The sequence below is a fragment of the Pseudorhizobium xiangyangii genome (assembly GCF_020531965.1).
GTDB classification, from domain to species: Bacteria; Pseudomonadota; Alphaproteobacteria; order Rhizobiales; family Rhizobiaceae; genus Neorhizobium; species Neorhizobium xiangyangii.
The window spans coordinates 1-94,656 of sequence record NZ_JAJAWH010000020.1 but is presented as its reverse complement, the minus strand read 5'-3'; the positions used below and the strand labels follow the sequence as shown (position 1 = coordinate 94,656).

Sequence of the window (94,656 nt, the reverse complement as noted above, 5' to 3'; positions counted from 1 at the left end):
TTCCCTTTCCCTTTCCCTTTCCCTTCGTGTCCTTCCCAGGCGTCGCCATGGGTCAACCGCGCCGTGTCGGATGCCCTGACGAATGGCTCGACTTGCATTCTTGCGTCAAAAATGATAATGACTGTCCAGTCAGTCACAAAATTGCGAGAGATGGATGCCACCCGGAACAAGGCGCAAAGTGGAACCCGAGCAGCGGCGTGCGGATATTCTCAAAGCCGCGTTCGTCTGCTTTGCGGAGCGCGGCTTTGCATTGACCCGCATGGAGGATGTCGCGGCCCGCGCCGGCATCGCCAAGGGAACCGTCTATCTGCATTTCCCCGACAAGGAGGCGCTGTTCATTTCGCTCGTCTCCGGCATCGCCTCGCCAATCCTGGGGGAAGTGGGCGCCGTGGTGGAGGCCGACCTCGTCCCGCCCCGCCAGGCTATCGCAATGTTCTACGCCGTGTTTCAGCGCGAGGTTCTGGAAACGGAGCGCCTGCATCTCTTGCGACTGATCATCGCCGAGGGGCCGGCCTTCCCGGCCATCACCGAATTTTATCACCGCGAGGTCATTGCTCACGGCCTTCGCATCCTGCGGACCCTTCTCGAACGGGCGGCCGAGCGTGGTGACTTGAGAAATCCCGAACTGGCCCAGACGCCACAGATCGTCATGGCGCCGGCGCTGATGTCCATCATCTGGAGAACCCTGTTCGAGCAGTACGAACACCTCGATACGGACCGGCTGTTCGCAGACTTCCTCGACACGCTCTTCCTGCCGCCCGATGGAGGCACGAAATAATGAAGCGTTTCCTTGTCATCGCAATAGTGGCGGTGGCCGTCCTTGCCGCCATTCCTTTCCTTCTCGATGACGGCGCGCCCCGTCCATACCAGGGGTGGGTCGAGGCAGACACACTGCTGATCGGCGCCGAAAGCGTCGGCCGCCTCGCCGAAATCCACGTGGAGGAGGGAGCGATCCTGACCGCCGGCCAACCTCTCTTCCAACTGGATACCACGACCGAGCAAGCGGCGGTCGCCGCAGCACGCGCCGCTCTTGCCCGCACCAAAGCGGAGCTCGACCTTGCGCGGGCGGCACAAAAGCGGCCGGAGGAGGTTGACGTCCTGAAGGCCTCGGAACGCGAGGCGATCGCCCGCCTGGAGCTTTCCGTGCAGGAACTGGACCGCACGAGAGCGCTGGTCCGACAGGGCACGGGAACCCGCGCCAGCCTCGATGTGGCGATCGCCACCGAGGCCGCCAACCGTGCGGCACTGGACAGCGTTCGCAGCGAGATCGCGCTTGCTACGCTGCCGGCGCGCGAGGAAAACATAATGCAGGCGGAGGAAGCCACCCACTCGGCCAGGGCGGACCTGAGCGCTGCCGAAGCCGTGCTCCTCAAGCGCTCCGTTGCAGCGCCGGCCGCCGGCACGATCCAGACAATCTACTACCGGACAGGCGAAGTCGTGCCGGTCGGCCGGCCGGTCGTGGCCCTCCTGCCGCCGGAAAATGTCCGCATCCGCTTTTTCGTGCCCGAGACGGAGATTGCCGGCCTGTCACTCAACCAGTCGGTCCGTGTCACCTGCGACGGCTGCGAACCAACCGACGCGCGCATCAGCTTCATCGCCGACGAGGCGGAGTTCACACCGCCGGTCATCTTCAGCAGCGAGGAACGGGCCAAGCTGGTCTACAAGGTGGAGGCGATCCCTGCAAAGCCGGAAACGCTGCGGCCCGGCCTGCCGGTCGACGTGGTGCCGGGAGCACGACCGTAATGGAAACCGTCGCCGTGGAGAACGTCATCGACGTGCAGCACCTGACGAAGAGCTTCGGCGGCCGCAAGGTGGTCGACGACCTCTCCATGTCGGTGAAGAAGGGCCGCATCCACGGCTTCCTCGGACCGAACGGTTCCGGCAAGACCACGACCATCCGCATGCTGTGTGGCCTGCTGACGCCAGACAGCGGCACCGGCACCTGCCTTGGTCTCGACATCCTGACACAGAGCGACCGCATCCGCCGCCGTGTCGGTTACATGACCCAAAAATTCTCGCTCTATCAGGATCTTTCCATCCGCGAGAATCTGGAGTTCGTGGCCCGCGTCTACGGCCTGGCCGATCCGCGCGGGAAGGCCGGCGATGCGATCGAGCGCCTCGGATTGAAGGGCCGCGAGAGACAACTGGCCGGCGAGCTTTCCGGCGGCTGGAAGCAGCGGCTGGCTCTTGGTGCCTGCATCCTGCCGGAACCGGCGCTGCTTCTCCTCGACGAACCGACCGCCGGTGTCGACCCCAAGGCAAGGCGCGACTTCTGGAATGAGATCCATGCGCTGGCCGGCGAAGGTCTGTCGGTGCTCGTTTCGACCCATTACATGGACGAGGCCGAGCGCTGCCACGAGATCGCTTACATCGCCTACGGCAAGCTTCTGGCACAAGGAACCGTGGACGAGGTCATCGCCGGCACCGGCCTCCATACATGGACCGTATCGGGTGCCGGCGCCCATGCGCTGCAGGCCGAGCTGGCGCATGCCGAGGGGGTCGACATGATGGCGCCCTTCGGCACCAGCCTGCATGTGGCCGGCCGCGACGAACAGGCGCTCGACACCGCGATCGCGCCCTTTCGCCAGCGCGCCGACCTGACATGGGAGCGCGGCACGCCGACGCTGGAGGACGCCTTCATCGACCTGATGCGCCGCTCGGAGGATAACTTCCAATGACGATCGGGAATGGCAGCAGCTTCTCCGTGGCGCGCTTCTGGGCGATGACAGTCAAGGAATTCATCCAGATGACCCGCGACCGCGTCACGCTCGCGACGATGATCATGATCCCGGTGATGCAGCTCCTGCTCTTCGGCTTCGCGATCAACACGACGCCGCACAACCTGCCGACGGCCGTCCTGATGCGGGAAAGCAGCGATGTCGGTCGCTCCATTCTCGCGGCACTGGAGAACACAGATTTCTTCGAGATCCGCTCGGTCGTCACCCGCTCCGAGGACATGGATGCGCTGCTGCAATCCGGCGAGGTGCTCTTCGTCGTCGAGATCCCCGAAGGCTTCGAGCGGGCACTACGTCGCGGCGACACGCCTTCCCTGCTGATCGCGGCGGACGCGACCGATCCGGTCGCCTCCGGTTCCGCACTCGGCGCACTTTCCGGCGTCATCCAGTCCGCACTCGCCAACGACCGTCAGATCGAATTTACCGAGCCCAACCCGCCATTGTTCGAGATCGTCCAGCACCGCCGGTACAATCCGGCCGGCCTGTCGACACTCAACATCGTCCCCGGCCTGCTCGGCACCATCCTCACCATGACGCTGCTGATCTTCACCGCGCTTGCCGTCACTCGGGAAGTGGAGCGCGGGACGATGGAAAACCTGCTGTCCATGCCGATCACGCCGCTGGAGATCATGTTCGGCAAGATCGCACCCTACGTCATCATCGGGCTGATACAGGCGCTGATCATCATCGGTGCCGGCCTCTTCGTCTTCGGCGTCCCGGTGCTCGGCGACCCGTTGTCGCTCGTCGTCGTTACGCTGCTCTTCGTCGTCGCCAATCTTTCAATCGGCTACACCTTCTCGACGGTTGCCTCCAATCAGTTGCAGGCGGTGCAGATGGCGATGATGTTCTTCCTGCCGAACATCCTACTCTCGGGCTTCATGTTTCCGTTTGCCGGCATGCCGCACTGGGCGCAATGGATCGGCGAGGCGCTACCCCTCACCCACTATATTCGCGTCGTGCGCGCCATCATGCTGAAGGGGGCAAATATGGGTGACCTGACCCATGACACGCTTGCCCTGTGCTTCCTGACGCTCGTCGCGATGCTGATCGCCGTCCGCCGCTTCCGCCGCACGCTCGACTGAGGTTTGCCAACGGCTTCGACCGGAAGCCGAACTGTGACCCATGGTTACTGAAGCCCGAAGATTGCACCGATGATCAATGTCGTCCCGTTCAGGCGGACCTATTTTGAGACTCGTTCCGCTGATCGCTAAAATGCCAGCATTCGCCTTAAGCGTTCATCCACGACCCATAGCTATTTTAAGCTGAGGTTCAGCTGTATGGACGGGTAGGACGATGGTGGCGTGGCAGTTTTTTTCGCGGCTTCTCAAAGATCGCGCCGGTAATTTCGGCATGATGACGGCAATCCTGCTTCCGGTCATGCTCGGGGCCGGCGGCATCGCGATCGACGTTACCAACATGATGATGTCGAAGACGCAGTTGCAAGATGCCGCCGATGCAGCATCCCTTGCCGCATCCACCGCCATGGCAAATGGCCAGGCCGCCAACGACGAAGAGGCCGAGCTGCTAGCACGGCAGTTCTTCATCGGTCAGGTGGCAAACTATTTTGGTGACGACACCGCAGAGAAGATCGGAAATTCCACCGCCTTCAACGTCACCACCACCATCAACGGTACCAGCAAAAAGTACGATGTCGGTGTGAACTCCACGTACGGTATGGCGCTCACACCGCTGATGGGTGTTCTCGGCTACGAGACCATGAACATTGCCGTGAACAGCGCATCGACGAGCGGAACGGAACAAACACGCGCCGCACTTTCCATGTATCTTGCGTTGGACCGCTCAGGGTCGATGTCTTTCATGACAAACGAAACGAAGTCCGGGACGTGTGACAACTACACCAAGAACTCCTGGTCAAACCCAACCGGCTCCAACAAGCCCTGCTATATTCGCAAGATTGAAGCCCTTCAGGCCGCCTCTCATGCACTTGTCAAGTCCCTGTCGGATGCAGATCCCGAGAAGAACTTGGTTCGCCTGGGCGCAGTCTCTTACAACGATCAAACCCAGACACCGAAGGCAATGGCATGGGGCACCGACCACGTTAAGACATATGTCGATAGCCTGCCCTACAAACCAACCGGTGGGACTGACGCCTCCGGTGCCATGGAGTACGCATACAAGGCGCTCGTTGGCAGCAACAATACGGAGGCGAGTGCTCATACGCTTGAAAAGAACGGCGAATTCCAGCGCTACATCCTCCTTATGACCGACGGCGAAATGACAGGAAATGGTTCATCTTTCAATTCGCCCATAGACCAAAAGGTGCGAGGCTGGTGCGACGATGCAAAGAAGGATGCAATCATCATTTTTTCGGTCGCCTTCATGGCTCCTGACAACGGTAAAAAGCTGCTCAACTATTGTGCCAGCGGCAGTGAGAACTACTTTCAGCCAGATACGATGGCAAAACTCGTCGCGACGTTTGATGCCATCGGCAAAAAGGCGGCCAAGTCCGCCACACGCCTGACCCACTAAAAAAGCGAATTGTCCAGAAACCCACCTGCTTCACCTGCAGGCGGGTTTTTGTTCCTTCCCGGCGCCCAGCCTGCCGCCTGCGGGCAATCATCACCCGCGCCTTTTTTCTGCCGCCTCGATCGATTTATTGCCAGCACCGCCCATCGGTGCATAAAGTGCCCGGAGCAAATCGTGACTGATGGCCCTGCAGGCTCTCCCAACCTGCTCCACCAGAAAGTTGGCAAGCACATGAACGACAGCCTACCCGCCGTTGAACTTCCCCAGCCCACGCCGCGCAGCAATCGACCCGAAATCCTCGCCGAGGAAATCATCGAACGCCTCACCTATCGCATCGGCAAGGATGCAAAGGTTGCAAAGCCGCACGATTGGCTGACAGCCGCCATCCTCGTGGTGCGCGACCGCATCATCGACAAGTGGATGGAATCGACGCGCAGCGTCTATCGCACCGGCGACAAGCGCGTCTACTACCTCTCGCTGGAGTTCCTGATCGGCCGCCTGATGCGCGACGCCGTCTCCAATCTCGGAGTGATGAGCGAACTGCGCGACGCTCTCGCCTCCCTCGGCGTCGACATCGACGTGATTGCCGGCCTCGAGCCCGATGCAGCCCTCGGCAACGGCGGTCTCGGCCGCCTCGCCGCCTGCTTCATGGAGAGCATGGCAACCGTCGATATCCCCGCCTATGGCTATGGCATCCGCTATGTCCACGGCCTCTTCCGCCAGCAGATGGCCGATGGCTGGCAGGTGGAACTGCCGGAAACCTGGCTCGCCCACGGCAACCCCTGGGAATTCGAGCGCCGCGAAAGCTCCTACGAGATCGGCTTCGGCGGATCGGTGGAGACGATAGGCGGCTACGACGAACCCCCGCGCTACGTCTGGAAACCGGCAGAGCGCGTGATCGCCATGGCCTACGACACCCCGGTCGTCGGCTGGCGGGCCCAGCGCGTCAACACGCTGCGCCTCTGGTCGGCTCAACCGATCGACCCTATTCTGCTGGATGCATTCAACGCGGGCGACCACATCGGCGCACTGCGCGAAAGCAACAAGGCCGAATCCCTGACCCGTGTTCTCTATCCCGCGGATGCGACGGCCGCCGGCCAGGAACTGCGCCTGCGGCAGGAATATTTCTTCTCCTCGGCCTCTCTGCAGGACATCCTGCGCCGCCATCTGCAGCAATATCCGGACTTCTCCAACCTGCCGGACAAGGTTGCCATCCAGCTGAACGATACCCACCCGGCGATCTCCATCGGGGAGCTGATGCGCCTTCTGGTGGACATCCACGACATCGGGTTCGATGAAGCCTGGGAGATAACCCGCGGCACGTTTTCCTATACGAACCACACGCTCCTGCCGGAAGCGCTGGAAAGCTGGCCGGTGCCGCTCTTCGAGCGCCTCCTTCCCCGTCACATGCAGCTCGTCTATGCCATCAATGCCAAGATCCTGCTGGAGGCCCGCAAGGAAAAACGGTTCAGCGACACCCAGATCCGCTCGATCTCGCTCATCGACGAGGGCGGCGACCGGCGCGTGCGCATGGGCAACCTCGCCTTTGTCGGCTCCCATTCGATCAACGGCGTCTCGGCGCTGCACACGGACCTGATGAAGGTCACCGTCTTTTCCGACCTCCACACGCTCTATCCAACCCGCATCAACAACAAAACGAACGGCATCACGCCGCGCCGCTGGCTGATGCAGTGCAACCCCGGCCTGACCTCGCTGATAAAGGACGCGATCGGCGACAAGTTCCTGGACGACACCGAGGCGTTGCGTGACCTCGACAAGTTCGCCAACGACAAGAGCTTCCGGGAGAAGTTCGCGCAGGTGAAGCGGACCAACAAGGAGCAACTCGCCAACCTCGTGGGAAGCCGCATGGGCGTGCGCCTCGACCCGTCTGCGATGTTCGACATCCAGATCAAGCGCATTCACGAATACAAGCGGCAACTGCTCAACATCATCGAAGCCGTCGCTCTTTATGACCAGATCCGCTCGCACCCGGAACTCGACTGGGTCCCGCGCGTGAAACTCTTCGCCGGCAAGGCGGCGCCGAGCTACCACAACGCCAAGCTCATCATCAAACTGGCGAACGACGTCGCCCGCGTCATCAACAACGATCCGGCCGTGCGCGGCCTCCTGAAGGTCGTCTTCATTCCGAACTACAACGTCTCGCTCGCCGAGATCATGGTTCCCGCCGCCGACCTGTCGGAGCAGATCTCGACAGCCGGGATGGAAGCGTCGGGCACCGGCAACATGAAGTTCGCGCTGAACGGAGCACTCACCATCGGCACACTCGACGGCGCCAATGTCGAGATGCATGACCATGTCGGCGAGGACAATATCGTCATCTTCGGCCTCAAGGCCGACGAGGTCGCCAAGGTCCGGGCGGAAGGTCACGAGCCGCGTGCCTTCATCGAGAAATCCCGCGAGCTGGCGCAGGCATTGGACGCCATCGCCACCGGCGTCTTCTCGCCGGATGACCGGTCGCGCTTCACCGGGCTGATCGACGGGATCTACAACCACGACTGGTTCATGGTCGCTGCCGACTTCGACGCATACGCATCAGCCCAGCGCACAGTTGACCAAATATGGGCAGACCCTAAATCCTGGTACTCCAAGACGATTCTCAACACCGCCCGAATGGGATGGTTCTCCTCCGATAGAACTATTCGCCAATACGCCTCGGAAATCTGGAGAGCCTGATGACCCAACCGCCTAAGTCTGTCGATGACGGAAGAGCCCCTGGGGAAATTCCGTTGTCGGAGATTGAGGCGATTCTGGAGGCCAGGCATACCAACCCGTTCGCGGTCCTGGGAATCCACCAGCTGCCCACGGGTTTTCACGTCCGCTGCTTCATCCCCGGTGCGGAGGAGGTCGTAGCCTTCGCATTGGACGGCACCCGCCTCGGCGACCTCAAGAAGCGCCACGATGCTGGGTTTTTCGAGGGCACGGTCCAGGCAACCGGACTGCATCCGATGCGCTACCGGGCGCGCCGGGACGACAATGAGTGGGGCGTCACCGATCCCTACACCTTCGGCCCGGTGCTCGGCCCCATGGACGACTACCTGGTCCGCGAAGGCTCGCATTTGCGGCTCTTCGACAAGATGGGCGCGCACCAGATAAGGCATGAAGGCGTCGAAGGCTTCCATTTCGCCGTGTGGGCTCCGAACGCGCGGCGTGTGTCCGTCGTCGGCGACTTCAACAACTGGGATGGCCGGCGCCATGTGATGCGCCTGAGACAAGACACCGGCATCTGGGAAATCTTCGCACCGGACGTGCCCGTCGGCTCGACCTACAAGTTCGAGATCGTCGGCAAAGGTGGCGAACTGCTCCTCAAGGCGGATCCCTACGCCCGTCGCGCCGAAATGCGCCCCGATACCGCTTCTGTCGCAACCCCCGAATTGAAGCAGAAGTGGGAAGACAAGGCGCATCAGGAATTCTGGGAAAAGGCCGACCATCGCCGCCAGCCCATTTCCATTTACGAGGTGCATGCCGGTTCATGGCAGCGCCGGGACGACGGCTCTTTCCTGAGCTGGGACGAGCTGGCCACCAAGCTCATTCCCTATGCCGCCGACATGGGCTTCACCCATATCGAATTCCTGCCCATCACCGAACACCCCTACGATCCCTCCTGGGGATACCAGACCACAGGCCTCTATGCGCCGACCGCGCGCTTCGGCGACCCGGAGGGCTTTGCCCGCTTCGTCAACGGCTGCCACAAGGTCGGCATCGGCGTCATCCTCGACTGGGTTCCGGCGCATTTCCCCACCGACGCGCACGGCCTGCGCCATTTCGATGGCACCGCACTTTACGAACACGAGGACCCACGGCAGGGCTTCCACCCGGACTGGAACACGGCAATCTACAATTTCGGCCGTCTCGAAGTCCTCTCCTACCTCATCAACAACGCCCTCTACTGGTCGGAGAAATTCCATCTCGACGGCCTGCGCGTCGATGCCGTCGCCTCCATGCTCTACCTCGATTATTCCCGCAAGGAAGGCGAGTGGATCCCCAACGAGTATGGCGGACGGGAAAACCTCGAAGCCGTGCGTTTCCTGCAGCAGCTCAACAGTCTCTCCTACGGTAATCATCCCGGCGTGATGACCATTGCCGAGGAATCCACGTCCTGGCCAAAGGTCTCGCACCCCGTCCACGAAGGAGGCCTGGGTTTCGGCTTCAAGTGGAACATGGGCTTCATGAACGACACGCTGAGCTATCTGAAACGCGAGCCGGTGCACCGCCAGCACCACCATAACGAGATCACCTTCGGGCTCGTCTATGCTTTTTCCGAGAACTTCGTCCTGCCGCTCAGCCACGACGAGGTCGTGCACGGCAAGGGCTCGCTGATCGCCAAGATGGCCGGCGACGACTGGCAGAAATTCGCCAACCTGCGCGCCTTCTACGGCTTCATGTGGGGCTATCCCGGCAAGAAGCTGTTGTTCATGGGGCAGGAATTCGCCCAGTGGGCAGAATGGAGCGAGGCAAGGGCGCTCGACTGGAACCTCCTCCAATACAACCAGCACGAGGGCATGCGTCGTCTGGTCAGGGATCTGAACATAAGTTACCGGGCCAAACCTGCGCTCCACGCCCGCGACTGCGAGCCGGAGGGTTTCCAGTGGCTGGTGGCGGATGACAACGAGAATTCGGTCTTTGCCTGGCTGCGCCTCGCACCGGGGGAAAAGCCGGTGGCCGTCATCACCAATTTCACACCCGTCTTCCGGGAAAATCACCGAATCCCCTTGCCAACCGCTGGCCGGTGGCGAGAAATCCTCAACACCGATGCGGAGATCTACGGCGGCAGCGGCAAGGGCAATGGGGGGCGCGTACAGGCAGTCGACGCCGGGGGAACAATAAGCGCGATAATGACATTGCCGCCATTGGCGACAATCATGCTCGAACTGGAACAAGCATAAGAGGGAGGGACAGATGCCAGAGAAGAGATACCAGCCCCTGGCACGTGATGCCATGGCATACGTGCTTGCCGGTGGCCGTGGAAGCCGCCTGAAGGAACTGACAGACCGCCGCGCAAAGCCGGCCGTCTACTTTGGCGGCAAAGCGCGCATCATCGACTTTGCGCTGTCCAATGCGCTGAACTCCGGCATCCGCCGCATCGGCGTCGCCACCCAGTACAAGGCCCATTCGCTGATCCGCCACATGCAGCGCGGCTGGGGCTTCCTGCGCCCGGAACGGAACGAGAGCTTCGACATCCTGCCCGCCTCGCAGCGCGTCTCCGAGACGCAGTGGTATGAGGGCACGGCCGACGCCGTCTACCAGAACATCGACATCATCGAGGCCTACGCGCCCGAATACATGGTCATCCTCGCGGGCGACCACATCTACAAGATGGACTACGAATACATGCTCCAGCAGCATGTGGATTCCGGCGCCGATGTCACGGTGGGCTGCCTCGAAGTGCCGCGCATGGAAGCCACCGGCTTCGGCGTCATGCATGTCGACGAAAAGGACCGCATCATCGATTTCGTCGAGAAGCCGGACGACCCGCCGTGCATTCCCGGCAATCCCGATTTCGCGCTTGCCTCGATGGGCATCTATGTCTTCCATACGAAATTCCTGATCGAGGCATTGCGCCGTGATGCGGACACGCCCGGCTCAAGCCGCGACTTCGGCAAGGACATCATCCCCTGTATCGTTGAGCACGGTAAGGCGGTCGCCCATCGCTTCGCCGATTCCTGCATCCGCTCGGACTTCGAAAAGGAGGCCTACTGGCGCGACGTCGGCACGATCGAGGCCTATTGGCAGGCGAATATCGACCTGACGGCGGTCATGCCCGAACTCGATATCTACGACAAATCCTGGCCAATCTGGACCTATGCGGAAATCAGCCCGCCAGCCAAGTTCGTCCACGACGACGACGACCGCCGAGGCTCCGCCACCTCCTCCGTCGTGTCCGGCGACTGCATTATCTCGGGCTCGACGCTCAACCGCAGCCTGCTGTTCACCGGCGTCCGCGCAAATTCCTATTCGCGGCTGGAGGATGCCGTGGTGCTTCCGAACGTGCGCATCGGCCGGCGTGCCCAGCTTAGCAATGTCGTAATCGATTCCAACGTGACCATCCCGGAAGGGCTTGTGGTCGGAGAGGATCCCGTTCTCGACGCGAAGCGCTTCCGGCGCACCGAAAGCGGCATCTGCCTCATTACGCAGCCCATGATCGACAAGCTGGATATGTGAAGCAATTTATGCAGGTTCTCTCCGTCGCATCCGAAATCTACCCGCTGGTCAAGACCGGCGGGCTTGCAGACGTGGTCGGCGCCTTGCCGCTCGCGCTTGATCGTCATGGCATCCGGACGAAAACGCTCGTTCCGGGTTATCCGGCGATCATGCGCGGCGTGGAAAACGCCGTTCCGCGCCTGACCTTTGCCGATCTCATGGGACACGCCGCAACAGTGCTGGAGGTAGAGTACAAGGGCCTCGCTCTGCTGATCCTGGACTGCCCGGCCCTCTTCGATCGCCCCGGCGGCCCCTATGGCGATGCGACCGGAAAGGACCATATCGACAACTGGCGCCGGTTCGCGGCCCTCTCCAGGGCAGGCGCGGAGATCGCGCTTGGACGCATGGAGGGCTGGCGCCCGGACATCGTCCACGTCCATGACTGGCAGACGGGACTGCTGCCCGCCTATCTCCGCTATTCGGCGGAACCGGTCGTCCCGACCCTGATGACGATCCACAACATCGCCTTCCAGGGACAGTTCGGCGCGGACATCTTTCCCGAACTCGGCCTGCCGCCTCGCGCCTTTGCCATTGACGGCGTCGAATACTATGGCGGCGTGGGCTACCTGAAAGCCGGCCTGCAGTCGGCGACGGCGGTCAGCACCGTCAGCCCGACCTATGCCGACGAGATCCTCACGCCGGAGTTCGGCATGGGCCTCGAAGGCGTGCTTGCCGCCCGCGCTGCCGACCTGCATGGCATCGTCAACGGCATCGATGCGGATGTCTGGGACCCCGATAGCGACCCGCTGATCAAAACGAACTACAGCGCCGGCAACCTGAAGGGGCGGCAGACGAACAAGCGCGCCGTCGCGAAGCGTTTCGGACTGTCCGATGATGACGGGCCGCTGCTGTGCGTCGTTTCCCGCCTCACCTGGCAGAAGGGCATGGACCTTCTGGTGGACGTGACCGACGACATCGTTGCCCAGGGCGGCAGGCTCGCGGTTCTCGGCTCCGGCGATGCGGCTCTGGAAGCCGCCTTTCACGCTGCCGCCGTCCGCCATCCCGGCCGCGTCTCCATTATCACCGGTTACGACGAGCCGCTGTCCCATCTCATGCAGGCGGGTGCCGATGCCATCGTCATCCCCTCCCGCTTCGAGCCCTGCGGGCTGACGCAGCTTTACGGCCTGCGCTACGGCTGCGTGCCCGTGGTGGCACGAACCGGCGGATTGAACGACACGGTAATCGATGCGAGCCCGGCAGCGCTCGCGGCCAAGGCGGCCACCGGCATCTGCTTCAGCCCGACCACCGCCGATGGGCTGCGGCGCGCGCTGCGCCGAACCTTCCGCCTCTTTGCTGACACCAAAGCATGGATGAACATGCAAAAGCAGGGCATGAAGTCCGACGTCTCTTGGGAAAAGAGCGCCGGCCTCTACGCCCAGCTTTATTCAAGTCTTGAAATGAAAGGTCGCTAAGATGATCAGGACCGTTCCGACCGCTCCCTACAAGGACCAGAAGCCGGGCACTTCGGGCCTTCGCAAGAAGGTGCCGGTCTTCGCGCAGGAAAACTATGCGGAGAACTTCATCCAGTCGATCTTCGATTCGCTGGAAGGCTTTCAGGGCCAGACGCTGGTGATCGGCGGCGACGGCCGCTACTACAACCGCGAAGTCATCCAGAAGGCCGTCAAGATGGCGGCGGCAGCCGGCTTCGGCAAGGTGATGGTCGGACAGGGCGGCATTCTCTCGACGCCCGCCGCGTCGAACATCATCCGCAAGTACAAGGCATTCGGCGGCATCATCCTGTCCGCCAGCCACAATCCCGGCGGGCCGACCGAAGATTTCGGCATCAAGTACAATATCGGCAACGGCGGCCCGGCACCGGAAAAGATCACCGAGGCGATCTTCGAGCGGTCCACGGTTATCGACGAGTACAAGATCGTTGATGCCGCCGATATCGACCTCGACGCAATCGGCACGCTCGACGTCGGCGGAATGGCCGTCGAGGTCGTCGATCCCGTCGCCGACTACGCCCAGCTGATGGAAGAGCTGTTCGACTTTGTCGCCATCCGCAGCCTGATCGCCGGTGGCTTCCGCGTCGTCATGGATTCCATGGGCGCCGTCACCGGCCCCTATGCCAAGGACATCATCGAGAAGCGGCTCGGCGCGCCGAACGGTTCGGTCCGCAACTTCATCCCGCTACCGGATTTCGGCGGCCACCACCCGGATCCGAACCTTGTCCACGCCAAGGAACTCTACGACGATGTCATGAGCGCCGACGGCCCCGATTTCGGTGCGGCATCCGATGGCGACGGCGACCGCAACATGGTGGTCGGCAAGGGCATGTTCGTCACCCCTTCCGACAGCCTTGCGATCATCGCCGCCAACGCGACATGCGCTCCGGGCTACGCCAAGGGCATCGCCGGCATTGCCCGCTCCATGCCGACCAGTGCCGCCGCCGACCGCGTGGCGGAGAAGCTCGGCATCGGCATGTACGAAACGCCGACCGGCTGGAAGTTCTTCGGCAACCTGATGGATGCCGGCAAGGTCAGCGTCTGCGGCGAGGAAAGCTTCGGCACCGGTTCCGACCACGTCCGCGAAAAGGACGGCCTCTGGGCAATCCTCTTCTGGCTGAACATCGTCGCGGCCCGCAAGGAAAGCGTCGCGGACATCGTTCGCAAGCATTGGGCCGAATATGGCCGCAACTATTACTCCCGCCATGACTACGAGGAAGTCGATACCGACGCGGCGAACGGCCTGATGACGGCGCTGCGCGAGAAGCTTGGCTCTCTGCCCGGCCAGAGCTTTGGAAACCTCAAGGTCGAAGCCGCCGACGATTTTGCCTATACCGACCCGATCGATGGCTCGGTCAGCACCAGGCAAGGTATTCGCGTGCTTTTCGCCGGCGGCTCCCGCGCTGTCTTCCGCTTGTCCGGCACCGGAACCTCCGGCGCCACGCTCCGTGTTTACGTGGAGCGCTACGAGCCGGACGCGTCGCGCCACGACATCGAGACGCAAGCTGCGCTCGCCGACCTCATTGCCGTGGCCGACCGGATCGCGGAAATCGCCAAGCGCACCGGCCGTCATGCGCCGACGGTGATTACCTGACCTCCATCAACGGAAGGCTGCGGATGTCTTATCCTCTCACTGACCTCCTTGGCATCCGTTCGCCGAGAACCGTGCGATTGGATCAAGACCCCTCCCAACCCTCCCCACAAGGGGGAGAGTTTAACCCGGCGCTTCCGTCCAGGCCCATTGAGGCAGGCAGGCGCCACGGGTCTCTCCCCCCTTCTGGGGGAGGTGGCCGGCAGGCCAGAGGGGGTCTCTTCACAGGTGACCAACCTTGCGGCGACAAAGAGCGAACTGTTTCGAGGAGGCTACATTCTCGAATGAATTCGACCACCCCCAAACTCGGCGTGACACTGACCGCAGACGGCGCCGACTTTGCCGTCTGGTCGGAGAATGCCGAAAAACTGCAGCTCTCCCTCTTCGACCAGCATGGAGAGCGGGAGGTCGAACGGCTTCCGATGCAACGGGGCGACGATCACGTTCACCGCCTCTCGGTTCGGAAGGTGCGTGAAGGCACCCGCTATGGCTACCGCGCTTTTGGCACCCACGCTCCCGATCGCGGCCTGTGGTTCGACCCGTCGAAGCTGCTGCTCGATCCCTATGCCACCGAGATCGACCAGCCATTTACCTACAATTCCAGGCTCGCCCATTTCGGACACGACACCGCCTCGTTGATGCCGAAGGCGATCGTGGCCCGGCACCGCGAGGTAACCGTCGAAAAGCCGCGCTTCCCCACCGGCGGTCTGATCTATGAAATCGCCGTTCGTGCCTTCACCAAGCTGCATCCCGACGTTCCGGAAGACCAGCGCGGCACGGTCGCGGCCCTTGCCCATCCCTCGGTCATCGCTCACCTGAAACGCATCGGCGTGGACGCGGTGGAACTGATGCCGATCACCGCCTGGATCGACGAGCGGCATTTGGCCCCGCTCGGTCTCACCAACAGCTGGGGCTATAATCCGGTCGGCTTCATGGCGCTCGATCCGCGCTTGGTTCCGGGCGGGGTGGCGGAACTGCGCGATACGGTGGCGACGTTGCATCAGGCGGGTATCGGCGTCATCCTCGACCTCGTTTTCAACCATACGGGCGAAAGCGACCGCGCCGGTCCGACGCTTTCGCTCCGCGGGCTCAACAATCTCGCGTGCTTCCGCCACCTGGAGGGGCAACCGGGAACGCTGGTCAACGATACCGGCACCGGCAACACCGTCGCCTGCGACCATCCCTTCATCCGACGCCTCATCGTCGACAGCCTGCGCCATTTCGTGGCTCATGCCGGCATTGACGGCTTCCGCTTCGACCTCGCCCCCATCCTGGGACGTGACCAGCACGGCTTTTCCACGGAAAGCGAAACGCTGCGGGCAATCGTCGAAGACCCCGTACTCTCCGACCGCATCCTGATCGCCGAGCCGTGGGACATCGGTCCCGGCGGCTATCAGGTCGGCAATTTTCCCTCCCCCTTCCTGGAGTGGAACGACCGCGCCCGCGACGACATCCGCCGCTTCTGGCGCGGCGACCGCTGGACGATGGGCGACCTGGCCACGCGGCTTGCGGGCTCCTCCGACATCTTCGCAAGGCACGGCCATCACCACACGCGCAGCGTCAATTTTCTGGCTGCCCACGACGGCCTCACGCTGATGGACGTTGTCTCCTACGAGGAGCGTCACAACCACGCCAACGGCGAGGAAAACCGCGACGGCCACCACGACAACTTCTCCTGGAACAACGGCACGGAAGGCGAGACCGAGGATGCCGCGATCCTCGACGTCCGCCGCACCGATGTCATGGCTCTGCTGTCCACGCTCTTCGCCACCCGCGGCGCGATCATGCTGACCGCCGGCGACGAGGGCGGCCGCAGCCAGCAGGGCAACAACAATGCCTACTGCCAGGACAACGAGATCACCTGGGTCGACTGGGCAGGGCTCGATCAGAACCTCGTCGATCACGCCGCGATGCTGTCTGCGTTGCGCAAGCGGTTCTCCGTCTTTTCCGAATATGGCTTCTTCACCGACGCGGGCGACGACATCGATTGGGTGAACGCCTCAGGCGAGCCGATGGCGCAGGAAGACTGGCAACAGCCCGACGCATTGGGGCTGGCGGTGACCATGAAAACGACGGACCGGCAAAGCGGCGCGCAGGTTCGGCTGGCAATCATCTTCAACCGCAGCCGCAAGCCTATCCCATTCGCCGTACCCGGTAACGGCTGGCGTGCATTGAACGACGACAGCCCATGGAACGGAACTGCACCTCCCCGTTCCGTGACCTTCTGCCTTGAGGATTGACCCCGGTTTCAAACGCCGGCTATCCAAGGCGCATAAACTCTGTAAATTGCCTGAATGGGGGGACTCGAATGAGTGAGGGAAGATGCCGCGCGACATTTCGCTAGCAGACGTGCCCGGCCTGGTCGGAGAGGTCCTCGGTGTATCCGAATGGATCGTCGTCGATCAGTCGATGATCGACAAATTCGCTGACGCCACCCTCGATCATCAGTTCATCCACGTCGACCCCGAGCGAGCAGCCGCGGAAAGCCCGTTCGGCGGAACGATCGCCCATGGCTTCCTGACGCTTGCGCTGCTTTCCGCCATGAACTTCGACTGCCTGCCGAAGATCCGCGAACAGACCATGGGGCTGAATTACGGTTTCGACAAGGTCCGCTTCATGTCACCAGTCAAGTGCGGCACCCGCGTCCGCGGCCATTTCAAGCTGGCGGACTCCCGGTTCCGCGGCGCCGGAATGCTGATGACCACCTATGAAGTGTCGGTCGAAATCGAGAACGAGAAGAAGCCGGCGCTCACCGCCAACTGGATCACCATCGTGCAATTCGATCCCAAGGACCGGCCGGAACACGTCTAGGGCCAATCGGCCGCCATACGCATCAGCATACGCATCCCCCTGTCGTTCCCATTCGATTTGAGAGGTCTGATGTTTCCGCTTTCGCACATGATGAAGTCCTTCATCAGGAAGGGCCGCCTGACGGTGATCGACGCCGAAGGCAATAGCCACATCTTCTCCGGTTCACCCGGTCCGGAAGTGACGATGCGGCTGACGGACAAGCGCCTGTACCGCACGCTGGTGTTCAATCCGGAGCTTGCGGCCGGCGAGGCCTATACCGACGGCACGATGAGCTTCGAGGACGGCTCGACGCTTCGCGACTTCCTGACGCTGTTCTCGGTCAATCGCCTGTCGCTCGGGTCATATCCGCTGCAGAAGGCGCTGCGCGCCATCAAGATGCGCTTCCGCAAGCGCCAGCAGTCGAACCAGAAGGGCGAGGCGCAGCAGAACGTCGCCCACCACTACGATCTCGGCAACGACTTCTACAAGCTCTTCCTCGACGACAACATGCTCTACTCCTGCGCGTATTTCCGCGATCCGGCAGAGACGCTGGAAGAGGCGCAGCGAAACAAGCTGAGGCTGCTTGCGGCGAAACTGTGCCTGAAAGACCGAATGAAGGTGCTGGACATCGGCTCCGGCTGGGGCGATCTGGCGCTCTATCTCGCAGCAATCGAAAACGTCCAGGTAACCGGTGTGACCCTGTCGAAGGAGCAGCAGAAGCTGGCCTCGGAGCGCGCGCAGAAGGCGGGACTGTCCGACCGGGTGAAGTTCGAACTGCGCGACTACCGTGACCTGGACGACAGGTTCGACCGTATCGTTTCGGTCGGCATGTTCGAGCATGTCGGCGTACATCACTACGACGAATTCTTCTCGCACCTGAACCAGATGATGCCGGACGACGGCATCGCCGTGCTTCACTCGATCGGCCACATGAGCCCGCCTGGAATGGCAAGCCCCTGGCTCCGGAAGTACATCTTCCCGGGCGCCTACTCGCCCGCGCTGTCGGAAGTCTTCGAATCGGTCGAGCGCAACAGCCTGTGGGTCATGGACCTGGAATTCCTGCGCATCCACTACGCGACGACGCTGTCGCACTGGGCGGAGCGGTTCGAGAAGAACCGCGACAAGGTGATCGCCCTATATGACGAGCGCTTCGCCCGCATGTGGGAATTCTACCTGATCAGCGCCGAGATGATGTTCCGCACCGGTAGTCAGCTCGTCTTCCACATGCAGATGTCGCGCAAGCGCGATGCCGCCCCCATCCTGCGCGACTACATCGTCGAAAAGCAGCGCGAATATCTGGAGCGGGAGAAAGCGCTGAACGTGGTGGTTTGAGCAGGAGGAGCGTTACCGCCTCGCTCAGGCATTCAGCTCCATCATCACGAAGCCCAGCAACGGAATGAGTGCGGCGCCGATGGCAATCGGTGCCGTCTGCGGTGCCGTCAGGCCCAGCGCCGAGCCGGAGACGCCGGCCCCGACGAGACCGGCAATCGGCATGAAAAGGCTGCGGTCGATGCCGGGTATGAGTGAAGCGACGATCGCCGCCACGGCAGCAGAAGCGGCGATCAGCACACCCTTCCAGATCGGTGCCTTCGTAAACCGGGCGCCGGCGGCCCCTCCGGCAAGTGCCGCAAGAACGGCAATCACCGTCAGCTCGATTTCCCCCATGACACCCTCCCGTGCTTTGATCCCAGTTGTCTGGCTGAACCGCCGGAAGTCAAGCCGCAGAGACGTGGTATGTGCAAGACTATGGTCGAAGAGCCGGGCCTACTGCCCTGCGTCGAGCGCACCTTGCGACAGAAGACCGAACGCATAGTCCGAGAAGGACCGCCATACCTCGACCCGGAAGGCGTCTTCCGCCGTGCGCAACAGGACGATCTCGACCTTGCCGAAAATGGTGCGGGTGCAGGCGCCGACCGGAAAGGCCTTGAGCGACAGGTCCTGCGGGCATCCGACATTGATCGTCGCCACCGCGCCCGGTCCTTCGACCAGGATCGCCGTGTTCCGGTGCGAAACGTCGGTGGCCGAATGCAGCGCGCCGGAATTTGCGGCCGCCGTCGTCAGTCCGCTATTGCCCTCGTCGATCACCAGCCATTCATCAGGCCCAAGCCACAGCGCCGTGCGGCCATTGGCAAAAGCGGACGTCTTCGGCTTCACCGGCAGGTCGACGCCGAGAGCTGCCGAGAGCGCGGAAACATCTTCATTCCGGACACGCAGCGATATGCGGCCCGCAGGCGCTGCCACCTCAAGCCGCACGGCGGCGGAACCACCATGGACGCCGGATAGCGGCAAACTGCGGGTAGCAACGTCAGCCCCAGAATCAACCATGGATGCGGCCTCCTTCCTTGTCGAAGAACACCGTATCGGTCACTTCGACGGCAATGGTGCGGTCCTTCATCGGAATGAAGAGCGTCTGGCCGATCAGCGAACGCCCGCCGGCGACCAGCGCCATGGCGATCGAGCGGCCGCAATTTTCCGACCAGTAGGCCGAGGTGACGTGTCCGAGCATGGTCATCGGCTTGGGCTGGTTCGGATCGGCGACGATCTGCGCGCCCTCCTCCAGCACGTCGCTCGGCCGGTTCGTCACCAGACCGACCAACTGCTTGCGGCCATCCCGCACGAGATCGGGACGCTTCAGGCCGCGAATGCCGACAAAATCCGTCTTCTTCTTGGAGACCGCCCAACCGTAACCGGAATCGTCCGGCGTCACGGTGCCGTCCGTATCCTGGCCGACGATGAGATAGCCCTTTTCGGCGCGCAGAACGTGCATGCTCTCGGTGCCGTAGAGGCAGGCGCCCATCCGCTCGGCCCGCTCCCATATCGCCTGCCAGACCGCTGCGCCGTAGTCTGCCGGCACGTTCACCTCGAAGCCAAGCTCACCGGTGAACGACATGCGGAACAGCCGCGCCGGCACGCCCATCACGGTGCATTCCGCGACGCTCATATGCGGGAAGGCTTCATTGGAGATATCAAGGCCTTCCACGAGCGGCGCAATAATCTCGCGCGCCTTCGGCCCCTGCACGGCAATGACCGCCCACTGTTCGGTGGTCGATGTCAGCCAAACCTTTAGATGCGGAAACTCGGTCTGGAGATAATCCTCCATGTGATTGAGCACGCGCGGCGCACCGCCGGTCGTCGTCGTCACATGGAAGCGGTCCTCAGCCAATCGGCCGACGACGCCGTCGTCGTAGATGAAGCCATCCTCGCGGGTCATGATGCCGTAGCGGCACTTGCCGGGTTTCAGCGTGTCCCAGGCATTGGTGTAGAGGAGGTTGAGGAATTGCGCCGCATCCGGCCCGACGACCTCGATCTTGCCGAGTGTGGAGGCGTCGAACACGCCCGCGACATCGCGAACGGTCCGGCATTCGCGATTGACTGCGGCCACCATGTCCTCGCCGCGCCGGGGGAAATACCAGGCGCGCTTCCAGTTGCCGACATCCTCGAACTCGGCCCCCGCAGCCGCTTCTAGATCGTGCATCGGCGTCTTGCGGGTCGGGTCGAACAGGTCGCCACGCGAATGGCCGACCAGCGTGCCGTAGGTCACCGGCGTATAGGGCGCGCGGAACGTGGTGAGACCCACCTTCGGGATCGGCCGGTCGAGCATTTCAGCCGCGATCGCCAGGCCATGCATGTTGGAGAGCTTGCCCTGGTCCGACGCCATCCCGTTCGTCGTGAACCGCTTGATGTGCTCGATCGAATGCATGCCCTCGCGCACCGCAAGCCGGATGTCCTTGGCGGTCACGTCGTGCTGGAAGTCGACGAAGGCCTTGACGGTCGTATCCGGTCCGGCACCTTCGCCAGCGCCGATCATGCCGCCCGTCCAGTCGAACCTGTTCTCGCCGACAAGCGCCAGCCGCCCGCCGCCCGCCGTGATGGCCTCGTCGATCAGTTCGGCAAGATCGTCGGTGCCCTTGCAGCCGCCGACCGAAACGCAGTCCTGCGCATAGATGTCCGGCAGGAAGCGCTGTTGCGCCTCGTCGTAGCGCAGCTTGCCGCGCGACTGGGAGAACAGGTGCACCGACGGCGTCCAGCCCGCCGAGACGATCAGCGCATCGACCTTGATCTTGCGGATGTCGAAATTGCCGTTGCGTGCCACCGTCATCGAATTGATCCGCAACCGTCCGCCGGTATTGGTGACGGAATGGCCGGTCAGCACGTCTATGCCGAGCAACCGGGCCTCGGCCAGAACCGCCTCGCCTGGCTGTTCCCGGCAATCGACGATCGCCGCGATTGCGACACCGGCGCGCTTCAGGTCGAATGCCGCCTCATAGGCGCTGTCATGCGCGGTATAGACGCCGACCCTGCGGCCAACGGCAACGCCATGGTGGTTGAGGAAGGTTCGCGCGGCGGACGCCAGCATGATGCCCGGCCGATCGTTGTTGGCAAACACCATGTGCCGTTCGATCGAGCCGGTCGCGATGATGACGCGGCCCGCCCGCACCTGCCACAGGCGCTCGCGCGGCACGTCCCGCCCCGGCCGGTCGAGATGGTCCGAAACGCGTTCCGCCAGACCGAGGAAACCGTGGTTGTAGTAGCCGAACACCGTCGTGCGGGTCAGCACCCGCACGTTCGGCATCGCTTTCAGCTTCGCAGCCGCACCCTGCGCCCAGTCGAAGCCATTCTTTCCGTCAATCGTCGTCGTGGCGTCGGAGTGGAGCGCGCCGCCCACTTCGGGCTGCTCGTCGACCAGTATGACCTCTGCCCCGGTGGCGGCCGCGGAAAGCGCTGCCGTCAGTCCCGCAACGCCTGCGCCTGCAATCAGCACGTCGCAATGGGCATAGCGGTTTGCGTAGCGGTCGGGATCCTCTTCCGTCGGCGCCACGCCAAGACCGGCAGCACGGCGGATGATCGGCTCGTAGATCTTCGTCCAGGCCTCCTTCGGCCACATGAAGGTCTTGTAGTAGAAGCCGGCCGCGAAGAAGGGCGACATCAGATTGTTGACCGCGCCGACATCGAAGGCAAGCGACGGCCAGCGGTTCTGCGAGGAGATCTTTGCGCCGTCGAACACTTCCTGCACCGTCGCGCGCACGTTCGGCTGCCGGCGGGCGGCATCGCGGGAAACGTCGAGAAGCGCATTCGGCTCTTCCGGCCCGGCGGAAAGCACGCCGCGCGGGCGGTGATACTTGAACGACCGGCCGATCAGATGCACGCCATGCGCCAGCAGCGCCGAAGCGACCGTGTCGCCTTCCATGGCCGTGTAGCTCTTGCCGTCGAAGGTAAAACGCGACGTGCGTGCCGGCGTCAGCCGACCTGCGCCCTTGATGCGGAATGCGCCGAGGTTGTTTGCGGGGCCGCTCATCGTGCGTCTCCCTCTGTCGCTTCATAGGTCTCGACGGTCTTCTCGCTCGCACCTGTCTCCGGCACCTGCTGCTTGGGAAGCCCAGCCTTGTAGGTCATCAGGAACCTGTCGCTTACCGTATCGCGCGCCGCATTGAAGAAGCGTCCGCAGCCATGGATGTGGCGCCAGCGCTCATAGGTCAGCCCCTTCTCGTTGTTGCGCAGGAAGAAGAACTCGGCGAACTCCTCGTCGGAGATCGCGGCGATGTTTTCCGGGCGCGCAATATGCGCCTCTCCGGCCCAGCGGAATTCGAGCTCCGAGCGATCTTCTTCGCAATAGGGGCAGTGGATCAGAAGCATCTGTCGTCCCTCGAAATCAGTGCGCGACGGCGGCAGCGGCCGCTTCGTCGATCAGGCGGCCGGTGCGGAACCGGTCGAGGTTGAGGCCGGCGGCAAGCCGATGCGGTTCGCCCTTCGCGATCAGATGCGCGAAGAGGTTGGCGGAACCCGGCGTCGCCTTGAAGCCACCCGTCCCCCAGCCGCAATTGACGAACAGGCCGGGCACCGGCGTGACGCCCTGGATCGGGGAACGGTCCGGCGTGTTGTCAGTGATGCCGCCCCATTGGCGCATCATCTTCACTCGCCTGAACATCGGGAAGAGTTCGCAGATGGCGTCGAGCGTGTGGGTGATGATCTGCAGACCGCCAGTCTGCGAATAGGAATTATACTGGTCCGTGCCGGCACCGATCACCAGCTCGCCCTTGTCCGACTGGGAAATATAGGCGTGCACGGTGTTCGACATCACGACGCAGGGGAAGATCGGCTTAAGCGGCTCGGACACCAGCGCCTGCAGCGGGTTGGAATGCAGCGGCACGCGGACCCCGGCCATTTCCATGACGACGGAGGAATGGCCGGCAGCCGACACGCCGACCTTCTTGGCGCCGATGAAGCCGCGGCTGGTTTCGACGCCCTGCACCTCGCCGCCCGGCCCGCGGCGGATGCCGGTCACTTCGCAGTTCTGGATGATATGAACGCCGCGATCCGATGCCGCACGCGCATAGCCCCAGGCCACCGCATCATGGCGGGCCGTGCCGCCACGGCGCTGCAGGGCGGCGCCGTTGATCGGGTAGCGCGCAGTCTTCGCGATATCGAGAACCGGCACGAAGGCCTTCGCCTGTTCGGGCGTCAGCCATTCGTTGTCGATACCGTAGAGCCGGTTGGCGTTGATGTGCCGCTTGAACGACTGCTGGTCATGCACATTGTGCGACAGCATCATCACGCCGCGCGGCGAATACATGGTGTTGTAGTTGAGATCCTGGCTCAGGCCTTCCCACAGCTTCAGGGAATGCTCGTAGATGTCCATGCTCTCTTCGTAGAGATAGTTGGAGCGGATGATCGTGGTATTGCGGCCGGTATTGCCACCGCCGAGCCAGCCCTTCTCGATCACCGCGACATTGGTGATGCCGTGCTCCTTGGCAAGATAGTAGGCCGCTCCCAGGCCGTGTCCGCCGCCGCCAACGATGATCACGTCGTAGGAGCTGCGCGGCTCCGGCGATGTCCACTGGGCCTCCCAGCCCTTGTGACCTCGCAACGCTTCTCGAGCCACGGCAAAGACCGAATATTTCCGCATGTCGTCGTCAACTCCCGGAGGGCCTGTAGACGGGTTTGTTAGAGCCATACCCATCGCAAATCAACATGCACCGCAATGGCTATTTTGCGACGCTTCAAGGGAATGTTTCGACACGGGCCGAAACGCAGCCGCAAAGCGGCCGGCGAGCCTTCGCAGCCGTCAGGCCCGCAGAAGGACCTTGCCCTTGCGGCCCGGCTCGGCTGCGGCAGCCGCAGCGCGGGCCGCGTCCGAAAGCGCGAAGACCTCCGAAACCGTGAGCTTTACCTCTCCGGAGGCAACCCGCTGGATGATCTCGGCAATCAGGCTGCGCAGCCTCTCCGGCGCCAGCGTCGGTGCAATCCGGGCAAGCCAGAAGCCCTTCACGACGGCCTGCTTGAAGATCAGATCGCTGGCGGACAATTCCAGCGGCCGTCCCGACATCAGGCCGAAGGAGACAAGCAGCCCTCCCTCTCCGAGAAGCGACAGGAGGTCGCCGGCCGCACTGCCACCCACGCCATCGACCGCCGCCTGGATCGAGGCACCGTTCGTCAGCGCCTTCACCTCGTCCCGCCAACTTTGCCGGCTGGTGGACACGACGTTTCCGATACCGAACCCGTTGAGCTCGGCGACGGCTTCATCCCTGCGGACGAGGTTGACGACATTAATGCCGTGCGGCTTCGCAAACATCGCCAGCGTCCTGCCGACCGCACCGTTGGCGGCATTCTGGACGACCCATCCGCCCCGCTCGACGCCGATGAAGTCCAGAAGCACGAGCGCACTCAGCGGCATCGAGATAAGCTGTGCCGCCGCTTCGTCGGTGATCGAATCGGGAAGAGGAACAGCCGAGGCGGCAGACGCAATGTAGAATTCCGACCACGTTCCCTTGCCGGACGCGGCGACCCGCTGCCCGACCTTCAGATGCGTGACGCCTTCGCCCAGCGCATCGACAATGCCGGTCGCTTCCGTGCCGCCGACAGCCGGCAGCTCCGGCTTGTATCCGTATTGTCCGCTGACGGTCAGCAGGTCGTGATTGTGGATCGCGGACATCACCATCCTCACGCGGATCTCGCCCGCTCCAGGCTCCGGCACCGACATGTCCCGGACGGCCAGCACCGTGGATGGATCACCAAATTCGGAATGGACGACACTGCGCATGAGAACCTCCCTTCGGCGCGGTTCCAGGACCTGGCCCGCTAACATTGCTATCGATATAGGCACGATCGGAAGGCTTGGAAGGCATGAGCGCAATCCCAACATTTCGATCGGATATCGGCTTGTCGCATTTTCACGAATGGGAATGGATGAGCATCTGGACTCCCGGGGAGCATTCTGTTAAACGCGTTTCCAATCCGCACGGCCTGCGCGCCGGGCATAAGTATTTCTTCGCCTCGAATCGGCCTGATTTCTGGCGAGCAACAAACCAAAGGAACGGGATTTCACGTGCAGGTACTAGTCCGCGACAACAACGTTGATCAGGCTCTCCGCGCTCTCAAGAAGAAGATGCAGCGCGAAGGCATCTTTCGTGAAATGAAGATGCGCGATTACTATGAAAAGCCTTCGGAGAAGCGTGCACGCGAAAAGGCTGAAGCTGTTCGCCGCGTCCGCAAGCTGGCGCGCAAGCGTATGCAGCGCGAAGGCCTGCTTCCGGCTACTCCGCGTCCGGCGGCCCGTTAATTCGGCCGTTTTTTCGACGTTTTTAACGTGCTTATGAGGCGGAGGCGACTTGGGCGCCGCCGCCTTTTTAGAATCCGAACGGATGTCCGTTCCCGCCACCACACGAGGAAACGCGCCTGATGGCCTGCTCGACTGCTGCTGCTTCTTCTTCCGCAACGTCCAGTTCTTCGGCTCCAACCTCTTCCACACGCAGCAGAATAGCCATGACGGGCATGGCACTGGCCACCGCCGTTCTTCTGGCTGGCTGCTCCACGACCTCCCAGACGACCGACCTGATTACCGTCGATCGCGCTCAGGGCTCGGAAGAGAACATCTCCTCGCTGACGACCGTCATCAATGCCAACCCGCAGGATCCCGAGGGCTACAATGTCCGAGGTTCCGCCTATGGTCGCGCCGGTGAGTTCAACCGAGCGCTCGAGGACTTCAACCGGGCCATCCAGCTAAACCCGCAATTCTACCAGGCCTATGCCAACCGCGCGCTCGTTTACCGCAACATGGGCAAGCCGGTCGAAGCGGCGAACGACTATAATCGCGCCCTGCAGCTCAATTCCAACTACGACGTCGCCTATATCGGCCGTGGCAACATCTACCGCCAGGCGGGGCGCAACAACGAAGCGTTCAACGATTTCGACAAGGCTATCCGGCTCGATACGACGGACGGACGCGCCTATCACAATCGCGGCCTGATCTATCAGACCCGTGGCCAGCACGCACAGGCGATCGAGGACTTCTCGAAGGCCATCTCGCTGTCGCCGAGCTCGGCGGAGCCCTACAACGGCCGCGCCGTCTCCTACCTTGCGCTGAACGACGACGAGAACGCATTTGCCGACATCAACACGGCGATTTCTCTCAACGACAAGCTGGCGGAATCCTGGACCAATCAGGGACTGGTCTACGAGACCCGCGGCGACAAGGCCCGCGCGGCCCGTTCCTTCAGCCATGCCGCGCGACTGGACCCGAACTACCAGCCTGCCAAGGACGGCCTCTCGCGCACGCGCAGCAGCTAACCCGGCGACACGATCTGCTTCTGAAAAGGCGGCGCAAGCGCCGCCTTTTGCATGTGTTCAGCGCCAGCCGAGAGCCGGCGCGACGTGCTTCAGGATAGATTCGATGACATGCGCGTTGTATTCGACGCCCAGCTGATTGGGGACGGTCAACAGCAGCGTGTCGGCCTCCGCGACCGCCTCATCCTGCTTCAATTGCTCGATCAGCGCATCCGGTTCGGCGGCATAGCTCCGCCCGAAGATGGCGCGGGTCTTGTCGTCGATATAGCCGATTGAATCGTCTTCCTTGCCCCCGCCGCCGAAGTACATGCGGTCACGGTCGTCAACCAGGGCAAAGATGCTGCGGCTGACGGAAACCCTCGGCTGGCGCGTATGCCCGGCCGCCTTCCATGCCTCGCGATACGCCCGGATCTGCTCGGCCTGCTGGACATGGAACGCCTCCCCCGTCTCGTCGTCCTTGAGAGTGGAGCTCTGCAGGTTCATGCCGAGCTTCGCCGCCCAGACTGCCGTCGCGTTCGAGCTGGCGCCCCACCATATGCGCTCGCGCAGACCTTCGGAGTACGGCTCCAGGCGAAGCAGGCCCGGAGGATTAGGGAACATCGGCCGCGGGTTGGGCTGGCCAAAACCGTCGCCCTGCAGCACGTCGAGCAGGACTTCCGCATGGCGCCGGCCCATGTCGGCGTCGGTTTTACCGTCGGCGGGCTGGTAGCCGAAATACCGCCAGCCGTCGATCACCTGCTCCGGCGAACCCCGGCTGATGCCGAGCTGCAGCCGTCCGCCCGCGATCAGGTCGGCGGCACCGGCATCTTCAGCCATGTAGAGCGGGTTCTCGTAGCGCATGTCGATAACGGCGGTACCGATCTCGATCCGGTTTGTCTTCGCGCCGACGGCCGAAAGCAACGGGAACGGCGATGCCAGCTGTCTTGCAAAATGATGGACGCGGAAATAGGCGCCATCCGCGCCCAACTCCTCCGCGGCGACAGCGAGGTCAATCGACTGAAGCAGGGCGTCGCCGGCGGAGCGCGTCTGCGACTGCGGAGAGGGCGTCCAGTGCCCGAACGAAAGGAAACCGATCTTCTTCATGGTTGCTCCTTGAAGGGGATGCGAGAATGTTTCCCCTTAGATGGCACACGCCACAGCAATCCGTTAGTGCGCCGCCGCCGGGTTTACCGAAACGGATTGTTCATCGATCCTGAACGATGGAGCAACCTGCATCAAAGATGCGGCATTTATCCCGGATGCCTGAACGGATTGATGACCGTCAGCCCCTCGATGGACATGCCTTCCTGCAGATCCTCGGAAAACAGAATGTCGCACTCGCTGGCCAGGGCCGCTGCAGCGATCATCGCATCGTATATCGATAGCTGGTAGCGCTCAGCCAACTGCAGTCCCCGGTCATGAATGGTCGCCGTCAGGGGAACGACATCGAGTAAAGCACGGATCATTGTCAGGAAAGAGTGAACCTCGTCCCATGAGAACCTCAGCTTCCGCCGGGCAACATGCGCGAACTCGTTCAGCACCTGGACACTTATCATTCCGCCTGCCCCGACCGCACGTTCGGCAGCATCCGCCTTCACAGCGTCTCCCGAAACGAGATAGATCAGAACGTTCGTATCGATGAAGTTACCGGGCATTCGCCTCGTCCCGATCGAACACGAAGTCCTCGGGAAGCCGGCCGCGGAATTTTCTCAGCCGCTCGAGCAGCTCCTGCCGCGTCGGCCTACGGGCAACCTCGAAATCCAGTGTGTCGACGGCGCGAATCTGGATTTCGTCGCCTTCTTTCAGATCAAGCGCTTCCACCACCGAAGACGGCAGCCGGACGGCAAGGCTGTTGCCCCACTTGGAAACCTGCATTGCGCCCCTCCTGATATACGCAGTGAGCAATGTATATCTACGCCTCCAGCCGGAAAAAGAAAAGCCCGGCAGAGCCGGGCTTTTCCAATCTCGGGCGTAGAACTCTAAGCTTAGTGGTTCATCGCCTTGACGATATCGTCGGTCATCTTCTTGGCATCGCCGAGCAGCATCATCGTGCCGTCCTTGTAGAACAGCGTGTTGTCGATGCCGGCATAACCGGAGCCCAGCGAGCGCTTGACGAAGAGGCAGGTCTTGGCCTTGTCCACGTCGAGGATCGGCATGCCATAGATCGGCGAGGTCTTGTCGTCGCGAGCGGCCGGGTTGGTCACGTCGTTGGCGCCGATGACATAGGCGACGTCGGCCTGGGCGAACTCCGAGTTGATGTCTTCCAGCTCGAAGACCTCGTCATAGGGCACGTTCGCTTCGGCGAGCAGCACGTTCATGTGGCCGGGCATACGTCCCGCCACCGGATGGATCGCGTATTTCACCTCGACGCCGTTCTTCTTCAGCGCATCGGCGAGCTCGCGCACCGCATGCTGCGCCTGCGCCACCGCCATGCCGTAGCCCGGCACGATGATGACCTTGGAGGCATTCGCCATCAGGAAGGCTGCATCGTCGGCCGAGCCCTGCTTGACCGTCCGCTGCACACCGTCATCGCTGGCCGCCGCACCGCTATCGCCGCCGAAGCCGCCGAGGATGACGGAGATGAACGAGCGGTTCATGCCCTTGCACATGATGTAGGATAGAATCGCACCCGAGGAGCCCACCAGCGCGCCGGTGATGATCAGCGCAAGGTTGCCGAGCGTGAAGCCGATGCCGGCCGCAGCCCAACCCGAATAGGAGTTGAGCATCGACACGACGACGGGCATGTCCGCGCCGCCGATCGGAACGATGAGCAGCACGCCGAGCACAAGCGCCAGCACGACGATCAGCCAGAAGTCGAAATGGCTTTCCGACAGGGTCAGGCCGACGATAAAGAAGACGATCGCGGCGAGCAGCAAGATATTGATGACGTGCCGGTAGGGCAGCATGATCGGCTTGCCGGACATGCGCCCGTCGAGCTTCAGGAAGGCGATGATCGAGCCGGTGAAGGTGATCGCACCGATGGCGGCACCCAGCGCCATTTCAATGAGCGCCTGGCCATGGATCTCGCCGACCTGGCCGAGGCCGAAGGAGACCGGCGAATAGAGCGCGGCCGCGGCCACCAGCACGGCGGCAAGGCCGACCAGCGAGTGGAAGCCGGCGACGAGCTGCGGCATCGAGGTCATCGGGATCGAGCGGGCGATATAGGCGCCTGCACCGCCACCGAGGGCAAGGCCGAGCACGATGAGCATCAGACCGCCGAAAGACGGCGTCGCGAGCAGCAGCGTCGTGCCGATGGCGATCCCCATGCCGACCATGCCGAGCATGTTGCCGCGGCGGCTCGTTGTCGGATGCGACAGTCCGCGTAGCGCCATGATGAAGAGCACGCCGGAGACAAGGTAAAGGAAGGCTGCGAAATTCTCAGACATCGGCCATCCTCACTTCTCTTTTTTCTTGTACATCGCCAGCATGCGCTGGGTGACGAGGAAGCCGCCGAAAATGTTGACGGATGCAAGGACCAGCGCAACGAAGCCGAAGCCCGTCGCGATGCCGGAAAGCGAAATGCCCACGGCCAGAAGCGCGCCGACGACGATGACCGAGGAGATGGCGTTCGTCACGGCCATCAGCGGCGTGTGCAGGGCCGGAGTGACCGACCAGACGACATAGTAGCCGACGAAGATCGACAGCACGAAGATGGCAAGCCGGAAGACGAAGGGATCGATCGCGCCGCCGGACACGCCATGCGCAGCGGCAGCCACAGCGTCCGGAGCCTGTTCGGCAGCAACCTTGACGGCTTCGACCGCCTGGTCGAGACGTTCCAAGGCAGAATTCATCACGTCACTCGCCATCAAAGCTCCTCCTTCTTGTCCGGCGTTGCCGTTACCGCCTTCTTGCGGGTTCGCTTCGGCGTCTCGGCTGGCTGTTCATCCACGACGGCTGCGTTTGGCGTGGCCGGCTTGCGTGCCTGCTTTGCCGCAGGTTTCACGATGATGGCGCCGCTCGCCGGAAGCTTGGCAGGAGCGGCGAACGCCGCGGCAGCCTCGGCAAAGTTCGGGTGAACCACTTTGCCGCCATGCGTCAGCATTGTCGCCTTGACGAGTTCGTCCTCGGGATCGACCTTGAACTCCTTGGTCTGCTTGTCGACCATGGTTTCGAGGAAGACAAAGAGGTTCTTGGCATAGAGCGCCGACGCCGATGCCGCGACGCGTCCAGCCATGTTGGCGTAGCCGATGACCTTCACGCCCTCGACCTCGGCAATCGAGCCCGACACCGATCCCTCGATATTGCCGCCCCGTTCGACCGCGAGGTCGACAGCCACCGAACCCGCCTTCATCGAAGCGAGCATGGCGCGGGTCACGAGGCGTGGCGCCGGCCGGCCGGGAATGAGAGCCGTGGTGACGACGATGTCCTGCTTGGCGATATGCTCGGCAACAAGCGCTGCCTGCTTGGCCTGGTAGGCTTCCGACATCTGCTTGGCGTAGCCGCCTGCGGTTTCGGCCGCCTTGAATTCCTCGTCCTCGACGGCGATGAACTTGGCGCCGAGCGAGGCGACCTGTTCCTTGGCCGCGGGACGTACGTCCGTTGCGGAAACGACGGCGCCGAGACGGCGGGCCGTAGCAATCGCCTGCAGTCCGGCAACCCCTGCCCCCATGACGAAGACCTTGGCGGCCGCAACCGTGCCGGCGGCGGTCATCATCATAGGCATCGCCCGGCCGTATTCATGCGACGCATCGATGACCGCGCGGTAGCCGGCAAGATTGGCTTGCGAGGACAGTACGTCCATCGACTGGGCACGCGTGATGCGCGGCATCAGCTCCATGGCGAGTGAGGTGAGCCCGGCGCCGGCCATGGCGGCCAGGGCCGCCTCGTTGCCGTAGGGATCCATGCTCGCAAAGACCACGGCACCGGATTTGTATCCGGAAATTTCAATCGCTGTCGGCCGGTTCACCTTCAACACGATATCTGCGGTCGCGGCATCTGCCGTCGAACCGATCCGCGCGCCGGCGGCCTGATAATCCGTGTCGAGAATGCCGGAAGCGGCGCCCGCGCCAGCTTCGACCAGAACCGAGAAGTCCAGCGCGGCAAGACGCTTCACCGTATCGGCGGACGCAGCGACCCGGTCCTCACCCGCACCTTCGCGGGGAACAAAAACAACCTTAGACAATGCACGCCCTCCCGAGTCGTTGCCCTTGCGGGCACGATCGGATCGTGCCCCGCCTTACCTCATGTGACGGAGGCAGCGTCAGCGCAGCAGAAAAACGCCGGCGACGTTGAGAACGATGAAGATGATGAGCCCGCCGAGGAAGCCGGCGCCAGCGAAGAAGCCGGCAGCCATGGCGATCATCAGGATGACCAAGCTCATCGTGCCCCATTTGGTCATGGAGAGGAAGCGGAGGTACGTGTTCTCGTGCTCGGCATAGTCCATCGAGGCACCGGTTTCGAGCGGGCCGCTCTGATGATTGTCCATTCGTCGTCTCCCTTGCTCGGCCACCCCGGACAAACACCGCGGCAGCCTCTGAAACCCTCAAACTGCACGACCTGGCGCACCGCGAGCGATGCCGGAACTCGTGGTTGTGGCCTTACACAAAGCTGCCACAAAGCGCAATGCCACTCGTGGTCGCGGATGACCTTCTCCCTAGTGAAGGAAGGCCATTTCCGGAGATGTCGGGCGGCCTGCGAGCCTTGCGGTCGGCAGGATCGTCAAGGTCGGGATATCCAGCCGCGACACACCCCCGAACATCATCCTTCGCTCGTATGCTTCCGACTGGAACGCCGGAACGCGGGCCATCAGCGTGGACCTCAACTGCCTTGTCGGCGACGCCAGAAGCGTCAGGTCGAAGTCATAGGGTGGCACCTGCCTCGGCGCGGCAATCTCCTGCGCGTGGAAGAAGCGGCGATAGAAGGCCGCGTGGGCCGGGCGGATCGGCTGCAGCATCCGGTCGGCGTTAAAATGGATCACAGCCATGATCGCCGGGCGAACGGTCAGGTAGGGGATGGCCGATCGCTCGTTCGCGAAATCCGGATCGATGGCGAATCGGGCCGCGTCGATAAGTTCGAGGCCCTGATCGAGCAGTCCGTTCACAGCCTCTGGAAATATGGCGATCGACTGGCAGCGTCGGCTCTCAGGGGTGACGTGATGTATGCGCAGCGTACTCACCAGCTTCTCGTCATAGTACATCCCAAGCACATGGGCATGACTATCATAGTCTATCTCATCGAGAAGTTTTGTCGCGGCGACCGGAAGGACATTCCGCGCCTTGTAGGCTTTGAACCGAAGTCGGGAAATATCCTCGAAATCTTCGTGATTCTCAATCCTCCTGTATTCGATACGGTCAAGTGTGGCGAGAAGCTTTTCGGCAAATCGCCCTTCAACTCCAGATATTCTGTGATCGATCATGATTAACCCCGGTTATTAACCAACGATTAACCATGAATTTCACGCAAACAACGGATGTGATCGATAACTGGACAGTAAATTAACAAACATGGTTAACGCCCGAGCGCCTCGAACCGGAATACGGACGGGTTGATTGCCGCAAACGTCAGCGGATGCGCGAAGGGCCGCGCGCGGCTACAGCGCATGGACCGCGAGCGCACGCCCACGAGGATGATCGGAAAGAACGGGGAGTGGTGGGCTCAGAGCGCCGGTTTAAGCGCGCGTCTGCGCGTTTTGCGGGCGTCACCCTCGCCCACTGTCGAGGGAGCACCGCCATGCACCATTTCCGTCTCGGTCAGCACCGCTACGGCATCGGCGGAGATCGGCTGCGAGAAGATGAACCCTTGGACCAGATCGGCGAGATTGTGCTCGTTGATCAGGTCCAGCTGGTCGGAGGTTTCCACGCCCTCGATAACGATCTTGAGGCCGAGGTTGCGGGACAGGTCGACCACCCCGCACAGGAGGCTCAGGCGACGCTGGTCGCTGCCGATGTCCCGGATGAAGGCTCGGTCCAGCTTCACGATGTCGAGCGGCAGAGAGTTCAGGTAGCTCAGGCTGGAGAAGCCTGTGCCGAAATCATCGATGGCCACGGTAATGCCCTGGGCACGAATCTGGCTGAGAAGTGCGACGACCCCGCTCGGCTCCGCCATGAAACTGCTTTCCGTCACCTCCACATGAAGCAGTGAGGGATCCAGGCGGTATCGCTTCAGCGCGTCGTTCAGGTCACCGGCGATCTCCGGGCACTCCAGATCCTGAACGGAAAGATTGACGGACACGGGCAATTGCCGCGGCCATGAAGCGCAGTCACGGCACGCCTGGTCTATGACAAATCGAGTGAGGGTCGATATCAGCCCCATATCCTCGGCAATCGGAATAAAGATATTGGGGCCGATCAGACCCTTCTCCGGGTGCCTCCACCGAACCAGCGCTTCGACACACTCCACGCTCGATCCATCCGGCCGATACATCGGCTGATAGACCACGTAGAGGTTCTTCTCCTCGATGGCCTGACGAAGGTCGGCCCTCAGCTTCTGGTCCTCCACGTAACGTGCGTCCATCTCCGGCTGGAACAGCGACAGCGCGCCGTTCCCCTTGGACTTGGCGTCATTCATGGCGAGATCGGCCTTGATCAGCCAGGCCTCCATATTAAATTCGGAGGCAGGGCCGATGATGCAGCCGCCATTTGCGAAGACGGGCAGACGGATGTCGCCAAGCAGGTATCGTCCCTGGATCCGCTCGTGACATTGCGAGATAAGCTCTTCCAGACTTTCGCGGCCATCCGTCCCGGTCAGCAGGAGTACGAATTCGTCACCCACGAGACGACCGGTAATAATCTCAGGCCCGGCGACATCCCGGAGCCGCTCGGCAACGGCCTGCAGCAGCCGGTCGCCGACGAGACGTCCCCGCAGATCGTTGACGTGCTTGAAGCCTTCGATGTCGAGAAGGACGAGTGCCACCGGCATCTGCTCGTCACGTCGCGCTATGCGCTTTCCTGCCAGCGATACGAAGTGATCGCGGCTTGGCAGGCCCGTCAGCGAATCGAAGCGAACCATGTGAAGGATCTGGTTCTCGGCGGCCACGCGCGCGCTGACATCTTCGAAGATCAGCACCACCCTGCCATCGTCACGAGATGTTGCCGAACATTCGAGATGGACTTCAGGTCCGATTTGGAACTGTTCTCTGTCCAGTCGGCCATCCGCGAGACGTTGAACGAGAGGAAGAATGTCGCGCAAGGCGGCATTGGGGCTTTCGCGCAGCACCGAGACCAGCTCGCGGTCCTTGAGGTTTTTCCCCTGGTCGAGCCCCAGAAGCTCATAGGCGCGACGGTTGATGACCTGTATGCGCCCTTCGGCGTCCAGCATGACGAGGCCGTGCGCCATCGTGGTCAATGCAATGTCGAAGCGGTTGGCGATTTCGCGCGTCTTGCGGGTTACAAGCACGTTCTCGTAGAGAAATTCCCGCACGCCTGTTGCCATCGACCTTGTGGTCAGGCCGAACGGGACGAGCAGGAGCGACATGAGCGCCAGATGAAAATCGCCGCTGATGACGCAGGCGATGACAATGGGCGCACAGCATCCCAGCGTCTGGAGATCGACCGCACGGCTGGACCCGTAGTTGCGGCCGACGACGGACATCATCGACCCAAGGGTCATGGCGATGCATGTGAACGCGGCAAAGGAATCTTGAACGACAAGCAGCGCATAGCCGCTGGCGATGCCCAGCAACAATGCAGCCATTGTTGCCCCGCCAAGGTAGTGTCTCTCCCAGCCGGCGATTTCTTCCCTCGAAAGAGCGCTCTTGTCAGCCTGGTCGAACCGACGGAACCAGTAGATCCGATAGAAGAAGACCGCAGCAAAGCTCAGCGCCAGGAGTGCGTAAAAACGGGAGCCGGTATAATGATAGACGAGCAAGCACCAGGCGACGTGGACTACGACCCCGGTCCAAAGCGTCCCGCGATTTCCAAACAACGAACTGACGAACGACAGATAGACATCTGTCGGCAGTGTCGCCGCATCCTGCGCCTTCATCGGGGCGAATTTCCTTCCATGCCTCAGCAAGCCAGCTTTTGCCGAAACGGTTTAATTTTACGTGCTTTCGCCAAGCCTACGTCGCAGGCTTCAGGGGTATTTCACAATGTGCTTAACAAACCTCCAAACGACCTTGCGAGAAATCAACATATAACGCACAGGAATTCGCAACTGCTGCCGAGCAGAGCGTATCAGAACCCAGGTGCTGAACGTTTGAAGGAGGTGGTATCGGGCACGACGGATCGTGAGCCCCGTCGAGCGACGGCGCCACAGATCGAAACGATTTTGCTGGGCTGCGGGCACTACCACACTGCCCGACATCCTGGTTGCGAAGACCTGAAAAGGTGCCGCATTGCCAGCGCCTTCGCTCCTCGTATCGAACCAAATCCGCTCATACCATTTCGATCCGGTTTATGAGTTCATGATCCTAGGGGCCGCCCCCTGAAAATCAAGTACACTGCAACTTCCGTAGCAATTGATTTTTGCCGCACCAGTCACTACAGGTCTCGCAACGAACGACAACGTCCAATAATTGCGCCGTTCGAGGGGAAACTATGGATGGGCGCTGATTCAGGCAGACTGATGGCCCCTTTCATCGGCAATAATTTGGCTGGCGGTCCGGGTTTTTAAGGCTGAACCCCTGGCCGTCGCATTCATCCTGTTTCGACCGTCCATGGGCGAAGCGATCCAGGATTTGCGAGGATCAGGAAGCTTCATGCCCGTGCTACTGAAGGTCAGCGGTTTCATCGACCGCATAAGTCTAATCATCGGCAAGCTTGCCGGATATCTTGTCCTGCTCTGCTGCCTTATCAGTGCCGGGAATGCCTTGATCCGGTACACTTTCAATTACAGCTCAAACGGCTGGCTCGAGATCCAGTGGTATCTCTTCGCCTTTGTCGTTCTGCTCGGTGCCTCGCACACGCTCCGGCTGAACGAGCATGTGCGGGTCGATCTGATCTATGGCGCGGTTTCCGACCGCAAACGCCTCTGGATCGACGTGATCGGTCTGGTGGTGTTTCTTATTCCCTCCTGCCTTTACCTCGCGTGGCTGTCGTGGCCCGTCTTCGCGCTCTCCTTCGCTCAGGGCGAAATGTCCTCCAACGCCGGCGGCCTAATTCGCTGGCCCGTGAAGCTGATCATCGTGTCAGGCTTCGCGCTTCTCGCCCTCCAGGGCCTATCGGAGCTCATCAAGCGCATTGCCGGCCTGATGGGATTCGTCGAAGTCGACACGACCTACGAAAAGCCGTTGCAGTAAAAGACCAGGTATCGCGGGGAAACTACGCATATGTTTGAATACGGAATTATGCCGCCAGCGATGTTCCTGGGCATGATCATCTTCATGCTCTACGGCTTCCCGGTGGCCTTCTCACTGTCTGCCGTCGGCCTGTTCTTCGGCCTCCTCGGCATAGCCACCGGTCACTTTGAATTCGCCTTCATGCAGGCCCTGCCGTTCCGCATCTTCGGCATCGTCTCCAACGACCTGCTGCTGGCCATTCCCTTCTTCACCCTCATGGGCGCCATCCTGGAGCGATGCGGGCTGGCGGAAGACCTGCTTGAGGGAACCGGCAAGCTGTTCGGCGCCGTGCCCGGCGGCCTCGCCTATGCGGTTATCGTCGTCGGCGCCATACTCGGTGCGATCACCGGCACGGTTGCCGCCTCGGTTATCACCATGGGCGTGATCTCGCTGCCGATCATGCTGAAATACGGGTACAACCCGCGGCTTGCCACCGGCGTCATCGCCGCGTCCGGCACGATCACCCAGGTCATCCCGCCGTCGCTCGTGCTGATCGTTCTCGCCGACCAGCTCGGCCGCTCGGTCGGCGACATGTATCTCGGCGCGATCGGTCCATCGATCCTTCAGGTCGCGATCTTCATGCTCTTCATCTTCATCCTGTCGATCCTTCGCCCGAAGGACGTTCCGGCTTTGCCGCCGGAAGCACGCGGCGAGTTGAACGCCGCGCTGGTGATGAAGGTCCTGTGGGGCATGATCCCGTCGATCGTGCTGATCTTCCTCGTGCTCGGCACCCTCTTCATGGGCCTCGCAACGCCGACGGAAGCCGGTGCTCTCGGCGTGGTTGGCGCGATGGTTATCGCCGCGCTGCACGGACGCCTGACCTGGGATCTGGTCAAGCAGGCCATGCATTCGACGATGACAATCACCTCGATGGTTGTCTTCATTCTCGTTGGCGCAACCTGCTTCAGCCTCGTCTTCCAGGGCATGGACGGCGGCCTCTGGATCGAGCACCTGCTGTCTCACATCCCGGGCGGCGCAGTCGGCTTCCTGATCTTCGTCAACATTTTCATCTTCTTCCTGGCGTTCTTCCTCGACTTCTTCGAGATCGCCTTCATCGTCATTCCGCTTCTGGCGCCGGTCGCCGAGTCGCTCGGCATCGACCTGATCTGGTTCGGCGTCCTGCTCTGCATCAACATGCAGACCGCCTTCATGCATCCGCCCTTCGGCTTCGCGCTCTTCTATCTTCGCTCGATTGCACCGAAGAGCGTGAAGACGAGGGATATCTATCTTGGCGCCATCCCGTGGCTCGGCATGCAGCTGCTGCTGGTTGCGATCGTGATCTTCTGGCCCGAGTCGGTAACCTATTGGCTGGACAAGGGACCTGAGATCGATCTCGACAACATCAAGATCGAGATCCCCGGCTTCGGCGGCCCGTCCGGCCTTGAGGGGGGACCGAACTTCGGCCTTCCGCCACTGGACGGCGGCGGCGCACCGCCCGCCCAACCGGCAATGCCCAATCTCGGCGAACCGCCAAAGATCAACCCGTAAGTCCGGGTCCCGTTCAGGCGGGTCCTAGATTACCAAACGACGCACAGGAATCAAAAAGCCCCGGAAATCATCCGGGGCTTTTCTTCTGGTGACGTGTCAGCGGAAGCTCAGAGCTTGCCGTTGCGCTGCTGGATCATCATGAACGTATCGAACGTGTATTCGGACAGCTGCATCCACAGATACCCCTCCCTTTTGAAGGCGACCTGGTCCTCGTAGATCCGCTTGAACCATTCGTTCGACGCCGAGATCTCCTTGTAGACGTCCATGGCAGCGTTGTAGCAGGCCTCGAGGATATCCTGGCTGAACGGACGCAGCACGGTGCCTTCCGCGACGAGCTGCTTTACCGCCGTCGGGTTCTTGAGGTCGTATTTCGCCATCATGTTGGTGTTGGCGAAGGCGCATGCATCCCGCAGCGCCGCCTGATAGTGCTTCGGCAGGCCGTTCCACTTGTCGAGGTTGACGAAGGAGTGGATGACCGGACCGCCTTCCCAGAACGCCGGGTAGTAATAGTATTTGGCAACCTTGTGGAAACCGAGCTTGTGGTCGTCGTATGGACCGACCCACTCGGCCGCATCGATCGTGCCCTTTTCAAGCGCGGGATAGATGTCGCCACCGGCAATCTGCTGCGGCACGACACCGAGCTTCTCGACGACTCGGCCCGCGATGCCCGCGATGCGCATCTTGATGCCATCGAAGTCCTCGACGGTGTTGATCTCCTTGCGGAACCAGCCACCCATCTGGACGCCGGTATTGCCGGAGATCATGCCGTAGAGGCCGTGGGTCGCATAGAACTCGTTCATCAACGTATTGCCGTTGCCCTGGTAGAACCAGGAATTGGTCAGGCGTGCGTTGAGACCGAAGGGGATCGCCGTACCGATCGCGAAAGTCGGATCCTTGCCGACATAGTAATAGGAGCAGGTATGGCACATCTCGACGGTGCCGGAACTGACCGCATCGGCGGCCTGAAGGCCTGGGACGATTTCGCCGGCGGCAAAGGTCTGGATGTTGAAATTGCCTCCGGTCGCTTCCGAGACGTGCTTGGCAACGTCTTCCGCGCCACCAAAGATGGTGTCGAGCGATTTCGGAAACGAAGACGTAAGGCGCCAGGTGATCTTGGGATTTTCCTGGGCTATTGCCGGAGCCGCAAGTGCGGTTGCAGCGGCAGCGCCAGTTCCTGTCACTGCCGCCTTTTTGAAGAATGTACGACGATCCATAAATTACCTCCCGTTATGAACCCGAGGGGTGGTCGTCCTCCCTTCCCCCGGCCCTGCGGGAAGTAAACATGTCCACTTGAGGCGCGCAAGCATTCTACTTGTTAGTCCTTAGTGTTAGACATCGCGCTCCAGTAAAGCGGCCAGAAACCGGCAGATTGGATTACCGGGCAACAGAAGACCCCTCCTGCCCCCCGAACACTTGCCGGAATGCCACGGCAGGTGCCCCGCTTGACAGCAGACCTGATCCGGCGGCAGAAATCTCTCAAGCCCCTGGAGACTGAAGATGCCGAAGCCCATCGTTGCCCTGCCCGCCGACATTCGTGAGTTCGAAGGCGCCGTCTGGCATGCAACACCCAATCAATACGTCAAGGCCGCCCTCAAGGTTGCGGATGTGATGACCTTCATCATTCCCGCTTTCGAGGAAGGCAACGACACCGATGCCATTCTCGACCGTGTCGATGGCCTGCTCGTCTCAGGCTCGGCCACCAACGTCCACCCTTCGCTCTACGGCCAGACCGCGACCGATGCCGACGGCCCGTTCGACATCGCGCGCGATCAGACATCGCTGCCGCTGATCCGCCGGGCACTCGAACGCGGCATCCCGCTTCTGGCGATCTGTCGCGGCATCCAGGAACTGAACGTCGCGCTCGGCGGCACGCTCGCCACCGAGATTCAGGACCAGCCCGGAATATGGGACCACCGCAAGCCGGATGCGCCCGAGCGGGACCACATGTACGCGATCCGCCAGCCGGTCTTCATCCAGGAAGGTTCCTGCATCGCCCGTCATCTGGGCCTGTCCGGGCAGGTGCAGATCAATTCGCTGCACCGCCAGGCAATTGCCGAAACGGCGCCGCGCCTCAAGGTGGAAGCGACGGCCGAGGACGGCACCATCGAGGCTGTCTCCGTCATCGATGCGAAGGGATTTGCAATCGGCGTGCAATGGCACCCGGAATACTGGGCGGAGACGGATGCACCGTCTCGCGCCCTGTTCGAAGCCTTCGGCCGGGCAGTCAGAGACTACGCGGCCACAAAGGCACCTGCCACGGCAGCGCCCAAGGCGTTCGCTGCGGCGGGCTGAAGCCCGCCGTCCTGGCTCATCCCTTGACGGGCGTTTCCGGCACCGGCGTAATCACCTTCTTCTCCCGGAACCAGCCGATCAGGTTGTCGACGACGAGGTCGGCCATGGCGTTGCGGGTCGGCACCGAGGCCGACGCCACATGCGGCAGCAGGCTGGCATTCGGCAGGTCCAGGAAGCCGTCCGGAACATTCGGCTCATCGTAGAAGACGTCGAGGCCGGCGGCCGCGATGGTGTTGTTCTTCAGCGCTGTGATCAGCGCATCCTCATCTACGCTGGTGCCGCGACCGACATTGATGAACACGCCGTTCGGGCCGAGCGCTGAAAAGATCTCCGACGTGAAGATCTTGTGCGTCGCCGCCGTTCCGGGAACGACCGAAATCAGCGTATCCACCGCCTCTGCCATCTCCTTCAGCGAGGAATAATAGGTGTAGTCGAGGCCTTCGCGGCGGCTGCGGGTATGGTAGCCGATCTCCACCTTGAACGGCTCGAGGCGCTTGGCGATCTCCATGCCGATACGGCCAAGCCCAAGAATGCCGACCTTGCGGCCCTTCAGCGACAGCGGCGTCAGCGGGAAAGGCCCGTCCTTCTTCCAGCGGCCCTCGCGCAGGTAGTTTTCTGCCCTCGGGAATTGGCGGACGGTATTGAGCAGCAGCGCAATCGTGGTGTCGGCCACCTCGTCGTTCAGCACGTCGGGCGTGTGGGTGACGATGATGCCATGCTCCACCGCCTTCTTCGTATCGACGCCATCGTAGCCGACGCCGAAATTGGAGACGATCTCGAGGTTCGGAAGCGTATCGATCCAGCCATTGTCCAGTGCGCCGGAAATCGCCACGCCCTTGATACGCGCGCGGACATCGGCACCGATCTCGGTAACAGGCCCCATCGGCACCGGCACGACCTCGAAGGTCTGGCCCAGCCGTTCCAGAATGCGCGGATGAATACGCCCGGGGACGAGCACGGCTACGGGTTGATCGGACATGGTGTCTCCTCGTTCATTATCAGCTGCGGGGTCGATGGATACCGGTCGACTGGCGGATGCGCATCTCCGGCTTGATGAGATGGATGCCGTCCGGCTCGTGACTTCCGGCAAGACGGTCGAGAAGTGCCCGGGCGGCAAGCCGACCCACTTCGCTCTGGCCGTTCCAGACGGTCGTCAGCGCCGGCGTGGCGATCGACGCCTCTTCCAGATCGTCATAGCCGGTCACCGAAATGTCCTGCCCCGGCACGAGACCGGCGCGGGCGATGCCGTTCATCAGACCGATGGCGACAAGGTCGTTCCAACAGACGGCCGCGGTCGGCTTCTGCGGAAGCGACAGGAAGTGAACCGCCGCTTCGAAACCACCCTGCTTGGAACGTGGCCCGGGAATGCGCAGGTCAGGATTGACCTCGATGCCGGCCTTACGCAGTGCGTTCACGTAGCCCTGGTAGCGGTCGCGGCCCGTCGATGTCTGGTCTGTGCCGCCGATCATCGCGATCACCCGGTGGCCAAGCCCGATCAGGTGATTGGTAGCGAGTGATATGCCGTAGCTGTCGTCGCCGCGATAGGTGGGAAGATTGACGCCTTCCATGGAGCGCGCCACCAGAATGGCCGGCATGCCGTTCGCTTCGGCGAGCTTCACATCTTCCACCGGCGTGCCGATGGCGGGCGACATGATGACCCCGTCGCCGCCAAGCTGCAGCAGCGTCTCGATGAAAGTGCGCTGCTTTTCGACCGAGTCGTAATGGTTGGACAGGATGAAGGTCTGGCCGCTGCGATCCAGCTCGCTTTCGATCGCCTTGAGGATTTCCCCGTAGAAGGGGTTCATGATGTCGTGGACGACGACACCGACGATCCCCGAGCGGGACGTCCTGAGGCTCGCGGCGCGACGGTTGTAGATGTAACCGAGCGCCCTTGCCTGCTCCTTGATCTTCTCGCGTGTATCGTTAGCAACCAGCGGACTGTCTCGCAGGGCCAGCGAAATGGTGGCCGTGGAAAGGCCGAGGCTTTCCGCAATCGTCGACAGCTTGATCTTTTGCGCCACGTCCCCTCCGACCAGGCAAATATCGGCTCAAGGCCGCATTTAAAATCCTTTAAATAGTTAAATGCCGTTTCGCAACCGGGTTTAAACGCTTGGCGCGACGTCGACCGATTCCGTCTCGGCAACGCCCTGGAGATTGCTGTCCATCGCCTTCAGCAGGCGCAGCAATGTCCTGACTTCCTTCTCCGAAAAGTCGCCGAAGGCGCGTGTGCTGCACTCTGTGACGCTCTGACCGATCCGTTCGACATTGGCCCGGCCGGAGGGCGCCAGGAACACTTTCGTCAGGCGGCCGTCGGCGCCGTCGTCACGCCGCTCGACAAACCCCTGCGCTTCCATTCGGCCAATCGTCCGCGTCATCGTTGGGGCCTTGACGCCAAGAAGCGTCGCAAGCTGGCCGGCCGTCAGGCCATCCTCCTCGGCCAGCGCCAGGATGACGCCATCCTGGCCCGCATAAAGCCCGCTCTCGGCAAGGCTGCGGCTGAGCGCGGTGCGCATCGAACGCGCCGCCTGGGTCACGGCATGCGCAAGATCGCCGGGCAAGATGGACTCAAGGTCCTTCTTCTTGCCGCTCTTGCGCTTTTTGCCATCCTTCTTCTTGCTCATTGCACCTGTCCGTCTTTATGCCGGAGCAAGCATGATTATATGCTTGCTGACACTACCCATAGCGAAACCGGAAATCGATCGCCAGATGTCCCTGCCCCTGCCGCGTTTTGAGGATAACAATCCGTCGCTCCCCGAAGCCGGTCGCAAGGACTGGATCGTGGTCCTACCGCTCGGCGCGCACGAACAGCATGGCCCCCATCTGCCGTTCGAGACGGACACGCTGATTGCCGAAGGTGTGGTCGAAAGAGTGATCGCCGCGCTGCCCGCCGCGCTGCCCGTCACCTTCATGCCCGTCGAGCCGGTCGGCTATTCAATCGAACACATGGATGTGGCTGGAACGAAGACGCTGGGCTTCGACGAGGCAATCCACCGTTGGCTGGGCATCGCCGAAGACCTGCACCGGCAGGGCATCCGCAAATTCGTGATGCTCAATGCGCATGGCGGCAATTCCCCCTTGATGACCGTCGTTGCCACCGAGGCGCGTGTGCGTTTCGGCATGCTGGCGGTGGCGACAAGCTGGACCCGTTTCGGACTGCCGGACGGGCTGATCACGGCAGAGGACAAGGCGATCGACATCCATGGCGGCGACATCGAGACCTCGGTCATGCTCGCCCTGCATCCGGAGAGGGTGGACATGCGCAAGGCCGGCAATTTCTCCTCGCGCCAGAGCGAATTCGAGCAACGGTTCAAGCATCTGCGCGCCTACGGCCGGCATACGTTCGGCTGGAAGATGTCAGACCTCAACCCTGAGGGCGTTGCCGGCAACGCGACCGCCGCCAGCGCGGAAAAGGGCGAAGCCATGCTTCAGCATGCCGTGGAGGGCATTGTGGAACTGCTGGAGGATGTGGCGGCGTTTGATGTGAGGGAACTGGGCTAAGTCACAAGGGGAAGTTTGCTCCGGGCTACACAAAACGCTATAGTGAGGCTACATGTCGGAGCCAAGCCCATGACTTTGAACATCAGGAACGAACACGCGGATGCGCTGGCTCGGGAACTGGCGCAAATCGACCAGTCCACCATCACCGATGCGGTGATCACCGCTCTTCGCGAGACGATCGACAAGCGGCTGGAGGAGGAAAGTCCGCGGGAAACCGCTGTGCGTATCCTCGCCCGGCGCGGTCTTTCCTTCAAGGGAACACGACAGCCGGTTCCGCCGGCAGCCTATCATGAACTCGACCACGACCTGGCGTCTGAATAATGTTTGTCGATGCCTGCGCAATCGTCTCGATGATGGCAGGAGAAGACACCGCCGACGCCTATGAGCAGGCGTTACTCTCGGCTACCTCGGCCTTTACATCGCCGCTTGCCGCATGGGAGGCGATCATCGTCCTCTCGCACCCGGACCAGTTGGACTGCCGCTATGGCGATGCCGAAGGCGCCGTGGTGGAATGGCTGGAGGCACGCGGCATCGATTTGCGGGACATATCTCCGAGGGACGTTCTGCACCACGCGGTCGCAGTCGCCGAAAAGCACGGGATCGGTCGTCGATATCTGAGCAACTTCGACTGCTTTCACTACGCTTACGCCAAAGCCTCGAATCAGCCGATATTGACCCTGGACCAGTTGCTCCGGGAAACGGATGTTGAAACCCTGCCCTTACCCCTCCCACCGGCCATGTGACCTTATAACATTCAAAACCCTTTGAACTCGCCCTGCCTTGCCCTTATATGAGGCCGACACCTTTGCGCCTTGAGGCGCCCGTACATCCTCCGAGGTTTCCCATGACCGACAAGACCACCGACACACCCGCAGCCAAGCCCGTTCCCGTCACCGTGCTCACCGGCTATCTCGGCGCCGGCAAGACGACGCTGTTGAACCGCATCCTGTCCGAAAGCCACGGCAAGAAGTATGCCGTCATCGTCAACGAGTTCGGCGAGATCGGCATCGACAACGACCTGATCGTCGAGTCGGACGAGGAAATCTACGAGATGAACAACGGCTGCGTCTGCTGCACCGTGCGCGGGGACCTGATCCGCGTTGTGGAGGGCCTGATGCGCCGCCCCGGCCGCTTCGACGGCATCATCGTCGAGACCACCGGCCTTGCCGACCCGGTTCCGGTTGCGCAGACATTCTTCATGGATGACGACGTGCGCGCCAAGACCGAGCTCGACGCCGTGGTCGCACTCGTGGATGCCAAGCATCTGCCGCTGCGCCTGAAGGACAGCCGCGAAGCGGAAGACCAGATCGCCTTCGCCGACGTCGTCGTCATCAACAAGATCGACCTCGTTTCGCCCGAAGAACTGGCGCAGATCGACGAGGTCGTGCGCGCCATCAATCCCTCGGCCCGCGTGTACAAGACAAGCCGTTCCGGCGTGGACCTGACCAAGGTGCTGGACCAGGGTGCCTTCAACCTCGAGCGTGCCCTGGAAAACGATCCGCAGTTCCTCGATCACGGGCATGAGGATCATGTCTGCGGCCCTGATTGCGGCCATGACCATGGGCACGATCACCACCACGATCATGATCACGATCACGACCATCATCATCATGCTCCCTCGCCGATCCATGACGTGACCGTGAAGTCGATCTCGCTGCGCGGTGGCGAAATGAACCCGGAGCGCTTCTTCCCCTGGATCCAGAAGATCACCCAGACGGACGGTCCGAACATCCTGCGACTGAAGGGCATCATCGCCTTCAAGGGCGACGAGCAGCGCTATGTGGTTCAGGGTGTTCACATGATCGTTGAGGGCGACCACCAGCGTGCCTGGAAGGATGGCGAAAAGCGTGAATCGCGCCTCGTCTTCATCGGTCGCGATCTCGATGTCGAAAAGATCGAGAAGAGCTTCTTCGCCTGCCAGGCCACGGAAAAGACCCCGGCCTGACCTGGCGGCGTGCCTTCAAAACACCCCTCCCCAACCCCTCCCCGCGAGGGTGAGGGGCTTAACCCGGAGCTTCCGTCCAGGCCCATTGAGGCAGGCAGGCGCCACGGTTTTCTCCCCCCTTGTGGGGAGATGGCCGGCAGGCCAGAGGGGGCCTTAGTCCGGCAAACCTAACCATTTCGAAGAGACCCACTGCCTGATGCCCACAGTTGCACCGCTTGATCTCGAAGGCCATGTCGTCGCCACGCACTTTCTCGGCGACATCCCCTTCTTCGCCACCGCCGCCGGCACCATTCACCGCCTGGACGGTGGCGAGAAGGTGACCGAGGCCCACCAGGGCCTGCTGACCTGCATCCGCGATCCGTTCAGCGCGACGTTGCTGACGGGCGGCGAGGACGGCAAGGTCCTGCGCATCGGCCATGACGGCAGCATCGCCGAGCTTGCCGAAGTGCCGCGCAAGTGGATCAGCGTCGTCGCGGGAGGCCCGCAAGGCGCCATCGCCTATGCCCACGGCCGTTCGAGCTTCGTACGGCTGGCGGACGGCACGACCAGGGAATATCCTGAACAACGCAGCGTCGAGGGACTTGCCTTCGCGCCGAAGGGGCTGCGGATTGCAGCCGCCCGCTATAACGGCGTGACGCTACACTGGGTCGGCACCAGCGGAGCCCCCGTCGACCTCGACTGGAAGGGTGCCCACACCGGCGTCACCTTCTCGCCGGATGGGCGCTTCCTCGTCACAACCATGCAGGAAAACGCCTTGCACGGCTGGAAGCTCGACGGCAAGCCCGGTGAAGCCCGCCATATGCGCATGACCGGCTACCCCGCCAAGGTGAAGTCACTCTCCTGGTCGCCCAAGGGCAAATGGCTCGCCTCCTCCGGTGCGCCGGCGGCAATCGTCTGGCCCTTCTCGTCCAAGGAAGGCCCGATGGGCAAGGCGCCTCAGGAACTCGGCACGCGCTCCGATATCATGGTCACCCAGGTCTCCTTCCATCCGGCAGAAGAGGTGCTGGCCATCGGCTTCATCGACGGTATGATCCTCGGCGTCCGCATTGCCGACGGCAAGGAAGCGCTGCTGCGACGACCCGGCAAGGGCGCCATCACCGGCCTAAGCTGGAGCACAACGGGCAAGCTTCTCGCATTCTCGTCCGAAGCCGGCGATTGCGGCGTCATCGACATCTCGGCCTGAGATCGACGACGATGATCCCCTGGACCCTGATCGATACAGCCACAGTGCCCGGCGGCGGCGATGAACTTCGCCTCAAGCAGCGCGGTTCCGAGTTCTCGATCATGCTCGGTACCAACGAGTTGATGAACAGCCGGCTCAGCGGATCCGAGGAAGCGCTCGCACACCTTTCCTGCGAGAAGATCCGGCAACAGCCGCGTCCAACGATGCTGATCGGCGGGCTTGGCATGGGCTTCACCCTTCGCGCAGCACTGGCCGAACTGCCGCAGGACGCGAAGGTCGTCGTCGCGGAACTCGTGCCGGCCGTCATCCGGTGGGCGAAGGGCCCGATGGCCGAGGTCTTCAAGGGATGCCTGGACGATCCGCGCGTGACCGTTCGCGAGGCGGATGTGGGCCTGCTGATCCGCTCCGAGCCGGCCGCCTATGACGCTATCCTGCTCGACGTCGACAACGGTCCGGAAGCCCTCACGCGCGAGGAAAACGACCGGATCTACGATCTGCGCGGCCTTGCAGCCGCCAAGGCGGCGCTTCGCCCCGGCGGCGTTCTGTCCGTCTGGTCCTCGGCTCCCGACAGCCAGTTCACGCGCCGACTGCAGTCGGCCGGATTTGCGGTGGATGAGGTGCCAACCCGCGCCAGCACCAAGGGCCGCGGCGCCAAGCATATGATCTGGCTCGGCGTCAAGAAAGCCGGCTGACCGCCACGACTGTTTCACCGGCATGCCCAAGAACCGCGCCGGATTGCTCCGCGACGGCTTAAACGGGAATGGGCAGGCAGTTCGTTATCGAGGGTATCGGTATGTCAGGCATTCTGCCTGCCCGATCGCTGTCGGCTTTCCCGAATATCCGGGTCAGGGACCTGTCAATTCCCCTTTTCCGGAGCTTCGGGTGGGAACCGGCCTGACGCCGGTCCACCACCGTCTGCAACCATCATCGGACGCCGGGTGCTTCCCGGGGGAGGCAACCGGTTCGCGAACCCGGCCCCTGCCCGATGACTGCTTCAGGATACGGCCTTTGCCGCCGGCGGGGATCGGAGGGAAAGATGCAGGAGGAGCTGGCGTTGAAAACACGGCGAGGTTTCTTCAACGCGCAATATTGTTATTCACAGGTCAGGCAGAGCGGACTGCACCGATGATCTCTGCCAACAGCGCATGAAGATCGTCGCGATAGCCCGTCCGAGCCGAGGGCGCGCCTTCGTCGGACGTCATCACAACCGTCAGGCCCAGGGACGGCACGACATAGACCATCTGCCCGCCGTAACCCCAGCCGAAGCGTACGTCCTCGCCGCCGATCCTGCGCAGGAACCAACCGTAGCCATAACCATCGCCCGAAAAGCGGGAGTTGGTGCGCTGCGTCCAGGACTGCCTGATCCAGTCTTCGGAGATGATCCGCACGCCCTCCTTCGTCGTGCCTCCGTTTCGGTAGAGCTCACCGAAGGCGAGGAGCGAACCGGCCGTCATCGCCATCTGGTTGCCGCCGAGATAGATGCCCTGGCGGTCGCGATCCCAGGAGCCGATGCGGAACCCTTCGAGGGGTTCGAACCATTCGCGGGCAAGCGCGAGCGTCGACTTGCCGCCGACACGGGTGAGGATCGCCGAGAGGAGATGCGTGGAGGCGGTCGAGTAGAGCATCTGTCCGCCCGGCTCTCCATCGAACGGCTCGGAAAGAGCGAAGCGGACCCAGTTGGGACTGGCAACCCATCGCCCGTAATTCGGCCCGGACATGCGTGCCAGCCCGGCCTGCATCGAGAGCAGGTTGCCGATGGTGATGTCGTTCATTCGAGGGTCGGGGTTACGCGGCAGGTCCCGCGCCAGGATTGGCGCAATCTTCTGATCCGGCCCCTGCAGCAGGCCCTTGTCTATGGCGATGCCCACCATGGCCGAGATTATCGATTTGGAAGCCGACTTGATGTTCGTCGAGCCATCGATCGCGCGCCCGTTGAAGGCACGTTCCGCCAGCATTTCTCCCTCACGGGAGACCAGCACCACCTTGAGCGGCTCCAGCGCATTGGCGCCGTCCAGCACGGAGCGCAGTGATTCGGTCCGTGGCGGCGCCTGGGGAACGTCCTGCGCGAACAACCGGGTGGATGCAAAAAGGAGCGGGATGGAGGCAAGAGCGGTTCGGCGTGTGATCATGCAGCAAACCTAGGTCGGAACAGAGGGCCGAACCATGGCGCCGCGCTGTGAAAGAAAGGGATTCACATCAATGTGACGCCCCTTCATCGGCCATAGAGACCTGAATGACGAAAAACCGGCGCGGCCTACCCCCTAGGCCGCGCCGGTCCCCTGCCCCCAACCGCAGTTTCTTCTTGTTCAGAAGCGGTAGGTGACGCCTGCACCGATCAGCCAAGGATCGATCTTGGCCTTGCCGGAAAGCGGCGTTCCGAACGGGCTGTTGTCGACAGACCAGTCGGTTTCCAGGAAAATCTTCTTCACGTCGAAGTTCAGGCCCCAGTGCTCGTCGAGCATGTAGTCGAAGCCGACCTGCAGCGCCACGCCGAAGGCGTTGTCGACGTCCAGGCCTTCAAAACCGTTGCGCTCGCTCTGGTTATAGAACATCGAATAGTTCACGCCGGCGCCCACATAGGGCTTGAACGCACCGAAGTTGGTGAAGTGATACTGCAGCGTCACCGTCGGCGGCAGCAGCCATGTCTTGCCGACCGGTACGTCACCACCACCAAGACCGTCGGTCCTGATCGCTGCGTTGGTCGTGCCGAGGATCAGCTCCACCGCGATGTTGTCGGTGAAATAGTAGCTGATATCCAGTTCCGGGATGACGGAGTCCGTATACTCCAGACCCACTCCGGGCACGCCGGCAATCGAACCGCTGTCCTCGGTAATCACGCCAAGGCCGCGCACGCGGATCTGCCAAGGGCTGGACGCTGCGGGCACGTCAACGGCAAGCGGCGCCTCTGCGATCGGCGCCAGATCGGCCGCCCCGGCGGTCGCCGCGCCCAGCATCGCAAACCCGGCCAGCAGACCAGCGTAGCCCGCGCATTTCATTTTCATCGAATCTCTCCCGACCACATAAGAAAATAATGGAGAAACCCATATTCCCGCTGCAAATCAGCAGCTTGATCGAGATCATCGGCCATTGACGAATGACAAGCCGGGCGTCCCACGGGAGATTTTGTCACATAAAAAACCCGCCTCTCCTGTCGGGGAAGCGGGTTCGGGTGGAGGGAGAGATACCTGACTGCTGTCCAAACGCCTTGAAATCAGGCCAGCTTGCGCCCACTCGCTACGATCATGCCCGCCGCACCCTCAAGCCAGCCAGCCTTCAGTTCGAGTGCGAGAAACCGCGCGCGCTCGAACGGGCCGGGCATGACGAGGTGCTGGGTCTTTTCGGCAAAGAAACCGAAACGCTCGTAATAGGCCGCATCGCCCACCAGCAGAATGGCGCCATGAGCGCGCTTGCCGGCCTCGGTGATCGCCGCACGCATCAACGCGGCCCCGATCCCCTTACCTTCATGGGTGCAATCGACCGCAAGCGGGCCGAGCAGCAGTGCGTCGATCGACGTGCCTTGCGGCGAGATGCCCGCTTCGACATTCCACAACCGAACGGTACCGATCACATGGCCGCCCTCGTCGCGTGCGACGAGCGCCAGACCGTCTGCCGGAACGCGGCCGCGGCGGATCTTCTCCGAGGATTTCTGGCGTCGGCCCGGGCCCATGGCACGGTCGAGCAGATTTTCACGCGCGACGACGTCTGCCGGCGTCTCGGTGTCGATGGTGAATGTGGACGGCGCAAAAAGTGCGCGTACAGAATCAAGAACAGCGGCCATCTTGGCCTCCAGAACCCAAAACCGTTCAAGGCGGTACTGCGGAAAATTGTGAAAGTGCCGCCCCGACTGGCTACGGGGCCGGCGATATCAGTCCTTAGATCACGTAGCTCTTCAGCGGATCGAAGCCGTTAAAGGCAACCGCCGAATAGGTCGTGGTGTAGGCGCCTGTACCTTCGATCAGAACCTCGTCGCCGATGCTCAGCGAAACCGGCAGCGGATACATGTTCTTCTCGTACATCACGTCAGCCGAATCGCAGGTCGGTCCTGCAAGCACGCAGGGCTCCATTTCGTCGCCGTCGCGCTCGGTGCGGATCGGGTAGCGAATGGCCTCGTCCATGGTTTCGGCGAGACCGCCGAACTTGCCGATGTCGAGGAAGACCCAGCGGTGGTTGTCGTTGTCGGACTTCTTCGACACGAGAACGACTTCCGCCTTGATCACGCCCGCATTGCCGACCATGCCGCGGCCCGGCTCGATGATCGTCTTCGGCAGGTTGTTGCCGAAGTGCGCACGGAGCGAAGCGAAGATCGCCTGGCCGTAGGCTTCCGCCGACGGGATGTCGCGCAGGTACTTCGTCGGGAAGCCGCCGCCCATGTTGACCATCTGCAGGTGGATGCCCTGCTTGGCGAGCGATGCGAAAACGCGCTTGGCATCGGCAAGTGCCGAATCCCAGGCGTCGACCTTCATCATCTGCGAGCCGACGTGGAAGGATACGCCGTAGGATTCCAGACCCAGCTGGTGTGCGTAGACGAGAACGTCGACGGCCATCTGCGGCACGCAGCCGAACTTGCGCGACAGCGGCCATTCGGCGCCTTCGCCGTCGGTCAGGACGCGGCAGAACACCTTCACGCCGGGAGCGGCGCGGGCGATCTTCTCTACTTCCTCATGGCTGTCGACGGCATAGAGTTCGACGCCGAGCGCGAAGGCGCGGGCGATATCGCGCTCCTTCTTGATCGTGTTGCCGAAGGAGATGCGGTCCGCGGACGCGCCGGCATCGAGAGCCATCTGGATTTCCGCGACCGAGGCGCAATCGAAGCTGGAACCCAGCGAAGCGAGAAGCTTCAGGATTTCCGGAGACGGGTTGGCCTTGACGGCGTAGTAGATCGCGCTGTCCGGCAGGGCATGGCGGAAAGCGTGAAAATTGTCGCGCACGACATCGAGGTCAACGACCAGGCACGGACCTTCCGGACGGCGGGTCTTGATAAAATCGAGGATACGAGCAGTGGTCATCGATCAGTCCCTTCAAAATCTCAAAGCTCCGGCTGCGAACCGGAGGACAAAGGACGGATGAGAATGCACTAGGCCCCAGTTGGTGGAGACACTGGTTCCTCGACACGCTCTACCGCGCGAACAGTGGACCGACGCCCTGCCAAGAGCATTGATCCGGCTTTGTCTGCCTTGGATTGGAGGGTTGTCCCTACCGCACTTCCGGCAATTCAGGTGTGCCTCTTCAGTATTGCCGGCTGATGGAAAGCCAACAGAGACCAGAAAGGCCCGCACCGTCGTTGCTTCAAGATGTCCTCGCATTTCCCGGTTGGCCGGAATAGCGACTGGAGGGGTTAGTTCCAGGTACCTTACCGATGACCTCACCTTAGGGATAAATCCCAGTTCGAGGGTCGGCGGACACCCACAGGCACGTGCGACTTTGGGCAGCACGGGAGATAAGTATATTCGCCTTCACAATCAAGAGATTTTTTGAGCGTGCTCTAAATTTCACGTTGCGGCCTCGCGCAGGAAGACCCAACTAGGTCTGGGAGAAACGGAAGGGACGATTCCATTGGACACCTTGACGCGTATGCGTGCCTTTATCGACGTGGTCGAAGCCGAGGGTTTCTCGGCAGCATCACGGCGGACCGGCCGGTCGAAGGCCCTGCTCTCCAAATATGTGAAGGAGCTGGAGGACGACCTGGGCGCCCTGCTGCTGAACCGCACCACCCGTCAGTTCTCGATGACGGAAGCGGGCCACACCTACTATCGGACGGCCGCCGACATCCTGAAGGAAATCGACAACCTCGCGGATCTCGTGCGTGAGAACAATGCCGATCTCAAGGGCAAGCTGCGCGTTTCGGTACCGCGCACCTTCGTCGATGCCGACGTCGGGCAATCGCTGATCGATTTTGCCAAGGAACACCCGGAGGTTTCGCTCGAAATCGTCGCTGAAGACCGATTCGTCGACCTGATCGAGGAGAGTTTCGATCTCGCCATCCGAATCACCAAGCTGGAGGATTCCGGACTGATCGCCCGCAAGATCGCCGATTTCCGCGTCTATGCCTGCGCCACCGCGGATTTCGTCGCCCGCCATGGGCCGATCGACACGCCGCAGGATCTGTCGCGCGTCCCCTTCATCATCGACACCAATTCCCGCTGGCACAACAACGTCCGCTTCTCCGGCCCCGAGGGCAACACGATTTCGGTTCCGGTCAGCGGCCCGGTGGAGGTCAACAGCCCGCAGGCGACCCTGCGTGCCGCAAAGGCCGGGCTTGGAGTCGCCATCATTCCGGATTTCGTCGCAGGCCCCTCCATCCAGTCCGGCGACCTCGTGACGCTGCTCGACGATTACATCGCCAAGGACCGTGGCATCTATGCCGTTTACCCTCACCGTCGGTACCTGCCCGCCAAGGTGCGAAGCTTCGTGGACTATCTTGCCGCCTGGTTCCGCAGAAGGCACTGAGAGGTCGAATTTCCGACCCATTTTAACAGCAAAGACAAGTTTATCCTCGAAGAGAAGACCGCCCCGACGATGAAGCATGCACTCCCGATACTGACCGCACTGGCTGTCTCGCTGCCGGGCATGGCGCTGGCTCATCCGCATATCTTTGCGGAAGCACGCATGGAGGTGATCGCGGCGGACGGCGGCACGGTAGCGGAGGTCCGCAATGTCTGGCGCTTCGACGAGATGTTCTCCTCCAGCGTGCTTCTCGATTTCGACAAGAACACCAACCTGAAGCTCGACGAGGACGAACTCGCCGAGCTGGGTGAAGTGATGCACACATCGCTTGCCGACTTCGACTATTTCACCACCGTTTCGGTGGACGGTCAGAGTGCCGCGATGCAGAAGCCCGACGCGATCCATGTCTCCTACGAAGACAACCAGATCCTCGTCTTCTTTGCTGTAAAGCCGGAGAAGCCCATGCCGCTGAAGGGCAAGCTCGCCTTCGGCATCTACGATCCCTCCATGTACACGGCCATCGATTTTCCGACCGATAAGGATCTCGTCGCACAGGGCAAGGGCGCAGATGCCTGCAAGCATCAGGTGGTACGGCCGGACCCGGACGAGATCATCAGCCAGAACAGCGAGACCCTGACCGAAGCCTTCTTCGACGATCCATCCGGCAACGACATGTCGAAACTGTTCGCCACCCGGCTGGAGTTGACCTGCTGATGCGCAGGTGCGCTCTCGCGTTCGCCCTGCTGGCCATCACTATCGCCGGCGCTGCCCATGCACAATCACCGCTCGGCGTCGGTTCCGCGGAGCCGGCCTTCAGCATCGGCGGTCCGTTCGGTGGCTTTTTCGCCTGGATCAACGGGCACCAGCAGAGCTTCTACCGGGCGCTGACCGGCGCATTGCGGGCCATGCGGGAAGACCCGTGGGCGCTGACTGGCCTGATCGGGCTTTCCTTTGCCTACGGCATATTTCACGCGGCCGGCCCCGGCCACGGAAAAGCAGTCATCTCCTCCTACATGATTGCCAACGAGATCGAGCTGAAACGCGGCATCGTGATCTCATTCATCTCTGCCCTGCTGCAGGGAGTGGCTGCCGTGTTGATCGTCGGCGCCACCTTCTTCGTACTCCGCGGCAGCGGCATCACCATGACGCAGGCGACACGCGCGATGGAGGTGGCGAGCTTCGCGCTGATCGCCCTGTTCGGCGCCTGGCTGCTTGCCCGCAAACTGCTTTCGCTACGCACACGGCCGGCGACGATAGCCACAGCACCCGCCCCTGCAGCGATGAGCCACGCGACGTCGGCAATGACGCTCGGTGGAAAGCGCAACAGCGCTTCGCGTTTCGAGGCGACTGAGGTGATCGACCACGACTATTCCGGCAACGGCGCCTATTGCGAAGCCTGCGGGCACGCGCATGCACCCGATCCGCGCCTTCTCGGCGGCAGCAGGTTCCGCGTTCAGGAAGCCTGGTCGGCAATCCTTGCCGTCGGCCTGCGGCCCTGTTCCGGCGCCATTCTCGTCATGAGCTTTTCGCTGCTGAACGGTCTTTACGTGGGTGGCTTGCTGTCGGTGCTCGCCATGTCGCTCGGCACCGCGATCACCGTTTCGCTCCTTGCCATCCTCGCCGTCACTGCAAAAGACATTGCAGTGCGTTTCGCCGGACCCGGTTCGACTGCGGCCGGACGCGTCGGGACCGGCTTCGAGATCGCCGGGGCGCTCTTCATCCTGCTGATAGGCCTGTCGCTACTGGGAGCTTCGCTTCAAATCTGAGCGTCAGCGGCCTCGCTGTCGCTGATGGCGTGCCCGCAGCCAGAAGACCAGGAAGAACGACGCGACCGCCAGCACCCCGAAGCCTGCAGCAAGATAAGGCGAGAAGGTTTCCGCCAGCCACATCATGATCGGCGGCATGACGAAGAACAGCGCCAGGAAGCCGACGAAGATGATCGCCGCCGCAATGGCGGGGCTGCGCTTTTTTTCGTCGCTCATGCTGCGGCTCCCTTGGCAATATCTGCCCGGATGTCTTCCAGGCGCTGGCGCTGCTTGCCGTCCTCGCCGAAATTCTCCGGCGACAGCCAGGCTTCGAACGCCTGTTTCAGAAGCGGCCATTCGCCGTCGATCATCGAGAACCACGCGGTATCGCGGTTGGCGCCCTTGGAAATGACGTGCTGGCGGAAGACGCCTTCGAAGGTGAAGCCATAGCGGATGGCCGAACGCTTGCTCGGCTCGTTCTCGTTGTGGCATTTCCACTCGTAGCGGCGGTAGCCGAGATCGTCGAAGACGTGGCGAGCCATCAGGTAGTGCACCTCGGTCGTCAACGGCGAGCGCTGGACGTCCGGGCCATGCGCGACGGAGCCGACCTCGACGACGCCGTTCTTCGGATCGGGTCGCATGTAGCTCGCCATGCCGACGATCCGGCCGCTCGAATTGTCGCGGAATACCAGGGTCACGAAGTTGCTTTGCGTCCGGGCATTTTCCAGCCAGTTCGCGAATTCCTCGATCCCCGCGAAATCCTCGTTGGGGAAATAGCGGATGAGGTTGTTGAGGCCCATGCCGCCGAGCCCGTCCCACAACGCCTCGAGGTGCTTCTGCCGCTCGTAGGGTTCCAGCGTCGTGTACCGACCCGTCAACGTGACGGGGCCGGGAGCCTCAACCTTGTAGTTCCTGAGATCGCGCATCAGATCAGCCTCTTGCAGTCGCGTCGAGGCTTAGGACAAGGACACGGGAAAGGCAACGAGAGACTGGCCGCGTTCCCCCGGGCGGGATCCAAAACCTGCTTCCTTGCCCTGTCTGCGACGGAAAACTCAGTCCAAGGACGTATGCCGATAGGCGGATTGCCGACTGTCAGGGACTGGCGATTGACCGGTAAGCTACGGGCACCACAATGAGAGACAAAGGTGCTTGACGATGGTGAAAGGCGACACAGGGGGAGCAACCGGTTCATACCTGCTCGCCGTACAAACGCCCGTCTATCGCCTCTCCGATACGTCCTTTGCCATCGAGAGCGCCTTTTCGCATCACTTGAAGGAACTGCGGGAGCAATTCGCCGGCCGGGTATCCAAGTTCGTCATCATCGCCCCCGAAATGAGCGCCGACAGATACCGGCCGGATACTATGGCGACGATCGATGCCGAGGACGGCATCACGCTCGTTCCCGCACATCCTGACGACGTCTCGGTCAAGGCATTCTGGACACAGCATGCGGCGCGCATGTGGCGGGAGGTGAATGCATGCATCGCCGATGCGCGCGTCGTCCATTCCGGCCTCGCTTCCGATCTCTGGCGCCCGACGATGATGATCGTCAATCTGGCGGCTTGGCGGCGCAGGAAACCGCTGATGTTTATCATCGACATCGACTTCCGCAACAACACGAGGCGGTTGCGGAAAATGCGGGTCTGGGGCCTCAAGAGCTATCTGACAAATCGGCTTTTCCACGATCCCGTGCGCTGGCTTCAGGTCTTTTTCACGGTGAGGATTTCGCGGCTGGCGCTTCTCAAAGGTCCGGGCCTCGTCCGCGACTTCGGCGCTGGAAAACCCCATGTGAAGAACTTTCTGGACACCGCGTTTTCCGCGGAACAGGTTCTGACAGCCGACGAGCTCGATGCCCGTGTGGCTCGGCTCGAGAACGAGAGCGGACCGCTCCAGCTTGTCTATTTCGGGCGTCTGGTTCCCTACAAGGGCCTTCATCTCGCCATCGATGCCATCAAGATCGCAACGGCGAAGGGCGACGACGTCCGCCTGACCATTATCGGTGAAGGCCCCTGCCTGCTGGATCTTCGCCGACAGGTGCGGGACGCAAGGCTTTCCGGCAGCGTTACCTTCCTGCCGGCGGTTCCTTACGGAAAACCTCTTTTCGATCTGCTTTCACACTATCACGCGAGCATTGCCTGCCCGCTGATGGAGGACACTCCGCGCGCGACGATCGACTCGATGGCGCGCGGCTTGCCGGTGCTGGCCTTCGATCTCGATTACTTCAAGGGTCTCTCCGAGATCGGCGGTGCGGTGACGACGGCGCAGTGGCCCGACGCGGGAAAGCTCGCCGAGACTTTTGCCCGCATGAGCGTCGATCGACCGGAACTGATCGCACAGACCCGCCGCGCGGTCGATTTCGCCCGCGCCAATACGCAACAGATCTGGCTGGAACGGCGCCGGGCCTGGGTCGAAGAATATCTCTTCGACGAAGAGCCCGGTCCGGTATTGCACAAGCCCGAAGGCGCGTTCGCCTAGAGGCCTCTTGACTGTGCCCTTCGCTCTCAGGCCTGGACCTTGGCGGACGAAACGGTCGCATCGATGTGGTCGAGCAACGCGTCCGGAAGGCCTAGACGGCCGGCGAGGAGATCGAGATAGCCACGTTCGGCGCGCGTATCCGGGTCAATGGTAAGACGCGTGGCCGTATAGAGCTCGACCTTCTGCTCCTCGGTGCGTGCGGCCGCGACCAGGTCGTCGATATCGACCGGATTGGCAAGCTCGTTGGCGATGAAGGCTTCCGCCTCCGACCCGAGATCGACCACATGCACCTTGTCCATGATATTCGCGCGCTCGGCCGCGTCGATATGGCCGTCGGCCTTGGCCGCGGCGATCATCGCGCGGATCAGCGTCAGGGCGAAGTCGTTGGTGAGCGCCGGCGATTGCAGGCTGAACGGAGAGGCTGCCGGGGGCGGAAGTATTTCCGGCTCTTTTTGCGCAACCGTCTGCGGTGCTTGACCCGACTGGTAGTTCTTGTAGGCGAGATAGCCGAGGCCGGCGATCGCGGCGATGCCGCCGACGGTCGCGACGTTGCCGGCAAGCTTGCGACCCGTCTTGGTGCCCAGGATGGCGGCCGCGAGGCCGGCTGTCTTCAGGGGATTGTTCTTCGCGATATCGCCGAACTGGCCAGCCTTTTCGCGCATGCCCCCGGACATCTGCGAACCGAGGAACTGGTCAAGAAGCTTTTTGGCGTCGAACATCGCTATCTCCTGCTGATGGAATTCAGCAGGAGATAGGGTGCCGGTTGCAGGAATACAAAGGCGTGAACGAGCTAGCGCCGCCCGGTCACGAAAATGTCAGGCCGTGAGGGCCGCCGCCTCGCTGGCAAGCTTGGTGATGCCGGCCCAGTCGCCGGCCGCGACCATTTCCTTCGGGGCAACCCAGGAACCGCCGACGCAGATAACGTTCGGCAGCGCCAGGTAGTCCCGGGCGTTCTTCAGCGAGATACCGCCGGTCGGGCAGAAGAACGTGCCGGCGAGAGGCGAAGACAGCGCCTTGAGGTAGGGAGCGCCGCCAGCCTGTTCGGCCGGGAAGAACTTCACGACGTCGATGCCTTCCTCGCGAAGCACCATGACGTCGCTGGCGTTGGCGGTACCGGGCAGAAGCGGAACCTCGGATGCCTTGGCGGCATCGAGGATGCCGCGCGTGACGCCGGGGCTGACGATGAAGGTCGATCCGGCTTTCACGGCCGCGTCGAAATCCCTGGAGTTAAGAATTGTGCCCGCGCCGACATTGGCGCCTTCGACCTCTGCGGCAACAGCCTTGATGGCCTCGAGCGCGGCAGGCGTGCGCATGGTGATCTCGATCGCCTTCAGGCCACCGGCGACGAGCGCCCGGGCCAGAGGCACGGCGGACCTGGCATCCTCCACGATGAGCACCGGCACGACCGGCTGAGCCCTGAGGATCGCGAGGAGGTTGTCAGTCTTGCCAGCCATGGGGCTCTCCGTTTCAAACGATTGAAGATGCGCCGGAAATACCCCCCTCGGTCCTGCTTGTCGAGGAAAAATCAACCCCTGCGACCGATGGCACCTTTGCCAAATGCAGTCTTTGCAATAGGTTCTCCCCCGATGAGAGACGGGAACATTCATGGCCAAGGAAATTGAGCGGAAGTTTCTCGTGAAGACCAACGGATGGCGTGGCGAGGTCACGTCGTCGTCGGACTTCGTCCAGGCCTATGTCGCGGCCGTCGAGGATAGATCGCTCCGGGTGCGGGTGATCGATGACCGGCGGGCGACGCTGACCATCAAGATCGGCCGCCAGATGATCAGCCGGGACGAATTCGAATACGAGATCCCGGTGGCGGATGCGAAGGACCTGATCGGCAGCGCGCTCGGCATAGTCCTCGAAAAGACCCGCTACGAGGTGATGCACGAGGGGTTCACCTGGGAAGTCGATGTCTATGCCGGCGCCTATGAGGGGCTGGTTGTAGCCGAAGTGGAGTTGCAGCACGAGGAACAGCAGCCACCCCTTCCCTCCTGGGTCGGCGGCGAAGTCACGGGCGACCGCCGTTTCTCCAACCTCGTGATGGCAACGGAAGACTTGAGCAGGGAGCTTTGCGATGGCCTTTCGCATTCGGCCTGATCGCCCCTTCACGGCCGAGTTCCGCTCCGTCGCGCAGCGCCAGCTCGAGCACGCGATCCACTTCCTCGATTCGCAGCCGGATGGGCCTCACGAGGCAATCCATGACGCGCGCAAGAAGTTCAAGCGGGTCCGGGCGCTCTACCGACTGACCCACTCGGACGCCAAGAAGTTCCGGCAGGCGGAGAACGAGCGCATCCGGCTCATGGCCAAGACGCTTTCGACCGTGCGCGACGCGACCGCGCTCGTGGAGACCGTCAACTATCTCGCCTCGGAGGCAGGCTCGCCGGAAGAAGTCGCAGCCCTCGCCTCAGCATCCAAGGCGCTGGTCGATCGGCGCGACCGGATCGCGTCGGAGGAGAGCGACCTGCCGGCCAAGATGGCCGCTGCGGCTCAGACCTGCCGGGAAGCAATCGAGGCGCTTCACGAGCTTGAGCTGGACGATAGTCCACGCAAGACGGCCCGCCGCCTTTCCATGGCCTGGCGGAAGGAACTTTCGCGGGCAGCCGCCGATCTGGTTGCCTGCCAGGAAGGGGCCGACGCGGAAGCGTTTCACGATCTTCGCAAGGTCGGGCAGACCTATTGGATGCATCTTTCGCTGCTTTCCGACCTCTGGCCCTCGGCCCTCAAAGCGAAACAGAGGGAAGCAAAGACCCTCGTCGACATCCTCGGCCACGAGCACGACCTCAGCGTCCTGACCCAGGTGGTGAACGAGAACCCGGACCTTTTCGGCGACAGCGATACGCTCGCGCTGCTGATCGGCGCAATCATAGCGCGGCAGCAGGCGCTGCGACAAAAGGCGATCGAGCAGGCAAGACTGGTCTTTGCCGACGATGCCGACACCGAGGCCGCCCGCATCGCGCTTCTGTGGCGGGAGGCTGCCTCCCGCAAGTGAGACCCCCACAGGTGTGGCATTGCAGCAGACGCAGATCGGCAGCGACAGAAAGCGCGTTGCGCCGCTTCGCGTCTGGTTGTATTTCCCAAGCATGATCGACAATCTTGCTACCAACTCGCCGGCCGCCGGCACCTATTGCGTCGCGGCGCTGTATCACTTCGCCGAATTCGGCCGCTATGAGGCTTTCCGCGAGCCCCTGCAGGCGCTCTGCGACGAGAGCGGCGTGAAGGGAACCCTGCTGATCGCCCGCGAGGGGATCAACGGCACGGTAGCTGGCACGGATGCCGCGATCGCCGGGCTGCTCGCCTTTCTGCGCGCCCAGCCGGAATTCGCCGCACTTGAGCATAAAGAAAGCCGCGCCTCCAAGATGCCCTTCCTGCGCATGAAGGTGCGTCTGAAAAAGGAAATCGTCACCATGGGCGTCGAGGACATCGACCCCAACAAGATCGTCGGCACCTATGTCGATCCACGGGACTGGAACGCGCTGATCTCCGACCCGGAAACGATCCTCATCGACACCCGCAACGACTACGAGACGGCGATCGGCATCTTCAAGGGTGCGGTCGATCCGAACACCAAGACGTTCCGCGAGTTTCCCGACTGGGTGAAGAACAATACCGGCCTGCACAACAAGCCGAAGATCGCCATGTACTGCACCGGCGGCATCCGCTGCGAGAAGGCGACAGCCTTCATGAAGGAACAGGGCTTCGACGAGGTCTACCACCTCAAGGGCGGCATCCTGAAATATCTCGAGGAAGTGCCGGCCGAAGAAAGCCTGTGGGAAGGCGCCTGCTTCGTCTTCGACGAGCGCGTCTCTGTCGAGCATGGCCTGAAGGAAGGCAATCACAAGCTCTGCCACGCCTGCCGCAATCCCATCACCGCGGATGAAGTGACCTCACGGTATTACGAGGAAGGCGTTTCCTGCTCGCATTGCTACGACACGCGCACTGAGGCCGACCGGGACCGCTACCGTCAGCGGCAGCATCAGATCGCACTCGCCAGGCAACGCGGCCTCAAGCACATCGGCGGGTAACGCCATTGGGCGGAAGCTATGAAAAAGGCCGCGCTCCTTGAGGAACGCGGCCTTTTTTCATGTTCTCAGTGCTGATTACCAGCCGGCGATGACGGCGCCCTTGAACTCTTCCGCAATGAACGCCTTGATCTCGTCATTGTGGTAGGAAGCGATCAGCGTCTTCACCCATTCTGCATCCTTGTCCTCGGAACGGACGGCGATGACGTTGACGTAGGGAGCCTTCTCGCCTTCCAGCGAGATGGAATCCGTCTTCGGGTTCATGCCGGCTTCAATAGCGTAGTTGGTGTTGATGGCTGATGCATCCACATCATCCAGCGAGCGCGGCAGCTGTGCGGCGTCCAGTTCGACGAGCTGGATGTTCTTCGGGTTCTCGGTCACATCGGCGATGGTGACCTTGACGCCCTTGGTTTCATCGACCTTGATGAGACCCTTGTCGGCGAGCAGCAGGAGTGCGCGGCCGCCATTGGTCGGATCGTTCGGGATGGCGACGGATGCGCCGTCCTGCAGTTCCTCGAGGCTCTTCACCTTCTTGGAATAGACCGCCATCGGGAAGTTTACATTCGGCGCGACGCTGACGATATCGTAGCCACGGTCGGCAATCTGGTTGTCGAGATAGGGCTGGTGCTGGAACGCATTGGCGTTGAGGTCACCATCGGCCAGCGCCTGGTTCGGCACGACGTAGTCGGAAAACTCGAGGATCTCGATGTTGAGGCCCTTGGTCGCGGCGATTTCCTTGACCTTCTCCATGATCTGCGCGTGCGGACCGGGAGTGACGCCAATCTTGATGTCTTCGGCAAGTGCCGAGCCAGCAGCGAAGGCAGCGATGGCGGCTGCCAGGATGATCTTCTTCATGGTTATCTCCTTCTTGAAGTGTCCTGAAATTCAGTTCTTGCGGGTACGTTTGTCGAAGCGGCGGGCAAGCCCGTCGCCGGCGCTCTGGATGGCCTGCACAACGACGATCAGCACGACGACGACGGCAAGCATCACTTCCGGCATGAAGCGCTGGTAGCCGTAGCGGATGCCGAGGTCGCCCAGACCACCGCCGCCGACCGCACCAACCATGGCCGAATATCCAACAAGGCTGACCAGCGTCAGCGTCAGGCCGAGTACGATACCGGGCCGTGCTTCCGCGAGCAGAACCTTGGTGACGATCTGCAGCGGCGTGGCACCCATGGCACGCGCCGCCTCGATCAACCCCTTGTCCACCTCGCGGATCGAAGACTCGATCAGCCGGGCGACGAATGGAATGGTGGCGATGGTGAGCGGCACGATGGCGGCAGCCGTGCCAATCGACGTCCCGGCGATGAGCCGGGTGAACGGGATGATCGCCACGACGAGGATGATGAACGGCGTGGACCGTGCCGCATTGACGATGGCGCCGACGATCTTGTTGAGAGCGGGCGCGGGGAAAAGCTCGCCCTTGTTGCTGGTGGCGAGGAAGACACCGATCGGCAGGCCGATGATCGAGCCGATAATGCCCGCGACAGCGACCATATGTGCGGTCTGCAGCAGGGCCTTCCAGAGAAGCGCAAGAAGCATGTCAGGCGCCATAGCCGAGCACCTCCGTGGTTAGTCCGGTCTGCTGGTAGAAGCGGTTGGCCCGCTCCATGGTCCCCGGATCGGCGGAATAGGAAACGACGAGCGAACCGAAGGGCTCTCCAGCCACCTCGTCGATCGCACCTGCAAGAATATTGACGTCAGGGCCGATCTCCGCGACCAGTCGCGCCGTCAGCGGCTGGAATGCGGTCTCGCCGAAGAACACCAACCGCACCAGCACCCGATCTCCCGGCGCTGGCGCCGGCTTCAGGTCCGAGCGGATCCATTCCGGCAGCTTCGCCCCGATCGACGCGGACAGAAGCGACTGCGTCGTCTCGTGCTTCGGCGCGGTGAAGACATCGAAGGTCCGGCCGCTTTCGACGATCTTTCCCTTGTCGATCACGGCGACCTGCGAGGCGATCGTCTTCACCACTTCCATCTCGTGCGTGATGAGGAGGACGGTCAGGCCAAGGTCGCGATTGATGGTCTTCAAAAGCTCGAGGATCGATTGTGTTGTTTCCGGGTCAAGCGCCGAAGTGGCTTCGTCCGACAGGAGCAGCTTGGGCTCCGTGGCGAGCGCGCGCGCAATGCCGACACGCTGCTTTTGCCCGCCGGACAGCTCCGCGGGATAGCGGCCCGACTTGTCGCCCAGTCCGACCAGATCCAGCAACGGCGCGACGCGATCCCGGATCGCCTTGGCGTTCATGCCGGCGATCTCCAGCGGCAGTGCGACGTTGTCGAACGCGGTACGGGAAGACAGAAGATTGAAATGCTGGAAGATCATGCCGATCTGGCGGCGGAGATCCCGAAGGCCCGTCTCCGACAAGCCTCCAACCTCGATATCGTCGACGACAACGCGGCCGGAGGACGCCTTCTCGAGGCCATTGACGAGGCGAATGAGAGTGGATTTTCCAGCGCCCGAACGGCCGATGATGCCGGTGATGGCACCCCTGGCGACGGTCAGGTCGACGCCGTCGAGGGCGGTGAATGCCGGCTGGCCGTTGGCGCCGCCAAAGCGCTTGGTGACCCCCTCGAATGCGACCATCGTGCCGGTCGGCCCGGCAGCGGGCGCAGTAGTTTGATTGGACATTTCAAATGCTCGCGGAATTGACGTCTGGGATGTCAGGCGCACTGACTACCGCATCGGCCCGAAAATCGGAATCGATTTTCGGAAAGTACGATGCGCAGCTTCAAAGTTTTACAGCGTCCTTTGCGTGCCATAAATGGCGCACTGCGCTGTAACGCAGATCAGGCTGCGGCGCCACACATTCGCTTGATACAGACTTTTCCGGACATTTTGACGTGCTTTCCTGTAGCCGCTTCGGCCTTGCCTATGCTTTCTAAATGCATCTTCCTGAGCGGAAAGAACAGAAATGAAATTTCCATAAAGGCGATCTTCGGGAAAAATATCCCAACACTGGCGCAATCAGGTTGGCCGGCGATTGCTTTCCGGAAACCCCGAGGCCGGCGCCTGATACCATTTGCCGCTTTTCTTGATCGTCCGTTCCCGGGTGTCGTAATCGACATGGACGAAGCCCACCTGCAACAGCACGCGGAACGAAGAAAGGGCCGTTTCCGGCCCTTCTGCAATCCATCGCCATGTGGCCGTCGCTCAGTTTTCTTCGACGGAAACACCACCCTCGCCGATCTTTATCTCGACCCCGGACGGTTTCGATTCCTCCTGATAGACATAAATGCCGAGCCCGATCACCACGACCGCGAGAGCTCCAATGACGAGATAGAGGCCACTTCTGTTCATTCCCTGCCGCCCTTTCTGCAATAAAGTCGACCTGTAGCTAGGGTGCGGGGCTCATCCGGCAATAGCGAGATCCAGATGCCGTGCCTTCTGAGTAACGGCGTGCTCAGCGAAAAGTGAATTGCTGAGCCCGACCCGCAGAATGCAAAGGGAACCCCCTCCCAAACTCAGTGGAAATCCCAATGCAAAGCAAGCTCAACGAATTTCAGCCCCATTGCCTCAGCCTCCTACGCATCGTCACTGCGCTGGTGCTTTTCAGCTACGGCACGCAGAAGATCCTGCATTTTCCGGCCGCAGAGAGCGTTCCTGCTATCGGATCCCTTTCCTGGATAGCAGGCATGCTGGAACTGATCCTGGGCTTCTGCGTCCTGATCGGTTTCAAGACCCGCCCTGCCGCCTTCGTTCTCTCCGGCCTGATGGCATGCGCCTATTTCATTGGGCACTTCCCGCGCGGCTTCTATCCGGCGCAGAACGGCGGCGTGGCATCCATCCTGTTCTGCTTCGTCTTTCTCTACCTGTTCGTTGCCGGCGGCGGCCCGTTCAGCGTCGACCGCGCCATGAAGAACAAACAGGCTGCGTGAGCAATCGAGAACTGGAATGGGGCGGCATCGGCCGCCCCATGTGCCCTCAGCCATTTCCCCCAACGGCAATTCCAGTCGCCGGTTGATGCCGGTGGCATCAGCACGGAACATGAAGCGCACAAGCGCGTCACGCGCTGACAGCCTGAATCCAGGCAGTCAGCACTGCTGGCTCAAGAAGACACTCCGCGACGTGCGCCGATCAGAGCTTCACCCACGCCCCGTTTTTCTTCGACGACGCGACGCAGGCCTCAACGAAGGCGACACCCTTCACGCCGTCATCGATGGTCGGGTAGATGACATCCCTGTCGACTTTGGCGCCCTTCTTGGCCGCATTGATGGCGCGCGCGGCCTCCGTGTAGATCGTCGCGAAGGCCTCCAGATATCCTTCCGGATGGCCGGACGGGATACGGGAAACGCGGCCCGCAGCGGCACCCGCACCGGCACCGTTGCGGGTAATGAGCCGCTTCGGTTCGCCGAAGGGCGTAAACCACAGATAGTTCGGATCGGCCTGCGTCCATTCAATGCCGCCCTTGGTGCCGTAGACGCGGATCTTCAGGCCATTCTCGTGGCCGGGCGCCACCTGACTGCACCACAGCATGCCCTTCGCCCCACCCTCGAACCGCAGCATGACATGCGCATTGTCATCGAGCCTGCGGCCCTCGACAAAGCTGTCGAGATCAGCAGCAAGACTGGTCAGCGTCAAGCCAGTGATGAACGAGGCGAGGTTATAGGCGTGGGTTCCGATATCGCCGGTGGAACCGCCGGCACCCGACTGCGCAGGGTCCGTGCGCCATACGGCCTGCTTGGAGCCGGATTGCTCCACGGCTTCGGTCAGCCAGTCCTGCGGATATTCGACCTGCACGACGCGAAGAATGCCGAGGTCGCCGTTCTGGATCATCTCCCGCGCCTGCCGCACCATCGGATAGCCGGTATAGTTGTGGGTCAGGATGAACAGCGCATCACTCTCGTCCGCCACCTTCTTCAGTTTTTTCGCATCCGCAAGGTTCGAGGTCAGCGGCTTGTCGCAGATCACGTGGATGCCGCGACGAAGGAATTCCTTTGCCGCCTCGTAGTGAACGTGGTTCGGCGTGACGATCGACACCGCCTCGATGCCGGTCTTCAGCTTGGCCTCGCGGATCGCCATCTCCTTGTAGGAACCGTAGGTGCGCGCCGGATCGAGTCCCAGGTCACGGCCCGACGCCATCGCCTTTTCCGGCGTCGATGACAGCGCTCCCGCCACCAGATCGAACTGGTCGTCCAGACGCGCAGCCATGCGGTGAACGGCTCCGATGAAGGCCCCCGCACCGCCGCCCACCATGCCGAGCCGGATGCGCGGTTCGCGTGTCTCACCGTCCTTGCCTTCGATTGCCATGATCGTTTCTCCCTGAATGTCGTTTTCCGAAGATACCCCTCTGGCCTGCCGGTCACCTCCCCCACGAAGGGGAGAAAATATCCGCGTCGCGCCCCTGGCCATGTCTGGACCAGATGGAGGGCACGAGCGGAGCGGCAGTCTCCCTCCCCACGGGAGGGAGTGAGGAGCGGAGCTTTCCTAAAGCCCCAGCATGCGCCTGTTCGCGGCATCGTCTGTGCCGCCGGCAGCGAAGTCGTCGAATGCCTTTTCCGTAACGCGGATGATGTGGGCCTCGACGAACTCGGCACCTTCACGGGCGCCGTCCTCGGAGTTCTTCAATGCGCACTCCCACTCAACGACGGCCCAGCCGTCAAAGTCATTGGCGGTGAGCTTGGAGAAGACGGCACCGAAATCCACCTGTCCATCGCCCAGCGAGCGGAAACGACCCGCGCGACCGACCCATCCCTGGTAACCGCCATAGACGCCCTGGCGGCCGGTCGGATTGAACTCCGCGTCCTTGACGTGGAACATCTTGATCCGGTCCTTGTAGATGTCGATATTGTCCAGGTAATCCAGGCACTGCAGCACGTAGTGCGACGGATCGTAGAGCATGTTGGCGCGTGAGTGGTTCTTCACGCGCTCCAGGAACATTTCGAAGCTCACGCCGTCGTGCAGATCCTCGCCCGGATGGATCTCGTAGCAGACGTCTACACCGCAGTCCTCGGCATGGTTGAGGATCGGCGTCCAGCGCTTTGCCAGCTCGTCGAACGCAGCCTCGATAAGACCGGCCGGACGCTGCGGCCAGGGATAGATGTAGGGCCACGCAAGCGCGCCGGAAAACGTGGCATGCGCCTTGAGGCCGAGGTGTTTCGAGGCCGACAGCGCCATCTTCACCTGGCTGACGGCCCATTCCTGCCGCGCCTTCGGATTGCCGCGCATTTCCGGCACGGTGAAGCCGTCGAACGCCTCGTCATAGGCAGGATGCACGGCAACGAGCTGGCCCTGAAGATGTGTGGAAAGTTCGGTGACCTCGACGCCGTTCTGGCGCGCAACACCGGCGAACTCGTCACAGTAGTCCTTGGATTCGGAGGCCTTCTTCAGGTCGATCAGCTGGCTCGCCCAGGTTGGCACCTGTACCCCGACATAGCCCTTTTCAGCTGCCCATTTGGTGATCCCGTCCCAGGAGTTGAACGGCGCGGCATCGCCCGCGAACTGACCGAGAAAGATGGCCGGCCCCTTGATCGTCTTCATGAGCTTGTTCCTTCGAAATGACTGCGGATTTGCGGACATGGAGAAGGCGCGCACGAAAAGCCGCGCGCGCCTGTTTGATGATCAGAACGGAGAATCCGGGAAGTAGAACTGCTCGGCATTGTCCTTGGTGACAAGCGTCGCATCGAGGATGTATTCGCCGCTCACCGGGACCTGGTCGTAGAAACCGTCGGCCGTCAGCTGCATCGCGGTCGCGATCATTGCCGGCGGATAAAGGACGTCGACCGGTACCAGCTTGTCGCCGTCGATGACGCGCTTGACCATGTCCTTCGATCCGGCGCCACCAACGACATACTGGATGTCGCTACGGCCAGCCTGTTCGATGGCCTCGAGAACGCCGACGAGCATGTCGTCGTCCTGCGCCCAGACCACGTCGATCTTCGGGTATTTGGTCAGGTAGTCCTGCATGACGCGGAAGGCGTCGTCGCGGTTCCAGTTACCGTACTGACGATCCAGAACCTTGACGTTCGAGCCTTCGATCCCCTTGTCGAAGCCGTCCTGGCGCTGCTGATCGATCGGGATCGGCAGGCCGCGGATGACGACCACTTCGGCATCCGGCGTGGTTGCGGCAATATACTTGCCGGCGACTTCACCGAGTGCCGGGTTGTTGCCGGCAACATAGAGATCGCGGATCGAGCTGTCGTTGACGGAAGGCGCGCGGTCGACCAGCGCCACGAACTTGCCATCGTCCTTGACCTGCTGGATGGCGCTGACCAGCTGATCCGGGTCCGTCGGCAGAATGACCAGCGCATCGATGCCCTGCACGGCAAGATCCTGCACCGCATTCGCCTGGCTTGCCGGATCCGCCGATGTCTTGACGATGACGTTGAGGCCCGGATGCTCTTCCATCAGAAGCTTGGCGACGCGTTCGGCATGGTAGACCACGCCGGCGGTCCAGCCATGGTCTGCGGCCGGGATGGATACACCGATCGTGACCTTCTTTTCCTCCTGAGCCCAGCCCATGCCGGGGCCGATGGCGACCGAAGCGGCAAGTGCTGCCGTCACCAACCCGAAAGTTCTTCTACGCATATCTTCTCTCCCAAGTACGGGTCTTCGTTGCGGCCGGGCGCGACCCAAGAACCCGGCCGTTTTTTGTCATGACCGCCGTGACAGCGAGCGCTGCACGAGCATGGCGATGATGATGATCGCGCCCTGGATGGCGCCGATGAGGTACTCGCTGACAAAGTTCGACAGCAGCATGATATTGCCGACGATTTCCAGGATGAAGGCGCCGCAGACCGTGCCCCAGATGCGCCCGACGCCGCCTCTCAGGGCCGTACCGCCGACGACGACGGCCGTGATCGCCTGCAGTTCCCACAGGATGCCGGTCGTCGCCGAGGTCGAGCCGAGGCGCGGCACGTAGAGCAGCACCGCCACCGCGACGCATAGCCCCTGGACGACATAGGCGATGGTGCGGACGCGATTGACCGAAATGCCGGAATAGCGCGCCACATCCTCGTTCGATCCGACCGCGATCAGGTGCCGCCCGTAGCGCGTCCGGTAAAGGACGAATGCCGCGATCGCCGCCGTGACGAAGATCACGATGATCGGCACCGGAACGCCGAAAACCTCGCCGAAATAGACCGGGCGGTAGAGCTGCTGCAGCTCGCGGTCGCGCAGCGTGATGGCGCCGCCCTGCGAAAGCCAGGTGGTCAAACCGCGATAAATGCCCATCGTGCCCAGCGTCGCGATGAACGGTTCGATCTTGCCGACCGTGGTGATCAGGCCGTTCAGGAGGCCGCAGGCCGCGCCGATGGCGAGCGCGACAAGCATCCCCGTCACGAGCATGAGCATCGGATCGGAGATGACGCCGGAATTCATGAACAGGATCATCAGACTGGCGACGAAAGCAACCATCGAGCCCACCGAGAGGTCGAGCCCGCCGGACGAAATCACGTAGGTTGCGCCCAGCGCTATGATGGCGATGAAGGCGCTGCGGGTGATGACGTTCGTCAGGTTGGTGACCGAGATAAAGTTCTCGTTGGCGATGGCGCCGAGGACGAGCAGAAGCGCCAGTGCCACGAAGGGTGCAACCGCCCGCAGGTCCCAGTCACGCGAGGTCTTCGGCTTTGCCGTTTCAGTTGAGGCAGTCGTCATGGCTTCAGGCAGCCTCCCCTGTCTTTACGCCCGTGGCCAGCACGACGATTTCGTTTTCGGTCATGTGTTCCCCTGTCACTTCACCGACAATCTGCCCCGACCGCATGACAAGGATGCGATCGCAGATGCCGATCAACTCCTGCATTTCGGACGAAACGACGATGATCGACCGCCCCTCGTCCGCCAGCCGGGCGATGAATTTGTAGATCTGTTCCTTGGTGCCGATATCGATGCCCCGTGTCGGCTCGTCGATGATGACGATCGACGGATCGAGCATCATCATCTTGGCGATCAGCAGCTTCTGCTGGTTGCCGCCGGAAAGTTGCCCTGCCAGCAGATCCTTGCGCCCGGTGCGAATATCGAACTCGCGGATCGCCTCGTCGAGCGCAGCACTCTCTCTTTTTCGATCGATCTGCAGGCCGCGCACGAACCTGCCGATCGAGGCGAGTGTCAGGTTCGTGGCCAGGTCCTTCAGCAGCAGCAGACCCTTGCCCTTGCGGTCTTCGGAGAGGTAGACGATTCCCGCCCGCATGCTCTCCTTCGCGTCGCGGAACTGAACCGGTTTGCCGCCGTGCCGCACCGTGCCGTGGCTGCGACGAAGGCCGACCAGACCTTCCATCAGTTCGGTACGACCGGCCCCGACAAGACCGGCAAAGCCGAGGATTTCGCCCTTGCGCAGCTGGAAGCTGGCCTGACGCGCATAGCCCGGCACATCGAAATTCTCGACCTCCAGCACCGTCTCGCGCACCTGCGTCCCATGGCGATCGGGATAGAGCTTCGCGACGTCGCGGCCGACCATCAGCCGTGCCATATCGGCCGGCTCGAGATCCGCCGCATCATGGCTGGCGACAAGGCGGCCATCCCTGAGGACCGTCACCCGATCGGCAATGTCCTTCACCTCCGGCAGGCGGTGCGAGATGTAAAGGATGCCCACGCCCTTCGCGCGGATGTCCTTGATGACCTTGAGCAGCGCATCGGTCTCGAAGGGGGTAAGGGAGGCGGTCGGCTCGTCGAAGATGACGACCCGGTGCGGCACCAGCAGCACGCGGGCGATCTGCACGAGCTGGCGCAGGGCAATCGACAGGCTGCCGACAATGGCCTTCGGATCGATCTCGGCGCCCAGGCCGCGCAATGCCTGCGCGGAGCCCTCGTTCATCGCCCTGTCATCCAGGGAAATACCCTTTGGCAGTTCGCGGCCGAGATAAATGTTCTGCGCCACCGTAAGATCGGGCGCGAGCAGGATTTCCTGGTGAACCAGCACGATGCCGCGGCTTTCCGCATCCACCGGCCCGGCGAAATGCACCGGCTGTCCGTCGATGAGGATTTCTCCGCGTGTCGCCTGATGGTTTCCGGCAAGGATCTTCATCAGCGTGGACTTGCCGGCGCCGTTCTCGCCGATGATGGCATGCACCTCGCCCGGCCGCACGGAAAGCGACACGTCGCGAAGGACTTCAACGGGGCCAAAGCTTTTGGAAAGATCGCGCGCCTCGAGAATGGGCATCGCCGCATCAAGAGCAGGCGGCCTCATCGAGCAGCACCTGCAGGGATCAGAACCGGCAGGCCTCGGCGAAAACGGTCAACCGAACGCGCGCCGGCATAATGAAATGCTAGAACATGCACCTGAACTTCCTCCCTGTATCAGGCTAACGAAGATTCTGAGGTACGTAAAGCAGCATTCGTCCTGTTTGCGGTCGAGCCGGCTCGCTTGCGGCCTTCCCGCAGCTGCGGATTCTGCATAGGTTGGCAAAGTCAGCCTTGCCGGATCAGCACAGGAGCCGCCGATGTTTGAGAACTGCCAATGGATGAATGAGCCACAGCAATGGTCGCTGCACGAGGGCGTGCTCGGCGTGGTTACCGACGACCGCACCGACTTCTGGCGGGAAACGCATTACGGCTTTACCCGCGACAGCGGGCATTTCTTCGGCGCCCCGACGGAAGACGCGTTCACCGCCTCGATCCGGGTCCAGGCCAATTATGAAAAGCTCTACGACCAGGCCGGCCTGATGGTCCGGATAGATGAAGCGAACTGGATCAAGGCCGGCATCGAGCTATCCGATGGAAGGGCGTGCCTCGGAAGCGTCCTGACTGTTGGTCGCTCCGACTGGGCAACCGGCATCTATTCAGGCGATCCAGGAGATTTTTACCTGCGCATCACCGTGGCGAACGGCACCCTGCGCTTGCAGGCCTCGGTGGATGGGACGCACTGGCCGCTGGTACGCCTTTGCCCGTTTCCGAGGGCGCATTCCTATCGGGTTGGCCCCATGTGCTGCACGCCGGAACGTGCCGGGCTGGACGTGCGCTTCTCGGACTTCTCAGTGACAAGGCCGCTCGGAAAAGACCTTCACGACCTCTCGTAGAGGCCGGCCGGAAACGTATCCCGGCCGGTCTGATGCATAACCGTCAGACGTAGCGGTTGACGACGTTTTCGAGGAGTTCCTGGCGACCCGAACGGGGTTCCGGGTTGATGTTATCCTTTTCCACGCGTGCCGCGATGTCCTCGAGCTTGTATTCGCCGCGCAGCATCTTTTGCGCCTCCGGGCTGTTCCAGCCGGCATAGCGCTCGTCCAGCGGCTTCTGAAGCGCGCCGTCCTCGACCATCTTCGCCGCCGCCTTCAGGCCACGGGCGCAGCAATCCATACCGCCGATATGACCGATCAGGAGATCCTGCGGATCGAGCGACTGGCGGCGCAGCTTCGCGTCGAAGTTCGTGCCGCCGGTGGTGAGGCCGCCGGCCAGAAGCACCTGGTAGTAGGCGAGCGCCATTTCCGGCACATTGTTCGGGAACTGGTCGGTATCCCAGCCCGACTGGTAGTCGTTGCGGTTCATGTCGATCGAACCGAAGATGCCGAGCGTGCGGGCAAGCGCCAACTCGTGCTCGAAGGTGTGGCCGGCAAGGATGGCATGGCCCTGCTCGACGTTCATCTTCACTTCGTTTTCGAGGCCGTACTTCTTGAGGAAGCCGTAGACGGTCGCGACATCGTAGTCGTACTGGTGCTTGGTCGGCTCCTGCGGCTTCGGCTCGACCAGGATTGCACCCTTGAAACCGATCTTGTGCTTGTACTCGACGACGAGGTGCAGCATGCGCGCCATCTGGTCGAACTCGCGGGCAAGGTCCGTGTTGAGCAGCGTCTCGTAGCCTTCGCGGCCACCCCACAGCACGTAGTTCTCACCGCCGAGCCTCATGGTCGCGTCCAGGCAGGTCTTGATGGTCGCGGCAGAATAGGCGAACACGTCCGGATCCGGATTGGTCGAGGCGCCCGACATGAAGCGACGATTGGAGAAGAGGTTGGCCGTGCCCCAGAGGAGCTTGACGCCTGTTTCTTCCTGTTTGCCAGCAAAGTAATCGACGATTTCGTTCAGGTTCTTCGTGTTCTCGGCAAAGGTCTTGCCTTCTGGCCGCACGTCCGCGTCATGGAAGCAATAATAGGGCGCGCCGAGCAGGCTGAACATCTCGAACGCCACGTCGGCCTTGAGCTTGGCCTTGGCCATGTCGTCGCCATACCACGGGCGATCGAAGGTCCGGCCGCCGAACGGGTCGCCACCTTCCCAGGCGAAAGTGTGCCAGTAGGCAATGGCGAAACGCAGGTGATCCTCCATGCGCTTGCCGGCGACGATCTCATCCGGGTTGTAGTGGCGGTAGGCCAGTGGATTGGTGCTGTCGGGACCTTCGTATCTGATCTTGGCGATATCGCCGAAAAAGCCTGTGCTCATGGATTTCTCCTCCTTGTAAAATTCTTACCATCCCTTGAGGGAGGTGCTCACCCCGCCAGCGACCGTATCGCCGGGTAGAGCGCGCGGTATCGGGAGTATGCGACCTCATAGGAATCGGAGAGATCCGATACCGGCGCGACGGTCTCCGCGGTCCTTGGCGGCATGCAGACCGCGAGCGGGTCTGCACCGGTGGCGGCGATGAGCCCGAGGCGGGCAGCACCGAAGGCAGCGCCAAAATCGCCATCCGCCGGTATATCCACCTCCACGCCGAGCGAGGTTGCAATCGAGGCCAGCCAGTAGCGCGAGCGGGAACCCCCGCCGATGGCCGTGACGCGCGAAATCGAGGTCCCGGCAGATTTCAAGGCTTCGAGGTTGTCGCGGATCGCAAACGTCACGCCCTCCAGGACTGCCTGGGTCAGCACGGCGCGGCTCGATTCATGCTCCAGGCCGATGAAGGCGCCACGGATCACCGCGTCGTTGTGGGGCGTTCGCTCGCCGGAGAGATAGGGCAGGAAGGTGACGCCGGTCGGCGCCTTCAAGGTTTCGCCCAGTTCCTGGGTGAGATCGGCGGCCGACTTGCCGGTGACATGCGAGTGCCAGTTGAGAGCGTCGGTCGCCGAGAGGATGACGCCCATCTGGTGCCAGGTGTTCGGTAACGCATGGCAGAAGGCATGCACTGCACTTTCCGGCTTCGGCAGATAGGAGCCGTTGGCCGCAAAGAGAACACCCGACGTACCAAGCGAGACAAAGGCGTGACCTTCGGCGACAGTGCCCATGCCGCAGGCGGAGGCGGCATTGTCCCCTGCTCCGCCGGCAACGACGACACCCTCGCCCATGCCCCATGCCGAAGCAACTTCGCTGCGCAGCTTGCCGCCCTGCTCGGTGCCTTCAACCAGAGACGGCATATGGTCTTCGGAAAGATCCGTCGCGGCCAGAAGCTCGGACGACCATTTGCGCGCACCGGTGTCGAGCCAGGACGTGCCGGCCGAGTCCGACATTTCAGAAATATGTTCGCCCGTCAGCCACAGGCGCAGATAGTCCTTCGGCAGCAGGACCTTGGCCACCTTGGCAAAGATCCCGGGCTCGTTGTTCTTTACCCAGGCAAGCTTCGGCGCCGTGAAGCCGGGGAAGACGATGTTGCCGGTGATCTTGCGAAAGCGCGGGTCGGCATCGAGGGTGGCGGCCTCCTCGTAGGAGCGCGTATCGTTCCACAGAATACAGGGGCGCAGCACCTGGTCCTGCGCGTCCAGCAGCGTCGCCCCGTGCATCTGTCCCGACAGGCCGATGCCTTTCACGGCCGAGAGTTCCTTGGCAAACTTCTCCTTGAGGCCGGCGATCGCCTCTTCCGTCGCGCGTATCCAGTGAGCCGGATCCTGCTCGGACCAGCCGGAATGCGGCCGCGACACGTCGAGCGAACCACTCGCCGAACCGATGATCTTCTGATCACCGTCGATCAACATCGCCTTGACGCCGGATGTGCCGAGATCGAGCCCGAGATACATATGGCTTCTCCTTATTACGTCGCCATTTTACGGCGGATTGTTTGCCTGCAGCGCACCTGTCCGGAAGATCCGCTTCATCGTCTTCGGAAGCTACCGGTCACGGCAGATTGTCCTTCAGGAATATGTCGATGCGGATGCGTTCCTGGGCGGCAAGCACCGGCAGCCCATCGGCCTTCGCCTTCAGGACGCGGATGGCGCTGCGTACCTCGTGGCCGGCATCCTGATTGAGAACCGCATCGATCACCCCATCGGCGAGTGCCTTGCGGGTGGAAGCCGTCAGTTCGTGCGCGATCACCACCGGCCGCCTTGCCGCGTCCACCTCGCGAAGCGCGCGGATGAGACCGCGATTGCCGGCCCCGAGACTATAGATGCCGTTGAGGCCTACGTGACGGCGCAGGGCTTCGCGGATGGAGGTCTCGGCAAGCGCCGGATCGTCCCGCGCCTCGATGACGGGTAGGATCGCCACCTGCGGAAAGTCTTCCGACAGGACCGAAAGGAACCCTTCCAGCCGTTCACGATGGTCGCGCACCAGCATGGAACCGGCGAGCAGGCCGACGCGGCCATCCACCTTGCTGAGGAAGCGGCCCATCAGGTTTGCTGCCGTGCGACCTGCGGCAATGTTGTCGATCCCGGCATAGTGGTGACGGCCGGAAGCGCCAAGATCGGAAACGAGCGTGACGACGGCGACCCCTGCGTCGGCAAGCCGCTCGGCGACGGCCCTCACCTGCGGTGCATCGATGGCCACGAGGGCCACGCCGTCCGGCTTCCGGGCGAGGACATTCTCCAGCGCCAGAACAAGGGCGCCGCCATCGAAGGCAGGAACCTCGATGATCTCGATCTGCGTGCGCTCCACGGAAGAACGCGCGATCGCCGCCTCGACCTCGCGCCGAAGTCCGATCATGAAGGAATTGTCGTTGGCCGGGAGGATGAAGGCAAAGCGATAGGTGCGGCCCTTGGCCAGATTTGCTGCAGCAAGGTCACGAACATAACCCAGCGTGACAATGGCCTGCTCGACCCGTTCACGGGTGGCGCCACGCACGCCCGGCCGGGCATTGAGAACACGGTCCACCGTAGCGAGGCTGACGCCCGCGCAGCGTGCAATGTCGTGAACCGTAGGTTTCATCTGTCCTCCCATTCCGGTGGTAGCGGAATTTTTGAGGTACGTAAATCAGAAATTCTGGGACGCTTTCCCAGTTCCGACTTTCCTGGCGATCTGACGACATACTCGCGAGTGAAAAATTCGACCATGCCGTGAAATGTGCCCCCGCATGTCCACGCCATTTGTGGCGGACATGACGATTCCGTGAATGCAAAAGGCCGGAATAACCTGACAATTCAGCATTTCCACATATCCCTGATCTTGTTTTTGACGTCTGCACACTTAAATCGGTCGAGCAAATTGATCGAAATCAAAAGAAGGAATTTTCGGTGGACATCCTAAGTCTGGTTCAGGATCCGACAGCGTGGGTCGCATTGGTCACGCTCGTCGTCATGGAGGTCGTGCTCGGCATCGACAACCTGATCTTCATCTCGATCCTCACCAACAAGCTGCCACCTGAACACCGGGAAAAAGCCCGCAAGATCGGCATCGGCCTTGCCCTGATCATGCGACTTGCGCTGCTTGGCACCGTGGCCTGGATCGTCCAGCTCACCAATCCAATCTTCGAGGTCTTCGGCCATCCCTTCTCCTGGAAGGACCTGATCCTCATAGCCGGCGGTCTCTTCCTGGTATGGAAGGCAACGAAGGAAATTCACCACTCGGTCGATCCGATCGACCACAAGGAAGACATGCTCGGCGGCGTCCAGCTCACTTTCAGCGCTGCGATCGTCCAAATTCTGATCCTCGACATCGTTTTCTCGGTCGACAGCATCATCACGGCCGTCGGCATGACGCCGCACCTGCCGATCATGATCATCGCCGTGGTTGCCGCCGTGACCGTCATGCTTATTGCCGCAACACCGCTCGCAAACTTCATCGAGAGAAACCCGACTGTCGTGATGCTGGCGCTCGGCTTCCTGCTGATGATCGGCACGACCCTCATCGCCGAAGGCATGGGCTTCCACGTCCCCAAGGGCTACATCTACGCAGCCATGGCCTTCTCTGCACTCGTGGAAGGGCTGAACATGATCGTCCGCCGCAAGCGAGCGAAATCGGACCCGCCCGTCCACTGACAATCCGAGAAAAATGGCCCGTAACCCGGGCCATTTTTTATTTTAGTGATCCCGGATACCTTTCAGCCACGCCCGCGTTATGCGAAACCTTGCTGCGCCGGCATCCAGTCTGGCATCCAGTGAAGCGTTTCCGCTTCACGCTTCTTTTCGGGGTCCCATGACGACAGAGCAGATCCTAGCCTTCGCCGTCATCGGCGTGATGATGGCCGTGTTCATCTGGGATCGGTTCCGATACGACATTGTCGCCTGTTGCGCCCTTGTGGCTGCAGTCGCGGTAGGAATAGTTCCGGTCGATGAAGCATTTTCCGGCTTTTCCGACGACATCGTCATCATCGTCGGCAGTGCGCTCGTCGTCAGTGCCGCCGTTGCCCGCTCCGGCATCGTCGACATCGCCATCAAGAAATTCTTCCCCAACCTGAATTCGGTGCGGGCACAACTCGCGTTGCTGATGATCGTCGTCGCGGTACTCTCGGCCTTCATCAAGAACATCGGCGCGCTCGCCATCATGATGCCGGTCGCCTTCCAGTTTTCGCGGCGCTCGGGCATCTCGCCCTCGAAATACCTGATGCCGATGGCGTTCTCCGCTTTGCTCGGCGGATTGATGACGCAGATCGGCACGTCCCCGAACATCGTTGTTTCACAACTGCGCGCAGACCTGACGGGTACGCCCTTCACCATGTTCGACTTCACGCCGGTCGGCGCGATCCTGACGCTGGTGGGCGTCACCTTCCTCCTGTTCTTTCACTGGCTGGTACCGTCCCGCACGAAGCAGAGCAGCTCGATCGAAGACGCTGTCGAGATCGACAACTATACCTCGGAGGCAATGGTCTCACCCCAGTCCAGCGTGGTGGGAAAGCCGCTCGGCGAACTGTTGAAGCTTGGAGACGGAGAGGTCATCTCCACGGCGATCCTGCGCGGCACGGCGCGGATGTCCCCCTTTCCGGACCTTGTTCTGCGCGACGGTGACAGCGTCATCCTGGAAGGAAGCTCGGCCGCAATCGACCGCCTGGTCTCCAGTGCGAAGCTCCAGCTCTCCGGAAAGCCCCTGAAGGGAAAAGGACCGCAGAGCGACGACGTCATCTCGATCGAAGCCGTCATTTCACACGAGTCGTCCCTGTGCGGACTGTCGGCCCGGGAACTGGCGCTTTCCTACACCCGCGGGGTCAACCTGCTCGCGGTCAGCCGCCGGGGACATCGGCTGAGCGAGCGCCTGAGAGACCTTACCCTGAGGGCCGGGGATGTGATCGTGCTGCAGGGCAATCGCAACATCCTGCCGGGGGTGATGCAGGATTTCACCCTTTTGCCGCTTGCCCAGCGCGAGGTGATGCTCGGAACCCAGCGCCGCGCCTTCATCCCGCTGGTCATCCTGGCCGCAGCGATGATCGCGACCGCCGTCGGCTGGGCACCGGTCGCCGTTGCCTTCTTTGCAGCCGCTCTCGGCATGGCGATATTCAAGGCCATCCCCCTCACCGACGTCTACAAGGCCGTCGACGGACCGATCCTGATCATGCTCGCAGCATTGATCCCCGTCTCCGATACGCTGCGGACGTCCGGCGCCAGCGAACTGATCGCCGCCTGGCTCGGCAACATGGCAGGCGGCCTGCCGCCCTACGCGGCGCTCGCCATGATCCTGATCACCGCCATGGGCGTAACCCCGTTCCTGAACAACGCCGCGACGGTGCTGGTCATGGGGCCGATCGCCGCGAGTTTTGCAACGGCGCTCGACTACCGGCCGGAAGCGTTCCTGATGGCGGTGGCGATCGGGGCGGGTTGCGATTTCCTCACCCCCGTCGGGCACCAGTGCAATACGCTGGTCATGGGGCCGGGTGGCTACAGATTCAGCGACTACCCCCGCCTCGGCCTGCCGCTATCCTTCATCATTATACTCGTAAGCGTGCCGGCCCTGCTCTGGGTATGGCCGGTGCAGTAGACGGCCTCGCCGCCTTGAGTCTTGACGCTTGGCGCTGAATATGCGCTAAGGCCCAATCCCGAGACACGCAGGTCCCGCGCCCAATACAGCGCCAAATAGAGCATTATCCATGATCAATCCGACCCCTCGCGTCCGCATTGCACCGTCGCCCACCGGCGAGCCGCATGTCGGCACCGTTTACATTGCTCTGTTCAACTACCTCTTCGCCAAGAAGATGGGCGGCGAATTCATCCTGCGCATCGAGGATACCGACGCCACCCGCTCGACGCCGGAATTCGAAGAGAAGGTGCTGGACGCCCTGAAATGGACGGGCCTTACCTGGTCGGAAGGTCCCGATGTGGGCGGCCCCTATGGTCCTTACCGTCAGTCCGACCGCAAGGACATGTACCAGCCCTACGCCCAGGAACTTCTGAACAAGGGCCATGCCTTCCGCTGCTTCTGCACGCCCGAACGGCTTGAGCAGATGCGCGAGGCGCAGCGCGCTGGCGGCAAGCCGCCGAAGTACGACGGTCTCTGCCTGCATCTGAAGGCTGAGGAAGTCACTGCCAAGATGGCGGCGGGCGAAACCTCCGTTGTGCGCATGAAAATCCCCACCGAAGGCTCCTGCGATTTCACCGACGGCGTCTACGGCGAAGTCTCGATCCCGTGGGATTCGGTCGACATGCAGGTCCTGATCAAGGGCGACGGCATGCCCACCTATCACATGGCAAACGTCATCGACGACCATCTGATGAAGATCACCCACGTCGCGCGTGGCGAGGAATGGCTGGCTTCGGTGCCGAAGCACATCCTGCTCTATCGCTACTTCGAGTGGGACCAGCCGGTGTTCATGCACCTCTCGCTTATGCGGAATGCCGACAAGTCGAAGCTGTCGAAGCGCAAGAACCCGACCTCGATCTCCTACTATTCCGCGCTCGGCTACCTGCCGGAAGCGCTGATGAACTTCCTCGGCCTGTTCTTCATCCAGATAGCCGAAGGCGAAGAACTGCTGACCATGGACGAACTTGCTAACCAGTTCGACCCGGACAACCTATCCAAGGCCGGTGCGATCTTCGACATTCAGAAGCTCGACTGGCTGAACGGCCGCTGGCTCCGCGAAAAACTGACGCCGGAAGAGTTCATCGCGCGCTCGCTCGAATGGGCAATGGAAAACTTGCGCCTGACGGAAGGCCTGAAGCTGTCGCAGAGCCGCATCTCCAAGCTTGGCGAACTGCCGCAGCTGGCCGGCTTCCTGCTGTCGGGCGACGTCGGCCTGACGCCAGCCTCGTTCGCCGGCCTGAAGACGAGCCCGGCCGAAACGCTGGAAATCATCAACACCGTCCAGGCGGACCTCGAAAAGATCCTCGAGTGGAACGTCGAAACGATTGACCAGGAGCTTCGCAGCGTTGCGGACAAGCTCGGCAAGAAGCTGCGCGTCGTCACGCCGCCGCTGTTCGTTGCCGTGTCCGGATCGGCCCGCTCGCTGCCGCTGTTCGACAGCATGGCGCTGCTCGGCCGTTCGGTCGTGCGCCAGCGTCTGAAGGTTGCCGCTACCGTCGTCGCCTCCATGGTGGGCGACGGCAACTGATTTATGCGGAGGTGATAATCTCACCTCCGTGATTCCTGTGCTTGTCACAGGAACCCAGCCACGGCACCTCTGCGCCGTGAAAGAATGCATTAAGTCTCTCGCGCCCAAGGACTTGGGTGCACTGGATTCCTGTGACAAGCACAGGAATGACGGATACGGAAGCACGGGCCTGCGCGGCCATGCACCGACAGGAACAAACACGATGACCGACACCAAGACCGAAACCGCCCTCTCCTCCGACGCGACGGAAGTCCGTGCCCAGAAGCTCAAGCTGCTGCGCGAACAGATCGGCGACGTCTACCCGGCGCATTTCCACCGCACGATGACCAATGCGGAACTGGCTGCGAAATACGAAACGCTGGAACTCGACACCGAGAGCGGCGACGTCGTGACCGTTGCCGGCCGCGTCTATTCCTCGCGCAATTCCGGCATGTTCATGGATATCCATGATGCCTCCGGCAAGATCCAGATTTTCAGCCACAAGGACACCACGCCGGAAGAAGCCCGCGCGCTGCTGCCGATGATCGATATCGGCGACATCATCGGCGTCACCGGTGTCGTGCGCCGCACCAAACGTGGCGAACTGACGATCAACGCCCAGCAGATCGTCATGCTGACGAAGACCCTGCTGCCGATGCCGGAGAAGTGGCATGGCGTTTCCGATATCGAGATCCGCTATCGCAAGCGCCACCTCGACATCATGACGAACGAGGAATCCAAGCTCCGCTTCCAGCAGCGTTCGAAGATCGTTTCGGGCATCCGTCACTTCATGGAAGATGACGGCTTCATGGAAGTCGAGACCCCGATGCTGCATTCCGTCTATGGCGGCGCGACGGCGGAACCCTTCAAGACACACCACAACACGCTGAAGCTCGACATGTACCTGCGCATCGCGCCGGAACTGTATTTGAAGCGCACGCTGGTTTCGGGCCTGACCGACAAGGTGTTCGAGATCAACCGCAACTTCCGCAACGAAGGCGTCTCGACCCGGCATAATCCCGAGTTCACCATGATGGAGTGCTACTGGGCCTATGCCGACTACGAGGACATCATGGACCTCGTCGAGCGGATGTTCGCCGAACTGGCCATGAAGATCCACGGCTCGACCGAGTTCACCTATGGCGACAAGGAACTTTCCTTCAAGGGACCGTTCGAGCGCGTACCCATGCCCGACGCCGTCAAGGACGTCACCGGCATCGACTTCCTCGCCATGAAGACTGACGAGGAAGCCCGCGCCGCCGCCAAGGCCGCAGGCTTCGAAGTCGAGAAGGACTGGACCTGGGGCGAATGCCTGGCTTTCATCTTCGAGGAGAAAGTGGAAGCAACGCTCATCCAGCCGAGCCATGTCACCCACTTCCCGAAGGACATCTCGCCGTTTGCCAAGGAAGTCCCCGGCGAGCCCCGTCTGGTCGAGCGCTTCGAGACCTATTGCAACGCCTGGGAACTGGGCAACGCGTTTTCCGAGCTGAACGATCCGGAAGAGCAGCGCCGCCGCATGGTCGAGCAGCTTGAACAGGCGCATGCTCGCGGCGAAAAGGAAAAGCAGCTGGACGACGAGTTCCTGGATGCAATCGACCAGGGCATGCCGCCGGCAGGCGGCCTGGGCATCGGCGTCGACCGCCTGATCATGCTTTTGACCAACGCACCATCGATCCGGGACGTCATCCTCTTCCCGGCCCGCCGCGCCAAGGCGGACTGACAGACCAAGCAGCAAAAAGGCGGCCTCAGGGGCCGCCTTTTTTACGTATCGACCGGAAAATTGAACCCGGTTTTCGGGAAATGCCACGCGCCGCTCATCAATGAGCGGCTGCGTGCTCCGTAGGCTTCCTGCGATGTTTCTCGGGATCGTCATCCTCGGCCGCGACAGGCGCTGGCGATGCCTTGGCCTTCTTCACAGCCGGTTTCTCGTCCGGGATCTCGACTACTGCGGTATGTTCCTCGACCTCTGCCGGATGGGAGGGTGAGGCCGCCTTGGTCTGCGAATGTTCCGGCAACGCCTCGTCGGCAGGTATCAGCGGTTCGGTTCCTGCAGGAACCTCATCCGCCGTCTCTCCGAAGAGCATGGAATTCACTTTGCCGGTTATCTTTGCGACAAACCCGTCATCCTCAGCGGCCGCGGCTTCGTCGCCATGTCCATCAGGGGATGGTTTCTGCGCCATGTCCCGTGGGCTCGCCATGGACGGTGGTCGCGCCATGCCCCGCCGGCGCGGCAAGCGCATGCTGACCTTCGACGGTCGGATCCAGGCAATTGGCATCGTCTGTCAACGCCGCGGAGATAGCCTCGGCGTCTTCCTGCGGCAGGTCGATCCGCAAGCCCCAGAACTGGCCGCTCTGGTCTGCGGCGCCATCAACGTAATAGGCATTGATCGGCTGAACCGCAGCGCCTTCCGGCACCTTGTCAAGATCCGGAATGTAGACGACCTGGGCACCGATGGCGCGGCCGCGCATCCTGGCCCGCTCGGTCGGCCCGGCCGCGTCGAGGACCGTAACCTGCACGAGGTCGGATTTCTCCGCCCTCTGCACCGTCTGCGCAACGCGGAGCGCCGTCTTGAGCCGCGACAGCCCGTCGCCCTTGCCCTCGGTGGTCACGTATTTGCGTATCCAGTAGCGGTCGGCCTTCTTGATCCGCATGGTCGCAACCGTCGTGCATTTCGGGCCGTTGAGATCCGAATAGGAGGGCCCAAGAAGCCGGTCGGCACCGACATAGACTGCCGCCGCACCGCTGCCGCCACCGAGCAACGTAATTCCAGAAATGACGAAGAGCAATTTTCGCGGAATCCGGGCCACGAGATTCTTCATCCACGAAACTCCGGCATTCCCAACTCCACATCCATACGCAAAACTTACCGAACTGGTGAACTGGACAGTGCCTGAATGTCCTTGATGAACCTTTAAGCCGGAACCATCAACCGCACGGCACCGTTCCTCGACACGAAATAGCCCGCGCCAATTGCAAATGATTTGCATTAGCGTTGACACATGCGCTGGATTTGTTAAATGGTATTGCAACTTATTTGCAAAAGAGGTTTGATCGCGTCCATGAAACTGCTCCTCCTCCGCAGCCTTGCCCTCACGACATTTCTTTTAGCCACGCCCTGGGCTGCAGCCGCTCAGGAAAAGCCCAAGGTGGTCACCACCTTCACGGTGATCGCGGACATGGCGAGGAACGTGGCGGGCGATGCGGCCGATGTGGAAAGCATCACCAAGGTCGGCGCCGAGATTCACAACTATCAGCCGACACCACGGGATATCCTTCGGGCACGCGACGCGGACCTCATCCTGCGCAACGGGCTCAACCTGGAACTCTGGTTCGAGAAGTTTCTCGCCAATCTCGGTGACGTGCCGAGCGTGACGGTATCCGACGGAATTACACCCATGGCGATCGCCGGCGGCGCCTACGAGGGAAAGCCCAATCCGCATGCCTGGATGTCTCCAGAAAACGCGGTCATCTATGTCGAGAACATCCGCAAGGGACTGAGCGAGCTCGATCCGGCCAACGCCGCGACCTATGACGCGAATGCCAAGGCGTATATCGAGAAGATCCGGGCCGAGATCCAGCCGATCCGCGATGCACTCGGCGCCCTGCCGGATGGCCACCGCTGGCTGGTGACAAGCGAAGGCGCCTTCTCCTACCTCGCCCGTGACTTCGACCTGAAGGAACTCTATCTCTGGCCCGTCAATGCCGACAGCCAGGGCACGCCGCAACAGGTGCGCGGCGTGATCGATGCCATGCGCGAAAACCAGATCGGCGTGATCTTCAGCGAAAGCACCGTGTCGTCCGACCCGGCCGAGCAGGTGGCGCGCGAGACCGGCGCGACCTACGGCGGCATCCTCTACGTAGATTCGTTGAGCGAGGAAGGCGGACCGGTCCCCACCTATCTCGACCTCCTGAGCGTGACCGCCAAAACAATTGCCGAGGGCCTTGCCGGATGATCATGGGAAAGGCGAAGCCCGCAACAAACGGCCTCGTGGTCAACGATATCACTGTTGCCTACCGCAGCGGCATGACCGCTCTCCGCCATGCGAGCTTCACTGTCCCGAAGGGAACCATCACGGCGCTGGTGGGTGTCAACGGCGCCGGAAAATCCACGCTGTTCAAGGCAATCATGGGCTTTGTGCACCTCTCGCAAGGCTCCGTGGAAATCCTCGGCATGCCCGCCCGGGAAGCGCTGCGCAAGAACCTGGTCGCCTATGTGCCCCAAGCGGAGGAAGTCGACTGGGACTTCCCCGTTCTGGTGGAGGACGTGGTGATGATGGGCCGCTACGGCCACATGAACTTCCTGCGTATCCCCTCGCGGCGAGACCACGAGATGGTCACCGAGGCGCTGACACGCGTGAACATGCTGGACTACCGCAAGCGCCAGATCGGAGAACTCTCCGGCGGCCAGCGCAAGCGCGTCTTCCTGGCGCGTGCACTCGCCCAGGAAGGCCAGATCATCCTGCTCGACGAGCCGTTTACCGGTGTGGACGTGACCACCGAGGAGCAGATCATCAAACTGCTCCGCGCACTGCGCGACGAGGGCCGCGTGATGCTTGTCTCGACCCACAACCTCGGCAGCGTTCCGGATTTCTGTGACCGCACGGTCTTCGTCAAGGGCACGGTGCTCGCCTACGGCAAGACGGAGGACACGTTTAACGAAGCCAATCTGGAAATGGCGTTCGGAGGCGTGCTGCGGCACTTCATCCTTGGCGGCGCCGACCTGCACGACGATGCCGATCCACGCCACCTGAAGGTCATCAGCGACGACGAGCGTCCCTTCATCGTCTACGGCAACGGCAACGGCCAGAAGAAGCCGAAAGAGGCAGCGGATGCTCCAGACGCTTCTTGAGCCCTTCACCTACGGATACATGCTGAATGCCATCTGGGTCTCGGCCCTGGTCGGTGGCGTCTGTGGCTTCCTTTCCGCCTATCTGATGCTCAAGGGCTGGTCGCTGATTGGCGACGCGCTGTCCCATTCCATCGTGCCCGGCGTGGCCGGCGCCTATATGCTGGGCCTGCCCTTCGCTCTCGGTGCATTCCTCTCCGGAGGCCTTGCCGCCGCCGCCATGCTCTACCTCAACCAGCGCACCCGTCTGAAGGAAGACGCCATCATCGGCCTGATCTTCACCTCCTTCTTCGGTCTCGGGCTGTTCATGGTGTCGCTGTCGCCAACCTCGGTGAACATCCAGACCATCGTTCTCGGCAACATCCTTGCGATCACGCCGGGAGACACGCTGCAGCTTGTCATCATCGGCGGTGTCAGCCTCGTTGTCCTTGCCGTGAAGTGGAAGGACCTGATGGTGACCTTCTTCGACGAGAACCACGCCAGGACGATCGGCCTGAAACCGGACCTCCTCAAGATCCTGTTCTTTACTTTGCTTTCGGCCTCGACGGTCGCGGCGCTGCAGACCGTCGGCGCCTTCCTGGTCGTCGCCATGGTGGTGACCCCCGGCGCGACTGCCTACCTGCTGACCGACCGCTTCCAGCGGGTCATTCTTCTGGCTCTGGCGATCGGCGCCATCACCAGCTTCGTCGGCGCCTATCTGAGCTATTTCCTTGACGGCGCCACCGGCGGCATTATCGTCGTCCTGCAGACCGCCCTCTTCCTCACAGCCTTCCTCTTTGCGCCGAAGCACGGCATGCTTGCGGCTCGCCGGCGCCTTCGCCAGACGCTGGAGGAAGCCCCATGAGCGAGACGCTGGAGCTTCTCTGGCTGCCGTTCCAGATCGATTTCATGCAGCGCGCCTTCATCGTGACGCTGATGATCGCGATACCGATGGCGCTCCTCTCGTGCTTCCTGGTCCTGAAGGGCTGGTCACTGATGGGAGATGCCGTCTCGCACGCCGTCTTCCCGGGCATCGTCATTGCCTACATCCTGTCGATCCCGCTCGCTATCGGTGCCTTTGTCGCCGGGATGATCTGCGCCGTTTCTACGGGCTTCCTGAAGGAAAACAGCCGCATCAAGGAAGATACGGTGCTCGGCATCGTCTTTTCCGGCATGTTCGGCCTCGGCCTCGTGCTCTACGTCAAGGTGCAGAGCGACGTTCATCTCGACCATATCCTCTTTGGCGACATGCTGGGCATCGTTACCCGCGACCTGATCGAGACCGGCCTGATCGCGCTGGCCGCAACGCTGTTCCTGGTCCTGCTCCGCAAGGACCTTCTTGTACACTCCTTCGATGAGCAGCACGCAAAGGCCATCGGCCTGCCGACACGCCTGCTGCATTACGGGCTACTGGCGGTCCTTTCACTCGTGGTGGTCGGTGCGCTCAAGGCCGTCGGCATCATCCTGTCGGTTGCCATGCTCGTCACGCCCGGCGCCATCGCCTTCCTGCTGACGAGGCGCTTCGGCATGATGATGCTCACGGCCGTTGCCATCGCCGTTAGCGCCTCGCTGATCGGCATCTATCTGAGCTTCTTCATCGACAGCGCCCCGGCGCCGACGATCGTCCTCCTGATGACGACGATGTTCATCGCTGCCTTTATCAGGACGACACTGGTGGCCCGCACCGCCCATTGAACCGCAGCTTGCAGCGTTACGACAACGCGCAATATCAGGCTTGCCGGAACAATGTTCCGGGTATATACCCGCACTTATGTCAAGCTCGTCCTGCCACTGCATCATGCTGCGAAAAGCGACCCGCAAGGTCTCGTCCTACTACGACGAGGCACTAGCGCCGCTTGGCGTGAACATCGGGCAGTTCAGCTTGCTTCGAAACATCCGCGGGTTGGCACCCGTGTCGTTGACGGACCTGGCCGCGCGTGTCGAGCTCGACCGCTCTACGGTCGGCCGCAACGCCAAGGTGCTTGAACGCATGGGCCTTGTGACCATCGGTCCCGGCAAGGACAATCGCGAAACAATGCTCGACCTGACGGAAAAGGGGCACGATCTCCTGAAGGAGGGCGCGCCCCTGTGGGACGGCGTTCAGGAAACCATCGAGGCCCGGCTGGGGGAGGAAAAGACGCGGCAGTTGCAAGAACTGCTCGCCGCGTTCTGATTTTTTCAACTTAACACGGGTATATACCCGCAAAATCACGAATGCCGTGTCGACGGCGATGAAGGGACCAGACCCATGATCTCGACTTACGCCGCCCGTTGGATGTCAGGCAGGAACCTTCACTATGGATGGGTGGTTGCCGTCACCACCTTCCTCACCATGCTGGCAACCGCGGGCGCCATGGGCTCGGCCGGCGTGATGATCCAGCCGCTGCATCAGGAATTCGGCTGGGACATTGCCGACATCTCGACCGCCATGGCGATCCGTCTCGTGCTCTTCGGTCTGCTCGGTCCGTTTGCAGCCTCGTTCATGAAACATTTCGGCATTCGCCAGGTGGTCGCCACGGCACTGGCGATGATCATGGGCGGCATCCTCATCTCGTTGATGATGACCGAGGTCTGGCAGCTTTTGCTGCTATGGGGCGTCGTCATCGGGGTCGGTACCGGCATGACGGCGCTGGTTCTGGGCGCGACGGTTGCGACGCGATGGTTCTCCAAGCGGCGCGGCCTCATCGTCGGCCTGATGACGGCCAGCAATGCCACCGGCCAGCTCGTTTTCCTGCCACTGCTGGCGGCACTGACCGAGGCCTACGGATGGCGCACGGCACTGACGCTGACCGTGAGCGTCATCGCTGTCGCCATGGTGCTCGTCCTTCTGCTGATGCGGGATCATCCCTCCGACGTCGGTTTGCCGGCCTACGGCGAGACGGCGGTCGTCAAGCCGCCGAAGCAGGACCACAACCTGCTTGCGACCCTTGCCGCCCCACTCCTCGTCCTTCGCGACGTCTCCACCAGTGCAACCTTCTGGGTTCTGTTCGGAACCTTCTTCGTCTGCGGACTGTCCACCAACGGCCTCATCCAGACCCACTGGATCTCGATCTGCGGCGACTTCGGCATGGCTGCGGTCACCGCGGCCGGCACACTGGCCGTGATCGGCATATTCGACTTCATTGGCACGATTTTCGCGGGCTGGCTTTCTGACCGGTTCGACAACCGCATCCTGTTGTTCTGGTTCTACGGCCTGCGCGGCCTGTCGCTGATCTACCTTTCCTTCTCCGGTTTCAGCTTCGTGGAACTGTCGGTCTTCGCCATATTCTATGGATTGGACTGGGTCGCGACCGTGCCGCCTACCGTCAAGCTGGCAGCAGAGAAGTTCGGGCGCGAGCAGGCGGGAATGGTTTTCGGCTGGGTGTTTGCCGGACACCAGATCGGCGCGGCTACCGCCGCCTTCGGCGCCGGCTACTTCAAGAGCGATTTCAACACCTACATGCCGGCGCTGCAGATCGCCGGAGTGATGTGCATGATCGCGGCGATGTCCGTGCTCCTCCTGAAAAAGCCCGGCACCCCGAAGCTCGCGGTACAGCCGGCCTGAATGACTGCATGACGTGGGTACCCTCCCCCCAACAAAAAGGCCCGTCGCGAAACGGGCCTTTTTTCGTTGTTCGCAGTGTATCTATTCTCACGCAGCAGCGAGCTGCAGTTCCTTGGCGACAAGATCACGCAGCGCATGCAGGTCCTTGGCAAAGAGGCGGATGCCGTCCGAAAGCTTTTCGGTCGCCATCTGGTCTTCGTTGAGCATCCAGCGGAAGGTCTTCTCGTCCATGGCGATCGGCTTGACCGGCTCGAACTTTTCAGGCGAGAGCTTGCGTTCCAGCTTGCCTTCGGCCTTGTCGAGTTCGTCGAGCAGGTTCGGAGCAATCGTCAGGCGGTCGCAACCGGCCAGCGCTTCGATTTCGCCAACATTGCGGAAGGAGGCCCCCATGACGATCGTCGAAATGCCGTTCGCCTTGTAGTAGTTGTAGATGCTGCGCACGGACACGACGCCCGGATCGGTTTCGGCCGTGTATTCCTGGCCGGTCGCCTTCTTGTGCCAGTCGAGGATACGACCGACGAAGGGCGAGATCAGGAACGCCTTGGCATCGGCGCATGCAACCGCCTGGGCGTGGCTGAAGAGCAGCGTCAGGTTGCAGTCGATGCCTTCCGTCTGCAGCACTTCGGCAGCCTTGATACCTTCCCAGGTGGAGGCGAGCTTGATGAGGATGCGGTCACGCTCGATGCCGCGCTCCTTGTAGGCGGCGATGATGGCATGCGCCTTGGCAATAGACGCTTCGGTATCGAAGGAAAGGTCGGCATCCACTTCAGTCGAAACGCGGCCGGGCACGATCGCGGCAAGCGCCGCGCCGACGGAGATCGCCAGGCGATCTGCAACGGCCGCCACGACGGCATCCGAGCCGCCGTTCCGGGACTTGCCCCAAGCCACCGCTTCCTTGAACTGGTCCGCAAAAATCGGCGAACCGATTGCCTTCAGCACGATCGACGGATTGGTGGTGCAATCCACCGGCTTGAGACGAGCGACCGCCTCAATGTCGCCGGTATCGGCGACGACCGTGGTCATGGAACGAAGTTGCTCTAGTTTCGACGTCATGCCGGGTAATCCTTCGGATCATGTTGCAAGCGATTAAACGCATCCGGGACCGTCTGCGTTCCTGCCTCAACTATCACCAGCGCAACATGGCGAAGTCAAGACATTTGCTCAATCGGATCGACATAAGTATCATGGGCGCAACGACTCCATCCTCAAGCGCCCGGAGATCCCTTGGCGAAACTCAGACGTGAGACCCATCCCAGCATGTCCGAAACCTCGTCGCTGAGGCTGCGCGCGGCCTGGCTCTACTACAATCAGGGCCTGACTCAGAAGGACGTCGCCGAGCGATTGGGCATCAGCCGATCCACCGTGATCCGGATGCTCGACGACGCGATGAAGCGCTCCGAAGTGCAGATCTGGATTGACGCCGGCGTCGGCGACTGCCTGGCACTCGCAACCCGGTTGGAACAGGCCTATGGGCTCGACGAGGCGATCGTGGTTCCGGAACCCCGCGATGCGAGCGCGGATGCGCTTGCCAGCGCCGTCGGTCTGGGGCTCGGGAAGTTTCTCTCCAAGGTCATCCAGGACGACATGACGATCGGTGTCGGCTGGGGACGGACGATGACGGCCTCCCTTTCGAGCTTTCGTCCGCCGCGGCGGCAGAACTGCAAGGTGGTTTCTCTGCTTGGTGGCATCGTCGCCGTACATCAGACGAATCCGATCGACTACACGTGGCGCCTGGCGAGCCAGTTTGGTGCGGAATGCTACATGTTCCTGGCACCTCTGCTGGTCGACTCCGTGCAGACAAAACGCGCGCTGATCGAGAAATGCGGCTTGAAGGCGATCTACGATCTCGCCGAGAAGATGGATCTGGCAGTGGTCAGTTGCGGCGATATCGGCCCGCATTCGACCTCGCTGTCCGAGGGTTTCATCTCAAAGGCGGAGCTTGCCCAACTGATCGAGGCCGGCTGCGTCTGCGATACGATGTTCAACTTCCTCGACGCCGAAGGCAACTCGGTCCGGCACCCGATCAACGAGCGGGTGATGTCGGTCGATCTGGATACGTTGAAGACGGCAAAGCACATCGTGTTGTCTTCCGGCGGCGCGCACCGGGCAATGGCTATCCGGGCCACCATCCGCCGCATCGGCTGCAACACGCTGATCACCGACGAGGGCGCGGCGCGGGAATTGCTGAGATTGACGGAGGCTGCCTAGCGAATACCCTCTGCCCGCCTGACATTTCCCACACAAGGGGCTGGAAGGGGAGTTAAGCCGTTACGCGTTCCCCGCTTCCCAACCGAGGATGGCGCGTTTGCGCGTCAGGCCCCAATGATAGCCAGTGAGCGCACCGCTCTTGCCGAGCGCCCGGTGGCACGGGACGACGAAGGAGATCGGGTTTCGGCCGATCGCAGCGCCGACCGCGCGACTGGCAGTGGGCTGTCCGATGTCGTTGGCGACGTCCGAATAGGTGACCGCCTTGCCGAACGGGATCTTGAGAAGGCTCTGCCACACCCGCACCTGGAAATCCGATCCGATCAGTACAACTTTCAACGGCTGATCTGCTGACCATCGAGAGCGATCGAAGATGCGGCGGATATAGGGAGCCGTCGCTTCGAGGTCTTCGATGTAGGCTGCGTTCGGCCAGCGGCATGTCATGTCCTCGAGGCAAGCTTTCTCGCCACCGAAATCGGCGAAGGCCATGCCGGCGAGCCCCCGGTCAGTCGCCATCACCAATGCGACACCGAATGGGGAAGGATGGAACCCGTAGCGAATGGTGAGCCCACCTCCCCGCGCCTTCCATTCACCGGGCGACATCGCCTCATGAGTGACGAAAAGGTCATGCAGCCGGCCGGGACCAGACAGTCCGATCTCGTAGGACGCCTCCAACAGCGGAAGCCCTTCCTTGCCGAGAAGGCGCTTGGCATGGTCGAGCGTCACGGCCTGCAGGAATGCCTTCGGCGACAGGCCGGCCCAACGGGTGAAGACCTTCTGCAGTTGCGTCGGCGATTGGCCGAGTTCGGCGGCGATTCCCTCCAGAGACGGTTGCGCCTGATAGTCGAGCGAGATGAGTTCGATCACCCGACGGACGATCTCGTAATCGCCGCCTTCCGGCGTAACATCCACGGCAGGTGTCGCGATCTGGGCAAGTGCGTTCATCGCTTGTCTCCTTTGCCCCCAGAATGGCGTGCGAAGTGACCAAGCGCCACCCGTTTCTTGCTGGTTGTCAGAGCCTTTGCCGGACCGTCGATAGCGCGCCGCGGAAAGCCTTGGCAAAACTTTCCCGGTCGTCCGGATTGAGAAAGGAGCCGACATCGGTCGTACGCCCCTCGCCTGCCACGTACATGGACGTGATGCCGAACTCCTCATGGCGGTTGACCCCGAACCGGGCCCAGAACGGATTGAAGCGGTGTTCGACCATGCGACCGGCCGGAGTGAATTTCCGGATGGAAAGGTTCGTCCGCGAGACGATAACTTCCTCACGGGCGCGACCTGACCGGTAGCTCAGCCGAAACGCGATGTAGAGCGCGAGAAAATCAAATCCAAGAAACAGGCCGATCGGCCAGGCACCGCTCACCATGAAGAAGATGCCATATAGAAAGCAGATGCTGCCGGACAACACGAGCAGGACACGAAAGCCTTGTTTGCCAAGCGAGCGGTGCGGCGTAAGCTCGGCGGCGAAAACGGGCTGATCGTCGGGAACGTCCACGTTGCTTTCCCTCGCATTGGCTGGCTATACAAGCCATATGGCCATTCCGAAAATCAAATCCAGCACCGCTTCCTTGCAAAAGTCAAATGGCGCAGCGACCCGCGCAAAACGGCACATCCGCTGTCGCTACACGAAGGCGGAAATGGAGGAGATCTTCCGCCGTTTCTCCATCCAGCGGCCGGAGCCGAAGGGTGAGTTGGAGCACTCCAATCCATTCACGCTCGTCGTTGCCGTGGCACTGTCGGCGCAGGCGACGGATGCCGGCGTGAACAAGGCGACGCGCGGCCTCTTCAAAGCCGCGGACACCCCGGAGAAGATGCTGGCGCTCGGCGAAGACGGCGTGATCCAGCATATCAAGACGATCGGGCTCTACCGCAACAAGGCGAAGAACGTCATCGCGCTCTGTCGCATGCTGATCGACGAGTTCGGCTCGCAAGTGCCGAAGACGCGCGAGGAACTGGTAAGGCTTCCGGGTGTCGGGCGAAAGACCGCCAATGTCGTCATGTCCATGGCCTTCGGCATCCCGACGCTCGCCGTCGACACACACGTCCTGCGGATCGGCAATCGCTGTCTGATGGCGCCGGGCAAGACGCCGGACGAGGTGGAGGAGCGCTTTCTCAAGGTCATCCCGAAGCAGTACCTCTTTCACGCGCATCACTGGCTGATCTTGCATGGGCGCTACACCTGCAAGGCCCGCAAGCCGGAATGCGAACGGTGCGTGATAGCCGACATCTGCAAATCGCCGGAAAAGACCTGGGACATCCCCGCGCCCCTCGTCGAACTACCGCCGCAGCGGATCGGCGAGGCCGTCGAGTAAGGCCGCAATCGCAGCCTCGTAGGCTTTCCGGTCGCCGCCCGCCTCAATGGCGAGCGCCGCCTTGTCAAAAGCCGCCGAGATGAGGACCGTCAGCTGATCGAGCAGCGGAAGCAGCGGCGAGCGGGCCAGCAGGTCGGACAGGCCGGTCTTCAGCGTCGTCTCGGCCGGATCATCTGCGAGAAGCGCCGGCGCTTCTC

The 94,656-nt window shown here is 61.9% G+C and carries 89 protein-coding genes and 1 pseudogene; 46 read left to right on the top strand and 44 right to left on the bottom strand.

Annotated features, from left to right (window positions below):
* The first annotated feature begins 154 nt into the window (after window positions 1-154).
* The 13 genes from LH464_RS17915 (at window position 155) to LH464_RS17855 (ending at window position 18,602) form a co-directional block, all read left to right on the top strand.
* On the top strand, window positions 155-778 hold the full coding sequence (locus tag LH464_RS17915; protein ID WP_226787765.1) for a TetR/AcrR family transcriptional regulator: 624 nt from the start codon (window positions 155-157) through the stop codon (window positions 776-778).
* A complete protein-coding gene (locus tag LH464_RS17910; RefSeq protein ID WP_226787764.1) occupies window positions 778-1,743 on the top strand; it encodes an HlyD family secretion protein in 966 nt (321 codons plus the stop codon). The genes LH464_RS17915 and LH464_RS17910 overlap by 1 nt, the downstream gene beginning before the upstream one ends.
* Window positions 1,743-2,678, top strand: a complete 936-nt coding sequence (locus tag LH464_RS17905; protein ID WP_226787763.1) for an ABC transporter ATP-binding protein — start codon at window positions 1,743-1,745, stop codon at window positions 2,676-2,678. Before LH464_RS17910 ends, LH464_RS17905 begins: the two co-directional genes overlap by 1 nt.
* Window positions 2,675-3,817 (top strand): ABC transporter permease, encoded by a 1,143-nt coding sequence (locus LH464_RS17900; RefSeq protein WP_226787762.1) that lies wholly within the window; start codon window positions 2,675-2,677, stop codon window positions 3,815-3,817. Before LH464_RS17905 ends, LH464_RS17900 begins: the two co-directional genes overlap by 4 nt.
* Before the next feature lie 211 nt (window positions 3,818-4,028).
* Window positions 4,029-5,225 carry a TadE/TadG family type IV pilus assembly protein gene (locus LH464_RS17895; RefSeq protein WP_226787761.1) on the top strand — a complete coding sequence of 399 codons (1,197 nt, stop codon included), beginning with the start codon at window positions 4,029-4,031 and terminating at the stop codon, window positions 5,223-5,225.
* A gap of 228 nt (window positions 5,226-5,453) precedes the next feature.
* Window positions 5,454-7,916, top strand: a complete 2,463-nt coding sequence (locus LH464_RS17890) for a glycogen/starch/alpha-glucan phosphorylase (protein WP_226787773.1) — start codon at window positions 5,454-5,456, stop codon at window positions 7,914-7,916.
* Window positions 7,916-10,126 (top strand): 1,4-alpha-glucan branching protein GlgB, encoded by a 2,211-nt coding sequence (glgB, locus tag LH464_RS17885; RefSeq protein WP_226787760.1) that lies wholly within the window; start codon window positions 7,916-7,918, stop codon window positions 10,124-10,126. Before LH464_RS17890 ends, glgB begins: the two co-directional genes overlap by 1 nt.
* Before the next feature lie 13 nt (window positions 10,127-10,139).
* The gene (gene glgC, locus LH464_RS17880) at window positions 10,140-11,402 is read left to right on the top strand and encodes a glucose-1-phosphate adenylyltransferase (protein WP_226787759.1); all 1,263 of its coding nucleotides are present in this window, start codon (window positions 10,140-10,142) and stop codon (window positions 11,400-11,402) included.
* Window positions 11,403-11,410: 8 nt separating this feature from the next.
* Window positions 11,411-12,853, top strand: a complete 1,443-nt coding sequence (glgA, locus tag LH464_RS17875; protein WP_226787758.1) for a glycogen synthase GlgA — start codon at window positions 11,411-11,413, stop codon at window positions 12,851-12,853.
* A 1-nt stretch (window position 12,854) separates the two neighbouring features.
* Complete coding sequence (locus tag LH464_RS17870; RefSeq protein ID WP_226787757.1) at window positions 12,855-14,483, top strand: alpha-D-glucose phosphate-specific phosphoglucomutase; 1,629 nt, start codon at window positions 12,855-12,857, stop codon at window positions 14,481-14,483.
* A gap of 281 nt (window positions 14,484-14,764) precedes the next feature.
* Window positions 14,765-16,720, top strand: coding sequence for a glycogen debranching protein GlgX (gene glgX / locus LH464_RS17865; protein WP_226787756.1), 1,956 nt, complete (start codon window positions 14,765-14,767; stop codon window positions 16,718-16,720).
* An 82-nt stretch (window positions 16,721-16,802) separates the two neighbouring features.
* Window positions 16,803-17,291, top strand: a complete 489-nt coding sequence (locus LH464_RS17860) for a MaoC family dehydratase (RefSeq protein ID WP_226787755.1) — start codon at window positions 16,803-16,805, stop codon at window positions 17,289-17,291.
* A gap of 69 nt (window positions 17,292-17,360) precedes the next feature.
* Window positions 17,361-18,602 (top strand): SAM-dependent methyltransferase, encoded by a 1,242-nt coding sequence (locus LH464_RS17855; protein WP_226787754.1) that lies wholly within the window; start codon window positions 17,361-17,363, stop codon window positions 18,600-18,602.
* Between the two features lie 24 nt (window positions 18,603-18,626).
* On the opposite strand, the gene LH464_RS17850 is transcribed toward LH464_RS17855, so the two are convergent.
* The 6 genes from LH464_RS17850 to LH464_RS17825 form a co-directional block, all read right to left on the bottom strand.
* Window positions 18,627-18,935, bottom strand: coding sequence for a hypothetical protein (locus tag LH464_RS17850; protein ID WP_226787753.1), 309 nt, complete (start codon window positions 18,933-18,935; stop codon window positions 18,627-18,629).
* 99 nt (window positions 18,936-19,034) lie between these two features.
* Window positions 19,035-19,595, bottom strand: coding sequence for a sarcosine oxidase subunit gamma (locus tag LH464_RS17845; protein WP_226787752.1), 561 nt, complete (start codon window positions 19,593-19,595; stop codon window positions 19,035-19,037).
* On the bottom strand, window positions 19,588-22,566 hold the full coding sequence (locus LH464_RS17840) for a sarcosine oxidase subunit alpha (RefSeq protein ID WP_226787751.1): 2,979 nt from the start codon (window positions 22,564-22,566) through the stop codon (window positions 19,588-19,590). Before LH464_RS17840 ends, LH464_RS17845 begins: the two co-directional genes overlap by 8 nt.
* Window positions 22,563-22,904, bottom strand: coding sequence for a sarcosine oxidase subunit delta (locus LH464_RS17835; protein WP_226787750.1), 342 nt, complete (start codon window positions 22,902-22,904; stop codon window positions 22,563-22,565). The genes LH464_RS17840 and LH464_RS17835 overlap by 4 nt, the downstream gene beginning before the upstream one ends.
* A gap of 16 nt (window positions 22,905-22,920) precedes the next feature.
* Window positions 22,921-24,174, bottom strand: coding sequence for a sarcosine oxidase subunit beta family protein (locus LH464_RS17830; protein WP_226787749.1), 1,254 nt, complete (start codon window positions 24,172-24,174; stop codon window positions 22,921-22,923).
* A 159-nt stretch (window positions 24,175-24,333) separates the two neighbouring features.
* Window positions 24,334-25,308, bottom strand: coding sequence for a zinc-binding dehydrogenase (locus tag LH464_RS17825; protein WP_226787748.1), 975 nt, complete (start codon window positions 25,306-25,308; stop codon window positions 24,334-24,336).
* 285 nt (window positions 25,309-25,593) lie between these two features.
* On the opposite strand from LH464_RS17825, the gene rpsU reads away from it, so the two are divergent.
* Entirely contained in the window at window positions 25,594-25,827 is a 234-nt protein-coding gene (gene rpsU / locus LH464_RS17820) for a 30S ribosomal protein S21 (protein WP_226787747.1), read from the top strand.
* A 203-nt stretch (window positions 25,828-26,030) separates the two neighbouring features.
* Window positions 26,031-26,834, top strand: a complete 804-nt coding sequence (locus LH464_RS17815; protein ID WP_390625007.1) for a tetratricopeptide repeat protein — start codon at window positions 26,031-26,033, stop codon at window positions 26,832-26,834.
* A 57-nt stretch (window positions 26,835-26,891) separates the two neighbouring features.
* On the opposite strand, the gene LH464_RS17810 is transcribed toward LH464_RS17815, so the two are convergent.
* The 9 genes from LH464_RS17810 to LH464_RS17770 all read right to left on the bottom strand — a co-directional run bounded on the left by LH464_RS17810 (window position 26,892) and on the right by LH464_RS17770 (window position 35,732).
* Window positions 26,892-27,914: an LLM class flavin-dependent oxidoreductase gene (locus LH464_RS17810; protein ID WP_226787745.1), complete on the bottom strand. Its 1,023-nt coding sequence runs from the start codon at window positions 27,912-27,914 to the stop codon at window positions 26,892-26,894.
* A gap of 146 nt (window positions 27,915-28,060) precedes the next feature.
* Window positions 28,061-28,465: a PIN domain-containing protein gene (locus LH464_RS17805; protein ID WP_226787744.1), complete on the bottom strand. Its 405-nt coding sequence runs from the start codon at window positions 28,463-28,465 to the stop codon at window positions 28,061-28,063.
* A complete protein-coding gene (locus LH464_RS17800) occupies window positions 28,455-28,685 on the bottom strand; it encodes an AbrB/MazE/SpoVT family DNA-binding domain-containing protein (protein WP_226787743.1) in 231 nt (76 codons plus the stop codon). Before LH464_RS17800 ends, LH464_RS17805 begins: the two co-directional genes overlap by 11 nt.
* Before the next feature lie 110 nt (window positions 28,686-28,795).
* Window positions 28,796-30,196 carry an NAD(P)(+) transhydrogenase (Re/Si-specific) subunit beta gene (locus tag LH464_RS17795; RefSeq protein ID WP_226787742.1) on the bottom strand — a complete coding sequence of 467 codons (1,401 nt, stop codon included), beginning with the start codon at window positions 30,194-30,196 and terminating at the stop codon, window positions 28,796-28,798.
* A 9-nt stretch (window positions 30,197-30,205) separates the two neighbouring features.
* Window positions 30,206-30,616 carry an NAD(P) transhydrogenase subunit alpha gene (locus LH464_RS17790; RefSeq protein ID WP_226787741.1) on the bottom strand — a complete coding sequence of 137 codons (411 nt, stop codon included), beginning with the start codon at window positions 30,614-30,616 and terminating at the stop codon, window positions 30,206-30,208.
* Window positions 30,616-31,932, bottom strand: a complete 1,317-nt coding sequence (locus LH464_RS17785; protein WP_226787740.1) for a Re/Si-specific NAD(P)(+) transhydrogenase subunit alpha — start codon at window positions 31,930-31,932, stop codon at window positions 30,616-30,618. The genes LH464_RS17790 and LH464_RS17785 overlap by 1 nt, the downstream gene beginning before the upstream one ends.
* A 78-nt stretch (window positions 31,933-32,010) precedes the next feature.
* Window positions 32,011-32,235, bottom strand: a complete 225-nt coding sequence (locus LH464_RS17780; protein WP_226787739.1) for an aa3-type cytochrome c oxidase subunit IV — start codon at window positions 32,233-32,235, stop codon at window positions 32,011-32,013.
* Window positions 32,236-32,403: 168 nt separating this feature from the next.
* Entirely contained in the window at window positions 32,404-33,165 is a 762-nt protein-coding gene (locus LH464_RS17775) for an N-acyl amino acid synthase FeeM domain-containing protein (protein WP_226787738.1), read from the bottom strand.
* Window positions 33,166-33,404: 239 nt separating this feature from the next.
* Window positions 33,405-35,732 carry a putative bifunctional diguanylate cyclase/phosphodiesterase gene (locus tag LH464_RS17770; RefSeq protein ID WP_226787737.1) on the bottom strand — a complete coding sequence of 776 codons (2,328 nt, stop codon included), beginning with the start codon at window positions 35,730-35,732 and terminating at the stop codon, window positions 33,405-33,407.
* A gap of 715 nt (window positions 35,733-36,447) precedes the next feature.
* Between LH464_RS17770 and LH464_RS17765 the strand changes: the two genes are divergently transcribed.
* Together LH464_RS17765 and LH464_RS17760 are read left to right on the top strand one after the other, a co-directional pair.
* Window positions 36,448-36,987 carry a TRAP transporter small permease subunit gene (locus LH464_RS17765; protein ID WP_226787736.1) on the top strand — a complete coding sequence of 180 codons (540 nt, stop codon included), beginning with the start codon at window positions 36,448-36,450 and terminating at the stop codon, window positions 36,985-36,987.
* Between the two features lie 30 nt (window positions 36,988-37,017).
* Window positions 37,018-38,514, top strand: a complete 1,497-nt coding sequence (locus LH464_RS17760) for a TRAP transporter large permease (protein ID WP_226787735.1) — start codon at window positions 37,018-37,020, stop codon at window positions 38,512-38,514.
* A 107-nt stretch (window positions 38,515-38,621) separates the two neighbouring features.
* Here the strand turns inward: LH464_RS17760 and LH464_RS17755 are convergent, their stop codons facing one another.
* Entirely contained in the window at window positions 38,622-39,728 is a 1,107-nt protein-coding gene (locus LH464_RS17755) for a TRAP transporter substrate-binding protein (RefSeq protein ID WP_226787734.1), read from the bottom strand.
* 283 nt (window positions 39,729-40,011) lie between these two features.
* Here LH464_RS17755 and LH464_RS17750 point away from each other — a divergent pair, with 283 nt between their 5' ends.
* On the top strand, window positions 40,012-40,806 hold the full coding sequence (locus tag LH464_RS17750; protein ID WP_226787733.1) for a gamma-glutamyl-gamma-aminobutyrate hydrolase family protein: 795 nt from the start codon (window positions 40,012-40,014) through the stop codon (window positions 40,804-40,806).
* 16 nt (window positions 40,807-40,822) lie between these two features.
* On the opposite strand, the gene LH464_RS17745 is transcribed toward LH464_RS17750, so the two are convergent.
* The 3 genes from LH464_RS17745 to LH464_RS17735 all read right to left on the bottom strand — a co-directional run bounded on the left by LH464_RS17745 (window position 40,823) and on the right by LH464_RS17735 (window position 43,427).
* Entirely contained in the window at window positions 40,823-41,785 is a 963-nt protein-coding gene (locus LH464_RS17745; protein WP_226787732.1) for a 2-hydroxyacid dehydrogenase, read from the bottom strand.
* Between the two features lie 19 nt (window positions 41,786-41,804).
* Entirely contained in the window at window positions 41,805-42,827 is a 1,023-nt protein-coding gene (locus tag LH464_RS17740) for a LacI family DNA-binding transcriptional regulator (RefSeq protein WP_226787731.1), read from the bottom strand.
* A gap of 81 nt (window positions 42,828-42,908) precedes the next feature.
* Entirely contained in the window at window positions 42,909-43,427 is a 519-nt protein-coding gene (locus LH464_RS17735) for a MarR family winged helix-turn-helix transcriptional regulator (protein ID WP_226787730.1), read from the bottom strand.
* An 85-nt stretch (window positions 43,428-43,512) separates the two neighbouring features.
* On the opposite strand from LH464_RS17735, the gene LH464_RS17730 reads away from it, so the two are divergent.
* The 6 genes from LH464_RS17730 (at window position 43,513) to LH464_RS17705 (ending at window position 48,124) form a co-directional block, all read left to right on the top strand.
* On the top strand, window positions 43,513-44,304 hold the full coding sequence (locus LH464_RS17730; RefSeq protein WP_226787772.1) for a creatininase family protein: 792 nt from the start codon (window positions 43,513-43,515) through the stop codon (window positions 44,302-44,304).
* A gap of 69 nt (window positions 44,305-44,373) precedes the next feature.
* Window positions 44,374-44,625 carry a type II toxin-antitoxin system VapB family antitoxin gene (locus LH464_RS17725; RefSeq protein ID WP_226787729.1) on the top strand — a complete coding sequence of 84 codons (252 nt, stop codon included), beginning with the start codon at window positions 44,374-44,376 and terminating at the stop codon, window positions 44,623-44,625.
* Window positions 44,625-45,047 (top strand): type II toxin-antitoxin system VapC family toxin, encoded by a 423-nt coding sequence (locus LH464_RS17720; RefSeq protein WP_226787728.1) that lies wholly within the window; start codon window positions 44,625-44,627, stop codon window positions 45,045-45,047. The genes LH464_RS17725 and LH464_RS17720 overlap by 1 nt, the downstream gene beginning before the upstream one ends.
* A 101-nt stretch (window positions 45,048-45,148) precedes the next feature.
* On the top strand, window positions 45,149-46,249 hold the full coding sequence (locus LH464_RS17715) for a CobW family GTP-binding protein (RefSeq protein WP_226787727.1): 1,101 nt from the start codon (window positions 45,149-45,151) through the stop codon (window positions 46,247-46,249).
* Window positions 46,250-46,445: 196 nt separating this feature from the next.
* The gene (locus tag LH464_RS17710; protein WP_226787726.1) at window positions 46,446-47,432 is read left to right on the top strand and encodes a WD40 repeat domain-containing protein; all 987 of its coding nucleotides are present in this window, start codon (window positions 46,446-46,448) and stop codon (window positions 47,430-47,432) included.
* Between the two features lie 11 nt (window positions 47,433-47,443).
* On the top strand, window positions 47,444-48,124 hold the full coding sequence (locus LH464_RS17705; protein WP_226787725.1) for a spermidine synthase: 681 nt from the start codon (window positions 47,444-47,446) through the stop codon (window positions 48,122-48,124).
* A 411-nt stretch (window positions 48,125-48,535) separates the two neighbouring features.
* On the opposite strand, the gene LH464_RS17700 is transcribed toward LH464_RS17705, so the two are convergent.
* The 4 genes from LH464_RS17700 to odc2 form a co-directional block, all read right to left on the bottom strand.
* Window positions 48,536-49,561 carry a serine hydrolase domain-containing protein gene (locus tag LH464_RS17700; protein ID WP_226787724.1) on the bottom strand — a complete coding sequence of 342 codons (1,026 nt, stop codon included), beginning with the start codon at window positions 49,559-49,561 and terminating at the stop codon, window positions 48,536-48,538.
* Between the two features lie 177 nt (window positions 49,562-49,738).
* Entirely contained in the window at window positions 49,739-50,434 is a 696-nt protein-coding gene (locus LH464_RS17695; RefSeq protein WP_390625006.1) for an OmpW/AlkL family protein, read from the bottom strand.
* A gap of 209 nt (window positions 50,435-50,643) precedes the next feature.
* Window positions 50,644-51,210, bottom strand: a complete 567-nt coding sequence (locus LH464_RS17690) for a GNAT family N-acetyltransferase (RefSeq protein ID WP_226787723.1) — start codon at window positions 51,208-51,210, stop codon at window positions 50,644-50,646.
* A 94-nt stretch (window positions 51,211-51,304) separates the two neighbouring features.
* The gene (gene odc2, locus LH464_RS17685; RefSeq protein WP_226787722.1) at window positions 51,305-52,438 is read right to left on the bottom strand and encodes an ornithine/lysine decarboxylase; all 1,134 of its coding nucleotides are present in this window, start codon (window positions 52,436-52,438) and stop codon (window positions 51,305-51,307) included.
* A 547-nt stretch (window positions 52,439-52,985) separates the two neighbouring features.
* On the opposite strand from odc2, the gene LH464_RS17680 reads away from it, so the two are divergent.
* From LH464_RS17680 to LH464_RS17670, 3 genes are all read left to right on the top strand, one after another.
* Window positions 52,986-53,879, top strand: a complete 894-nt coding sequence (locus LH464_RS17680) for a LysR family transcriptional regulator (RefSeq protein WP_226787721.1) — start codon at window positions 52,986-52,988, stop codon at window positions 53,877-53,879.
* A gap of 69 nt (window positions 53,880-53,948) precedes the next feature.
* Window positions 53,949-54,590 carry a DUF1007 family protein gene (locus tag LH464_RS17675; RefSeq protein WP_226787720.1) on the top strand — a complete coding sequence of 214 codons (642 nt, stop codon included), beginning with the start codon at window positions 53,949-53,951 and terminating at the stop codon, window positions 54,588-54,590.
* Window positions 54,584-55,642: a nickel/cobalt transporter gene (locus LH464_RS17670; RefSeq protein ID WP_226787770.1), complete on the top strand. Its 1,059-nt coding sequence runs from the start codon at window positions 54,584-54,586 to the stop codon at window positions 55,640-55,642. Before LH464_RS17675 ends, LH464_RS17670 begins: the two co-directional genes overlap by 7 nt.
* A 3-nt stretch (window positions 55,643-55,645) precedes the next feature.
* Here the strand turns inward: LH464_RS17670 and LH464_RS17665 are convergent, their stop codons facing one another.
* A complete protein-coding gene (locus tag LH464_RS17665; RefSeq protein ID WP_226787719.1) occupies window positions 55,646-55,858 on the bottom strand; it encodes a hypothetical protein in 213 nt (70 codons plus the stop codon).
* On the bottom strand, window positions 55,855-56,547 hold the full coding sequence (locus LH464_RS17660; RefSeq protein WP_226787718.1) for a GNAT family N-acetyltransferase: 693 nt from the start codon (window positions 56,545-56,547) through the stop codon (window positions 55,855-55,857). The genes LH464_RS17665 and LH464_RS17660 overlap by 4 nt, the downstream gene beginning before the upstream one ends.
* Window positions 56,548-56,776: 229 nt before the next feature.
* Here LH464_RS17660 and LH464_RS17655 point away from each other — a divergent pair, with 229 nt between their 5' ends.
* On the top strand, window positions 56,777-58,096 hold the full coding sequence (locus LH464_RS17655; protein ID WP_226787717.1) for a glycosyltransferase: 1,320 nt from the start codon (window positions 56,777-56,779) through the stop codon (window positions 58,094-58,096).
* 26 nt (window positions 58,097-58,122) lie between these two features.
* On the opposite strand, the gene LH464_RS17650 is transcribed toward LH464_RS17655, so the two are convergent.
* Together LH464_RS17650 and LH464_RS17645 are read right to left on the bottom strand one after the other, a co-directional pair.
* Complete coding sequence (locus LH464_RS17650) at window positions 58,123-58,815, bottom strand: tellurite resistance TerB family protein (RefSeq protein ID WP_226787716.1); 693 nt, start codon at window positions 58,813-58,815, stop codon at window positions 58,123-58,125.
* Between the two features lie 96 nt (window positions 58,816-58,911).
* Entirely contained in the window at window positions 58,912-59,550 is a 639-nt protein-coding gene (locus LH464_RS17645; RefSeq protein ID WP_226787715.1) for a 2-dehydro-3-deoxy-phosphogluconate aldolase, read from the bottom strand.
* A 151-nt stretch (window positions 59,551-59,701) separates the two neighbouring features.
* On the opposite strand from LH464_RS17645, the gene LH464_RS17640 reads away from it, so the two are divergent.
* The 3 genes from LH464_RS17640 (at window position 59,702) to trhO (ending at window position 62,121) form a co-directional block, all read left to right on the top strand.
* Window positions 59,702-60,196, top strand: coding sequence for a CYTH domain-containing protein (locus LH464_RS17640; RefSeq protein ID WP_226787714.1), 495 nt, complete (start codon window positions 59,702-59,704; stop codon window positions 60,194-60,196).
* Complete coding sequence (locus tag LH464_RS17635; RefSeq protein ID WP_226787713.1) at window positions 60,174-61,088, top strand: CHAD domain-containing protein; 915 nt, start codon at window positions 60,174-60,176, stop codon at window positions 61,086-61,088. The genes LH464_RS17640 and LH464_RS17635 overlap by 23 nt, the downstream gene beginning before the upstream one ends.
* Window positions 61,089-61,179: 91 nt before the next feature.
* Window positions 61,180-62,121: an oxygen-dependent tRNA uridine(34) hydroxylase TrhO gene (trhO, locus tag LH464_RS17630; protein WP_226787769.1), complete on the top strand. Its 942-nt coding sequence runs from the start codon at window positions 61,180-61,182 to the stop codon at window positions 62,119-62,121.
* Between the two features lie 75 nt (window positions 62,122-62,196).
* Here the strand turns inward: trhO and LH464_RS17625 are convergent, their stop codons facing one another.
* From LH464_RS17625 to LH464_RS17615, 3 genes are read right to left on the bottom strand one after another with little or no spacing between them, the layout of a single operon-like run.
* On the bottom strand, window positions 62,197-62,973 hold the full coding sequence (locus tag LH464_RS17625; protein WP_226787712.1) for a MetQ/NlpA family ABC transporter substrate-binding protein: 777 nt from the start codon (window positions 62,971-62,973) through the stop codon (window positions 62,197-62,199).
* 30 nt (window positions 62,974-63,003) lie between these two features.
* Window positions 63,004-63,672, bottom strand: a complete 669-nt coding sequence (locus tag LH464_RS17620) for a methionine ABC transporter permease (RefSeq protein ID WP_226787711.1) — start codon at window positions 63,670-63,672, stop codon at window positions 63,004-63,006.
* Window positions 63,662-64,702, bottom strand: coding sequence for a methionine ABC transporter ATP-binding protein (locus tag LH464_RS17615; protein ID WP_226787768.1), 1,041 nt, complete (start codon window positions 64,700-64,702; stop codon window positions 63,662-63,664). Before LH464_RS17615 ends, LH464_RS17620 begins: the two co-directional genes overlap by 11 nt.
* Before the next feature lie 135 nt (window positions 64,703-64,837).
* Between LH464_RS17615 and LH464_RS17610 the strand changes: the two genes are divergently transcribed.
* Both LH464_RS17610 and LH464_RS17605 read left to right on the top strand, forming a co-directional pair.
* Window positions 64,838-65,440 (top strand): hypothetical protein, encoded by a 603-nt coding sequence (locus LH464_RS17610; RefSeq protein WP_226787774.1) that lies wholly within the window; start codon window positions 64,838-64,840, stop codon window positions 65,438-65,440.
* Between the two features lie 155 nt (window positions 65,441-65,595).
* Window positions 65,596-65,994, top strand: a complete 399-nt coding sequence (locus LH464_RS17605; protein ID WP_226787710.1) for a DoxX family protein — start codon at window positions 65,596-65,598, stop codon at window positions 65,992-65,994.
* Between the two features lie 199 nt (window positions 65,995-66,193).
* Here the strand turns inward: LH464_RS17605 and LH464_RS17600 are convergent, their stop codons facing one another.
* The 5 genes from LH464_RS17600 to LH464_RS17580 all read right to left on the bottom strand — a co-directional run bounded on the left by LH464_RS17600 (window position 66,194) and on the right by LH464_RS17580 (window position 72,239).
* Window positions 66,194-67,366 carry a Gfo/Idh/MocA family protein gene (locus LH464_RS17600; protein ID WP_226787709.1) on the bottom strand — a complete coding sequence of 391 codons (1,173 nt, stop codon included), beginning with the start codon at window positions 67,364-67,366 and terminating at the stop codon, window positions 66,194-66,196.
* A gap of 177 nt (window positions 67,367-67,543) precedes the next feature.
* Entirely contained in the window at window positions 67,544-68,596 is a 1,053-nt protein-coding gene (locus LH464_RS17595; protein WP_226787708.1) for a sugar phosphate isomerase/epimerase family protein, read from the bottom strand.
* Between the two features lie 81 nt (window positions 68,597-68,677).
* On the bottom strand, window positions 68,678-69,643 hold the full coding sequence (locus LH464_RS17590) for a substrate-binding domain-containing protein (RefSeq protein ID WP_390625005.1): 966 nt from the start codon (window positions 69,641-69,643) through the stop codon (window positions 68,678-68,680).
* Between the two features lie 66 nt (window positions 69,644-69,709).
* A complete protein-coding gene (locus LH464_RS17585) occupies window positions 69,710-70,711 on the bottom strand; it encodes an ABC transporter permease (protein ID WP_226787707.1) in 1,002 nt (333 codons plus the stop codon).
* 4 nt (window positions 70,712-70,715) lie between these two features.
* On the bottom strand, window positions 70,716-72,239 hold the full coding sequence (locus LH464_RS17580) for a sugar ABC transporter ATP-binding protein (protein ID WP_226787706.1): 1,524 nt from the start codon (window positions 72,237-72,239) through the stop codon (window positions 70,716-70,718).
* A gap of 253 nt (window positions 72,240-72,492) precedes the next feature.
* Here LH464_RS17580 and LH464_RS17575 point away from each other — a divergent pair, with 253 nt between their 5' ends.
* A complete protein-coding gene (locus LH464_RS17575; protein WP_226787705.1) occupies window positions 72,493-73,068 on the top strand; it encodes a DUF1349 domain-containing protein in 576 nt (191 codons plus the stop codon).
* Between the two features lie 43 nt (window positions 73,069-73,111).
* Here LH464_RS17575 and xylA read toward each other — a convergent pair whose 3' ends face one another.
* The 3 genes from xylA to LH464_RS17560 form a co-directional block, all read right to left on the bottom strand.
* On the bottom strand, window positions 73,112-74,422 hold the full coding sequence (gene xylA, locus LH464_RS17570; protein WP_226787704.1) for a xylose isomerase: 1,311 nt from the start codon (window positions 74,420-74,422) through the stop codon (window positions 73,112-73,114).
* Window positions 74,423-74,469: 47 nt separating this feature from the next.
* A complete protein-coding gene (gene xylB / locus LH464_RS17565) occupies window positions 74,470-75,924 on the bottom strand; it encodes a xylulokinase (RefSeq protein WP_226787703.1) in 1,455 nt (484 codons plus the stop codon).
* 97 nt (window positions 75,925-76,021) lie between these two features.
* Window positions 76,022-77,047 carry a LacI family DNA-binding transcriptional regulator gene (locus LH464_RS17560; protein WP_226787702.1) on the bottom strand — a complete coding sequence of 342 codons (1,026 nt, stop codon included), beginning with the start codon at window positions 77,045-77,047 and terminating at the stop codon, window positions 76,022-76,024.
* Window positions 77,048-77,352: 305 nt separating this feature from the next.
* On the opposite strand from LH464_RS17560, the gene LH464_RS17555 reads away from it, so the two are divergent.
* The 4 genes from LH464_RS17555 (at window position 77,353) to lysS (ending at window position 83,292) form a co-directional block, all read left to right on the top strand.
* Window positions 77,353-78,096 (top strand): TerC family protein, encoded by a 744-nt coding sequence (locus tag LH464_RS17555; RefSeq protein WP_226787701.1) that lies wholly within the window; start codon window positions 77,353-77,355, stop codon window positions 78,094-78,096.
* Window positions 78,097-78,253: 157 nt separating this feature from the next.
* The gene (locus LH464_RS17550; RefSeq protein WP_226787700.1) at window positions 78,254-80,026 is read left to right on the top strand and encodes an SLC13 family permease; all 1,773 of its coding nucleotides are present in this window, start codon (window positions 78,254-78,256) and stop codon (window positions 80,024-80,026) included.
* 109 nt (window positions 80,027-80,135) lie between these two features.
* Window positions 80,136-81,593, top strand: coding sequence for a glutamate--tRNA ligase (gene gltX, locus LH464_RS17545; protein WP_226787699.1), 1,458 nt, complete (start codon window positions 80,136-80,138; stop codon window positions 81,591-81,593).
* A gap of 202 nt (window positions 81,594-81,795) precedes the next feature.
* Window positions 81,796-83,292, top strand: a complete 1,497-nt coding sequence (gene lysS, locus LH464_RS17540) for a lysine--tRNA ligase (protein ID WP_226787698.1) — start codon at window positions 81,796-81,798, stop codon at window positions 83,290-83,292.
* Window positions 83,293-83,389: 97 nt separating this feature from the next.
* On the opposite strand, the gene LH464_RS17535 is transcribed toward lysS, so the two are convergent.
* Window positions 83,390-83,752 (bottom strand): hypothetical protein, encoded by a 363-nt coding sequence (locus tag LH464_RS17535; protein ID WP_226787697.1) that lies wholly within the window; start codon window positions 83,750-83,752, stop codon window positions 83,390-83,392.
* A complete protein-coding gene (locus LH464_RS17530; RefSeq protein WP_226787696.1) occupies window positions 83,730-84,392 on the bottom strand; it encodes a hypothetical protein in 663 nt (220 codons plus the stop codon). Before LH464_RS17530 ends, LH464_RS17535 begins: the two co-directional genes overlap by 23 nt.
* 240 nt (window positions 84,393-84,632) lie before the next feature.
* Here LH464_RS17530 and LH464_RS17525 point away from each other — a divergent pair, with 240 nt between their 5' ends.
* The 6 genes from LH464_RS17525 (at window position 84,633) to LH464_RS17500 (ending at window position 89,942) form a co-directional block, all read left to right on the top strand.
* Complete coding sequence (locus LH464_RS17525) at window positions 84,633-85,526, top strand: metal ABC transporter substrate-binding protein (protein ID WP_226787695.1); 894 nt, start codon at window positions 84,633-84,635, stop codon at window positions 85,524-85,526.
* Window positions 85,523-86,422 carry a manganese/iron ABC transporter ATP-binding protein gene (locus tag LH464_RS17520; protein ID WP_226787694.1) on the top strand — a complete coding sequence of 300 codons (900 nt, stop codon included), beginning with the start codon at window positions 85,523-85,525 and terminating at the stop codon, window positions 86,420-86,422. Before LH464_RS17525 ends, LH464_RS17520 begins: the two co-directional genes overlap by 4 nt.
* The gene (locus LH464_RS17515; protein WP_226787693.1) at window positions 86,403-87,263 is read left to right on the top strand and encodes a metal ABC transporter permease; all 861 of its coding nucleotides are present in this window, start codon (window positions 86,403-86,405) and stop codon (window positions 87,261-87,263) included. The genes LH464_RS17520 and LH464_RS17515 overlap by 20 nt, the downstream gene beginning before the upstream one ends.
* Window positions 87,260-88,093 (top strand): metal ABC transporter permease, encoded by an 834-nt coding sequence (locus LH464_RS17510; protein ID WP_226787692.1) that lies wholly within the window; start codon window positions 87,260-87,262, stop codon window positions 88,091-88,093. Before LH464_RS17515 ends, LH464_RS17510 begins: the two co-directional genes overlap by 4 nt.
* 76 nt (window positions 88,094-88,169) lie before the next feature.
* Window positions 88,170-88,571: a MarR family winged helix-turn-helix transcriptional regulator gene (locus LH464_RS17505; protein WP_226787691.1), complete on the top strand. Its 402-nt coding sequence runs from the start codon at window positions 88,170-88,172 to the stop codon at window positions 88,569-88,571.
* 75 nt (window positions 88,572-88,646) lie between these two features.
* Window positions 88,647-89,942 carry an MFS transporter gene (locus LH464_RS17500; RefSeq protein ID WP_226787690.1) on the top strand — a complete coding sequence of 432 codons (1,296 nt, stop codon included), beginning with the start codon at window positions 88,647-88,649 and terminating at the stop codon, window positions 89,940-89,942.
* An 87-nt stretch (window positions 89,943-90,029) separates the two neighbouring features.
* On the opposite strand, the gene tal is transcribed toward LH464_RS17500, so the two are convergent.
* Window positions 90,030-90,995: a transaldolase gene (gene tal / locus LH464_RS17495; protein ID WP_226787689.1), complete on the bottom strand. Its 966-nt coding sequence runs from the start codon at window positions 90,993-90,995 to the stop codon at window positions 90,030-90,032.
* A gap of 171 nt (window positions 90,996-91,166) precedes the next feature.
* Between tal and LH464_RS17490 the strand changes: the two genes are divergently transcribed.
* A complete protein-coding gene (locus LH464_RS17490; RefSeq protein WP_226787688.1) occupies window positions 91,167-92,150 on the top strand; it encodes a sugar-binding transcriptional regulator in 984 nt (327 codons plus the stop codon).
* Window positions 92,151-92,210: 60 nt separating this feature from the next.
* Here LH464_RS17490 and LH464_RS17485 read toward each other — a convergent pair whose 3' ends face one another.
* Window positions 92,211-93,092, bottom strand: a complete 882-nt coding sequence (locus LH464_RS17485) for a methylated-DNA--[protein]-cysteine S-methyltransferase (protein ID WP_226787687.1) — start codon at window positions 93,090-93,092, stop codon at window positions 92,211-92,213.
* A gap of 67 nt (window positions 93,093-93,159) precedes the next feature.
* A complete protein-coding gene (locus LH464_RS17480) occupies window positions 93,160-93,642 on the bottom strand; it encodes a DUF2244 domain-containing protein (RefSeq protein WP_226787686.1) in 483 nt (160 codons plus the stop codon).
* Window positions 93,643-93,679: 37 nt separating this feature from the next.
* On the opposite strand from LH464_RS17480, the gene nth reads away from it, so the two are divergent.
* A complete protein-coding gene (nth, locus tag LH464_RS17475; protein WP_226787766.1) occupies window positions 93,680-94,459 on the top strand; it encodes an endonuclease III in 780 nt (259 codons plus the stop codon).
* On the opposite strand, the pseudogene LH464_RS17470 reads toward nth, so the two are convergent.
* Window positions 94,424-94,656: pseudogene (locus LH464_RS17470) on the bottom strand (TetR/AcrR family transcriptional regulator); the annotation flags it as partial. The gene nth and the pseudogene LH464_RS17470 sit on opposite strands and share 36 nt — an antisense overlap.

Coding starts and splice junctions, on each gene's coding strand:
- LH464_RS17915 (WP_226787765.1), top strand. CDS start 155: ATGCCACCCGGAACAAGGCGCAAAGTGGAACCCGAGCAGCGGCGTGCG.
- LH464_RS17910 (WP_226787764.1), top strand. CDS start 778: ATGAAGCGTTTCCTTGTCATCGCAATAGTGGCGGTGGCCGTCCTTGCC.
- LH464_RS17905 (WP_226787763.1), top strand. CDS start 1,743: ATGGAAACCGTCGCCGTGGAGAACGTCATCGACGTGCAGCACCTGACG.
- LH464_RS17900 (WP_226787762.1), top strand. CDS start 2,675: ATGACGATCGGGAATGGCAGCAGCTTCTCCGTGGCGCGCTTCTGGGCG.
- LH464_RS17895 (WP_226787761.1), top strand. CDS start 4,029: ATGGTGGCGTGGCAGTTTTTTTCGCGGCTTCTCAAAGATCGCGCCGGT.
- LH464_RS17890 (WP_226787773.1), top strand. CDS start 5,454: ATGAACGACAGCCTACCCGCCGTTGAACTTCCCCAGCCCACGCCGCGC.
- glgB (WP_226787760.1), top strand. CDS start 7,916: ATGACCCAACCGCCTAAGTCTGTCGATGACGGAAGAGCCCCTGGGGAA.
- glgC (WP_226787759.1), top strand. CDS start 10,140: ATGCCAGAGAAGAGATACCAGCCCCTGGCACGTGATGCCATGGCATAC.
- glgA (WP_226787758.1), top strand. CDS start 11,411: ATGCAGGTTCTCTCCGTCGCATCCGAAATCTACCCGCTGGTCAAGACC.
- LH464_RS17870 (WP_226787757.1), top strand. CDS start 12,855: ATGATCAGGACCGTTCCGACCGCTCCCTACAAGGACCAGAAGCCGGGC.
- glgX (WP_226787756.1), top strand. CDS start 14,765: ATGAATTCGACCACCCCCAAACTCGGCGTGACACTGACCGCAGACGGC.
- LH464_RS17860 (WP_226787755.1), top strand. CDS start 16,803: ATGCCGCGCGACATTTCGCTAGCAGACGTGCCCGGCCTGGTCGGAGAG.
- LH464_RS17855 (WP_226787754.1), top strand. CDS start 17,361: ATGTTTCCGCTTTCGCACATGATGAAGTCCTTCATCAGGAAGGGCCGC.
- LH464_RS17850 (WP_226787753.1), bottom strand. CDS start 18,935: ATGGGGGAAATCGAGCTGACGGTGATTGCCGTTCTTGCGGCACTTGCC.
- LH464_RS17845 (WP_226787752.1), bottom strand. CDS start 19,595: ATGGTTGATTCTGGGGCTGACGTTGCTACCCGCAGTTTGCCGCTATCC.
- LH464_RS17840 (WP_226787751.1), bottom strand. CDS start 22,566: ATGAGCGGCCCCGCAAACAACCTCGGCGCATTCCGCATCAAGGGCGCA.
- LH464_RS17835 (WP_226787750.1), bottom strand. CDS start 22,904: ATGCTTCTGATCCACTGCCCCTATTGCGAAGAAGATCGCTCGGAGCTC.
- LH464_RS17830 (WP_226787749.1), bottom strand. CDS start 24,174: ATGCGGAAATATTCGGTCTTTGCCGTGGCTCGAGAAGCGTTGCGAGGT.
- LH464_RS17825 (WP_226787748.1), bottom strand. CDS start 25,308: ATGCGCAGTGTCGTCCATTCCGAATTTGGTGATCCATCCACGGTGCTG.
- LH464_RS17815 (WP_390625007.1), top strand. CDS start 26,031: ATGACGGGCATGGCACTGGCCACCGCCGTTCTTCTGGCTGGCTGCTCC.
- LH464_RS17810 (WP_226787745.1), bottom strand. CDS start 27,914: ATGAAGAAGATCGGTTTCCTTTCGTTCGGGCACTGGACGCCCTCTCCG.
- LH464_RS17805 (WP_226787744.1), bottom strand. CDS start 28,465: ATGCCCGGTAACTTCATCGATACGAACGTTCTGATCTATCTCGTTTCG.
- LH464_RS17800 (WP_226787743.1), bottom strand. CDS start 28,685: ATGCAGGTTTCCAAGTGGGGCAACAGCCTTGCCGTCCGGCTGCCGTCT.
- LH464_RS17795 (WP_226787742.1), bottom strand. CDS start 30,196: ATGTCTGAGAATTTCGCAGCCTTCCTTTACCTTGTCTCCGGCGTGCTC.
- LH464_RS17790 (WP_226787741.1), bottom strand. CDS start 30,616: ATGGCGAGTGACGTGATGAATTCTGCCTTGGAACGTCTCGACCAGGCG.
- LH464_RS17780 (WP_226787739.1), bottom strand. CDS start 32,235: ATGGACAATCATCAGAGCGGCCCGCTCGAAACCGGTGCCTCGATGGAC.
- LH464_RS17775 (WP_226787738.1), bottom strand. CDS start 33,165: ATGATCGATCACAGAATATCTGGAGTTGAAGGGCGATTTGCCGAAAAG.
- LH464_RS17770 (WP_226787737.1), bottom strand. CDS start 35,732: ATGAAGGCGCAGGATGCGGCGACACTGCCGACAGATGTCTATCTGTCG.
- LH464_RS17765 (WP_226787736.1), top strand. CDS start 36,448: ATGCCCGTGCTACTGAAGGTCAGCGGTTTCATCGACCGCATAAGTCTA.
- LH464_RS17760 (WP_226787735.1), top strand. CDS start 37,018: ATGTTTGAATACGGAATTATGCCGCCAGCGATGTTCCTGGGCATGATC.
- LH464_RS17755 (WP_226787734.1), bottom strand. CDS start 39,728: ATGGATCGTCGTACATTCTTCAAAAAGGCGGCAGTGACAGGAACTGGC.
- LH464_RS17750 (WP_226787733.1), top strand. CDS start 40,012: ATGCCGAAGCCCATCGTTGCCCTGCCCGCCGACATTCGTGAGTTCGAA.
- LH464_RS17745 (WP_226787732.1), bottom strand. CDS start 41,785: ATGTCCGATCAACCCGTAGCCGTGCTCGTCCCCGGGCGTATTCATCCG.
- LH464_RS17735 (WP_226787730.1), bottom strand. CDS start 43,427: ATGAGCAAGAAGAAGGATGGCAAAAAGCGCAAGAGCGGCAAGAAGAAG.
- LH464_RS17730 (WP_226787772.1), top strand. CDS start 43,513: ATGTCCCTGCCCCTGCCGCGTTTTGAGGATAACAATCCGTCGCTCCCC.
- LH464_RS17725 (WP_226787729.1), top strand. CDS start 44,374: ATGACTTTGAACATCAGGAACGAACACGCGGATGCGCTGGCTCGGGAA.
- LH464_RS17720 (WP_226787728.1), top strand. CDS start 44,625: ATGTTTGTCGATGCCTGCGCAATCGTCTCGATGATGGCAGGAGAAGAC.
- LH464_RS17715 (WP_226787727.1), top strand. CDS start 45,149: ATGACCGACAAGACCACCGACACACCCGCAGCCAAGCCCGTTCCCGTC.
- LH464_RS17710 (WP_226787726.1), top strand. CDS start 46,446: ATGCCCACAGTTGCACCGCTTGATCTCGAAGGCCATGTCGTCGCCACG.
- LH464_RS17705 (WP_226787725.1), top strand. CDS start 47,444: ATGATCCCCTGGACCCTGATCGATACAGCCACAGTGCCCGGCGGCGGC.
- LH464_RS17700 (WP_226787724.1), bottom strand. CDS start 49,561: ATGATCACACGCCGAACCGCTCTTGCCTCCATCCCGCTCCTTTTTGCA.
- LH464_RS17695 (WP_390625006.1), bottom strand. CDS start 50,434: ATGAAAATGAAATGCGCGGGCTACGCTGGTCTGCTGGCCGGGTTTGCG.
- LH464_RS17690 (WP_226787723.1), bottom strand. CDS start 51,210: ATGGCCGCTGTTCTTGATTCTGTACGCGCACTTTTTGCGCCGTCCACA.
- odc2 (WP_226787722.1), bottom strand. CDS start 52,438: ATGACCACTGCTCGTATCCTCGATTTTATCAAGACCCGCCGTCCGGAA.
- LH464_RS17675 (WP_226787720.1), top strand. CDS start 53,949: ATGAAGCATGCACTCCCGATACTGACCGCACTGGCTGTCTCGCTGCCG.
- LH464_RS17665 (WP_226787719.1), bottom strand. CDS start 55,858: ATGAGCGACGAAAAAAAGCGCAGCCCCGCCATTGCGGCGGCGATCATC.
- LH464_RS17660 (WP_226787718.1), bottom strand. CDS start 56,547: ATGCGCGATCTCAGGAACTACAAGGTTGAGGCTCCCGGCCCCGTCACG.
- LH464_RS17655 (WP_226787717.1), top strand. CDS start 56,777: ATGGTGAAAGGCGACACAGGGGGAGCAACCGGTTCATACCTGCTCGCC.
- LH464_RS17650 (WP_226787716.1), bottom strand. CDS start 58,815: ATGTTCGACGCCAAAAAGCTTCTTGACCAGTTCCTCGGTTCGCAGATG.
- LH464_RS17645 (WP_226787715.1), bottom strand. CDS start 59,550: ATGGCTGGCAAGACTGACAACCTCCTCGCGATCCTCAGGGCTCAGCCG.
- LH464_RS17640 (WP_226787714.1), top strand. CDS start 59,702: ATGGCCAAGGAAATTGAGCGGAAGTTTCTCGTGAAGACCAACGGATGG.
- LH464_RS17635 (WP_226787713.1), top strand. CDS start 60,174: ATGGCCTTTCGCATTCGGCCTGATCGCCCCTTCACGGCCGAGTTCCGC.
- trhO (WP_226787769.1), top strand. CDS start 61,180: ATGATCGACAATCTTGCTACCAACTCGCCGGCCGCCGGCACCTATTGC.
- LH464_RS17625 (WP_226787712.1), bottom strand. CDS start 62,973: ATGAAGAAGATCATCCTGGCAGCCGCCATCGCTGCCTTCGCTGCTGGC.
- LH464_RS17620 (WP_226787711.1), bottom strand. CDS start 63,672: ATGGCGCCTGACATGCTTCTTGCGCTTCTCTGGAAGGCCCTGCTGCAG.
- LH464_RS17615 (WP_226787768.1), bottom strand. CDS start 64,702: ATGGTCGCATTCGAGGGGGTCACCAAGCGCTTTGGCGGCGCCAACGGC.
- LH464_RS17610 (WP_226787774.1), top strand. CDS start 64,838: ATGCGCAGCTTCAAAGTTTTACAGCGTCCTTTGCGTGCCATAAATGGC.
- LH464_RS17605 (WP_226787710.1), top strand. CDS start 65,596: ATGCAAAGCAAGCTCAACGAATTTCAGCCCCATTGCCTCAGCCTCCTA.
- LH464_RS17600 (WP_226787709.1), bottom strand. CDS start 67,366: ATGGCAATCGAAGGCAAGGACGGTGAGACACGCGAACCGCGCATCCGG.
- LH464_RS17595 (WP_226787708.1), bottom strand. CDS start 68,596: ATGAAGACGATCAAGGGGCCGGCCATCTTTCTCGGTCAGTTCGCGGGC.
- LH464_RS17590 (WP_390625005.1), bottom strand. CDS start 69,643: ATGCGTAGAAGAACTTTCGGGTTGGTGACGGCAGCACTTGCCGCTTCG.
- LH464_RS17585 (WP_226787707.1), bottom strand. CDS start 70,711: ATGACGACTGCCTCAACTGAAACGGCAAAGCCGAAGACCTCGCGTGAC.
- LH464_RS17580 (WP_226787706.1), bottom strand. CDS start 72,239: ATGAGGCCGCCTGCTCTTGATGCGGCGATGCCCATTCTCGAGGCGCGC.
- LH464_RS17575 (WP_226787705.1), top strand. CDS start 72,493: ATGTTTGAGAACTGCCAATGGATGAATGAGCCACAGCAATGGTCGCTG.
- xylA (WP_226787704.1), bottom strand. CDS start 74,422: ATGAGCACAGGCTTTTTCGGCGATATCGCCAAGATCAGATACGAAGGT.
- xylB (WP_226787703.1), bottom strand. CDS start 75,924: ATGTATCTCGGGCTCGATCTCGGCACATCCGGCGTCAAGGCGATGTTG.
- LH464_RS17560 (WP_226787702.1), bottom strand. CDS start 77,047: ATGAAACCTACGGTTCACGACATTGCACGCTGCGCGGGCGTCAGCCTC.
- LH464_RS17550 (WP_226787700.1), top strand. CDS start 78,254: ATGACGACAGAGCAGATCCTAGCCTTCGCCGTCATCGGCGTGATGATG.
- gltX (WP_226787699.1), top strand. CDS start 80,136: ATGATCAATCCGACCCCTCGCGTCCGCATTGCACCGTCGCCCACCGGC.
- lysS (WP_226787698.1), top strand. CDS start 81,796: ATGACCGACACCAAGACCGAAACCGCCCTCTCCTCCGACGCGACGGAA.
- LH464_RS17535 (WP_226787697.1), bottom strand. CDS start 83,752: ATGGCGCAGAAACCATCCCCTGATGGACATGGCGACGAAGCCGCGGCC.
- LH464_RS17530 (WP_226787696.1), bottom strand. CDS start 84,392: ATGAAGAATCTCGTGGCCCGGATTCCGCGAAAATTGCTCTTCGTCATT.
- LH464_RS17525 (WP_226787695.1), top strand. CDS start 84,633: ATGAAACTGCTCCTCCTCCGCAGCCTTGCCCTCACGACATTTCTTTTA.
- LH464_RS17520 (WP_226787694.1), top strand. CDS start 85,523: ATGATCATGGGAAAGGCGAAGCCCGCAACAAACGGCCTCGTGGTCAAC.
- LH464_RS17515 (WP_226787693.1), top strand. CDS start 86,403: ATGCTCCAGACGCTTCTTGAGCCCTTCACCTACGGATACATGCTGAAT.
- LH464_RS17510 (WP_226787692.1), top strand. CDS start 87,260: ATGAGCGAGACGCTGGAGCTTCTCTGGCTGCCGTTCCAGATCGATTTC.
- LH464_RS17505 (WP_226787691.1), top strand. CDS start 88,170: ATGTCAAGCTCGTCCTGCCACTGCATCATGCTGCGAAAAGCGACCCGC.
- LH464_RS17500 (WP_226787690.1), top strand. CDS start 88,647: ATGATCTCGACTTACGCCGCCCGTTGGATGTCAGGCAGGAACCTTCAC.
- tal (WP_226787689.1), bottom strand. CDS start 90,995: ATGACGTCGAAACTAGAGCAACTTCGTTCCATGACCACGGTCGTCGCC.
- LH464_RS17485 (WP_226787687.1), bottom strand. CDS start 93,092: ATGAACGCACTTGCCCAGATCGCGACACCTGCCGTGGATGTTACGCCG.
- nth (WP_226787766.1), top strand. CDS start 93,680: ATGGCCATTCCGAAAATCAAATCCAGCACCGCTTCCTTGCAAAAGTCA.